Source organism: Chromobacterium sp. INPA-IVC, from assembly GCF_059047085.1.
This window is the reverse complement of the sequence record NZ_JBTNLS010000009.1, coordinates 224,309-308,755: the sequence shown is the minus strand read 5'-3', so window position 1 is coordinate 308,755 and position 84,447 is coordinate 224,309. Positions and strand designations below refer to the sequence as shown.

73 protein-coding genes (1 of these 73 running past the window's edge) are annotated in these 84,447 nt (G+C 65.2%); 39 read left to right on the top strand and 34 right to left on the bottom strand.

The annotated features are described in order from the left end of the window. Positions 1–162: 162 nt before the first annotated feature. On the top strand, positions 163–1,161 hold the full coding sequence (locus ACX17K_RS18745; RefSeq protein WP_493775955.1) for an ion channel: 999 nt from the start codon (positions 163–165) through the stop codon (positions 1,159–1,161). Here the strand turns inward: ACX17K_RS18745 and ACX17K_RS18740 are convergent. Both ACX17K_RS18740 and pssA read right to left on the bottom strand, forming a co-directional pair. Further along, the gene (locus ACX17K_RS18740; protein WP_493775954.1) at positions 1,158–2,948 is read right to left on the bottom strand and encodes an ATP-binding protein; all 1,791 of its coding nucleotides are present in this window, start codon (positions 2,946–2,948) and stop codon (positions 1,158–1,160) included. The genes ACX17K_RS18745 and ACX17K_RS18740 overlap by 4 nt on opposite strands. 88 nt (positions 2,949–3,036) lie before the next feature. Next, entirely contained in the window at positions 3,037–4,380 is a 1,344-nt protein-coding gene (pssA, locus tag ACX17K_RS18735) for a CDP-diacylglycerol--serine O-phosphatidyltransferase (RefSeq protein WP_493775953.1), read from the bottom strand. 186 nt (positions 4,381–4,566) lie between these two features. Between pssA and ACX17K_RS18730 the strand changes: the two genes are divergently transcribed. Together ACX17K_RS18730 and parE are read left to right on the top strand one after the other, a co-directional pair. Then, positions 4,567–5,091, top strand: coding sequence for an RNA pyrophosphohydrolase (locus ACX17K_RS18730; protein ID WP_493775952.1), 525 nt, complete (start codon positions 4,567–4,569; stop codon positions 5,089–5,091). Positions 5,092–5,205: 114 nt separating this feature from the next. Next, positions 5,206–7,170 carry a DNA topoisomerase IV subunit B gene (parE, locus tag ACX17K_RS18725; protein ID WP_493775951.1) on the top strand — a complete coding sequence of 655 codons (1,965 nt, stop codon included), beginning with the start codon at positions 5,206–5,208 and terminating at the stop codon, positions 7,168–7,170. 64 nt (positions 7,171–7,234) lie between these two features. On the opposite strand, the gene ACX17K_RS18720 is transcribed toward parE, so the two are convergent. From ACX17K_RS18720 to ACX17K_RS18710, 3 genes are all read right to left on the bottom strand, one after another. Then, positions 7,235–7,948, bottom strand: coding sequence for a hypothetical protein (locus tag ACX17K_RS18720; protein WP_493775950.1), 714 nt, complete (start codon positions 7,946–7,948; stop codon positions 7,235–7,237). A gap of 332 nt (positions 7,949–8,280) precedes the next feature. After that, on the bottom strand, positions 8,281–8,877 hold the full coding sequence (locus ACX17K_RS18715; protein WP_493775949.1) for a short chain dehydrogenase: 597 nt from the start codon (positions 8,875–8,877) through the stop codon (positions 8,281–8,283). 29 nt (positions 8,878–8,906) lie between these two features. Further along, positions 8,907–9,503 carry a short chain dehydrogenase gene (locus tag ACX17K_RS18710; RefSeq protein WP_493775948.1) on the bottom strand — a complete coding sequence of 199 codons (597 nt, stop codon included), beginning with the start codon at positions 9,501–9,503 and terminating at the stop codon, positions 8,907–8,909. Positions 9,504–9,624: 121 nt separating this feature from the next. Between ACX17K_RS18710 and ACX17K_RS18705 the strand changes: the two genes are divergently transcribed. The 4 genes from ACX17K_RS18705 (at position 9,625) to ACX17K_RS18690 (ending at position 12,517) form a co-directional block, all read left to right on the top strand. Then, the gene (locus tag ACX17K_RS18705) at positions 9,625–10,491 is read left to right on the top strand and encodes a LysR substrate-binding domain-containing protein (protein WP_493775947.1); all 867 of its coding nucleotides are present in this window, start codon (positions 9,625–9,627) and stop codon (positions 10,489–10,491) included. A 68-nt stretch (positions 10,492–10,559) separates the two neighbouring features. Further along, positions 10,560–11,117 carry a chromate transporter gene (locus ACX17K_RS18700; protein ID WP_493775946.1) on the top strand — a complete coding sequence of 186 codons (558 nt, stop codon included), beginning with the start codon at positions 10,560–10,562 and terminating at the stop codon, positions 11,115–11,117. Then, positions 11,114–11,629 (top strand): chromate transporter, encoded by a 516-nt coding sequence (locus ACX17K_RS18695; protein WP_021477458.1) that lies wholly within the window; start codon positions 11,114–11,116, stop codon positions 11,627–11,629. Before ACX17K_RS18700 ends, ACX17K_RS18695 begins: the two co-directional genes overlap by 4 nt. 42 nt (positions 11,630–11,671) lie before the next feature. Further along, positions 11,672–12,517: a hypothetical protein gene (locus tag ACX17K_RS18690; RefSeq protein WP_347369901.1), complete on the top strand. Its 846-nt coding sequence runs from the start codon at positions 11,672–11,674 to the stop codon at positions 12,515–12,517. 18 nt (positions 12,518–12,535) lie between these two features. Here ACX17K_RS18690 and fumC read toward each other — a convergent pair whose 3' ends face one another. Beyond that, positions 12,536–13,921, bottom strand: coding sequence for a class II fumarate hydratase (fumC, locus tag ACX17K_RS18685; protein ID WP_493775945.1), 1,386 nt, complete (start codon positions 13,919–13,921; stop codon positions 12,536–12,538). Between the two features lie 149 nt (positions 13,922–14,070). On the opposite strand from fumC, the gene acnA reads away from it, so the two are divergent. From acnA to ACX17K_RS18645, 8 genes are all read left to right on the top strand, one after another. Beyond that, positions 14,071–16,743 carry an aconitate hydratase AcnA gene (gene acnA, locus ACX17K_RS18680; RefSeq protein ID WP_493775944.1) on the top strand — a complete coding sequence of 891 codons (2,673 nt, stop codon included), beginning with the start codon at positions 14,071–14,073 and terminating at the stop codon, positions 16,741–16,743. Between the two features lie 116 nt (positions 16,744–16,859). Then, on the top strand, positions 16,860–17,927 hold the full coding sequence (gene hemE / locus ACX17K_RS18675; RefSeq protein WP_493775943.1) for a uroporphyrinogen decarboxylase: 1,068 nt from the start codon (positions 16,860–16,862) through the stop codon (positions 17,925–17,927). A gap of 506 nt (positions 17,928–18,433) precedes the next feature. Next, a complete protein-coding gene (locus tag ACX17K_RS18670; RefSeq protein ID WP_493775942.1) occupies positions 18,434–20,617 on the top strand; it encodes a primosomal protein N' in 2,184 nt (727 codons plus the stop codon). Between the two features lie 11 nt (positions 20,618–20,628). Continuing rightward, the gene (gene dacB / locus ACX17K_RS18665) at positions 20,629–22,020 is read left to right on the top strand and encodes a D-alanyl-D-alanine carboxypeptidase/D-alanyl-D-alanine endopeptidase (protein ID WP_493775941.1); all 1,392 of its coding nucleotides are present in this window, start codon (positions 20,629–20,631) and stop codon (positions 22,018–22,020) included. 50 nt (positions 22,021–22,070) lie between these two features. Further along, positions 22,071–22,328, top strand: a complete 258-nt coding sequence (gene grxC, locus ACX17K_RS18660; protein ID WP_031296824.1) for a glutaredoxin 3 — start codon at positions 22,071–22,073, stop codon at positions 22,326–22,328. A 108-nt stretch (positions 22,329–22,436) separates the two neighbouring features. Beyond that, the gene (gene secB, locus ACX17K_RS18655; RefSeq protein ID WP_021478518.1) at positions 22,437–22,889 is read left to right on the top strand and encodes a protein-export chaperone SecB; all 453 of its coding nucleotides are present in this window, start codon (positions 22,437–22,439) and stop codon (positions 22,887–22,889) included. A gap of 8 nt (positions 22,890–22,897) precedes the next feature. Further along, on the top strand, positions 22,898–23,341 hold the full coding sequence (locus ACX17K_RS18650; protein WP_021478519.1) for an SH3 domain-containing protein: 444 nt from the start codon (positions 22,898–22,900) through the stop codon (positions 23,339–23,341). Positions 23,342–23,350: 9 nt separating this feature from the next. After that, entirely contained in the window at positions 23,351–24,355 is a 1,005-nt protein-coding gene (locus ACX17K_RS18645) for an NAD(P)H-dependent glycerol-3-phosphate dehydrogenase (protein WP_493775940.1), read from the top strand. Between the two features lie 58 nt (positions 24,356–24,413). On the opposite strand, the gene folE is transcribed toward ACX17K_RS18645, so the two are convergent. The 4 genes from folE to ACX17K_RS18625 form a co-directional block, all read right to left on the bottom strand. Beyond that, positions 24,414–25,034 (bottom strand): GTP cyclohydrolase I FolE, encoded by a 621-nt coding sequence (gene folE / locus ACX17K_RS18640; protein WP_046157544.1) that lies wholly within the window; start codon positions 25,032–25,034, stop codon positions 24,414–24,416. A 150-nt stretch (positions 25,035–25,184) separates the two neighbouring features. Further along, positions 25,185–26,909, bottom strand: a complete 1,725-nt coding sequence (locus tag ACX17K_RS18635) for a DUF4153 domain-containing protein (protein WP_493775939.1) — start codon at positions 26,907–26,909, stop codon at positions 25,185–25,187. 55 nt (positions 26,910–26,964) lie between these two features. Then, the gene (locus ACX17K_RS18630) at positions 26,965–28,146 is read right to left on the bottom strand and encodes an FAD-dependent monooxygenase (RefSeq protein ID WP_493775938.1); all 1,182 of its coding nucleotides are present in this window, start codon (positions 28,144–28,146) and stop codon (positions 26,965–26,967) included. A gap of 189 nt (positions 28,147–28,335) precedes the next feature. Next, positions 28,336–29,301: a LysR family transcriptional regulator gene (locus tag ACX17K_RS18625; protein WP_493775937.1), complete on the bottom strand. Its 966-nt coding sequence runs from the start codon at positions 29,299–29,301 to the stop codon at positions 28,336–28,338. Between the two features lie 95 nt (positions 29,302–29,396). Between ACX17K_RS18625 and ACX17K_RS18620 the strand changes: the two genes are divergently transcribed. From ACX17K_RS18620 to ACX17K_RS18605, 4 genes are all read left to right on the top strand, one after another. Then, positions 29,397–29,531, top strand: coding sequence for a hypothetical protein (locus ACX17K_RS18620; RefSeq protein ID WP_493775936.1), 135 nt, complete (start codon positions 29,397–29,399; stop codon positions 29,529–29,531). After that, entirely contained in the window at positions 29,531–29,953 is a 423-nt protein-coding gene (locus tag ACX17K_RS18615; protein WP_493775935.1) for an ester cyclase, read from the top strand. Before ACX17K_RS18620 ends, ACX17K_RS18615 begins: the two co-directional genes overlap by 1 nt. A gap of 90 nt (positions 29,954–30,043) precedes the next feature. After that, positions 30,044–30,907 (top strand): DMT family transporter, encoded by an 864-nt coding sequence (locus tag ACX17K_RS18610; protein WP_347369888.1) that lies wholly within the window; start codon positions 30,044–30,046, stop codon positions 30,905–30,907. A 104-nt stretch (positions 30,908–31,011) separates the two neighbouring features. Then, the gene (locus ACX17K_RS18605; RefSeq protein WP_493775934.1) at positions 31,012–32,052 is read left to right on the top strand and encodes a carbonic anhydrase; all 1,041 of its coding nucleotides are present in this window, start codon (positions 31,012–31,014) and stop codon (positions 32,050–32,052) included. A 147-nt stretch (positions 32,053–32,199) separates the two neighbouring features. Here ACX17K_RS18605 and ACX17K_RS18600 read toward each other — a convergent pair whose 3' ends face one another. Then, positions 32,200–32,430, bottom strand: coding sequence for a hypothetical protein (locus ACX17K_RS18600; RefSeq protein ID WP_493775933.1), 231 nt, complete (start codon positions 32,428–32,430; stop codon positions 32,200–32,202). Here ACX17K_RS18600 and adhE point away from each other — a divergent pair. Both adhE and ACX17K_RS18590 read left to right on the top strand, forming a co-directional pair. Further along, positions 32,417–35,080: a bifunctional acetaldehyde-CoA/alcohol dehydrogenase gene (adhE, locus tag ACX17K_RS18595; protein WP_046157551.1), complete on the top strand. Its 2,664-nt coding sequence runs from the start codon at positions 32,417–32,419 to the stop codon at positions 35,078–35,080. The two genes, ACX17K_RS18600 and adhE, sit on opposite strands and share 14 nt — an antisense overlap. A gap of 324 nt (positions 35,081–35,404) precedes the next feature. Continuing rightward, positions 35,405–36,796, top strand: a complete 1,392-nt coding sequence (locus ACX17K_RS18590; protein ID WP_493775932.1) for an amino acid permease — start codon at positions 35,405–35,407, stop codon at positions 36,794–36,796. A 44-nt stretch (positions 36,797–36,840) separates the two neighbouring features. Here the strand turns inward: ACX17K_RS18590 and ACX17K_RS18585 are convergent, their stop codons facing one another. After that, entirely contained in the window at positions 36,841–37,746 is a 906-nt protein-coding gene (locus tag ACX17K_RS18585; RefSeq protein WP_493775931.1) for a LysR family transcriptional regulator, read from the bottom strand. 99 nt (positions 37,747–37,845) lie between these two features. On the opposite strand from ACX17K_RS18585, the gene ACX17K_RS18580 reads away from it, so the two are divergent. Further along, complete coding sequence (locus ACX17K_RS18580) at positions 37,846–38,835, top strand: aldo/keto reductase (protein WP_493775930.1); 990 nt, start codon at positions 37,846–37,848, stop codon at positions 38,833–38,835. Positions 38,836–38,845: 10 nt separating this feature from the next. Here the strand turns inward: ACX17K_RS18580 and ACX17K_RS18575 are convergent, their stop codons facing one another. Next, complete coding sequence (locus ACX17K_RS18575) at positions 38,846–39,295, bottom strand: hypothetical protein (RefSeq protein WP_493775929.1); 450 nt, start codon at positions 39,293–39,295, stop codon at positions 38,846–38,848. 338 nt (positions 39,296–39,633) lie between these two features. Between ACX17K_RS18575 and ACX17K_RS18570 the strand changes: the two genes are divergently transcribed. Further along, positions 39,634–40,833 (top strand): GGDEF domain-containing protein, encoded by a 1,200-nt coding sequence (locus tag ACX17K_RS18570; protein ID WP_493775928.1) that lies wholly within the window; start codon positions 39,634–39,636, stop codon positions 40,831–40,833. A 4-nt stretch (positions 40,834–40,837) separates the two neighbouring features. Here the strand turns inward: ACX17K_RS18570 and ACX17K_RS18565 are convergent, their stop codons facing one another. The 3 genes from ACX17K_RS18565 to ACX17K_RS18555 all read right to left on the bottom strand — a co-directional run bounded on the left by ACX17K_RS18565 (position 40,838) and on the right by ACX17K_RS18555 (position 43,024). Then, positions 40,838–41,353, bottom strand: coding sequence for a DinB family protein (locus ACX17K_RS18565; RefSeq protein ID WP_493775927.1), 516 nt, complete (start codon positions 41,351–41,353; stop codon positions 40,838–40,840). Positions 41,354–41,437: 84 nt separating this feature from the next. Further along, the gene (locus ACX17K_RS18560; RefSeq protein WP_493775926.1) at positions 41,438–42,223 is read right to left on the bottom strand and encodes a substrate-binding periplasmic protein; all 786 of its coding nucleotides are present in this window, start codon (positions 42,221–42,223) and stop codon (positions 41,438–41,440) included. A 168-nt stretch (positions 42,224–42,391) separates the two neighbouring features. Continuing rightward, entirely contained in the window at positions 42,392–43,024 is a 633-nt protein-coding gene (locus ACX17K_RS18555; protein WP_493775925.1) for a Clp protease ClpP, read from the bottom strand. A 771-nt stretch (positions 43,025–43,795) separates the two neighbouring features. On the opposite strand from ACX17K_RS18555, the gene ACX17K_RS18550 reads away from it, so the two are divergent. Beyond that, entirely contained in the window at positions 43,796–44,425 is a 630-nt protein-coding gene (locus tag ACX17K_RS18550) for a hypothetical protein (protein ID WP_493775924.1), read from the top strand. Positions 44,426–44,599: 174 nt separating this feature from the next. Here the strand turns inward: ACX17K_RS18550 and mfd are convergent, their stop codons facing one another. Further along, positions 44,600–47,992, bottom strand: coding sequence for a transcription-repair coupling factor (mfd, locus tag ACX17K_RS18545; protein WP_493775923.1), 3,393 nt, complete (start codon positions 47,990–47,992; stop codon positions 44,600–44,602). Positions 47,993–48,274: 282 nt separating this feature from the next. Between mfd and ACX17K_RS18540 the strand changes: the two genes are divergently transcribed. Next, positions 48,275–51,529, top strand: a complete 3,255-nt coding sequence (locus ACX17K_RS18540) for a sensor domain-containing protein (protein ID WP_493775922.1) — start codon at positions 48,275–48,277, stop codon at positions 51,527–51,529. Positions 51,530–51,607: 78 nt separating this feature from the next. Further along, complete coding sequence (gene rlmB / locus ACX17K_RS18535) at positions 51,608–52,357, top strand: 23S rRNA (guanosine(2251)-2'-O)-methyltransferase RlmB (RefSeq protein WP_046157559.1); 750 nt, start codon at positions 51,608–51,610, stop codon at positions 52,355–52,357. A 38-nt stretch (positions 52,358–52,395) separates the two neighbouring features. On the opposite strand, the gene ACX17K_RS18530 is transcribed toward rlmB, so the two are convergent. Continuing rightward, complete coding sequence (locus ACX17K_RS18530) at positions 52,396–53,286, bottom strand: LysR family transcriptional regulator (protein ID WP_021478544.1); 891 nt, start codon at positions 53,284–53,286, stop codon at positions 52,396–52,398. Between the two features lie 102 nt (positions 53,287–53,388). Here ACX17K_RS18530 and ACX17K_RS18525 point away from each other — a divergent pair, with 102 nt between their 5' ends. Together ACX17K_RS18525 and ACX17K_RS18520 are read left to right on the top strand one after the other, a co-directional pair. Beyond that, positions 53,389–53,829, top strand: a complete 441-nt coding sequence (locus ACX17K_RS18525; protein ID WP_021478545.1) for a CidA/LrgA family protein — start codon at positions 53,389–53,391, stop codon at positions 53,827–53,829. Continuing rightward, positions 53,819–54,502, top strand: coding sequence for an LrgB family protein (locus ACX17K_RS18520; RefSeq protein WP_493775921.1), 684 nt, complete (start codon positions 53,819–53,821; stop codon positions 54,500–54,502). Before ACX17K_RS18525 ends, ACX17K_RS18520 begins: the two co-directional genes overlap by 11 nt. Positions 54,503–54,575: 73 nt before the next feature. Here ACX17K_RS18520 and ACX17K_RS18515 read toward each other — a convergent pair whose 3' ends face one another. Then, complete coding sequence (locus ACX17K_RS18515) at positions 54,576–55,082, bottom strand: Cd(II)/Pb(II)-responsive transcriptional regulator (protein ID WP_231151635.1); 507 nt, start codon at positions 55,080–55,082, stop codon at positions 54,576–54,578. Between the two features lie 80 nt (positions 55,083–55,162). Here ACX17K_RS18515 and ACX17K_RS18510 point away from each other — a divergent pair, with 80 nt between their 5' ends. Further along, positions 55,163–57,580 (top strand): heavy metal translocating P-type ATPase, encoded by a 2,418-nt coding sequence (locus tag ACX17K_RS18510; protein ID WP_493775920.1) that lies wholly within the window; start codon positions 55,163–55,165, stop codon positions 57,578–57,580. Between the two features lie 125 nt (positions 57,581–57,705). Here the strand turns inward: ACX17K_RS18510 and ACX17K_RS18505 are convergent, their stop codons facing one another. Continuing rightward, complete coding sequence (locus ACX17K_RS18505) at positions 57,706–58,419, bottom strand: putative metalloprotease CJM1_0395 family protein (protein WP_493775919.1); 714 nt, start codon at positions 58,417–58,419, stop codon at positions 57,706–57,708. Between the two features lie 97 nt (positions 58,420–58,516). Between ACX17K_RS18505 and ACX17K_RS18500 the strand changes: the two genes are divergently transcribed. Both ACX17K_RS18500 and ACX17K_RS18495 read left to right on the top strand, forming a co-directional pair. Beyond that, positions 58,517–58,996, top strand: coding sequence for an acyl-CoA thioesterase (locus ACX17K_RS18500; RefSeq protein WP_493775918.1), 480 nt, complete (start codon positions 58,517–58,519; stop codon positions 58,994–58,996). Positions 58,997–59,072: 76 nt separating this feature from the next. Continuing rightward, the gene (locus ACX17K_RS18495) at positions 59,073–59,747 is read left to right on the top strand and encodes a TIGR01621 family pseudouridine synthase (RefSeq protein WP_493775917.1); all 675 of its coding nucleotides are present in this window, start codon (positions 59,073–59,075) and stop codon (positions 59,745–59,747) included. Positions 59,748–59,759: 12 nt separating this feature from the next. On the opposite strand, the gene ACX17K_RS18490 is transcribed toward ACX17K_RS18495, so the two are convergent. The 5 genes from ACX17K_RS18490 to ACX17K_RS18470 form a co-directional block, all read right to left on the bottom strand. Further along, positions 59,760–60,572: a ChbG/HpnK family deacetylase gene (locus tag ACX17K_RS18490; RefSeq protein ID WP_493775916.1), complete on the bottom strand. Its 813-nt coding sequence runs from the start codon at positions 60,570–60,572 to the stop codon at positions 59,760–59,762. A 54-nt stretch (positions 60,573–60,626) separates the two neighbouring features. After that, positions 60,627–61,016, bottom strand: coding sequence for a GtrA family protein (locus tag ACX17K_RS18485; protein WP_493775915.1), 390 nt, complete (start codon positions 61,014–61,016; stop codon positions 60,627–60,629). Beyond that, positions 61,013–62,020, bottom strand: a complete 1,008-nt coding sequence (locus ACX17K_RS18480; RefSeq protein ID WP_070981901.1) for a glycosyltransferase family 2 protein — start codon at positions 62,018–62,020, stop codon at positions 61,013–61,015. Before ACX17K_RS18480 ends, ACX17K_RS18485 begins: the two co-directional genes overlap by 4 nt. A gap of 14 nt (positions 62,021–62,034) precedes the next feature. Further along, positions 62,035–63,504, bottom strand: a complete 1,470-nt coding sequence (locus tag ACX17K_RS18475) for an ArnT family glycosyltransferase (protein ID WP_493775914.1) — start codon at positions 63,502–63,504, stop codon at positions 62,035–62,037. Positions 63,505–63,636: 132 nt separating this feature from the next. Then, positions 63,637–65,010, bottom strand: a complete 1,374-nt coding sequence (locus ACX17K_RS18470) for a peptide MFS transporter (protein ID WP_231151628.1) — start codon at positions 65,008–65,010, stop codon at positions 63,637–63,639. A 345-nt stretch (positions 65,011–65,355) separates the two neighbouring features. Here ACX17K_RS18470 and ACX17K_RS18465 point away from each other — a divergent pair, with 345 nt between their 5' ends. Further along, positions 65,356–65,487 (top strand): hypothetical protein, encoded by a 132-nt coding sequence (locus ACX17K_RS18465; RefSeq protein ID WP_269326224.1) that lies wholly within the window; start codon positions 65,356–65,358, stop codon positions 65,485–65,487. Between the two features lie 105 nt (positions 65,488–65,592). Beyond that, the gene (locus ACX17K_RS18460; RefSeq protein ID WP_493775913.1) at positions 65,593–66,978 is read left to right on the top strand and encodes a tryptophanase; all 1,386 of its coding nucleotides are present in this window, start codon (positions 65,593–65,595) and stop codon (positions 66,976–66,978) included. Positions 66,979–67,038: 60 nt separating this feature from the next. Here ACX17K_RS18460 and ACX17K_RS18455 read toward each other — a convergent pair whose 3' ends face one another. Then, on the bottom strand, positions 67,039–67,659 hold the full coding sequence (locus tag ACX17K_RS18455; protein ID WP_493775912.1) for a glutathione S-transferase family protein: 621 nt from the start codon (positions 67,657–67,659) through the stop codon (positions 67,039–67,041). 160 nt (positions 67,660–67,819) lie between these two features. Beyond that, positions 67,820–68,395, bottom strand: a complete 576-nt coding sequence (locus ACX17K_RS18450) for a class I SAM-dependent methyltransferase (RefSeq protein ID WP_493775911.1) — start codon at positions 68,393–68,395, stop codon at positions 67,820–67,822. A 241-nt stretch (positions 68,396–68,636) separates the two neighbouring features. Between ACX17K_RS18450 and ACX17K_RS18445 the strand changes: the two genes are divergently transcribed. The 3 genes from ACX17K_RS18445 (at position 68,637) to ACX17K_RS18435 (ending at position 72,311) form a co-directional block, all read left to right on the top strand. Continuing rightward, positions 68,637–71,339 carry a BACON domain-containing protein gene (locus tag ACX17K_RS18445; protein ID WP_493775910.1) on the top strand — a complete coding sequence of 901 codons (2,703 nt, stop codon included), beginning with the start codon at positions 68,637–68,639 and terminating at the stop codon, positions 71,337–71,339. Between the two features lie 151 nt (positions 71,340–71,490). After that, entirely contained in the window at positions 71,491–71,967 is a 477-nt protein-coding gene (locus ACX17K_RS18440; protein ID WP_493775909.1) for a YbaK/prolyl-tRNA synthetase associated domain-containing protein, read from the top strand. Beyond that, entirely contained in the window at positions 71,967–72,311 is a 345-nt protein-coding gene (locus ACX17K_RS18435; protein WP_493775908.1) for a hypothetical protein, read from the top strand. Before ACX17K_RS18440 ends, ACX17K_RS18435 begins: the two co-directional genes overlap by 1 nt. A gap of 12 nt (positions 72,312–72,323) precedes the next feature. Here ACX17K_RS18435 and ACX17K_RS18430 read toward each other — a convergent pair whose 3' ends face one another. Further along, positions 72,324–74,000: an SgrR family transcriptional regulator gene (locus tag ACX17K_RS18430; protein WP_493775907.1), complete on the bottom strand. Its 1,677-nt coding sequence runs from the start codon at positions 73,998–74,000 to the stop codon at positions 72,324–72,326. A gap of 90 nt (positions 74,001–74,090) precedes the next feature. Between ACX17K_RS18430 and ACX17K_RS18425 the strand changes: the two genes are divergently transcribed. Beyond that, a complete protein-coding gene (locus ACX17K_RS18425; RefSeq protein ID WP_493775906.1) occupies positions 74,091–75,296 on the top strand; it encodes an MFS transporter in 1,206 nt (401 codons plus the stop codon). 67 nt (positions 75,297–75,363) lie between these two features. On the opposite strand, the gene ACX17K_RS18420 is transcribed toward ACX17K_RS18425, so the two are convergent. From ACX17K_RS18420 to ccoN, 6 genes are all read right to left on the bottom strand, one after another. After that, positions 75,364–75,897, bottom strand: coding sequence for a FixH family protein (locus ACX17K_RS18420; RefSeq protein WP_343481351.1), 534 nt, complete (start codon positions 75,895–75,897; stop codon positions 75,364–75,366). A gap of 1 nt (position 75,898) precedes the next feature. Beyond that, complete coding sequence (ccoG, locus tag ACX17K_RS18415) at positions 75,899–77,332, bottom strand: cytochrome c oxidase accessory protein CcoG (RefSeq protein WP_493775905.1); 1,434 nt, start codon at positions 77,330–77,332, stop codon at positions 75,899–75,901. A gap of 122 nt (positions 77,333–77,454) precedes the next feature. After that, the gene (ccoP, locus tag ACX17K_RS18410; protein WP_021478127.1) at positions 77,455–78,384 is read right to left on the bottom strand and encodes a cytochrome-c oxidase, cbb3-type subunit III; all 930 of its coding nucleotides are present in this window, start codon (positions 78,382–78,384) and stop codon (positions 77,455–77,457) included. Next, positions 78,381–78,572: a cbb3-type cytochrome oxidase subunit 3 gene (locus tag ACX17K_RS18405; protein WP_046166878.1), complete on the bottom strand. Its 192-nt coding sequence runs from the start codon at positions 78,570–78,572 to the stop codon at positions 78,381–78,383. Before ACX17K_RS18405 ends, ccoP begins: the two co-directional genes overlap by 4 nt. 3 nt (positions 78,573–78,575) lie before the next feature. Beyond that, entirely contained in the window at positions 78,576–79,190 is a 615-nt protein-coding gene (gene ccoO / locus ACX17K_RS18400) for a cytochrome-c oxidase, cbb3-type subunit II (protein WP_021478125.1), read from the bottom strand. Between the two features lie 15 nt (positions 79,191–79,205). After that, complete coding sequence (gene ccoN / locus ACX17K_RS18395; RefSeq protein WP_166438998.1) at positions 79,206–80,630, bottom strand: cytochrome-c oxidase, cbb3-type subunit I; 1,425 nt, start codon at positions 80,628–80,630, stop codon at positions 79,206–79,208. Between the two features lie 459 nt (positions 80,631–81,089). Here ccoN and ACX17K_RS18390 point away from each other — a divergent pair, with 459 nt between their 5' ends. Both ACX17K_RS18390 and pepN read left to right on the top strand, forming a co-directional pair. Continuing rightward, positions 81,090–82,883 (top strand): M61 family metallopeptidase, encoded by a 1,794-nt coding sequence (locus tag ACX17K_RS18390; RefSeq protein WP_493775904.1) that lies wholly within the window; start codon positions 81,090–81,092, stop codon positions 82,881–82,883. A gap of 94 nt (positions 82,884–82,977) precedes the next feature. Further along, positions 82,978–84,447: the 5' portion of an aminopeptidase N gene (pepN, locus tag ACX17K_RS18385; protein WP_493775903.1), read on the top strand. It continues 1,149 nt past the right edge of the window; 1,470 of the gene's 2,619 nt are visible here — the first part of the coding sequence; its start codon is at positions 82,978–82,980; its stop codon lies off the right edge, out of view.

The window sequence follows — 84,447 nt, the reverse complement described above, 5'->3', positions numbered from 1 at the left end:
GTGAAAGTAGGACACCGCCAGACGCCCCATACGCAGAACCCCAGCTCAGACGAGCTGGGGTTTTTGCTTTGCGCGCGCCCCGCGCGCGACTTCCAGCCCCGACCGGACCCCGGCGGGGCTTTGGCGTTTATGGATGGTCATTTGTGCGGGTAACGCATCCGCTTGAGCGGCGCGTCGTTGACGCCCATTGGCATCCCTCACACAATCAGCCATCCGCATTCAAGGACGCAGCAGATGGCACCTCGAACCAGCAAACCCGCGCGGCGAATAGACGCGGGCGGCCGCAGCCTGTTCATTCACAGCCTGCCGCGGCATTCCCTGCACGATCTCTACCATTACTGCATGACCATCAGCTGGCCGCATTTCTATTTGTTTATCGCCGCCTCTTTCATCGCATTGAATCTGTTGTTCGCAGGGTTGTATCAAGTGCAGCCAGGCGGCATCGCCAACCAGTTTCCGCAGGGTTTTCTCGGTGTCTTCTTTTTCAGCGTCGAGACCCTCGCCACCGTCGGCTATGGCGACATGCATCCGCAGACGCTGTACACCCATTGGATTTCGATGCTGGAGATCTTCATCGGTATGATGAGCATCGCACTGATTACCGGCATGACTTTCGCCCGCTTTTCGCGGCCGAGGGTGCGCATCGTGTTTACCAACAGCCCGGTGGTGCGGCCCTTGAACGGCGAGCCGGTGCTGATGCTGCGGGCGGCCAATGCCCGCAACAATGTGATCATCGACGCCAGCGCCCGGCTGCGGCTGCTGCAGCATGAGACCACGGCGGAGGGTACGACCTTTCGCAAGCTGTATGACTTGGACCTTGTGCGCGACCAGCATCCGATGTTCGTGCTGGGGTGGACGCTGGTGCACAAGATAGACGAGCGCAGCCCTTTGCATCAGCGCGATGCCGCGTCGCTGGCTGCGAGCAAAGCGCAATTGATTCTGTCGGTCAATGGCATCGATGAGACCACCATCCAGCCCATGGTGGCCAGGCACACTTTCTCTCATCAGGATATCCGCTGGAATCACGCCTTCGCCGACCTGATCTATACCGACGAGGATGAAAACGATCATGTCGACTATCAGCGTCTGCAGGAGGTGACGCCGCTGCCGCCGCGCGAGGATCAAGCGGAAAGGCTGCGTCCTGAGCCGGGAGCGGATTAGCGAGGATTGGCCGGGAAAGTGATGATGAATGCCGCTCCTTGTCCGGCTTCGCTTTCCAGGCGGATGCGCCCTTTCAGAATGGCCTGGACGATGCTGTGGACCAGCGCCAGCCCCAGCCCCATGCCGCCTTGGCCCATCCGGGTGGTGAAGAAGGGGTCGAATACCTTGCTGTGCAGTTCCTGGCAGATGCCTTTGCCGTCGTCGGCGTAAATCAGCGTGAGTTCGTCCTGATCGCGGCTGATGTCGATGCGGATCGCGCCGCCGCCTTTTTCGTCGAAGCCATGGGCCAGGGTGTTGGCCACCAGGTGGGAAACCAGCTGCTCCAGCGCGCTGGGATAGTTTTCAATCACCAGGTCGGCCGGAATCCGCAGCTCTATCCGGATGTGGGGATGGTGTTCGGCCGGCAACAGCGTCTTCAGCAGATTGGAGATGACTTTGGCGGGATGGAAGCTGCGCTTGGGCTGGTCCAGCTGGTCGACCGCGATCTGCTTGAACCGGCCGATCAGGTCCCCGGCCTGTTCGCTATTGCGTTGCAGCAGTTCGCAGGTTTCGCCGGCTTTTTGCAGAAATTCCTGCAGCCCCTTGCGCGATAGGCGCTTTTCCGCGTCGGCGGCGAAGATGGCATCGATGTCGGCTCCCATCTGAGACGAGCACAGCAGCACATTGCCTATCGGCGTGTTCAGCTCGTGGGCCATGCCGGCCACCATCCGCGCCAGCGCCGCCTGCTTTTCGGCGATGCTGATCTGCTGCATCGCCGCTTGCAGTTCGGCGCCGCGCGCCGCGACTCTTTCTTCCAGATGATTGTTCAGCAGGAGCAGCTCCGCTTCGGCCTTTTTGCGCGCGGTGATGTCGGAATACGTTCCTATCATCCGCATGGGGCGGCCGTGGATGTCGAGGCTGACCACCATGCCGCGTCCCAGTAGCCAGATCCATTCATCGCCTCTGCGGAAGCGGTGTTCCGAGACGAAGGAGCCTTCCGGCCGCTGAAGATAGCCCGCCAGCTCGGCTTGGACGGCCGGAAGCTCGTCGGGATGCATGTGGGTCTGCCACAGCTGGAAGCCGACGATTTCGGCCGGAAGGAGGCCTAGCAGCTGCTGGCAGCGGCTGGAAAGGAAAACGCCTCCGTCGGACAGGCTCCAGTCCCATACGCCGTCGCCGGCGCCTTCCAGCGCGAAGTGCCAGCGCTCCTCGCTCTCGCGCAAGGCCTGCAGCGCCTTGTGTTCGCCGGCGCGCAGTCGTTCGAACTCCCGGCGGACCCGTTCCGCCTCGTCGGCGCGCAGCGCGGCGTCTTCCTGCGCGCGGGCCTTGTCGTTGTAAATCTGTCTGAGGTCGCGTTCAACCATCGCGCGGAACTGCGCCAGAAGCTGACGGTAGGTGGCGTTGTAGGGGTTTTCCTCGCTGTCGAGCACGCAGATGGTGCCGAACACGTCCTGGTTGGGCCAGACCAAGGGCAGGCCCATATAGGAGATCATGCCCAGCTTGATGTCGGGGTTGTGGTCCCAGTCGCGGTCGGACAGGGCGTTGGCGACGATGAGCTCGCCGCGGCGGGCCATCACGGTCTCGCAGTAGAGGCCGGTGCCCAGGTCGGCCAGTTCGTCTTCCTCGTAGGGATTGCCGTCGCTGCGGCTGGACAGGAAGACCTTGATCCGCGGCGGCTGCGCCCGCATGATCAGCGCCGCCGGGATGCGCAGCAGCCTGGCCAGCAGGTCCAGCACTTCTTGCCATTTCTCGGCGTAGTCGTGGCCGACGGCGAGATTAGCGGTTTTCACGTCGATGGCGGCGCGCATCGGCCTCTCCACAGTGACTCCGGTTCACCGCTTAATCATAAGCCAAGGGCGGCAAAAAGCCCCGCGGGAGCGGGGCTGTGGGAGGCGCTTACAGCATCAGGTTCAGCATTCGGTCTATCCGCACCCGGCTCAGGCGGGTGAGCAGCTTCTTGATCTGCTCGGGATAGGCCCGCACGTCTTCCAACTGGCGGTAATGCGAGAGCGGCGCGGCATGGCGCAGGATGTTTCGCTGCTCGGCATCGCCCTGTGCGCGCAGCGCGCCTTGCGGATCGCGCAGCAGCAGCGCGTTTTCCAGGTCCAGCCGGAAGGCGCGCGGGTTCAGGTTGTTGCCGGTCAGCAGAATGTAGCGGTCATCGCTCCAGATGCCCTTCAGATGGTAGGTGTTGTCGCCATCTTTCCACAGGTGGATGCGCAGCTGCTGCCGGCTCAGACATTGGCGTTGCCGCTTGGCGAAACGGCGCAGATTCATCTCGTACAGATAGGGCAGCGCGCTGATTACGCGGAACGGCTGTTCCGGCGGAATGTAGAAGTCGTTGGCGGTCTTGTCGCCGACCACGATGTCGATTTCAACGCCGCGGCGCAGCGCTCGGTTGATTTCCAGCACCACCGCGCGCGGAAAGTTGAAATAGGGCGTGCAGATGAACAGCCGGCGCTGGGCGCTGGCGATCACGTCCAGAATCACGCGGTTGAGTCGGTTGCCCTTGCCGATGCCGACCACGGGGCTGATGGCCAGCTCGTCCGGCGCGGGGATGCGGGCGGCGGCGGGGCGGTACTGGCTATGGGCCAGCTTGTCGCGGAACTGGCGGATTTCCTTGCGGATGCTGCGGGTGGACGGCGTGGGCTTGTCCAGGCGGAATACGGCGGGGTCGTTGAAGAACTGTTCGTTCATGAAACCGGCCATGGCATCCGCCAGCTCCGGACTGCGGACCAGGTGATAGCGGTCGAAGCGGTATTTGTCCAGCTTGTGCAGGTAGACGTTGTTCAGGCTGGCGCCGCTGTAGAACACGGTGTCGTCGATGACGAAGCCTTTGAGATGCAGCACGCCGAACAGCTCGCGCGTTTGCACCGGCACGCCGTAGATCGGAATGTCCAGATCGCGGCGCAGCGCCTCTTCCCGATACCAGCTGGCATTGCAATGGGATTGGTCCTCGCCGATGCGGCCGCGTTGCGCGCGGTGCCAGTCCACCATCACCCTCACGTCCAGTTGCGGGGAGCGTTGCTTGGCCTGGTACAGCGCGTCCAGGATTTCCTGGCCGGCCTCTTCGTTTTCCAGGTAGAGCGCGCACAGATAAACGCGCCGCGTCGCCGCCGCGATGGCCTCCAGCAGACGGAGGCGGAAATCGGCCGTCTGCAGCAGCGTGGTGAAGTCCTCGGGCCGCAGGGGAAGCCAGGGCAAGCGGGACAGCGTGGGTCGGTTCAGCAGGGTTGCCATGAATGCGCAGTGGAATGACGTTCAATCGGCGAATCGTAGCATCGTTTGGGCGGTTTGGGGGAGTGCCCGCCCGGCCATGGTGATATGGGTCAAGCGGCTTTAGGGAGAGGGGCGGAGCGGGCGCGCGTGGCAAGGCGGGCTGAAATGTGCAAAAATTCGGTAACTAACGAATTGCAGGTTTTTTCCATGCTGGACCGGGACGGATACCGCCCAAACGTCGGAATCATCCTCACCAATGCCAAAAACGAGGTGTTCTGGGGCAAGCGCGTGCGCGAGCATTCCTGGCAGTTCCCGCAGGGCGGCATCAAGCCGGGCGAAAGCCCGGAGGCCGCGATGTACCGCGAACTGTTGGAAGAGGTGGGCTTGTTGCCTCAGCACGTGAAGATACTGGGACGCACGCGCGACTGGCTGCGTTACGAGGTGCCGACGAATTGGGTACGCCGCGAATGGCGCGGCAGTTACAAGGGCCAGAAGCAGATCTGGTTCCTGCTCAGGCTGGTGGGGCGGGACAGCGACGTCTGCCTGCGCGCGACCAACCATCCGGAGTTCGATGGCTGGCGCTGGAACGACTACTGGGCGCCGGTGGATGCGGTGATCGAGTTCAAGCGCGACGTTTACGAGCGCGCGCTATCCGAACTGGCGCGCTTCCTGCGCGGCGTGGAAAGCCATCACGCCTACTTGGCGCGCACCTCCACCCAGAGCGAGCAGTGAGCGGCGGGAAGATTGTTTGCAGTACAGCGACGGCGGGCGATGCCCGCTGTCTTCATTTGAGCCGCCCATCGCGGGCGGCGTCGACGTGACGCGCCGACAGGGCAAGACCAGAACATGACTCAACAATACGACGAATCCTCGGTACGGGTGCTGAAGGGGCTGGAGCCGGTGAAAGAGCGGCCCGGCATGTATACCCGCACCACCGACCCCACCCATATCTGCCAGGAAGTGATAGACAACGCCGCCGACGAGGCGCTGGGCGGCTTCGCGCGCAAGATCGCCGTCACCGTGCACCAGGACGGCTCGCTGAGCGTCGAGGACGACGGCCGCGGCATTCCGGTGGGCCTGCATCCGCAGGAAGGCGTGCCGGTGGTGGAACTGGTGTATACCCGGCTGCACGCCGGCGGCAAGTTCGACAAGAAGGACGGCGGCGCCTACGCCTTCTCCGGCGGCCTGCACGGCGTAGGCGTGTCGGTGACCAACGCGCTGTCCACCCGGCTTGAGGTGGAGGTGAAGCGCGAAGGCGGCGTGCACCGCTTGGTGTTCTCGGGCGGCGACGTGATCGAGCCTCTGGCCCGCGTCGCCGATTGCGGCCCGCGCACCAGCGGCACTCGGGTGCGGGTGTGGCCGGACGGCAAGTATTTCGAAAGCCCGCGCTATTCGATGCAGGAGCTGGAGCGGCTGCTGCGCGCCAAGGCGGTGCTGCTGCCTGGCGTGGCGGTGACGCTGACGCTGGAAAAGCCCAGCGGCGATGAAGTGAAGGCATGGCAGTATCCGGAAGGCCTGAAGAGCTATCTGGCCGAACTGTGCAACGGCGACGAGCCGGTGGCGCCGCTGTTCGCCGGTGAAGCCTATATCGGCGACGACCACGAACAATTCGCCAAGGGCGAGGGCGCGCAGTGGGCGATGGCCTGGTTCGAGGACGGCGCCAGCGGCGAGAGCTACGTCAACCTGATCCCGACTCCGGTGGGCGGCACCCATGAGGCCGGCCTGCGCGCCGGCGTCTACGACGCGGTGAAGAGCTTCATCGACCATCACAACCTGCTGCCGCGCGGCGTCAAGCTGATGGCCGAGGACGTATGGAGCCGCGTGCGCTTCGTGCTGTCCGCCCGCGTGCTGGACCCGCAGTTCCAGGGCCAGACCAAGGACAAGCTGACCAGCCGCGACGCGCTGAAGCTGATTTCCGGCCTGGCGCGCGATCCGGTCGAGCTGTGGCTGAATCAACATGTGGAGGCCGGCAAGAAGATCGCCGAGCTGGCGATCCGCCAGGCGCAGAGCCGCCTCAAGTCGGTCAAGAAGGTGGAGAAGAAGAAGGGCTCCGGCGTGGCGGTGTTGCCGGGCAAGCTGACCGACTGCGAGAGCGAGGACATCGAGCGCAACGAGCTGTTCCTGGTGGAGGGCGACTCCGCCGGCGGCTCGGCCAAGCTGGCGCGCGACAAGGAATACCAGGCCATCCTGCCGCTGCGCGGCAAGGTGCTGAACAGCTGGGAGACCGACCGCGACCAATTGTTCTCCAATGCCGAAATCCACGACATCTCGGTGGCTATCGGCGTGGACCCGCACGGTCCGAACGATGCGCCGGATTTGTCCGGCCAGCGCTACGGCAAGATCGCCATCCTGTCCGACGCCGACGTCGACGGCTCCCATATCCAGGTATTGCTGCTGACGTTGTTCTTCCGCCATTTCCCGCGCCTGGTGGAAAACGGCAACATCTACATCGCCCAGCCGCCGCTGTTCCGCGTCGATGTGCCCGGCCAGGGCAAGACCCGGCCGCCGCGCAAGCTGTACGCGCTGGACGAGGGCGAGATGACCGCCATTCTCGACCGCCTGCGCAGCGAGGGCGTGCGCGAGAGCGCGTGGAGCATCTCCCGCTTCAAAGGCCTGGGCGAGATGAACCCGGAGCAGCTGAAGGACACCACGATGAACCCGGACACCCGCCGTCTGGTCAAGGTGCAGGTGCGCCCCGGCATGCTGCAGGAAACGCTGGACATGTTCGTGATGCTGATGGGCAAGGGCGAGGCGTCCAGCCGCCGCGGCTGGATGGAGGCCAAGGGCAACGAAGTCGAAGCCGACATCTGATCCCGTCCGGTCGCATGCCCCGCAACCCCGCCGGCCTGAAAAGGCCCGCGGGGTTTTTTCATCGTCAGTCGTAGCGCGCCAGCAGCGCCGCCATCCGGGCGCGACCCTCGGGAGACTGGCAGGCCGCTTTCAGCCGCGCCAGCGCGGCCGCGTCCTTCGACAGCGGATGGGCGCGCGATACGTACACCGCCATCGGCTCGCGGCTGATCGCCAGCTCCGCCCAGCGGTCGGCGGGCGTGGAAATCTCGCGCAGCACGCGGCCGCAGCCCGGCCGCACGCACATCATCGCGTCCAGCCGGCCGATGCGCAGCATGCCCAGGCCCTGGCGCATGTCGCTGACCAGCACCGGCTCGGCGCCGCTTTGGGCGATGAAGGCGTCCAGCGTATGGGTGCCGCGCAAGATGCCGACGGGACGGAGTTTCAGATCGGCGGCCCGCAGCTCGCGGGCGCCGAGGCGGTAGACCACGGACAGGCGGATGTCGGCGGGGCGGCATAGCTCGAGCCCGAAGGCGTCGCGCTCCGGCGAGGCGGTGATCAGCGCCAGCGCGTCGCGGCCGGCTTTCATGTCCTCCACCAGCCGCGGCAGCGGCCGGATGTCCTGCTTCAGCCGCAGGCCGCCTTGTTCGGCCAGCCAGCGCAGAAACCGCGGCGTCAGCCCGTCGCCGCTGGCGGCGTCGCCCCAGGGCTCTATTGCCTGGCTGTACGCCGGTATCGGCTCGGCATGGAGAAGGGGCAGGCACAGCAGCAGCGCCAGCCCGCTCCACAGTTTGGCTTTCATCGCGGCGTCCTGTGCTTGGCGGCTGATGCAGTATAGGCTTGGCGCAGGCGCGCGTTCGGCGCCTGGATGCAGTCGCGCCGCCAAGAGGCGGCTTGTTCCCTGCATGAGAAGCGTGCGATGCCCATCGCCGTTTTCACGCCGGCGCCGGCTGATTCTCCCGACATGCTGGGGCTTGGTGCGCGTCCCCCATCATTTTTCGGCCGGCATGGCATCGCCGCCATGCTCCCGGGGAGGGGGACGGAGTTCGATGTCGCCGGCGGGCCGTTTCCCTTGCTGTGTCTGGCGTAGAGGCTGCGCGTCGCCAGGTGATCGTGGGAGCGCGCTGCCAGGGCTTACCAAACCTTGAACACTTGCCCGGTTTCCACGCCCTCCACGCTGCGTTGATAGGCGCGGGCGACACGGGCCGCCGGCACGGCCTCGAAACCCGGGAAGTAGCTTTGCAGCGGCTCCCATGATTCCTGCAGCACGCTTGGGCAAACCGCGTTGATGCGCAGCCCGGCCGCCAGCTCCACCGCCGCGCCGCGGGCGAAGCCCTCTATCGCGGCGTTGACGGCGCAGGCATTGCTGCCGTGGCGCAGCGGAATCTCATTGCCCATGCCGCTGGTCAAGGTGATGGAGCCGCCCGCATTGAGAAAGCGCTGCCCTATCAGGGCCAGGTTCACCTGGCCCATCAGTTTGCTGTCCAGGCCGATGCGGAATTGCTCAGGGGTCATCTCTGTCAGCGGACCCAGGTGCAGCAGCCCGGCGGCGCTGACGATGGCGTCGACATTGCCTGTGCGTTCGAATAGCGCCCGTACGCTGTCAGGCTGGCTCATGTCGACGCGCAGCTCTCCGCTGTCGCGGCCGGCGGCCAGGACTTGATGGCGGGACAGCGCTTGTCGCACCGCGCGTCCTATGGTTCCGTTCGCGCCGACTAGCAGTATTTTCATATGCGGTTTCTCCACAGTCATGGCGCGGCTTACCACACCGTCAGCGTCTGGCCGTTGGCGATGCCTTCCACGCTGCGCACGTAGGCCAGCGCGGCGCGCGCGGCCGGCACCGGCTCGAAGCCCGGGAAGTAGGGCGCGTAGCCGTCCCACGATTCCTGCAGCGCGTTGGGGCTGACCACGTTGATGCGGCGGTCGCGGCCCAACTCCTGCGCGGCGGCGGCGGCGAAGCCTTCCAGCGCGCGGTTGACCGCGGTGGCGTTGGCGCCCTGGCGGATGGGCTGGGCGCTGATGATGCCGCTGGTCAGCGTGATCGAGCCGCCGTCGTTCAGATAGTGCTGGCCGGTCAGCGCCAGGTCGATCTGGCCCAGCAGCTTGTCGTTCAGGCCGATGCGGAAGTCGGCGGCGCTCATTTCGGCCAGCGGGGCGAAGTGCACGTTGCCGGCGGCGCTGACGATGGCGTCCAGCCGGCCGGCCTGTTCGAACATCCGCTGCACGCTGGCGCTGTCGGTGATGTCGACGCGCAGGTCGCCGCTGCCGCGGCCGGCGGTGATGAGCTGGTGGTGGGACAGGGCCTGGCGGACGGCGCGGCCCAGCGTGCCGCTGGCGCCTACGAGCAGGATCTTCATCGGGATTCTCCATTGCGGTTGCGATGTCTGCAGTGTGCGCGGATTCCCTGGATTGATTAATCCGCTATGATGAACAGGATTAATAACCTGGAGTTTTTAATCTGTGGATCGCCTGCTCAGCATGGAATTATTCGTCGCGGTGGTGGATAAGGGCAGCTTCACCGCCGCCGCCGATGCCCATCGGCTGTCCCAGCCCATGGTCGGCAAGCATATCGCCGCGCTGGAGGCGCGGTTGGGCGGCAAGCTGCTGGTGCGCACCACCCGTCGCCAGCAGCTGACCGAGCTGGGGCAGCACTATTATCAGCGCTGCCGCGCCATTCTTGCCGAACTGGCGGCCGCCGAAGACGCGGCGGCGCTGTTGCGGGCGCAGCCGCGCGGCGTGCTGAGGATCAACGCTTCCGTCACCTTCGGCACGCTGCGGCTGGCGCCGCTGCTGGCCGAATTCATGGCGCGCTATCCGGACATCGGCGTGGAGCTTGAGCTTGGCGATCAGTTGGTGGACTTGGTGGCCGACGGCTACGACGCGGTGTTCCGCATCGGCCGCCTGGCCGACTCAGGCATGGTGGCGCGGCGTCTGCGGCCGTACCGGATGATGATCGCCGCTTCTCCCGCCTATCTCGCCGCGCGCGGCGCGCCGGCGACGCCGGCCGATCTGGCGGATCATGATTGCCTGGGCTTCAGCCGCTGGCGGCGCGACGACGGCTGGGACGCGCTGGCGCAGCCGCACGGGGTGCGGATGCGCGCCAGCCGCTTCCAGTGCAACCAGGGCCAGGCGCTGCGTCAACTGGCGTTGTCCGGCGCAGGACTGGTGTTGCAGGCCGAGGCGCTGCTGGCCGACGACGTGGCGGAGGGACGGCTGGTGTCGCTGCTGGACGGCTATCTGCCTGATCCCAAGCCCATGCATCTGATCTACCCGGCCGACCGCCAGCCGCTGCCCAAGCTGCGGGTTTTCGTCGATTTCATTGTCGAGCGGCTGGGCGAACTGTGAGGACAGGTGACGGCCCCTGTCAGAATTTCTCGTTTGTATAGTCTTTCGGCGGCGAGTAGTGTCAAGGCATGAATAGCGATCTGATTCTTCCCAGCCGGCGCGAATTGTTCGCCGGCTTCTTTTCCATCGGCGTCAGCGGTTTCGGCGGCGTGCTGCCGCAAGCGCACAGCATGCTGGTGCTGAAGCGGCGCTGGCTGTCCGAAGCCGACTTCGCCGAACAGCTGGGTCTGTGCCAAGTGTTGCCCGGTCCCAATATCGTCAATATGGCGGTGTCGATAGGCGCGCGCTTCCACGGGCCGTCCGGCGCGTTGGCGGCGGTGTGCGGCCTGCTGCTGGCGCCGATGGTCATCGTGCTGTTGCTGGCCTCCGCCTATGGCCGCTACCGCCAGCTGCCGTTGGTGGAGCACGTGATGCACGGCCTGGCCGCGGCGGCGGCCGGCCTGCTGCTGGCGATGGCGCTGCGCTTGCTGTCCAGGCTGGAGAGGCGCTTGTGGAGCGCGCTGGTGGTGGCCGCCACCTTCGCCGCCATCGCGGTGTTCCGCCTGCCCCTGCTGTGGGTGCTGCTGGCGTCGGCGCCGCTGGCGCTGGCGCTGGCCTGCTTGACCAAGGGGAGAGCGGCGAAATGATCCTGCTGGTGTTGCTGTGGCATTTCAGCCTGATGTCGCTGCTGGCGGTGGGCGGCGCCAATGTGCTGCTGCCGGAGTTGCAGCGGCTGGTGGTGGCCGAGGGCTGGATGAGCGCCGGCCAGTTCGCCGAGCTGTTCGCCATCGCCCAGGCCGCGCCGGGCCCCAATGTGCTGGTGGTCAGCCTGGTGGGCTGGCATGTGGCCGGCGTCGCCGGCGCGCTGGTCAGCATGCTGGGCATGTGTTTGCCGTCGTCGCTGTTGAGCTTCTACGTTTCCCGCTGGTGGACGGCCAACCAGGGCGGCGAACTGGCCGGGTTGCTGTCGCGCGCGCTGCTGCCGCTGACGGTGGGGCTGGTGGGCGCCAGCGCCTGCCTGCTGCTGCAGGCGGCCAACCGTGACTTGGGCGGCTGGATCTTGAGCGCCGCGGTGGCGCTGCTGGCGTGGAAGCGGAACTGGAACCCGGTGTGGCTGCTGTTGCTGGGCGGCGCGGCGGGAGGCTTGGGCTGGCTGTAAACCGTTGCCATAATGGCCTTAGTGTTTCCGTAAAGGCGAGACATGGCGAAATTGCTGCGGATAGGGATGCTGTGCCTGTGTTGTTTGTGCGCGCGGGCGGAAGGCGTGTCCATCACTTACGCGCTGGTGTCCGGCGACAACGATCCGCATTGGCCGTATATCCAGGCTTTGCTGCAGCTGGCCTGCAGCGAGATGGGGCAGCGCTGCGCGCTGCTGGCCGCGCGCGACATGAACCAGGGCCGGGCGATGGAGCAGATGCAGCGTCCGGACAGCCGCGTGGATCTGTTCTGGGGCATGACCAGCCGTGAGCGCGAACGCAAGCTGCTGACGGTGCGCATTCCGCTGGACAAGGGCCTGATAGGCTGGCGGGTGCCGCTGATCAACGCCGACCGGCCGCAGCTGTTCAAGAGCGTCAAGACCTTGCCGCAGCTGGCGGCCTTCCGCGCCGGACAGGGGCAGGACTGGCCGGATACCCAGATCCTGCAGCATGCCGGCTTGCCGGTGCTGACCAGCCCGGACTATCCCAATTTGTTCTCCATGCTGCGCCAGCATCGCTACGATTACTTCCCGCGCAGCGTGATCGAGGTGCAGCAGGAGCTGGAGTCGCCCAACAGCAAGGGGCTGATGCTCGACCCGTATCTATTGCTGCACTACCCGACCGCCTTTTATTTCTTTGTTTCGCCGCAGCGGCCGGAATTGGCCCGCATGCTGCAGCAAGGACTGGAGAAGGGCGTGCGCGACGGCAGCTTCGAGCAGCTGTTCAAGGCGTTCAACAGCGACCATCTGCGCGAGCTCAAGCTATCCGGCCGCGCCATCATCGAATTGCCCAATCCGCTGTTGCCGGAAGCCACGCCGCTGGCGCGGCGCGAGCTGTGGTTCCACCCCTGAGCGTTCTCCAGGCCGGCGTCACACCATGTCTTCGGGCCTGACCCAGGCGTCGAACTGTTCGGCGCTCAGATGGCCCAGCGCCAGCGCGGCCTCGCGCAGCGTGGTGCCGTGATGGTGGGCGTGCTTGGCGATGGCGGCGGCCTTGTCGTAGCCGATGTGCGGATTCAGCGCGGTGACCAGCATCAGCGAGCGCTCCATCAGCTCGGCGATGCGCGCGCGGTTGGCCTCCATGCCGTCCACGCAGTGCTCGCGCAGGCTGTCCATGCCGTCGGCCAGCAGCCGCGCGCTCTGCAGGAAGTTGTGCGCGATCAGCGGCTTGAACACATTGAGCTCGAAGTTGCCCGACGCCGCGCCTATCGCCAGCGCCGCGTCGTTGCCCAGCACCTGGCAGCACAGCATGGTCATCGCCTCGCACTGGGTGGGGTTGACCTTGCCGGGCATGATGGAGCTGCCCGGCTCGTTTTCCGGCAGCGTCAGCTCGCCCAGGCCGCTGCGCGGGCCGGAACCCAGCCAGCGGATGTCGTTGGCGATCTTCATCAGCGCGGCGGCCAGCGTTTTCAGCGCGCCGTGGGCGAACACGAGCGGCTCGTGGCCGGCCAGCGCGGCGAACTTGTTGTCGGCGCTCTGGAACGGCAGGCCGGATTGCTCGGCCAACCGGGCCGCCACCGCGCCGCCGAAGCGCGGATCGGTGTTGAGGCCGGTGCCGACCGCGGTGCCGCCGACCGCCAGCTGGCACAGCATAGGCTGCGCCGCGTGGACTGCCTGCTCGGCCAGCGCCAGTTGCGCCGCCCAGCCGGACATCTCCTGGCCCAGCGTCAGCGGGGTGGCGTCCTGCAGGTGGGTGCGGCCGATCTTGACGATGCCGGCGAAGGCCTGAGCCTTGGCCTCCAGCGCGCGCCGCAGCAGGCCCAGTGATGGCAGCAGCCGTTCGGTCACTTGCGTCGCGGCGGCGACGTGCATCGCGGTGGGGAAGATGTCGTTGGACGACTGGCCGCGGTTGACGTCGTCGTTGGGGTGGACCAGCCGGTCCGGGCCGCGCCGGCCGCCCAGCAGCTCCGACGCGCGGTTGGCCAGCACCTCGTTCATATTCATATTGCTCTGGGTGCCGGAGCCGGTCTGCCACACCGACAGCGGGAATTCGCCGTCGTGGCGGCCGGCCAGCACCTCGTCGGCGGCGCCGACGATGGCGGCTGCCTTGGCGTCGTCGAGCTTGCCCAGCTCGCGGTTGGCCTCGGCGCAGGCGCGCTTGACCCGGGCCAGCGCCAGGATCAGCTCCGGCGGCATCTTTTCGCTGGAAATATGGAAATGCGCGAGCGAGCGCTGGGTCTGCGCGCCCCACAGCGCGTCGGCCGGAACGTCGATCGGACCGAAGCTGTCGGTTTCGCTGCGTACGGTTTTCGTCATGCCATCATCCTTTCCTGTTCGAACTTGCGCCGGCAAAGCCGGTCCTAATCTATCCTGATGCAGGATGTCAGACCCTGGCGGCGGATGCGTTCTTATCCGCCCTTCGCGGCCCAGCCGGCCTGAATGGCCGGCGCTTACCGGAGTTCACCATGTCCCTGCAAGCGCAAGACAGTCTGCGAGATTTCCAATTGGCGTCCGGCCACAGCGTCCGCTTCCATTCGCTGCCGGCGCTGGCCGAACTCGGCGTCGGCGATGTCGGCCGGCTGCCGGTGTCGCTGCGCATCGTGCTGGAGTCGCTGCTGCGCAATCTGGATGGCCAGCGTATAACCGAAGCGCATGTGCGGCAACTGGCCGGCTGGCGGCCCAGGGCCGAACGCAGCGAGGAGATTCCCTTCGTCGTCGCCCGCATCGTGCTGCAGGATTTCACCGGGGTGCCATTGTTGTGCGACCTGGCTGCGATGCGCGGCGTCGCCGCCCGCTTCGGCAAGCCGCCGTCGGCGGTGGAGCCGCTGGTGCCGGTGGACCTGGTGGTGGACCACTCGGTGCAGGTCGACCATTTCCGCGAGGCGGGCGCGCTGGATCTGAACATGAAGCTGGAGTTCCAGCGCAACGCCGAACGCTACCGCTTCATCAAATGGGGCATGCAGGCCTTCGACACCTTCAAGGTGGTGCCGCCGGGCATCGGCATCGTCCACCAGGTGAACCTGGAATACCTGGCGCGCGGCGTGCTGCATGACGGCGACGTCTACCACCCGGATTCGCTGGTCGGCACTGACTCCCACACCACGATGATCAACGCGCTGGGCGTGGTGGGCTGGGGCGTGGGCGGCATCGAGGCCGAGGCCGGCATGCTGGGCCAGCCGGTGTATTTCCTGACGCCGGACGTGGTCGGCGTGAACCTGAAGGGCCGGCTCGCCGCCGGCGTCACCGCCACCGACCTGGTGCTGGCGGTGACCGAGCTGCTGCGCAGGGCCAATGTGGTCGGCAAGTTCGTCGAGTTCTTCGGCGCGGGCGCGGCGTCGCTGACGCTGCCGGACCGCGCGACGCTGGCCAATATGGCGCCGGAGTACGGCGCGACCATGGGCTTCTTCCCGCCGGACGAGCGCGCCGCCGACTACCTGGCCGCCACCGGCCGCAGCGCCGAGGAGGTGGATGCCTTCCGCCGCTACTTCCTGGCGCAGCGGCTGTTCGGCATGCCGGAGGAGGGCGACATCGATTACAGCGAAACCCTGGCGCTGGATCTGGAATCCATCGTGCCCAGCGTCGCCGGCCCGCGCCGGCCGCAAGACCGTATTGCGCTGACGGAACTGAAGCCGCGCTTCGGCGAGTTGCTGCAGAAGCCGGCCTCCGCCGGCGGCTACGGCAAGACGCCGGGCGGCGCGGCCGCCTCAGGCCTGAAGCACGGTTCGGTGCTGATCGCGGCGATCACTTCCTGCACCAACACTTCCAACCCCGGCGTGATGCTGGCCGCGGGCTTGCTGGCGCAGAAGGCCGCCGCGCGCGGGCTGGCGGTGGCCCCGCACATCAAGACCTCGTTGGCGCCGGGTTCGCGCGTGGTCACCGACTACCTGGCCAAGGCCGGTCTGCTGCCGGCGCTGGAGCGGCTGGGCTTCGGCGTGGTCGCCTACGGCTGCACCACCTGTATCGGCAACGCCGGTCCGCTGGCGCCGGCGATCGAGTCGGAAATCGCCGCCGGCGATCTGGTGTGCGCGTCGGTTCTGTCCGGCAACCGCAATTTCGAGGCGCGCATCCACCCGGCGATCAAGGCCAATTTCCTGATGAGCCCGCCGCTGGTGGTGGCCTTCGCCATCGCAGGCCGCGTCGACATCGACCTGGAGCGCGAACCGCTGGGCGAGGGCTCGGACGGCCAGCCGGTGTTCCTGCGCGACGTCTGGCCCAGCCTGGACGAGGTGGGCGCGGCGCTGGCGCAGACCGCCGATCCGGAAACCTACCGCCGGCTGTACTGCGATCTGGCCGACGCCAATCCGCTGTGGGCCGGCATCCGGGCGGCCGGCGGCGAGGTCTACGGCTGGGAGCCGTCCAGCTATATCGCCGAGCCGCCGTTCTTCGCCGGCTTCGAGCTGAAGCCGGCCGCGACCCGGCCGGTCAAGGGCGCGCGGGCGCTGGCCATCTTCGGCGACTCGGTCACCACCGACCACATCAGCCCGGCGGGATCCATCAAGCCTTCGTCGCCTGCTGGGCTTTATCTGCAGGAACAGGGCATCAAACCGGTAGATTTCAACAGCTACGGCTCGCGCCGCGGCCATCACGAGGTGATGATGCGCGGCACTTTCGCCAATGTCCGCATCCGCAACCTGATGCTGCCGCCAGACGCCGACGGCCGGCCGGTGGAGGGCGGGCTGACGCTGCGCCAGCCGGGCGGCGAGCGCTTGTCGATCTACGACGCGGCGATGGCCTACCAGGCCGAGGATACGCCGACCGTGATCTTCGCCGGCGAGGAGTACGGCACCGGCTCCAGCCGCGACTGGGCGGCCAAGGGCACGCGGCTGCTGGGCGTGCGCGCGGTGATCGCCAGAAGCTTCGAGCGGATACACCGCTCCAACCTGGTGGGCATGGGCGTGCTGCCCTTGCAGTTCCAGGGCGGCGACAGCGCGGCCGGCCTCACCGGCGACGAGACTTTCGATCTGGAGGGGCTGGACGGCGAACTGCGGCCGCGGCAGAACGTCACGCTGGTGATCCGCGGCGCCGGCGGCATGGAGCGGCGCCTGGCGCTGACGCTGCGCATCGACACGCCGGTGGAGGTCGATTACTACCGCCACGGCGGCATCCTGCCCTATGTGCTGAGGCAGATATTGTCCTGACCGCGCCTGGAAGGATGGGAGGACGGCCGGGTTTTCCGGCCGTTTTCATTTGTCCGCGCCGGCGGCAGGGTCGGCTGGGATATAATGCCCGCTGATTTCCATAGCCGCGTGATGCCATGACCCAGCTGAAAAACGATACCTTCCTGCGGGCCCTGCTGAAGGAGCCGGTCGAATACACTCCGATCTGGATGATGCGCCAGGCCGGCCGCTACCTGCCGGAATACCGCGCCACCCGCGCCCGCGCCGGCAGCTTCATGGGCTTGTGCACCAGCCCGGACTACGCCACCGAGGTGACGCTGCAGCCGCTGGACCGTTTTCCGCTGGACGCGGCCATCCTGTTCTCCGACATCCTGACCGTGCCGGACGCGATGGGCCTGGGTCTCTACTTCGCCGAGGGCGAGGGGCCGAAGTTCCAGCGTCCGCTGCGCGACGAGGCGGCGATCCGCGCGCTGGAGCCGGCCGACATGGGCAAGCTGCGCTACGTGTTCGACGCAGTGGCCAGCATCCGCAAGGCGCTGGACGGCCGCGTGCCGCTGATCGGCTTTTCCGGCAGCCCGTTCACGCTGGCCTGCTATATGGTGGAGGGCGGCGGCTCCGACGATTTCCGCCACGTCAAAGCCATGCTGTACAGCCGTCCGGAACTGCTGCACCACATTCTGGAGGCGAATACCCAGTCGGTGATCGCCTACCTGAACGCCCAGATCGACGCCGGCGCGCAGGCGGTGCAGATTTTCGACACCTGGGGCGGCGCGCTCAGCCATGCCGCCTATCGCGAATTCTCCCTCGCCTACATGCAGCGCATCGTCGCCGGTCTCAAGCGCGAGGCCGAAGGCCGCAAGGTGCCGGTGATCGTGTTCACCAAGGGCGGCGGCCAGTGGCTGGAAGACATCGCCGCCATCGGCGCCGATTGCGTGGGCCTGGACTGGACCACCGACATCGGCCAGGCGCGCGCGCGCGTCGGCGCCAAGGTGGCGCTGCAGGGCAACTTCGACCCCAACGCGCTGTTCGCCGAACCGGCGGCCATCGAGCGCGAAGTGGCGCGCATCCTGGCCAGCTACGGCCAGGGCAGCGGCCACGTGTTCAATCTGGGCCACGGCATCTCGCAATTCGCCGACCCGGCCCACGCCGGCGCGCTGGTGGACGCGGTGCACAGGCTGTCGCGCGACTATCACGGCGCGGCCTGACGCGCCGAAACGGGGCGGGCGGAAAACGCGCCGCCCCATGTCGGTGCGTTGTGACTGCCGTTTTGAGCGAAGCTGATTAAAAGGCGCTGTTTTTTTAAAGGTTTATTAATTTTCCCCGGAGCGGCCGCATGGCCGAGCCCGGGGGTATTCAGCCGCTTGCCGTCGTTCCTGTTGCATAAATTCGCCTGCTGACAATCTTGATGCCTGGCTACGGGAAGATGCGGGTTGACAGCGGACGCGGCTGGTGTTCTTCGAGTTATGCACACTGCCTAGACCCTGGGTCAAACCTTGTCAAGCGCGGCGGTTAAAAAAAATTAATATTCGTAAGTTATTGAAATAAAAGACATTTTACGTTTGATTAATTTTTGTGCAATCCAGTGGAAACACTGATTTCACGGCTTTTTGCCCGATATCACCATGGTTGTTCACAAAGTTATCCACAAGATCTGTGCACAGCGGATGCAAAGCCTTGTCGCAGCAGGGTTTGCATCTAGCGAGGGGCAATCATGAACGGGCCGGTCCGGATTCAGGTCGCGGTGGATGTGCCGTTGGCGGGAACGTTCAGCTACCTGACTGAATCGCCTGTCATGCCAGGCTCCCGAGTCAGCGTTTCCTTCGGCAATCGCCGGGTGTGTGGCGTGGTGGTCACGCCGATACCGGGGGAGGGTGTGCCCGAGCTCGACGCCGCCAGATTGCGGAGCATCGACGGCGTCCTGGATGGACTGCCGCCGCTGCCGGAAGAATTTCTCGCGCTGGCGCGCTTCGCGTCCGATTACTACCACCACCCGCTGGGCCAGACGCTGTTCACCGCGCTGCCCACCGGCCTGCGCGAACCGCGCGATGTCATCAGGCCGGACCGCCGGCCGTTTGCGCTGACCGAGACCGGTTTGGCCGAGGCGCCGCCGGCGCGGCAGCGCGCGCGGCTGGCCTTGTGGCAGGCGCTGCAGGACGGTCCGCTGGACCTGGCCGCCGCCAAGGCGGTGACGCCTCAGGCCGGCAAGCTGCTGGCCGACTGGCTGGCGGAGGGCAAGGCCGAGCGCGCGACGCTGGAGCCGCCGCCGCTGCGGCTGGGCGACGCGCCGGCGCTGAACGGCGAGCAGCAGGCGGCGCTGGACGCGCTGTCGGCGAGCGAGGGCTTCCAGCCCTGGCTGCTGCACGGCGTCACCGGCAGCGGCAAGACCGAGGTCTATCTGCGCCTGATCGCCGAGCAACTGGCGGCGCGGCGGCAGACGCTGGTGCTGGTGCCGGAAATCAATCTGACGCCGCAACTGATCAACCGTTTCTCCGATCGCTTCCCCGGCAGCCGCATCGTGGTGCAGCACAGCCACCTGGCCGACGGCGAGCGCATGCACGGCTGGCTGGACGCTTGGCACGGCGACGCCGACGTGGTGATAGGCACCCGGCTGTCGGTGTTCACGCCGCTGCCGCGGCTGGGGCTGATCGTGGTCGACGAAGAGCACGACGGCTCGTTCAAGCAGCAGGACGGCCTGCGCTACCACGCCCGCGACCTGGCGGTGTGGCGCGCGCGCCGCGCCGGCATCGCCATCCTGCTGGGATCGGCCACGCCCAGCCTGGAGACGGTGGCCAATGTCGAGGCCGGCCGCTACAAGAAGCTGGCGTTGAACCGGCGCGCCCACGGCGCGGCCAGGCTGCCCGACGTGCGGCTGGTGGACACCCGCCGCAAGAAGCTGGTCGAGGGCCTGTCCGAAGCGGTGCTGGACGCGCTGAAGGCCAGGCTCGCGCGCAAGGAGATGAGCCTGGTGTTCATCAACCGCCGCGGCTTCGCGCCGGTGGTCGCCTGCACCGCCTGCGGCTGGACCAGCGGCTGCCCGCATTGCTCGGCCAAGCTGGTGGTGCACCTGATGGAGCGCAAGCTGCGCTGCCACCACTGCGGCTGGGAGGAGCCGGTGCCGCGCGCCTGTCCGGACTGCGGCGATCCGGACATCAAGCCGCTGGGCGAAGGCACGCAGCGGCTGGAGTCGGCGTTGCAGCGCATGCTGCCGGAGGCCAGGGTGCTGCGGATAGACCGCGACACCACCAGCCGCAAGGACGCCTGGGACGAGGTTTACCGCAAGGTGCACGGCGGCGAGGTGGACATCCTGGTCGGCACCCAGATGCTGGCCAAGGGGCACGACTTCGGCACCTTGTCGCTGGTGGCGGCGCTGGGCGCGGACGGCGGGCTGTACTCGGCGGATTTCCGCGCGTCCGAGCGCCTGTTCGCCCAGCTGATGCAGGTGGCGGGCCGCGCCGGCCGCGCCGACGCGCCGGGCGAGGTGCTGGTGCAGACGCAATGGCCGGACCATCCGCTGTACCAGGCGCTGGCGGCGCACGATTTCGACGGCTACGCGGCCGCATTGCTGAACGAGCGCCGGCAGGCCGGCTTTCCGCCATCCACCTTCCAGGCGCTGCTGCGCGCCGACAGCCCGGCGCTGGCCCAGGCCACCGCCTTTCTGCGCCAGGCGCGCGAGGCGCTGGAGCCGTTGGCCGCGGGCGTGCTGATTTCCGGGCCGGCGCCGGCGCTGATGGCCAGGCTGGCGCAGCGCGAGCGCGCGCAGCTGGTGCTGGAATCGCCGCAGCGCGGCGCGCTGCACCGGCTGCTTCATCAATTGCCGCCGCTGCTGGATGGCCTGGCCAAGGCGCACGGCCGCGCGCTGCGCTGGTCGCTGGACGTGGACCCGCAGGAATTATGAGAGGAAACGATATGGCAATCGCGAAGTGGCCGGCCTTGTTGGCGCTGGCCTGCGCGCCGGCGCTGGCGCTGGATCTGCATGGCCTGAAACCGGATGAGATCGCCGTATGGGCGGCGCCGGTGGAGGGCGGCGAACCGCTGGCCAGCCACCGGGCCGACGAGCCGGTCAACCCGGCCTCGACCATGAAGCTGCTGACCGGCTGGGCGGCGCTGAACCGGCTGGGGCCGGACTACCGCTGGAAGACGGCGCTGCTGTCGGCCGCGCCGGTGGAGGGCGACGCGCTGAAGGGCGACCTGTACTGGCTGGGCGGCGGCGACCCGCGTTTCGACAACGGCGATCTGCTGAGCCTGTTGTACAGCCTGAGGCTGCGCGGCATCCGCCAGTTGGATGGGCAACTGCTGCTGGACAAGCGCGCCTTCGGCAATATCGGCGGCGCCGACGATTTCGACGGCGATGCCGGCCGCGCCTTCGTCGTCGGCCCCGACACCCATCTGACCAACTTGAAAGTGGCCTGGCTGACCTTCTTCAACGACGGACAGGGCGCGCGCGTGGTACTGGACCCGCCGCTGGCCGGCGTAGAGCTCAGCGCATCGCTGAAGCCGGGGCCGGACGAGGCCTGCGCCGATGTGCGCCGCTTCGTCTCCATCGAGAACGATGGCCGCCGCGTGAGCGTGGCCGGCAGCCTGCCGCCGGCCTGCGACGGGCAGCGCGCCTACGTCAACGTGCTGGGCCACGACGCGTTCGCCGGCCAGGACTTCGCCGCTCTGTGGGCGGCGCTGGGCGGCAGCGGGCCGCTGCGGGTGGCGCGCGGCCGCGCGCCGGACGGCGCGCGCGAGCTGGCTTCCTGGCAGTCGCAACCCCTGGCGGTGGCGCTGTCCGACATCAACAAGTACAGCAACAACACCATGGCGCGCACGTTGTTCCTGACGCTGGGGCGCGAGGCCGGCGGCGAGGACACCGCGGCGGCAGCCGAACGCGCGCTGCGCGAGGAACTGAGCCATCGCGGCATCGCCGACATCGGCGCGCTGCGGCTGGAGAACGGCTCCGGCCTGTCGCGGCGCGAGCGGGTGACCGCCCGCTTGCTGGGCGAGGTGCTGCTGGACGCCGCGCGCGGCCCGTACGCCGGCGAATTCATCGCCAGCCTGCCGATCGCCGCCACCGACGGCACGCTGAAGAAGCGTTTCGCCGACTTGGGGCCGCGGCTGCGGATGAAGACCGGCACGCTGAACGACGTCAAGGCGCTGGCCGGCTACTGGCAGGCGGCCGACGGCAGGCGGCTGGCCATCGTCGCCATCGTCAACGGCCCGCGGGCCGGGGAGTCGGGCAAGGCGCTGGACGCGGTGGTGGCCGATCTGGCGCACGGCTTCAATACCGAGACGATGCGATCCAGCGCAAGGCGCTGAGCCGCGAACCCGGCTATAATCGTCGGCGATCGAATTTTCAGGCGAGAACCATGAAACCGGTAACCATGTACACCACCGCGGTCTGCCCCTACTGCGTGCGCGCCAAGCAACTCTTGGCCAGCAAGGGCGTCAGCGGCATCACCGAGATCCGCATCGACCTCGATCCGGACGCGCGCGACAAGATGATGGCGCTGACCGGCCGCCGCACCGTGCCGCAGATCTTCATCGGCGAGACCCATGTCGGCGGCTGCGACGAGCTGGTGGCGCTGAATCATTCCGGCAAGCTGGACCCGCTGCTGGCGGACTGAGCGGCGGGGCTTTGCAGCGATTGGCCGCCGCGCGGCTTTCGTGCGATGATGCCCGCCGATGTACCCATAAAATTCTGCCGTCATGAGACGGTTTTTGCGAGAAAGAACATGAGCGAACAACAAGAGCTGCAACCGGCGTTTTCCATCGAAAAAATCTACGTGAAGGACATCTCGCTGGAGGTGCCGAACGCGCCGCAGGTGTTCCTGGAACAGGCTCAGCCGGAAATCGACATGCAGCTGGCCAGCGCCGGCCAACAGCTGGACGACGGCTATTTCGAAGTGACCCTGACCGTCACCGTGACCGCCAAGCTGCCGGAAAAGAACATGTTCCTGTGCGAAGTCGCCCAGGCCGGCATCTTCCAGATCCGCAACATCCCGGGCGAAGACCTGGATCCGATCCTCGGCGTCGCCTGCCCGAACATCCTGTTCCCGTACGCCCGCGAGACCGTGTCCAGCGTGGTGAACCGCGCCGGCTTCCCGCCGGTGCTGCTGGCCCCGATCAACTTCGAAGCGCTGTACATGCAGCAGCGCGCGCAGCAAGCCGAAGCCGGCAACGCCTGAGGCCAGCCATGAAGCGTCTCGTTCTGCCGCTGTTGCTGGCGTCCGCGTTGGCGGCCCCGTCCGTCCATGCCCTGGAATTCCGTTCGGTCAAGGAAACCGGCGTCGCGCTGTACGAGGCGCCTTCGCTGAGCGCGAAAAAGCTGTTCGCGGTCAGCCGCTATTATCCGGTCGAGGTGTTGCAAAGCCAGAAGGAGTGGTCGCGCGTGCGCGACGCCACCGGCGGCATCGCCTGGATTCCGGCCGCGGCGCTGTCCAAGCAGCGCTGGCTGCTGGTGGTGTCGGCCCAGGCCGGCGTGCGCGACCGGGGCGCGGAGGACGGCAAGCTGCTGTTCACCGTGCCCAAGGACGGCGTGCTGGAGCTGCAGGAGGCCCCGCAGAACGGCTGGGCCAAAGTGCGCCACCGCGACGGCAGCGTCGGCTATGCTCGTATTACCGATCTCTGGGGCTTGTAAGGACCGCGGATGAAACTGGCGATACTCGGCGCCGGCGCATGGGGCAGCGCGCTGGCGATAGCTTTTGCCCGTCACCACCAGGTGACCTTGTGGGCGCGTGACGCTGAACAGATCCGGCGGATGGACGCCGAGCGGGTCAACCAGCGTTACCTGCCCGACTGCCCGTTTCCGGAGCCGTTGACGCTGTCGTCGGATCTCGTGGCCGCTACGCGCGACGCGGAGCTGGCGCTGATCGTCACGCCGATGGCGGGGCTGCGGCCCACGCTGAAGTCTCTGATGGCGCTGGACGCGCCGCCGCCGCCCATCCTGTGGGCGTGCAAGGGCTTCGAGGCCGGCTCCAGCCTGCTGCCGCACCAGGTGGCGGAGGAGGAGCTGCCAGCAGAGCACCTGTACGGCGCCTTGTCCGGCCCCAGCTTCGCCCGCGAAGTGGCGCAGGGTCTGCCGGCGGCGGCGGCCATCGCCTCCGACCACGCCGAATTCGCCGCCAGCGTGGCGCGCGAGCTGCACAGCCCGCTGCTGCGCCTGTACGCCAACGACGACCTGGTCGGCGTCGAGGTGGGGGGCGCGGTTAAGAACGTGATGGCGATCGCCACCGGCGTCGCCGACGGGCTGGATTTCGGCTTGAACGCGCGCGCGGCGCTGATCACCCGCGGGCTGGCCGAGATCACCCGGCTCGCGATGGCGCTCGGCGCCAGCCCTCAGACCATGATGGGCCTGTCCGGCATGGGCGATCTGATCCTCACCTGCACCGGCGCGCTGTCGCGCAACCGCCAGGTGGGCCTGAAGCTGGCCGAAGGCAAGCCGCTGCAGCAGGTGCTGGACGAACTGGGCCATGTGGCCGAGGGCGTGGCCACCGCGCGCGAGGTGCTGACCATGGCCGAGCGGCTGCAGGTGGACATGCCGATCACCGCCGCGGTGTGCGGCCTGCTGTACCAGGGGCACGATCCGCAAAAAGTGGTGGATGGCCTGCTCAGGCGCTCGCCGAAGTCCGAATCCGGCGGCTTGCTGGATTAGGCGCGAAAGACATCAAGGCCGCTCCCTTCCGGGCAGCGGCCTTTTTCATGCCCGCCGTTCAGCGCTCGATCGCGCGCAGGAATTCGTTGCGGGCGTTGGCGTCGGTTTCGAAATCGCCGGCGTAGCATTGCGTGATCACCCGTTCGTCGCCGCGCCGGTTTTCCCCCATCAACAGACATAGCTGCTCGGCCTCGATCAGGCAGGCGGCGCCGCGCGCCCCGCCATGCTCGACCAGGGTGCGGGAGATCTCGTGGGTGATCCATTCCTGGTAGGTGTAGCGGTGGCTGATGGCGTCCACCATCCGCGCGATGCGGCCGAAGCCGTGCAGCCGGCCGCCGGGCAGATAGGCGACGTGGGCGACGCCGCGGAAGGGCAGCAGGTGGTGCGGGCACATGCCGTGGACCGCCAGGCTGCGTATCACCACCATGTCGCGGCGGTCGTCGGCGAAGCCGCTGCCCAGCGCCTCGGCCGGGACGGTGTCGTAGCCGTCCAGCAGGCGCTTCTGCCACAGCTCGCGCACGCGCTGGGCGGTCTTGCCGGTGTGGATGGGGTCGATGGCGATGCCGCTGGCGGTCAGCATGTCGGCCACCGCTTTTTCGAAGGCGGCGGCGTCGAAGGGCCGGACGCGATCGAGCGGGCGCTGGCAGGCGGAGTGGTCGTGATCGTCGATGAAAGACATGGCGCGGCTCCATTGCGGTGGGACGGAGGGCGGCCGGGCCCGGAGATAGGCCGGCCGCCTGTGTTTGCATGGTATCGGGAGGCGGGCCGTCTTGACGATCGGATTCCGTCCGTTTATTTCGATTTCTGCGCGCGGGGCGGCGCGCTCCGCTTATTTTTTAGCGACTGGGCATTCCTGCGGCGCGTAGGGATAGCGCGGCCGCAGCCGCAGCCCGCCGGCGTCCAGGTCGGGCAGCCGCGGGGGAGCGGCTCGCGCCTGTCCCGCCGCCAGCGCTTCCAGCGGCGCCAGGCAGGCGGAGGGAAGGTCGTAGGTGGCGGCGAGCGTCCACAGGCCCTGGGCGTTGCGCTGGAACAGCGACAAGCGGGCGGCAAGCTTTTCCGCCAGCAGCACTTCCGGCTTGCCGCCGCCGCTGTAGTCGCCGACATAGGCGTCGCATTCATTGCGGCCGTCCAGCAGGCAGGACGGCAGTTCGCCGGTCCGCTTGGCGGCTTGCTTCCAGTCCTGGGCCAGGAAGTCGGCCGGCAACGGGGCCGGTCCGCGCGGGCGGACCGCCTGGGCGGGAGGCTTGGGCTGGGGCTTGTCCTCGCTGAGCGCGTCGCCGGCCTTAAGGCGGACAGCGCCGTCGACGCCGGGACCGTCCCTCAGCCGCAGCAGGGCTGCATGGCCATAGCGCAGCCCGCGGTAGCGCAGGAAATCGAAGTCGAAGCGCTCCGCGGCCACGCGGCCGGCTTGCAGCCGGGACAGTTGGCTGGACACCGAAATCCGCGCGGGATCGGCCAACGGCGTCAGCACGGCGGCCAGCAGGGCGAGCGACAGCCAGGCGGCGCCGATATTGGCGCAGGCCACGCCGGCGAGCCCGGCCTGCCGACGCAAGGCCGCCCAGCCGTAACCGGCGGCGTAGCAGGCGCCGAGGATGACGAGGCAGGCGGCGAACACCCGGTCCGGCGACCAGCCGTACTGGCCGACGCGCAGCGCCAGCGCGTAGGCGGCCAGCGCCTGCAGCGGCGCGAGCAGCAGGCAGGCGGCGCGCAGGCTGAGCCGGATCACGCGGCCGGGCGCTTCGCCGCCGTCCTGGTAGGCGGTGTTCAGCAGGAAGATCAGCAGCCCGCTCGCGCCCAGCAACAGCGCGGTGGCGTGGCCGGTCTTCCACAGGCTGTCCAGTCCGGTGAAGGGCAGCAGCGCGAGAAAGGCGGCGATCAACAGAGCCAGCAGGGGCAGTAGCCAGGACAGCAGGGTCAGCAGCAGCGAGCGCAGCCCCTGGATGATGCCTGGGCGGACATCGCTCAGATGCAGGCCGGCCGACAGCGCCAGCGTGCTGGCTGGTATCGCGAACTCGGCTTCTCCTATCAGCCGGCGCAGGCCGTCTATGCCCACCAGGGCGAACAGCTCGGCGCCCAGATTCAGGATCAGCCAGAACACGCCGACGAACAGGCCGGAGAACATCAGCTGCAGGCCAAGCTTCCAGGCGGTGTCGAAATAGGCGGGGTAGGACGCCCGCCAGCGCCGCTCGCTTTCGCCGGCCAGGATCAGCGGCCAGGCGATGAACAGCAGCATGGCGACGCCCAGAATCGCCAGGGCCCCCGGCATCAGGTCCGAGCGCGCGGCGTGCTCCAGTCCGACGCGCCAGCGGTCATGCGCGCCGACGACTGCGATGGCCAGGGCCAGTCCCGCCAGCCAGGCCGCCAGCCGGGAGGGGCGCAGCGCGCCGAGTCCGGTCTGGCACAGCAGGGGCAGCGACGCGGCGGCGAGCAGCAGCGGCGAGAACAGCAGCGGGTGGAGGGATAGCCAGCCGCCATGGTCCGACGCGCGGTACAGCGCGTAAAGCGCGATCCCTTGCAGCAGGCCGATGGCGGCGCGAATGTGGAATGGGTTCATGAACATGCCGGGAGGGGAAAAAGTTTCCCGATCCTAGCATGAATGGAAAAATCGATCAGGCGCGCAGCCCCAGCGCGTAGCGTATCGCCTCGCGCTTCAGCGGACCGGCCTTGTCCGCCAGCCTGAGCCCCAGGCCGCGCAGCAGGCGCAGCGGACCGATATCGTTGGAAAAGCCGTAGCAGAACGCGTCCATGCCGGCCTGCATCGCCAGATTGGCCGGCTTGCGCGCGCGCTGGTAGCGCGCCAGCGTCTTCCCGCTTGCCCAATCCTCTCCCTTGGCGCGAGCGTCCAGAATGGTCCGGGCCAGCATGGCGGCGTCCTGGAAGCCCAGGTTGACGCCCTGGCCGGCCAGCGGATGGATGGTGTGGGCGGCGTCGCCGGCCAGCGCCACGCCGTCCTTGACGTAGCATTGGGCATGGCGGCGGGTCAGGCCGAAGCTGCCGCGCGCGGTCAACTCCCGGATGCCGGGCAGCTTGCGTGGAAAGGCCTGGCTGACTGCGGCGATCAGCTCGTCGTCGCCCAGCGTAAGCAAGCGCTTCACCTCTTCCGGCCGGTGGTACCACACCAGGGAGGCGGCATCGCCGCATAGCGGCAGGAAGGCTTGCGGGCCGTCGGGTGTGAAGCGCTGCCAGGTGATGTCCTGTTGTCCGCAGTCCATGCGGCAGGTCAGCGCCAGCGCGTGCATCGGGTAATCCCAGCCGGTGACGCCGATGCCGGCGGCATCGCGCACCTGCGAGCGGGCGCCGTCGGCGGCGATCAGCAGCCTGGCTTGCAGCCTGCTTCCGTCGGACAGCGTCAGCTGGGAGGCTTGGGGCCGGTAGACGATGTCCGACACTATGGCCGGACAGCGGTAATCGATGTCGCCCTTGTCGAACAGCGCCGCGGTGGCGGCCAGCTGCACCACGCGGTTTTCCACGATGTGGCCCAGCTCCGCCACGCCGGCCTCGGCGGCGTCGAACAAGGTGCCGGCGGCCTCGTCGCCTTCCCATACCTGCATCCGGCGGTAGGGCGCGGCGCGCATCGCCAGCGCCTGCTCCCAGGCGCCTATGGACTGCAGAAAGGCGGCGGAGGCCGGGCTGATCGCCGACACTCGCAGATCGGGCGCCTGTTCCGGCGCGAATGTCGCGGGGGCCTCTCTTTCCAGCACGCAGACCGACAATCCCTGTCCGCTCAACGCGGCGCCTAGCGCGCTGCCCACCATGCCGCCGCCGACGATGACGATGTCGCGATGTTCCATTGCATTCTCCTGATTTAGAGCCTGTTCAAAGTCTGCCGCGCGTCGGCGATGCAGCGTAGAAAACGTCTTCAGAATGCTCATGTGCCGTATGTGCATTCCGCTTCTTCAACCATTTTCGCCTTGTCTCGCGCGAGTTCGCGTGACTTTGAACAGGCTCTTAGGCCGGCGCGGCGCCGGCGCGAATGGCGCTCATTCTGGCGATGGCGGCCGAATGCCGCTTTGGCCTGGATCAATGCCGGCTTCCAGCAACGCGCGCATCCGCGGCACCACGTGCTGGATGAAGGCTTCGTATTTGCGCGGCAGCGGGTGGCGATAGGGGTAGACCAGGTAGACCGGCCAGCAGTCGTGGCTCCAGCCAGGCAGCACCGGCGCCAGGCGTCCGCTTTTCAGATGCTCGCTGGCGACATAGGCCGGCAGCAGCGCGACGCCGCTGCCGGCGATGGCGGCGGACAGCAGCGGCGCGTACTGGTGGCTGCTGAGCACTGGCTGCACCCGCACCTGCTTCTGCTGGCCGTCTTTTTCCAGCAGCCATTCCGGCGTGTCGCGCAGTTTGGGGCGGCTGGTGTCCAGCAGGATGCGGTGCAGCGGCAGATCGTCGGGCGTCTCGAGCGGCGGCGCCTTGGCCAGGTAGTCAGGGGAGGCGAACGCCCACTCGCGCACCAGGCCCAGCGGCTTGGCCACCAGCGCGTCGTCATGGACGCTGCGGGTGCGGATGCAGAAGTCCAGCCCCTCCGAGATTGGATCCTGCAGCCGGTTTTCCACCTGCAGCTTCAGTTGCAGGCCTGGGTGCAGCACCGCCAGCTCGGCCAGGATGGGCGCCAGCAGATATTGGGCGAAGGAGGTGATGGAACTGATCACCAGCGGCCCGCTGACCTCGCCCTCGGCCTCGTTGATGTCTATCCGGGCCCGCTCCAGCAAACAGCGCAGCTCGCGAGCGTGCACGGCCAGCCGCTGGCCGGTTTCAGTCAGCGCCACGCGGCGGGTGTTGCGCAACACCAGCACGGTGCCGAACTGCCTCTCCAGCGCTTTCACCAGCTGGCTGACGCGGCTTTTGGTGCAGTCCAGCTCTTCGGCGGCGGCAGTGAAGCTGCCGCGGCGAACCAGCGCGTCGAAGGCGAGCAGGGCTTGGGAGTCGGGTAAGTGGTCTGTTCTCATTTAATGAACAGTGTGTCATGACGAATGGGCTTTTTCAATAAAATCAGCGTGTATACGATACGAGCAATGATGAATGATTGAACAGTGGAGGCGAAATGAGCAAGTTGCTGAGCATGCTCAGACATTGGCGGGACTGGTGGTGGCAGGGGATGACCATCCATGCCCGGCACGCCTGCCGAGATGAAATGGAGACGCTGGAGCGCATCCGCAACCGCATGGAGACATGGTAATGAGCAGCAGGACGACGAGAGACGTGGTGTTGGGGTTTTTGAAGGAGGTGCGCTCCGGGGCTAACCCGGACGCGGCCGACCGCTATCTGGCGGCCAGCGTCGCCGCGCACCAGCTGGAGTCGGAGAATCCGCGCACGCTGGCGCGCAGCCCGGCCAATTACGCCGAGCATGTGCGTGAATTCAAGCGCCTGTTCGGCGATTTTGAACTGCGGATAGACGAATTGCTGGTGGATGGCGACCGCGCCTACGCGCGCTGGACCCAGTTCGGCCATCATCTGGCGGAGATGGACGGCTATCCGCCCAGTGGCGCGCCGGTCGTGCTGATAGACAGCGCCTGTTACCGGGTGGAGGGAGGCAAGATCGTCGAATACTGGATACAAGCGGACAGGATGGGGCTGGCGCCGCAATTGAGGACACGATGATGCATCGTTAGACATCCGTCATTCTCTTCTGAAACAATACCCCCTCGACAGGGCCGCGCAGACGGCCCGTGAAACCGCCGAGGAGCCGTATTGCCTTATCTCGCCCTGACGCTGGCCATGTTCCTGTGGTCCAGCGCCTTCATCGTTCTGAAGTACGTATTCCAGTTCTACCACCCGCTGGCGGTGTTGTTCGCGCGCATGGCCATCGCCACGCTGTGCTTGCTGCCGTTGGCGATGGGGGGGCGCATCGCCTGGCATTACCGCAAGGGCGACTGGCCGTGGCTGCTGGCGATGGGCCTGTGCGAGCCTTGCCTGTACTTTCTGTTCGAGGCCAACGCGCTGATGCATACCAGCGCGTCGCAGGCCGGCGTGATCACCGCCACGCTGCCGATGATGATGGCAGTGGGCGCCGCCCTGTTTCTGCATGAGCGCCAGCCGCGGCATGTGTGGCTGGGCATCGCGCTGTCTTTCGCCGGGGTGATCTGGCTGAGCATGGACAGCCAGGCCGGGCCTGGCGCGCCGGATCCGCTGCTGGGCAATGCGCTGGAGTTCTGCGCGATGATTTGCGCCAGCGGCTATGTGCTGATCGCCAAGCGCTTGTCGGTCCGTTATTCGCCGCTGGCGCTGACCGGCGTCCAGACGCTGGCCGGCTGCGCCTGGTTCGGTCTGGCGATGCTGACGCCGTGGGGCGTCTGGCCGGACAAGCTGCTGCTGGTCCCCAGCCTGTGGGTGCTTTACCTGGGCGCGGCGATCACGCTGGGCGCTTATGGGCTCTACACCTGGGCGGTGTCGCGGATTCCGGTGGCGCGCGCCGGCGCCTTCAACAATCTGATACCGGTGTTCACCGTCGCCATGGCCTGGCTGTTGCTGGACGAGAAATTGCAGGCCTGGCAGGGCGCGGCCGGGGCGCTGGTATTCGCCGGGGTGTGGCTGAGCCAGCGGCGGCAGGCGTGAAAGGCGGCTGGCGGCTTTCCCCGCCATGGTCGATGATGCAGAATAGAAATGATTGTGAATGACGTAAGGAATCGAGCATGAGCCCACGGCTGATCGGATCTTGCATGATGTTGCCGTTGCTGCTGAGCCTGCAGGCGGCCTGGGCCGACGACGCGTCCGGCAACCAGGTGCAGCAGGTGATCAAGCTGCCGCTGAAGCTGAACACGCCGCCGCAGGCCGCGGAGCACGGCGCCGCGCCGGCCGCGAAGCCGGCCGCCGAGGCGAAACCGGCGGAAGGCAAGCCGGAAGGTAAGCCCGCGGAAGCCGCCAAGCCCGCGGCGGAAGCGGCGAAGAAGGCTGAGCCGGCCAAGGCCGCGCCGGAGAAAATGGAGCCCGGCGTGCAGATGGGCAAGCCGCCGGCGCGCGATCTGAGCCAGCCCAGTCCGGAAGTGCGGGCGCCGGGCGGCAAGCCGCGGGCCGCGCACCGGGTCAAGCCGCGCCATCCGGCCAAGCGTGTCGAGAAGGCGGCCGGCGAAGCCGGACAGGTGAAGGGCGTGGTCGGCAGCATCCTCAAGGCCAACAGCGCTTATATCGCCAAGCATTCGCCAGGCTATCTGGCCAAGCTGGGAGAGCGCGCCGCGCCCAGGGCGACGGTGGTCGCCTGTTCCAGTCCCGGCGGCAACGTCGGCATGCTGGGCGGGGAGGCCGACGCCGACCTGTTCGTGATCAGCAATCTGGGCAACCAGCTGGCCAGCTCCGAAGGATCGATAGAATACGGCGTCCGCGACCTGCACACCCCTCTGCTGATGTTCGTCAGCCATACCGGCTGCGGCGCGATCAAGGCGGCGGCCGGCGACTACAGCAATCTGGGGCCGGCGGTGCAGAAGGAGCTGGACAATATCGAGATTCCCAAGGGAATCGACGCCACCAACGGCGCGCTGATCAACATCAACAACCAGGTGGAGGGCGCCATCCTCAAGTTCTCCGGCGAGGTGGAGGCGGGCAAGCTGGCGGTGCTGGGCGGCTATTACGACTTCAACAACGATCTGAAGCAAGGCCGCGGCAAGCTGGTGATCACCAATATCAACGGCGAGACCGATCCGGCGCGCATTCGCGAGCTGACGCGCAGCGGCCGCTACTTCCACTACGGTTTCATGGGGCGTTGAGTCCGCTCCGGTAGCATGCTTGTTACAACGGTCTGTTCCGGGACCATCCAAAGAGCGCCCAAGCGGCGCTCTTTTTGCGGGAAAAGCGGAAATTGTTTGGCCATGCGCAAAAACGAATATCCGAAAACGGATTAGGATAGTCGTGAATCAAGCGAGCCAGCGGCGATACGCGATGAACCCACTGAATTTCATCAGGGTATCGCGTTTCTGATGTAATGGCTCCGCTACAAAGGGTTGGATGGCGTCGTCATCGCGCGGCGGTGGCGGATGGGGTTTTGGCTGATATTTTTTCGAATTCGAAAATTTAACAGCAAAAACGAAAATCAAGCGCTCGGCAATTTCATTTGGTTCTTGGAGAGACAAAATGGCAGTCAGCAATCAGATCGAACTCGACGCCCTGGTGGCCCGCGTCAAGAAGGCGCAGGCGGCGTTCGCGCAGTTCACGCAGGAGCAGGTGGACCACATCTTCCGCAGCGCGGCGCTGGCCGCCGCCGACGCCCGCATCCCGCTGGCGCGGATGGCCGTTTCCGAAACCGGCATGGGGGTGATGGAAGACAAGGTGATCAAGAACCACTTCGCCTCCGAGTACATCTACAACAAGTACAAGGACGAGAAGACCTGCGGCGTGCTGTCCGAGGACGACACCTTCGGCACCATCACCATCGCCGAGCCCATCGGCGTGCTGTGCGGCATCGTCCCCACCACCAACCCGACCTCCACCGCCATCTTCAAGGCGCTGATCTCGCTGAAAACCCGCAACGGCATCATCTTCTCGCCGCACCCGCGCGCGCGCCGCTCCACCTGTGAAGCCGCCCGCCTGGTGCTGGAAGCCGCCGTCGCCGCCGGGGCGCCGCAAGACATCATAGGCTGGATCGACGAGCCGTCGGTGGCGCTGTCCAACCAGCTGATGCACCACCCCGACGTCAACCTGATCCTGGCCACCGGCGGCCCGGGCATGGTCAAGGCCGCCTATTCCTCCGGCAAGCCCGCCATCGGCGTCGGCGCCGGCAACACCCCGGCGGTGATAGACGAAACCGCCGACATCAAGCGCGCCGTCGCCTCCATCCTGATGTCCAAAACCTTCGACAACGGCGTGGTGTGCGCGTCCGAACAGTCGGTGATCATCGTCGATGAAATCTACGACGCGGTGCGCGATCGCTTCTCCAAGCACGGCGGCTACATTCTGTCCAAGAGCGAAGCCGAGGCGGTGCGCAAGGTGATCCTGCAGGACGGCAGCCTGAACGCAGCCATCGTCGGCCAGAGCGCGGCCAAGATCGCAGCGATGGCCGGCATCGAAGTGCCGCCGACCACCAAGGTGCTGATCGGCGAGGTGACCGAAGTGTCGGAGAAGGAGGCCTTCGCCCACGAAAAACTGTCGCCCACGCTGGCCATGTATCGCGCCAAGAACTTCCTTGACGCCTGCGACAAGGCCGCCGCGCTGGTGGTCATGGGCGGCATCGGCCACACCTCGGCGCTGTACACCGACCAGGATCTGCAGGAAGAACGGGTGCGCTATTTCGGCGACAAGATGAAGACCGCCCGCATCCTGATCAACACCCCGTCGTCGCAAGGCGGCATCGGCGACCTGTACAACTTCAGCCTGGCGCCGTCGCTGACGCTGGGTTGCGGCTCCTGGGGCGGCAACTCCATTTCGGAGAACGTCGGCCCCAAACACCTGATCAACAAGAAAACCGTCGCCAAGAGGGCTGAGAACATGCTGTGGCACAAGCTGCCGAAGTCCATCTACTTCCGCCGCGGCTGCCTGCCGGTGGCGCTGGAAGATCTGGCCGGCAAGAAACGCTGCCTGATCGTCACCGGCCAGTATCTATTCGAGAACGGCTTTGTCGACGAGCCGATCCGCCTGCTGAAGAAGATGGGCCTGGAGGTGGAAACCTTTTTCGAGGTGCCGGCCGATCCTACGTTGGCGGTGGTGCGCAAGGGCACCGATCTCGCCCATGCCTTCAAGCCGGACGTGATCATGGCGATAGGCGGCGGCTCGCCGATGGACGCCGCCAAGATCATGTGGGTGATGTACGAGCATCCGGAAGTGCACTTCGCCGATCTGGCGCTGCGCTTCATGGACATCCGCAAGCGCATCTACCAGTTCCCGAAACTGGGCCGGAAAGCGATGATGGTGGCCGTGCCGACCACCTCCGGCACCGGCTCGGAAGTGACGCCGTTCGCGGTAGTCACCGATGAGACCACCGGCGTGAAATACCCGATCGCCGATTACGAGCTGACGCCGAACATGGCCATCGTCGACGCCAATCTGGTGATGAACATGCCCAAGTCGCTGACCGCCTTCGGCGGCATCGACGCGGTGACCCACGCGCTGGAAGCCTATGTGTCGGTGATGGCCAACGAGTATTCCGACCCGCAGGCGCTGCAAGCGCTGAAGCTGTTGAAGGAATACCTGCCGTCGTCCTACCTGAACGGCGCCAAGGACCCGAAAGCGCGCGAACAGGTGCACAACGCCGCCACCATTGCCGGCGTCGCCTTCGCCAACGCCTTCCTCGGCGTCTGCCACTCGATGGCGCACAAGATCGGCGCGGAGTTCGGCCTGGCGCACGGCCTGGCCAACGCGCTGTTGATCAGCAATGTGATCCGCTACAACGCCGCCGACGTGCCGACCAAGCAGACCGCCTTCAGCCAGTACGACCGGCCGAAGAGCGTGGCGCGCTACGCCGAGATCGCCCGCCACCTGGGCCTGGAGGCCAGCCGCGACCACCAGCGCGTCGAGAAGCTGATCGAGTGGGTGGATGAGCTGAAGCAGACGCTGGGCATCCCGGCGTCGATCCAGGCCGCCGGCGTCGCCGAATCGGACTTCCTGGCCAAGCTGGACGAAGTGGCCGAAGCCGCCTTCGACGACCAGTGCACCGGCGCCAACCCGCGCTACCCGCTGATCAGCGAGCTGAGGCAGCTGCTGCTGGACAGCTACTACGGCCGCCCGTACAAGGAAGCCTGGGAGCGGGAGGAGGCCGCGGTCGAGGACAAGCCGGCCAAAGGCAAGTCCAAAGCCAAGGCCTGAAGCGGCTTGTAGCCGGATATTGATCGAAGCCCGGAGGAGAGTCCGGGCTTTTTTGCGTCCGCGGCATCGGGCGCGTGTCATTCATCTTGACGCGATGGATGGATTGTTTGGCTTTTTGTGTGCTTGAAAATGTTGAATCAAGGTTTTAATGTGCTCGATTATTCATATCGATATGAATATATGTAAAATGATTTGTCATTGACCGGCAGAAAAATAAGCCGCAACAGAAAGCCTGAGCGCAGGCGCGCCAACGCAGGACCAGGCGCTCTGTCCGCGGCGACAAAACGACAGCCGGGACTTCAACGCTTACACAAGGAGCATTGCATGCCAGGAGAACAACAGACCCTGCACCGCGGGCTAGAGGAGAGGCATATCAACCTGATGGCGCTGGGCGCGACGATAGGCGTCGGCCTGTTCCTCGGGTCCGCCACCGCGATCAAGATGGCCGGCCCGGCCATCATGCTGGCCTACGGCATCGGCGGCCTCGCCATTTTCATGATCATGCGCGCGCTGGGCGAAATGGCCATCCACAATCCGGTGGCCGGCTCGTTCAGCCGCTACGCGCAAGACTACCTCGGCCCCTTGGCCGGCTACCTCACCGGCTGGAACTACTGGTTCCTGTGGCTGGTGACCTGCATGGCGGAAATCACCGCCGTCGGCGTCTACATGGGCATTTGGTTCCCGGACGTGCCGTCCTGGTATTGGGCGCTGGCGGCGATGCTGGCGATGGGCGGCGTCAATTTCATCGCGGTCAAGGCCTACGGCGAGTTCGAATTCTGGTTCGCGCTGATCAAGATCGTCACCATCGTGCTGATGATCATCGGCGGTTTCGCGATGATCCTGTTTGGCTTCGGCAACCACGGCGTGGCCACCGGCATCTCCAATTTGTGGGCGCACGGCGGCTTCCTGCCCAATGGCTTCTCTGGCGTGCTGATGTCGCTGCAGATGGTGATGTTCGCCTACCTGGGCGTGGAAATGCTGGGCCTGACCGCCGGCGAGGCGAAGAATCCGAAGAAGGCGCTGGCGCGCGCGGTGGATTCGGTGTTCTGGCGCATCCTGATCTTCTACGTCGGCGCGCTGTTCGTGATCCTGTCCATCTACCCGTGGAACGAGCTGGGAACCCGCGGCAGCCCCTTCGTGCTGACTTTCGAGAGCATGGGCATTCCGGCCGCCGCCGGCATCATCAACTTCGTGGTGCTGACCGCCGCGCTGTCCTCGTGCAACAGCGGCATCTTCAGCACCGGCCGCATGCTGTTCAACCTGGCCGAGCAGAAGCAGGCGTTGCCCGTGTTCGCGCGCGTTTCGCGAAGCGGCGTGCCGGTGCCGGCGTTGCTGATGTCGGTGGCCGCGCTGCTGCTCGGCGTGCTGCTGAACTACCTGGCGCCGAAGGAGGTGTTCACCTGGCTGACGGCGATCTCCACCTTCGGCGCGGTGTGGACTTGGCTGATCATCTTGTTGGCGCAGCTGCGCTTCCGCCGCTCGCTGTCGGCGGAGGAGTTGGCCAGCATCAGCCACCGGATGCCGCTGTGGCCGTATGGTTCTTATCTGACGCTGGGCTTCCTGGCGCTGGTGATCGCCCTGATGGCTTACTTCCCGGACACCCGCGTCGCGCTGATCGTCGGGCCGGGTTGGCTGGTGTTCCTGGTGGCGGCCTACTATCTACTGGGCTACCACAAGCAGGACGCGGCCTGGCGTCTGGCGCAGCAGTCGCGCTGAGCGCGCGCCGCTCATTTCGTCCAACCCGCCGTCTGGCGGGTTTTTTACGCCTGCGGCAGGCCGGCGCGCTCGCGCAGGAAGGCGATCAGCGCCCTGAGCTTGGCCGGCTGCCGCGGCCGGTGCGGGTAGTACAGGTACAGCGCCTCGGCCGGCGGCATGTGATTATCCAGCACCACGGCCAGCCCGCCTTCGGCGACCCAGGGCGCGATCAGCGGCTCGGCCAGATAGGCCAGGCCGGCGCCCTCCAGCGCCGCGTGCAACAGCGCTATATTGTCGTTGGCGATCAGCGGGCCATCGACCGCCAATTGCAGCGGCTGGCCGCCGGCGGCGAACTGCCAGCGGTATTGCCCGCCGCCGCCGAAGCGGTAGCCCAGGCAGTCGTGCTCGGCCAGATCCTGCGGTTGTTCCGGCGCGCCGCGGCGGCGCAGATAGTCAGGAGAAGCGGCGACGACGAAGCGCAGCGGCTGGCTGACCGGCAGCGCCTGCATGCCGGGCTGCAGCGCTTCGCCGAAGCGGACGCCGGCGTCGAAGCGCTGGGCGACGATGTCGACCAGGCCGTTATTGACGTCCAGCTCCAGCCGCAGCTTGGGATGGCGGGCGGCGAAATCGGCCAGCGCCGGGTAGAACAGCAGCTGGGCGGCGGTGTGGGGCAGGGTGACGCGCAACTGGCCAACCGGCTGGCCGCGGCTCTGCCGGGTTTCCTCCAGCGCCTCGGCGATTTCGTCCAGCGCTGGCGATAGCCGCGCCAGCAGCGCCTCGCCGGCCTCGGTCGGCGTCACCTGGCGCGTGGTGCGAGTCAGCAGCGGCACGCCCAGCGCCTCTTCCAATTGGCGCAGGGTCTGGCTCAGCGCGGAGGCGCTGACGCCCAGCTCCGCGCCGGCGCGGGTGAAGCTGCGGTGGCGGGCGATCGCGCGGAAGGCCTGCAGCGTGTCATGCGGAATTCGCGACATTGTGAAGCCTGGCTAAATAATGATTGTCATTTTGGGCCATTTATCGGCCCGTCGCCATCTCCTATGCTGACGTCACTTTCCACATCAGGAGCGATGGCGATGCAAAAACGCACACTGGGCCGGGGCGGCCCGCAGGTTTCCGCGCTGGGTCTGGGTTGCATGGGAATGAGCGCTTTCTATGGCCCGCACGACGACGCCGAATCGCTGGCGACGCTGGACGCGGCGCTGGATCTCGGCGTCAATTTCCTTGATACCGCCGACATGTACGGTCCGCACACCAATGAACAGTTGTTGTCCCGGTTGCTGGCGCGCCGCCGCGGCGAGGTGGTGCTGGCCACCAAGTTCGGCATCGTGATGGACTCGGCAGATCCGGCCAAGCGCGGCGTCAACGGCCGCCCGGAATACGTCCGCGCCAGCTGCGAGGGCAGCCTGAAGCGGCTGGGCGTCGATCATATCGACCTCTACTATCAGCACCGCATCGATCCCGACGTGCCCATCGAGGAAACCGTCGGCGCGATGGCCGATCTGGTGCGCGCTGGCAAGGTGCGCTGGCTGGGCCTGTCGGAAGCGTCCGCCGCCACGCTGCGCCGCGCCGCGGCCATCCATCCCATCCACGCGCTGCAGAGCGAGTATTCGCTGTGGACGCGCGATCCGGAAGACGGCGTATTGGCCGCCTGCCGCGAGCTGGGCGTCGGTTTCGTCGCCTATAGCCCGCTGGGGCGCGGCTTCCTGACCGGCGCGATCAAGAGCCCGGACGATTTCGCCGCCGATGACTTCCGCCGCGGCAACCCGCGCTTCCAGGGCGAGAATTTCCAGCGCAATCTGCAGCTGGTGGACAAAGTGAGGGAACTGGCGGCAGCCAAGGGCTGCAGCCCGGCCCAGCTGGCGCTGGCCTGGCTGCTGGCGCAGGGGGAAGACATCGTCGCGATCCCCGGGGCGCGCAAGCAGGCGAATCTGCGCGACAACCTGGGCGCGGCGGAGGTGGCGCTGAGCGCCGGCGATTTGGCCGCGCTGGACGCGGCGTTTGCCGGCGGCAAGGTCAGCGGCCTGCGCTACGCGGCCGAGGTGATGGGCATGCTCAACCGTTGAACCGGGCGATTCAGCGCAGCTGATGGGGCGGCAAGGCTGGCAGCATGTGCATCGGTATGGCTTGTTTCCGCCCGGTTTGCGGGTCTATCGTCAGGCCGGGCGTGAACGGCATGCCGTGCTGCCAGCCGCGAGACGGTTGGTAACCCTGTTGCGGCTGCAGGTGGAGAGGGCTTGTCTGATTGAGCGTATGGCCTATGGAGAAACTGTCCGGCTGCATCGGATTGCCGCGAGAGCCGGAGACGGTGGGGGGGCGCATCTCGATCAAGGGACTGTCGAGATCGCCCAGGCTCACCCGGGGCTGGACATCCAGCGGCTTGGGTTTCTTGTCGGCCTTGAGCGGCTTGATGCGCTGCGTCGGCGCGATTGCCGGCTTGGACGCGAAATCGTATGAGGGAAATGTGCTGGCCGCCAGGGACGCGTTGGAAAGCGCCAATGGCAGCAGGAAGGCGTGTAGGCGCATTTTGATTCCTGCCAGAGGGGGCCGCGCGAGGCTGGCCCGGTGTTGCGTGGATTGGGTGGCTGGCGCGTCGGCGGAACCGGACGCGTGGCTGACTGCGGCAGAGGCGGCGGAATTGGCCGCTCTGAAAGATAGAGTATTCTATCTAAGTTGGGCGGGAAGGGCAAGGAACTAGACTGTCTGGATGTTGCGGGTGCGTCGGGGCGAGTCTACGATGATGCGAAAGGCATGCGCGATGGCATGGCGTAAGTGAAATTCTGCTATGGTATCGCCAGCCTGCGGCAGGCGGTCCCACCCGGGGCCGCGCATGCCAGTTTTTGCCGACTAGATATTTGTTTTTCATGCCAAGCACAACCATACCAAGCATTCTGGATTTCAAGACCACCCTGCTCAGCACCACCGGCTACACCGCCATGCTGACCCTGGTCGTGCTGATGTTCTGGCTTTACAACCGGAACGAAAGAGCGCTGCTGACGCTTGGCATCGCCGGCTGCATCGCCGCCTGCGGCACCTTGGTGGCTTATTTGCCCCTGCCCATTCCCGCCTGGCCCAATCTGGTCCTGGACACTTTCCTGCTGCTGCTGTACCACCCGCTGGCCGTGGTCGCCACCCGCCAGTTGCTGGGCCTGCGCAACGATTGGCGCTTCCATCTCGCTGCTCTGACGATCATCATGCTGTGCTTCGTGTTCTGGGCCGGGGCCGGCAGCTATACGCGGCGGGTGGGCGTCACCGCCTGCGCGCATGTTTTTTATTGGTCGATGATCGTTGCGCTGCTGTATCGCGGACGACAGTGGCGCACCATGATGGGTTACCGGCTGGCGCTTGGCCTGGCGACGACGACGATAGGGGTTGCTTTGTTTCGGCTGGCCATGTCCTGGCTGGAACAGGGAAACAATTTCTCCAGCGTGAATCAACTGCTGGCGCTGTTTACTTCGCTCAGCCTGTTCTGGCTGACGTTCTGCTACAGCCTGAGCCTGCTGTTCATCAGTTATGAGCGCCTGTTGCTGCAGGTCCGCCAGCAGGCGCAACAGGATGGCTTGACGCAGCTGTACAACCATCGAACCTTTCACGAACAGGCCGCGGCCATGTTTTCGCGATCGCGGCAGCGCGGGCAGGCGCTGGCTCTGCTGTTGATCGACCTCGACCATTTCAAGGAGGTCAACGATCGCTACGGCCATCAGGTGGGGGACGAGGTATTGCGCCAACTGGCCGATTGCCTGCGGGCGGAATCACGTCAGGGCGATGTGCTGGGACGCCACGGCGGCGAGGAGTTCGTGGTGATGCTGCCGCTGGCCAGTCGGGTGGAAGCTTGCAATGTGGCGGATCGCCTGCGGCTGGCCATCGCCAATCTGCAGCCCCGCGTGGGAGAGCTGCAATTGTCGATCAGCGCCAGCATAGGCGTGGCCTGCCTCAGGCCGCCGGAGCACGAGAACCTGGCCAGCCTGTTCCTGGAGGCCGATCTGCTGCTGTACCAGGCCAAGCGCAAGGGCCGGAACCGGGTGGAGATAGAACGCGAGCCGGAGCCGGAGGCGCAGCACTAGCGCGCTATCGGCCGCCTTGCTCCCGGTGGGCGTCCCGCAGGTAGACCGGCAGGTCGGTCGTCGGCGGCGTGGCCGGCACCTGGTACAGCATGTCGGCGACGAAGCCGCGGTGATAGTTCTTGTGATTGACGATGTGCAGCAGCATGTCGCCGCGCCGCATGCTGCCGCGGCCGCCATCGACGAAGGCGAAGTCCACCACCTCCTCATGTGCGGCCGGATCCAGGCCATCGGCGTAATCGACATACCAGCGGTCCAGTTCCGCCTGCGCCCGAGCGAGTTCTTCCAGGCTGGGCGTATCCGCGGTGTTGCGGCCGCTGTAGCCGTGGGGCCGCGCCAGCAGATGGCCCTGCCAGATGCGGTCCACCACCAGGTTGTGGTTCAAGGTGGACAGAATGCTGCCGAACACCGTGGCGCGGGGTTTGAGCAGCTCCTCTTCCGGCAGCGCGGACAGCGCGTCGAACAGGCGGAGATTGGCCCAGGCGCTGTAGCGGGCCAGCATGCGGATATCGCGTAGCGGCATGGTTGAATGGCGGGTTGTGGCTGACGGGCCAAGCATACGGACAAAACTAATCGCTATCAATTACATTGGCATTGGACGGGCGGCTCAGCCGTCCAGCCGATAGCGGGCCAGGATGCGCTGATAGTCGCCGCTTTGGCGCAACTGCCGCAGCGCTTGGTTGAAGCGATCGCGCAGCGCTTTGTCGCGGAAGGCGGCGGGGAAGACGGTGGTTTGCGGAAAGATGTCGTAATAGGCCACGGCCGCGCCGGTGGGCAGGCTGCTGGCCAGCTTGTCGCGAAACCAGCTGAAGACCGTGCGGTCGATGATCAGCAGTTCCACGCGATTGGCCCAGAACATTCGGCACTGGCTTTCCTGGTTGGCTGTTTCATGATAATTGCGGCGGAAGCGGCCGGACGAGTCGGGCTGGTAGGCGGCTTGGAAAGCGGGCCCGAGGTCGCGCCAGCCGTGTTGCCAGATGGCGAAGCTGTGTCTCGCCAGATCCTGCTGCGAGCGGATGTCCAGCCGCTGTTCCCGCTTGCCGATGGCGATATTGTGGTATTCGATGAAACCGTCCGAGTAATACACGCCCTTGCCGTCTGCTCCGTGTTCGTGCACCGCGGAAGCGATGTCGGCCTGGCCGTCGGCGACTGCCAGCAGCAGCCTCGAGTTGGGGGCGATCGCCGTTTTCATCGAATAGCCCAGCCGTTGCAGCGCCGCGCGCATCAGGTCCACTTCGATGCCGGTGTCGCCCAGCTTGTCGTCATGGAAGGAAAAGGGCGGCCGGCCGGAGGAAAAAACCACCCGCAGCTCGCGGCCCGACGCCTGCGTTTCTGAGGCCAGCAGCCCGCAGAGCAAGAGCGCGGCGATAGGGAAAAGCGGTTTCAGAAGCAATCCTTTCCGCGGCGGGAAGACAATTTCTCGGGCCGGCAACGCCCAGTGGCGGGCAGGGCTGGGCGCCGCAGGGCGGCGCAGGCTGTTTTCGGGAACTCGCTCATCAACACGGGCCCGGACCGGCATGCCCTGATTATCGGTCAGAGATCGGGCAAGACAAGCCGTCTTCTAACTGGATTTCTGCGCCGGCTTGGCCTCGCTTTTGGCCGATTTGCGCGCCGCGACGGCGGGCGCGCCTTTCTGGATGTTGTTCAGCCGGCGGCGGATGCTGTCGCTGTCCAGCCAGATGTCCTCGCCCTTCAGAATGCGGTCCAGTTCCTCGTCGGTGAGGAAGGGCCGGCAAACGTGGCGCATCACCTTTTCGAACCACTTGCCGCTGGCCGCTACCTGAGCCTGCTGCTCATTGCCCTTGCCGATCAGCGCCGACGAATAGTTGTGGAACATCAGCTGGCAGGTGTCGTGCACCACCAGCTCGTCGCCGGCGAGGAAGATCAGCGCGCCCATCGAATACGCCCGCGCCTCCAGGATGGTGACCACGTGAGCCTGGCTGGCGGTGATGTTGTTGATGATCTGCAGGCCGGCGTCGAAATTGCCGCCGGGGGTGTTCAGATGCAGATAGACGATGTCGGTGCTGTTGGCGGTGCGCAGCGTGTACAAGAGGTCGGTGTAGTGGATGGCGGCGCCGATCTCGTCGGACAGATAAAACGATATCTGCCGCACCGTGCCCTGGGTTTCGTACTGGCGGTACAGGGGGACGGGCTTGTCGTCGTCGTCGCCCGTTTCGGCATTGCGGCGGGGCATGGCGGCTCCTTGTTGGACTTGTCTTTCCAATCTAGTCCCGGAGAGGGGGGCTTGCCTTGGGTTGGAGCAAATTGAGCGCTTGTGGAGTCCGCTGCGAGGATGATGTTTTTCATGGCGGGGCTGCCCGCCGGACAGGTCGGGGAGCTGTCTCGCCAGCTCCCCGACACCCCTAGGCGACCCCAACAGCGCGGCGAAATCCCGTCTTCCAAGCCATCTTCGGGGAGCTGCCGGAACTAGCGGGGCGCTACCGTCACCCCGCGTCGAATAGCCGGCAGCTTAAAGCCCCGGAGATGGCTTGCAAGCCGGCTTGCGCTGATGGGGAGGACGGCGCATCGAATACGTTCAGCTCTTGGTGCTCGGCTACTAAGCTGTCAGTTCTGAACATCCACAGCATGTAGAGTGGATCCGACTTGCCGCACCTCCCACCAGCGCAAGCCGGGTTCAGAGCCATTTTCAAGGTTTAAGACGCCGGTTGTCCGACACCGCGCGATGTTAGCGCGCGGCTAGTTCCGGCGGCGCCTTGAAAATGGATTTGAAACCGGGGTTTCGTAGCGCTGTTGGGGCGGCCTGGGGTGGTGAGGGGGCTGGCCGCGCAGCCCCTCACCCGTTTGCCGGGCGGAACCGGCATCTGAATCATTATCCGCGTAGCGGATACATCTGGTTATTATGGATTATGAAGTGGTAGATGATAGTTTGAGGGTTGAAAATAAGGCCGGCTTTGCTATTGTCATTTAAATGGTCGATTGTGTGAGCATGCTTGGAGCTAAATAAATGTATATTTTTTATGCTGCCAGGAGTTTTATTCTAGTTGTGATAGCTAAGCTGATCCGGCTGTTAGTATTGCTGAGGAGGTGGCTGTCAATAAGTGCAGATCCAATCTCAAAGTGGGTGACTACACTTGCTATTTTGGTCGGTGGGGGATGGGCAGTATATCAATTTGACTTGGCAGGATCTGATGATTGGGTTGTTAATATGTCACTTTCAACCGAGGTGCTGCCATATAAAAATGATCTCGTTTTACTTTTAATTCATGTGAAGATGAAGAATCCTACAGGGAAACGATTTGATTTTTATGCTGATAACTCAAAATACAATGTTGAGGTGCGCAGGGTTCCTGATGGTTTGAAGCTAGGGAGTTCACCAGGCCCAGATCGGGATGATAATATCATGGGTGATTTAATCGGATCGATAAATATGCTGCCAAGTGATGGTTATGAGTTGTTGCCTAATGCTGATTTTGATGACCTTGCCAGTGTGGTGGTTAGAAATAATAGCTTGGTTTCTGTTAAGGCTAGTTTGGAGAGGCGGAATGGTAAGTTGAAGAAGGGTGGGGTTTTGGATTCTGATTATGTTTCAGTGAGTGATATTGTAAAGGTGCATCTTGATCGGGTGGCTAAATAGAGCCGTGCATTAAGTTTAAGTGTGCTTGGTCTGTGGTGTTGTGATTGGGTAATTGTTTGACTTTGATATGAACTTGGTTAGCTATGGAGAAATTTTTAAAAAGCAACTATATGAAAACAGCCCACTCAATCGAGCAGGCTGCTGTTCCATGATGAGAATCGCGAATAGGCGCGCCTACGCGCTCAACTCCTTCAACACTTCCTTCACCTTCACGATCCGCTGCGCCACCTCCGGCAGCGCCTGCTCGATGCGCAGCTTGTCCTGCCCGGCCAGGCGGTAGTTCTTCTTGCTCTGGATCAGCATGATGATCTTCACCGGGTCGATAGGCGGGTTCTTGATGAAGGTGATCTGCACCGCCACCTCGCTGGCGTCCAGCTTCTGCACGCCCAACTCCTTGGCCACCAGGCGCAGGCGGTGGCTTTCGATCAGCGTCTTCACGCTTTGCGGCGGCAGGCCGAAGCGGTCGATCAGCTCTTCGTGGATGTCGTCGATCTCGGCTTCGGTCTCGCAGCTGGCCAGGCGCTTGTAGATCAGCAGCCGCTCGTGCACGTCAGGGCAGTAAGCGTCGGGCAGCAAGGCCGGGCTGTGCAGATTGATCTCGGTGGTGACGCCCAAGGGCGCGTCGAGGTCGGGCGCGCGCCCCTTTTTCAGATCGCGCACCGCCTGCTTCAGCATCTCGGTGAATAGCGAGAAGCCCACTTCCTGCATCTCGCCGGACTGGCCTTCGCCCAGCACCTCGCCGGCGCCGCGGATTTCCAGATCATGCATCGCCAGGTAGAAGCCCGCGCCCAGCTCGCCGGACAGCTGGATGGCCTCCAGCCGTTTCTGCGCGTCGCGGGTCATGCCGTCCGGCGTCAGCAGGTAGGCGTAGGCCTGGTGATGGCTGCGGCCGACGCGGCCGCGCAGCTGGTGCAGCTGCGCCAGGCCGAACTTGTCGGCGCGGTTGATCAGGATGGTGTTGGCGTTGGGAATGTCGATGCCGGTTTCGATGATGGTGGAGCAGAGCAGCAGGTTGAAGCGCTGCTGCAGGAAGTCGCGCATCACCTGTTCCAGCTCGCGCTCGCGCAGCTGGCCGTGGGCGACGCCGATGCGCGCCTCCGGAATCAGCTCGGCCAGCTTTTCCCGCATGTTCTCGATGGTGTCGACTTCGTTGTGCAGGAAGAACACTTGGCCGCCGCGTTTCAACTCGCGCAGCACCGCTTCGCGGATCACGCCGTTGGAGAGGGGGCTGACGAAGGTTTTCACCGCCAGCCGGCGGGAGGGCGCGGTGGCGATGGCGGAGAAGTCGCGCAGGCCTTCCAGCGCCATCGACAGCGTGCGCGGAATCGGCGTCGCGGTCAGCGTCAGCACGTCCACATTGGCGCGCAGCCGTTTCAGCTGTTCCTTTTGCCGCACGCCGAAGCGATGCTCCTCGTCGATGATGACCAGGCCCAGGTTCTTGAACTCGATGTCAGGCTGCACCAGTTTGTGGGTGCCGATGACGATGTCGACGCTGCCGTCGGCCAGCCCTTGCAAGGCTTGCTTGGTCTCCTTGCCGCTACGGAAGCGCGACAGCTCGGCGATGCGCACCGGCCAGTCGGCGAAGCGGTCGGAGAAGTTCTGGAAGTGCTGTTCGGCCAAGAGCGTGGTGGGCACCAGCACCGCCACTTGCTTGCCGCCCATCACCGCGACGAAGGCGGCGCGCAGCGCCACCTCGGTCTTGCCGAAACCGACGTCGCCGCACACCAGCCGGTCCATCGGCTTGCCGGAGCACATGTCTTTGATCACCGCTTCGATGGCGGTGGCCTGGTCCGGCGTTTCCTCGAAGCCGAAGCCGGCGGCGAAGGCGCTGTAGTCGGCGGGGGACAGCTCGAAGCTGTGGCCCTCGCGCGCGGCGCGCTGGGCGTACAGGTTCAGCAGCTCGGCCGCGGTGTCGCGCGCTTTTTCCGCCGCGCGCTTCTTGGCTTTTTCCCAGGCGGGATTGCCCAGCTTGTGCAACTGGATGTCGTCGGTGGCGCCGCCGGCGTAGCGCGAGATCAGCTGCAGCTGCGACACCGGCACGTACAGCGTGGCGCCGTCGGCGTACTCCAGCTGCATCAGCTCGGTTTCGCCTTCGCCCAGGTCCATCGTCACCAGGCCGACGTAGCGGCCGATGCCGTGCGCCTCGTGCACCACCGGGTCGCCGGCCTTGACCTCGGCCAGGTCTCGCAGCATCGCGTCGGAGCCGGCGCGGCTGGCTTTGCGGCGGGTGTGGCTGCGGGCGACGTGCTGGTACAGCTCGCTTTCGGTGACGACGGCGATGGCCGGATCGGCCAGCGCGAAGCCGGAGTAGAGCGGCGCGACGGCCAGCGCCAGCGCGGCCTTGCCGCCGGCGAAATCGGCCCAGCTGTCAATCGGCGTCGGCTTGATGCCGTTTTCGGCCAGGAAGGTCAGCATGGTTTCGCGCCGGCCCAGGCTTTCCGCCGCCAGCAGGACGCGCTTGCCGCCGGCGGCGATGAAGGCTTGCAGCTTGTGCAGCGGCGCGTCGGCGCGGCGATCCACCGCCAGCTCCGGCAGCGCGGCGCCGGTTTCGCCGTCGCCGGAGAACTCGATGCGGGCATAGGGCTTGAGCCTCGCCATCAGCTCGTCCGGGCGCAGGAAGATGTCGGCCGGCGCCAGCACCGGACGGTCGATGTCGCCGCGCGCCATCTCGTAGCGGCCCTGCGCGTCGCGCCAGAAGGTTTCCGCCGCCGCCTGCACGTCGTGGTGCTGCACCACCAGCGCGTCGTCGCCGACGTAGTCGAACAGCGTCGCGGTTTCGTCGAAGAACAGCGGCAGGAAGTACTCGATGCCGGCCGGCCACAGGCCCTGCGACACATCCTTGTAGACGCGGCTCCGGCTTGGATCGCCTTCCATCTTTTCGCGGTAGCGCTGGCGGAAGGCGGTGACGCCGCTTTCGTCGGCCGGGTATTCGCGCGCCGGCAGCAGCCGCACCTCGGGCACCGGGTACAGCGTGCGCTGGGTATCGGGGTCGAAAGTCTTCAGGCTGTCGATCTCGGCGTCGAACAGGTCTATCCGGTACGGCAGCGGCGAACCCATCGGGTAGAGGTCGATCAGGCTGCCGCGGACGGAGAATTCGCCCGGCGCCATCACCTGGGTGACGTGCTGGTAGCCGGCGGACACCATATCGGCGCGCAGCTTCTCCACATCGAGTTGCTGGCCGGTCTTCAGGAAAAACGTCCGGCCCAGCAGGTAGCTTACCGGCGCCAGCCGCCCCAGCGCGGTGCTGACCGGCGCGATCACCACCTGGCACTCGCGCTGGCGGATCTGCCACAGCGTGGCCAGACGCTCGCTGACCAGGTCGCCATGCGGCGAGAAATGGTCGTAGGGCAGCGTTTCCCAATCCGGGAACAGCGCGATGGAAAGGTCGGGCGCGAAGAACGGCAGCTCGGCTTTCAGCCGCTGGGCGGCCTGGGCGTCGGCGGCGAGAACCAGCAATGGGCGCCGCTGCTTGGCAAGCGCGGCGATGGCATGGCTGTCCAGGCCGTCTGGCAGGCGGCCGCAGCGGGTTTTCTGGCCGGCGGGCGGCAGGGTCGGGAGCGTATCCAACTTGATCTGGCTTCTGTGCGGGGTTGTGCTTGTCGCGATTATAACAGTGCGCCGGGCGGCCTTACGGCTTTGCCTGCGGCCGGCGCTAGCCGGCGTCTGGATTCCCGGCTATCGTATGCGTTTGTTTCAAGCCAGTTTTAATTTTGCATGAAGAAAATTGGCTGTTAATGCTAATCAGATATCAGAAAAAATAATAGTCATGTCTCTGAAACCGCCCAGGGTTGCAGAGCCGGGATGGAGCAAGATCCGGTCAACCGGACGACAGTGGAGAAGGATGGGAGCGTGAGAACCACACCTAGGGTGGAGGAGTTGCTGGTATTCCTGGGCTTTGTCGCCAGCGTGGCCTTGTGGCCGCGCGGTCCGCATGCGGCATTGTCCCTGGCGAGTTTCGCGCCGCACGGTTTGTTGTGCTGGCAGCTGCTGGCGCGGGAGCCTAGCCGCGCGTGGTGGTGGCCGCTGGCGGCCGGCATGGCCGCGGCGGCGTGGATGCCGCCGCCATGGGCCTTGCTGATGGCGGCGTCGCTGTGCCTGATCCGGCCAGGCTTGCGCCTGGGCGGCCTGCTCGGCGGATTGGAGCGCCCGCGCACGCCGCAGCAGCTGCGCCATCTGCTGCTGGCGTTGTTTTATCCGGCGCTGGCGGCGACCCTGTTGCTGGGCGGCTACGCCTGGGCGGCCGGCGGGCTGGCCGGCCATCCGTGGTCGTGGGCCTGGCAATGTTGGGCGGCGCTGGCGTCGGCGCTGTTCCTGTGCGCGCCGCTGGCCCGCCCGCCGCTGCGTCCGCTGCCGGTGCCGCTGCGGCTGGAGCTGGCGTTGATCCTGCTGCTGTCGGCCGGCGGCGTGGGCCTGTTGCTGGCCGCCGGCGAGCCGCCGGGCGTGCCCAGCCAATTGCTGTTCTTCCCGCTGATCCTGTGGGCGGCCTGCCGCACCGGCCCCGGCGGCGCGGCGCTGACGTCCGGCATGGCGTCGCTGCTGCTGTCGCTGGCGGCGCTGCCGCCGGCCGGCCTGGTGCGCGTGGGCATGGGCGACGCGGCCACCGATCTCTTGCTGGCGCTGGCCTTGAACGTGTCCGGCCTGCTGGTGGGCATCCTGATGGATGGCCACCGCGCCGACGGCGAGACGTTGCGCGCGTTCCGCGCCCGCATCGAATCGCTGGTCAACCACAGCCCGACAATGATGTCGCTGAAGGACATGGACGGGCGCTACCTGCTGGTGAACGCCGCTTACGCGCGCCGGGTCGGCATGTCGGCCGATTCGCTGCTGGGGAAGCGGCCTGAGGATGTGTTCGATCTTGAGGATGCGCAGCAGATACGCGAGCAGGACCAGCAGGTGTTGAACCTGCTGTCGCCGCGGCAGTTCGACGAGCATTTCGCGCTCAACGGCGTGGAAACCTATCTGTTGGCGTCCAAGTTTCCCCTGTTCGACGCCGACGGCCGGCCGGCCGGCGTCGGCAGCGTGGACACCGACATCACCCAGTCCCGGCGCGAGCAAAAGGCCAAGCGCGAGGCCGAGGACCGGTATCTGGCGCTGGTCGAGCAGTCGCTGGTCGGCATCTACATCATGCAGGACGAGAAGCTGGCCTATGTGAATCCCAAGCTGGCCGAAATCATGGGCTACCAGCCGGAGGAAATGGCCGGCATGACCATGGGCCAGATCCTGGTGCCCGGCGAGGCCGAGCGGCTGCGGCAACAGCTGCTGCGCCGCTTCCGCGACAATATCGCGGTGATGCATTACTCCACCCGCGGCTTGCGCAAGGACGGCGTGCTGGTGGACATGGAGGTGCACAGCCGCCTGTTCGAGCTGAACGGCCGCAAGGCGGTGATCGGCGTGGTGATGGACATCTCCGAGCGGTTGCTGGCCGACACCAATCTCAGGCTGGCCGCCAAGGTGTTCGAGAATTCCGCCGAGGGCATCCTGATCCTGGACGCCGGCGCGCGCATCATCGCCGTCAACGACGCGTTCTCCCGCATCACCGGCTATGCCGAGGAAGAGGCGCTGGGCAGGGCCTCGCGCATTTTCAACATCGAGCAGCAGGCGCGCGCGGCGATGCAGCAGGCGCTGGCCGATTGCGGCCACTGGCAGGGCGAGATGCTGGACCGGCGCAAGGGTGGCCAGTGGTATCCGGCCGAGCTGTCGATCTCCGCGCTGCGCGACGAAGACGGCGTGCTGTGCAACTACGTCGCGGTGTTCTCCGACATCACCCAGCGCAAGGAGGCCGAGGAGCGGCTGCAGTTCCTGGCCAACCACGATCCGCTGACCCGGCTGCCCAACCGCAGCAGCCTCACCGCCAGCCTGGACGAGGCGCTGACGCGGATGGACGGCGAGGACGGCCGGCTGGCGGTGATGTTCATCGATCTGGACCGTTTCAAGCTGATCAACGACTCCTTCGGCCACCAGGTGGGCGACCAGCTGCTGTGCGAGATCGCGATCCGCCTGTCGCGCGTGGTGGGCGAGCGCGGCCTGCTGGCCCGTCTGGGCGGCGACGAGTTCACGTTGCTGATGAGCGGTTTCGACAGCCACCACCAATTGGCGGACATGGCGTCGGCCATCCTGGCGGCGCTGGGCAAGCCGCTGTGTCTGGAGGCGCACGAGGTGTTCATCACCGGCAGCATAGGCATCAGCGTGTTCCCGCACGACGGCCGCGACGCGCGCACGCTGCTGAAGAACGCCGACGTGGCGATGTACCGCGCCAAGGAGGCGGGCAAGAACACCTACCAGTTCTTCGACGTCGGCATGAACACCCAGACCTTCGAACGCCTGCTGCTGGAGAACGGCCTGCGCATGGCGCTGGAGCGCCACGAGTTCGAGCTGCACTACCAGCCGCAGCTGAGCGCGGGCAGCCGGGCGCTGGCCGGGGCCGAGGCGCTGCTGCGCTGGCGCCATCCGCAGCTGGGCCTGGTGCCGCCGGCGCGCTTCATCGCGCTGGCCGAGGAGACCGGGCTGATCAAGCCGATAGGCGACTGGGTGCTGCGCGAGGCCTGCCGCCAGCTGGCGGCCTGGGACGCGCTGGGGCTGCGGGTGCCCCGGCTGGCGGTGAACCTGTCGCCGCGCCAGTTCGGCCAGCCGTCGCTGCCGGCCAAGGTGGCGGGCGCGCTGCAGGCCGCCGGCCTCGCCGCCGGGCGGCTGGAGCTGGAAATCACAGAGAGCATGATCATGCAGAGCCCGACCGAGGCGGTGAGCCTGCTGTCCGAGCTGAAGTCGCTGGGCGTGTGGCTGTCCATCGACGACTTCGGCACTGGCTACTCGTCGCTGTCGCACCTGAAGCGCTTCCCGCTGGACACGCTGAAGATAGACCAGTCTTTCGTCGAGGGGCTGCCGGACGACGACGACAACGCCGCCATCGCCGAAGCCATCCTGGCGATGGCCAAGAAGCTGAAGTTCCAGGTGGTGGCTGAAGGGGTGGAGAACGAAGCGCAGGCGGTGTTCCTGGAGGGCAAGGGCTGCCATGTGCTGCAGGGCTACCATTTCGGCCGCCCGTTGCCGGCCGACGAGTTCGCGAAGCTTGCCGCCGGCTGGCGGCGCGAGGCCGAGCCGGCTTAGCCGACGCGCGCCAAGGCTGGGCCGGTGGGCGGCTTGCGGCTACAATGGCGGGAATTGAGAATTCGAGACATCCCCGCCATGAGCAACAAACGCCTGATCCACGGCTTCCACGCCATCAACGCCCGCCTGTGGCAGAACCCGAAAAGCCTGCTGGAAATCTGGCTGGCCGGCGGCCGCCACGACGCCCGCGCCAAGGCGGTGCTGGACAAGGCCGGCGCGGAGAACGTCAAGCTGCACATCGTCGACAAGGAACGCCTGGACAGCATGAGCGGCAACGCGCGCCACCAGGGCGTGGTGGCGATGATAGACGCCAGCATGAATTACGTGGACCTGGACGACGTGCTGGAAAACCTGTCCGAGCCGCCGCTGCTGCTGATCCTGGACGGCGTCACTGACCCGCACAATCTGGGCGCTTGTTTGCGTGTCGCCGACGCGATGGGCGCGCACGCCGTCATCGCCCCCAAGGACCGCTCCGCCACGCTGAACGCCACCGTGTCCAAGGTGGCCTGCGGCGCGGCCGAGGTGGTTCCGTATATCACCGTGACCAATCTGGCGCGCACGCTGCGCGACCTGAAGGACGCCGGGGTGTGGATCGCCGGCACCACGATGGAGGCCGACACCGACCTCTACCACTTCGACGCTTCCGGCCCGCTGGCCTGGGTGATGGGCGCCGAGGGCGAGGGCATGCGCCGCCTGACGCGCGAGCACTGCGACGTGCTGGTGTCCATTCCGATGTTCGGCAGCGTGGAGAGCCTGAACGTGTCGGTGTCGTCCGGCATGGTGCTGTCGGAAAGCCGCCGCCAGCGGGTGCTGAAGACGCAGGGCTGATCGCCCTCCGCAAGAAAAGGCCGCGTCAGCGGCCTTTTTCAATCCTGCCCGCCCAGCGTCTCCCGCGTCAGCGCCAGCCAGGCTCGGGCGGCGTGGGACAGATAGCCGCCGCGCTGCCAGATCAGCGCCAGGTGCCAGTACAGCTTGTTGTCGTACAGCGGCACCACGTCGAACAGCTGGCGGTCCAGCCGCTCGACGATGCTGCGCGGCAGCAGGGTGACGCCCAGGTTGGCCGCCACCAGCTCGACGATGAAGTCCCAGTGCGCGCTGCGGCCGACGATGTTGGGCGTCTTGCCCAGCTCGCGGAAGGCGTCGCCGACGCGGCGGCTGAGGGTGAAATCGTCCGGATACAGCACCAGCGGCTGATCGGCGATGTCCACCAGACGCACCAGCGACTTGTCGCGCCAGCGCGAGCCGGCGGGCGCCACCAGGCACAGCGGGTCGCGCACCACCGAGTAGTGGTCGAACAGCTGGCTGTCCACCGGCAGCACCGCCACGCCTATCTCCAGCTCGCCGCTCTTGATGCGGTTTTCGATCGCCAGCGCGCCGTCTTCCACCATCTTCAGCTCGATCTGCGGATAACGGCGGCGGTAGCGGCTGACCACCGGCGCGAAGAAGGCGACCCCCACCATCGGCGGCAGGCCCACCACCAGCTCGCCGTGGCTGAGCGAGGCCAGATCGGCCAGCTCGTGCTTGAGCTTGTTCATCGCCGACAGCACGTCCAGGCCGCGCTCGTAAGTGACGCGGCCGGCATCGGTCAGGCGGAAGCTGCGCCCCTCGCGCAGGATAAGCGGCATGTCCAGCTCTTCCTCCAGCTGCTTCACCATTTTGCTGATCGTCGGCTGGGTGACGAACAGCGCGTCGGCGGCGCGGGTGAAGCTCTGGCATTTCACCAGCTCGACGAAATAGCGTAGCGCGCGTATGTCCATTTGCATTCCTGAGTGGAATCGTCTTGATAATTTTAATTCATTTTTAGAATGAATGCCGGCTGGCTATACTTTGCTCAACTCCTAAGTTGATGGAAGCCAAGCATGGCCCGCCTGTTTCACCGCCTGTCGCAACCGCTGCAAACCTTTTCCCAGGTTCTGCTGCTGAGCCTGGTGTGGATGGCGGCCAACCAGCTGAGCCACCGTTTTCTGCCGGCGATGCCGGCCGGCGTGCTGGGCATGCTGCTGGTGCTGGCCGGGTTGTGGTCTGGCCTGCTGCCGGTGGATTGGCTCCGCCAGGGCGCCCGCTGGCTGCTGGCCGAGATGCTGTTGTTCTTCATCCCGGCCGTGGTGGCGGTGGTGCAGTACCCGGACGTGATTCTGTCCGCCGGTGTCCGCCTGCTGCTGGTGATCGTCGCCTCCACCGCACTGGTGATGGCGGTGACCGCGCTGGTCGTGGACCGCTGCTACCGGCTGGAAATCCGGCTGCGCCGCCGCGACAGCAACCGCAAGGCGCAGATGAGGGCTGAAGTCCATGGAGCATGAGATTGCGTTGATCTCCTTCGTACTCACCGTGGTGTTGTACTGGGTGGTCAAGAAGTATTACCTGAAGACGCGCAGCTGGTGGAGCACGCCGATTTTGGCGGTGCCGCTGCTGATCATCGGCCTGGTGGTGTTGGCGCGGGTGCCGTACCAGACCTACTTCGCCGATACGCGTTGGCTGACCTGGCTGTTGGGGCCGGCGACGGTGGCGTTCGCGGTGCCGATCTACGAGTACCGGGCGCTGATCCGCAAGCATTGGCTGTCATTGGGTTGCGGCGTATTGGCCGCGATTCCGGTGGCGGTGGCCAGCTCGGTGATGTTGGCGCGCTGGCTGGATCTGCCGGATCTGATGCAGAAGAGCCTGGCGCCCAGATCGATCAGCACGCCGTTCGCGCTGGCCGCGGCGCAGACGCTGGGCGGTTCGACCGATTTGACCGCGCTGTTCGTGGTGGTGACCGGGGTGTGCGGCATGATGCTGGGCCAGTTGATGCTGGCGCTGCTGCCGATCCGCTCCAAGCTGGCGCGCGGCGCGCTGTTCGGCGCGGCGGCCCATGCGGCCGGCACCGCGAAGGCGAGCGAGATAGGCGCCGAAGAAGGCGTGGTGGCCAGCCTGACCATGATGCTGGCCGGGGTGGCGACGGTGTTCGCCGCGCCCTTGATCAGCCACTGGCTGTAACGATTTTGTTGTGACCTGACTGCCGTGGGGTGGTGGTCAGTGGGTTTCTCCTCTTCCCCAAACGAGCGTTGATTTAGGGCCGATCCTTGTTGGATCGGCCATTTTTTTTGGCCGCGTGGTCGTAATCCTGGCTGTGGCCGTGATTGTCCTGGCCGAACGGCGTGTGGCAGACGCAGGGCGCGCCCTCGGCCGCCTCCACCAGCGTTTGCAGGATGCCGCAATCCGCGGCCGCGTGGCTTTCGTGGCATTTGTCGCGCAAGGCCAGCAGCTGCTGCTCCAGCAGCCGCAGCGCCTCCACTTGTTGATGCACCTTGGCGATCTGCTGATCGATCAGCAGATTGATGTCCTCGCAGTCGTGATCGTGGTCGGCCTTGAACGCGGCCAGGTTGCGGATGTCGGCCAGCGACATGCCCAGCGAGCGGCAGTGCAGAATGAAGTTCAGTTCGCCCAGCTGCTCCGCGGTGTAGCGGCGGTAGCCGGAGCTTGAGCGCTGCGGCGCGGACAGCAGGCCCTCGCGCTCGTAGTAGCGGATGGTTTCCACTTCGCAGCCGGTCTGGCGGGCCAGTTCTCCGATCAACATGACACTCTCCCGAAAGAAACGCTTGACCCTGTAGTGACTACAGGGTGTGCAATGTGCCCAGACTACCAATGGAGGCGCATATGTCAAGCGTGACGCGTTACCGCAAGGCCGTACCGCCGCATCAAGGCCATCAACACGCCCGCGGCGGCGATTGCTGCTCGGCCAAGGCCGAAGCCGCGCTGGCGCTGAAGGGCGCGGACCCGCATCAGCATGCCCATGGCGGCTGCGGCCACGAACACAAGCCGGGCGACAAGCACGGCCACGACCATCATCAGCACGATCACCAGCACGATCACCAGCACGATCACCAGCATGAGCACCGGCACGGCGAGGGCTGCGGCCACGCGCATGGCCACGAGCATGCCGAGCCGTCCCGCGTGCAACTGGGCGAGGGCAAGGGCGCGAATCTGTCGCGGCTGCAGATCCAGGCGATGGACTGCCCGACTGAGGCCAGGTTGATCGAAAAGGCGTTGGGCGGGATGAGCGGCGTGGTGGCGCTGGAATTCAACTTCATCGAACGGGTGTTGCTGTTGCGCCACGACCTGCCGCATCTGAATGGCGTGAAAAGCGCCATCGCCAAGGTGGGCATGCAGGCGGTGGAGCTGGACGCGGACGCCAAGCTATCGGCGCCGCAAGGCCATGGGCGCCGCGCCAATCTGTTGTTGATCGCTTCCGGTCTGACGGCCGCCGCCGCGGAAGCGGCAGCCTGGAGCGTGGGCGACGGCCGGCTGGAAGTGGCCGCGCTGGCGCTGGCTTCCATCCTGCTGGGCGGCATTCCCACGTTGAAGAAGGGCTGGATCGCGCTGTCCACCCGCACGCTGAACATCCATTTCCTGATGTCGGTCGCCGTGATCGGCGCGATGCTGATCGGCCAGTGGCCGGAGGCGGCGATGGTGCTGTTCCTGTTCGCCATCGCCGAGCGGCTGGAGGCGATGTCGCTGGCCAGGGCAGGCGAGGCGGTGCGCGCGCTGATGGCGCTGGCGCCGGAAACCGCCTGGGTGGCCGACGGCGCCGGCTGGCGCGAGGCGCAGGCCGCTGAGGTGGCGGTGGGCAGCCGGGTGCGGGTGCGTCCCGGCGAGCGGGTGCCGCTGGACGGCCGCATCGCCGACGGCCACAGCAGCTTCAACGAGGCCAGCATCACCGGCGAGAGCCTGCCGGTGGACAAGGGGCCGCAGGACGCGGTGTTCGCCGGCAGCATCAACGGCAGCGGCGTGGTGGAGATCGAAACCACGGCGCCGGCGTCCGGGTCGGTGCTGGCGCGCATCATCGCCACCGTGCGCGACGCCCAGGCGTCCAAGGCGCCGACGCAGCGCTTCATCGACCGCTTCGCTGGGGTCTACACCCCGGTGGTGCTGGCGCTGGCGGCCTTGTTCGCCGTATCCGCGCCGCTGCTGGGTCTGATGCCGTGGCACCAGGCCATCTACAGCGCGCTGGTGATGCTGGTGATCGCCTGCCCGTGCGCGTTGGTGATCGCCACGCCGGTGACGGTGGTGAGCGCGCTGGCCTCGGCCGCGCGCCACGGCCTGCTGGTCAAGGGCGGCGCGCCGCTGGAGATGGCCGCCCGCATCGACACCGTCTGCCTGGACAAGACCGGCACGCTGACGCTGGGCGAGCCGCGAGTTACCCGCGTGGCGGTGCTGGACGGCGGCGACGAATCAACCGTGCTGGCGCTGGCGGCCGCGCTGGACAGCCACTCCACCCATCCGCTGGCCAAGGCGGTGCTGGACGAAGCCGCGCGGCGCGGCCTGGCGTTGCCGGCCGCCGAGCAGGTCAGCGAATTGGTGGGCCGCGGCGTGCGCGGCCGGGTGGATGGCCGAGCGCTGCAGCTGGGCAGCCGCCGGCTGGCGGAAGAGCAGGGCGCGCTGACGCCGGGGCTGGCCGCCGAGCTGACCCGGATGGCGGAGGCGGGCGAGGGCGCGCTGGTGCTGCTGGACGGCGAACGGGCGCTGGGCGTGCTGGCCGTCGCCGATCAGGTGCGGCCGGAAGCCGCCGCCACCATCGCCCGTCTGGGCGAGATGGGCGTGCGCGCGGTGATGCTCAGCGGCGACAGCCCGCAGGTGGCGGCCGCGGTGGCGGCGCAGACCGGCGTCTCCGCCGCCCACGGCGGCCTGTTGCCGCAGGACAAGCTGCGCTTCATCGAGCAACTGCAGGCCAGCGGTAAGGTGGCGATGGTGGGCGACGGCGTCAACGACGCGCCGGCGCTGGCGCGCGCCGACCTGGGCGTCGCGATGGGCGCGGCCGGATCGGACAGCGCCTTGGAAACCGCCGGCGTGGCGCTGATGGACGACAAGCTGTCGCGGCTGGCCGACCTGATCGCCCACGCCCGCCGCACCGCGTCGGTGCTCAAGGTGAACATCGCGATCGCGCTGGGCATCAAGCTGGTGTTTTTCGGCCTGGCGTTGGCCGGCGTGGCCAGCTTGTGGATGGCGGTGTTCGCCGACGTCGGCACCAGCCTGATCGTGATCGCCAACGGCCTGAGGCTGGCGCGGCGGGTTTAACGCCTGCTCAATCCTTTGATCAGCATCGGGCGCGGGCCTTGGAATGGCCAAGGCCTGCGCCTTTCGCTTTGCATTCAGTCTTCAGGATGGCGTTGCGAGGTTCGGCAAGAGACTTGGAGCAGGCCCTAGGCGTAAGTGTCGACATTGCCGCCCTTGGCCTGTTGGCTGGCGGCCGGATCGGAGGCTTGCTGCATCTTTTGCAGCGGGCTGAGGTGCTGGTTGCCGCTCTGCTGCTGCAACAGCTGCGTCCGCGCTTGTTGTTCCATCTGTGAGGCCTCGGCCGCCACCGCGCGGTCCTGGCCGGACGGGTCGGACGGCGCCAGCGCGGCGGCGCGCACCGTCTGGGCATTCTGAATGGTTTCCTGCGGGGTGTTGCCCTTGCTCAGCTGGATCGGTACTTCCCCCCCTATCGCGTACTGCTTGCCGTCTGGCCCCAGCTGGTAGGTGAAGCTGGCCGCGCCGGCCAGCGCGCCGCCGGCGGCCTGGTGCGCGGCTTCGTGGCGGCGCACGTCGGTGTCGCGCGACTTCAGCTCTTCCACTTCCTTCTGCTGCGCGTCGTTCAAAGGTTTGCCGTCCGGCGCCTTGGGGGCGGCGGCATTGGCTTGCTGAGAGGTTTGCGCATTGCTGGAGCTATTCTGGCTGGCGGCATCGTTGCCGGTTTGGTCCCCGGCCGACGCGGAAGGCGCGGCGTTGGCGGTTTGCGGCGAAGAGGAGGCTGACGCGCTCGGAACAGCGGCAGCCTGCGAGCGTAAGGCTTGGCAGGCGGGACACTGGCAATTGGCGCCATGCATGCTGAATCCGTAGCTGGAAGCGCTGCCGGCTACACTGGAAATGGACATGAAACGCGTTCCTCTGTCCATTCAGTATAGAAGCGCCTGCCCGCTATTCCAATCGACGTGGCAGAATGTCCGCTTGTACACATTGCAGGAGCAGACGATGAGCGAAGAGGCCCAGGGACAAAGAGAGCTGGTGATGTCGGTGCTGATGACGCCGGACATGGCCAATTTTTCCGGCAACGTGCACGGCGGAGTGCTGCTGAAGCTGCTGGACCAGGTGGCCTACGCCTGCGCCAGCCGCTACGCAGGCTGTTACGTGGTGACGCTGTCGGTGGACCAGGTGCTGTTCAAGCAGCCGATACATGTCGGCGAGCTGGTGACCTTTCTCGCCAGCGTCAACCACGTCGGCCGCACCTCGATGGAAGTGGGGATCAAGGTGGTGGCGGAAAACATCCAGCAGCGCAGCCAGCGCCACACCAACAGCTGCTATTTCACCATGGTGGCCTACCAGGACGGCAAGCCGATGGCGGTGCCGACCCTGGTGCTGGAGACTGAGGAGCAGCGGCAACGCTTCCGCGCCGCCGAGATGCGCAAGCAGTTGCGGATGGAGATGCAGCAGCGCAAGGACGCCGGACAGTGACGCCGGCTACGCCGCTACTGTTTCCCCGAAGGCAGCTGGCCTACAATGCCATGCTTTTCCTTTCTCTTCGGCTGTCATGTACACCCTGATTCATCAAGATTCCCGTTTCTATCTCGTCGACAAGCATCCCGGCGTCGGTTTCCACCGCGAAGAAGACCAGCCGGGGCTGATGGACGCCCTTCGAGAGGGGCTGGGCGATGCGGCCTTGTGGCCGGTGCACCGGCTGGACCGCATCACGTCCGGATTGATTCTGGTGGCGCGTTCGGCCGAGGCCGCGCGCGCGCTGGGCGACGCATTGGCCGGGCGGGAGATGGAGAAGTATTACCTGGCTTTATCGGACCGCAAGCCGCTGAAGAAGCAAGGCAAGATATCGGGCGATATGGCCAAGGGACGCGGCGGCGCCTGGCGCTTGACGGAGGGCAGGGAGAATCCGGCAGTCACGCAGTTTTTCAGTTTTTCGCTGGAGCCGGGGTTGAGACTGTTTCTGCTGCGGCCGCGCACCGGCAAGACGCATCAGCTGCGGGTGGCGATGAAGTCGCAGGGCGCGCCGATACTGGGCGACGCGTTATATGGCGGCAGCGCGGCGGATCGCGGCTACCTGCATGCCTACGCGCTGCGTTTCGAGCTGGACGGCGAGCGTTTCGCCTTCGTCTGTCCGCCGGCGGCTGGCGAGAAATTCGCCGGGGAGTCTTGCCGCGCCAGGCTTGAGGAGCTGGGCGAGCCCTGGCGGCACCCCTGGCCGGGCGCCTGAGCGCTCAGCCCTTTAAGCGGCGACGGCGGGCTCGGGCTGGAAGCGGGCGATGCTGACCCGGTGCTTCAGGCACAGTTCGGCGAAGGCGCCGCCGGCCAGGTAGTCGAATTCGCGGCCGCGGCTGGCGGCGATGGGGTCGGAGGCGTCGGCGGCGGGCAGGCCGGGATGGCACATGATCAGCGCCCGGTCCGGAATCTTGGCCAGCCAGGCCTGCATCAGTCCGGGGAAGTCGGCTTGCGGGCTCAGCGAATACATGCCGCCGAACCACGGCGAGGTGGCGAAGCCGCGCTCGCGCGCCTGTTCGTCGAAATTGGTGCACACGCTGCGCAGCACCAGCGCCTTCAGCCGATTGTCGCCCGGGTGGCCAAGGCGATCCGGCGAGCGCAGGTAGGGCAGCGGATCCTGCTGCCAGCGCCGCAGGATGGCGTCGAACAGCGCGTCGCGTATCACCGGCAGCGCGTGCACGTGCTGGTGGCCGTCGACGAAGTCCGGCAGCCGGCCGAAGTGGTCGGCGAAGCGGTCGATCTGCGTCAGCGCCTCGTCGCGCAGCGTCGCCAGCGACAACTGGCGCAGCTGACTCTTCATCAGCCAGTGCGACAGCGGCTTGACCGGCGCGTCGAACGGATGGGTGAGGTTGAAATGCAGGCCGACGTCGACCCGCTCCGCCCGCGCCTTCAGTTCGCCGGCCAGCTCCGGCCAGTGCGGAGACTGGCTGAGTACGCTGGTGGCGGACAGGCGGCCGGCATCGATCAACTGCAGGATGCCGGCGCTGATGCTGCCGGACTGGGCGAAGTCATCGGCGCAGAGTGTCAATCGTTTCGTCATGCGCGGTAGGACTGTCGTCGATTCCAAAAGTTTTCCGTCGTCATCGCGACAGCGTTAATTTGTTTGCGGCGCGGAGGCGAACGCCCACAGCTTGCCCAGCAGGAAGGTGAGCGCCGCCACCGCGAACAGCACGACGGCCAGCGAGACCCGATAGTCCAGCGGAGTGAGGCGCAGCAGCGCGAAATACATGGCCTCGTTGACGCAGAAGCTCAGGCAGGAGACGCCGAAGAAGCGCGGCAGCGCCTGGCGGTGCGGCACATGGCCGGCTTCGAAGGTGAAGCGGCGGTGGCCCCAGTAGCTGAGCTGAAAGGCGCCGAGGAAACCCAGCGCGTTGGCGACGAGCGGCGGCACGCCCAGCGGCACCAGAACCAGGGTTACCAGCGCGAAGTGCAGCAGCATCGCCGACACGCCGACGACGCCGAACCAGAACAGCTGCTTCTTCATGCGTCCTGCCCGTCTTTGCGTTTGGAGATGCGGCTGATCAAATAGGTGGGCCGGCCCTTGACCTCGTTGAAGATGCGGCCGACGTATTCGCCGAGTATGCCGATCGACAGCAGCTGCACGCCGCCGAGGAAGGTGACGGCGACGGCCAGCGTCGGCCAGCCGCTGACCGGGTTGCCGAACAGCAGCGTGTGCACCAGCTCCCAGATCGCGTAGCCGATCGACAGCATCGAGATCACGCAGCCGACCAGCGTCCAGATCCGCAGCGGCATATTGGAGAAGGCGGTGAGGCCGGTCAGGCCCAGATTGAACAGGCTGCGGAAATTGAAGCTGCTTTTGCCGGCGCGGCGTTCTTGCGTCTGCGTCTCCATCGCCAGCTGGGTGAAGCCCACCCAGTTATACAGGCCTTTCATGAAGCGGTTGCGCTCCGGCATCCGCCGCAGCGCCTCCAGAATGCTCTTGTCCAGCACGCGGAAATCCTGGGTGTTTTCCGGGATCTTCAACGGCGCGCCGCTGTTCAGCAGCGCGTAGAACACGCGGGTGAACGCGCGCTTGGCCAGGGTCTCGCCGTCGCGGTTGGCGCGCACGCTGTAGACCATGTCGTAGCCTTCGCGCCATTTTTCCAGGAATACCGGCACCATCTCCGGCGGATGCTGGAAGTCGCCGTCTATCAGCACGGCGACGTCGCCGCCGATGTTGTCGATGCCGGCGGTCAGCGCGATTTCCTTGCCGAAGTTGCGCGACAGCTGGATCACCGTCACCGGCAGGCGCTTGGCGGCTTCCAGCGCCTTGGGCACGGTGTCGTCGCGGCTGCCGTCGTCCACCACCACCAGTTCATGGCGGTAGCCGTGCTCGGACAGCAGCCGGTGCAGCGTTTCCAGCATCGGCGCGATGTTTTCCGACTCGTTGTAGGCTGGAATCAGGCAGCTGACCAGCGGGTCGGCCGGGCGCTCGGCGGCGTGCAGCTCCAGCAGATAGGGCGGAACGAAGTTGCGTGCGTCGGTCATGGCGGTTTGCGCTTTCACTGGGCCGCGGCCGGTTTCAGCAGCAGCATTCTGTCCTTCATCACCGGGAACTCCCCGGCCTTGACGTAGCCCGCGGCGATGGCCGGCGGCAGGCTGGCGAGGTCGCGCTGCTCAGTGACGATCCAGCTGCCCGGATGCGCGGCAAGCTGCGGAGCCAGCGCATGGGCGTCGGCGGTGGTGCGCACCTTGCCCTGGCTGTAGAACTCGGCGGAGAACTCGCGGCGGCTGTCCCAGTAGAACAGCCGGGCCTGTTGCGCCGGCTGCTGCTGGAGCCAGGCCGCGATCACCGGCTTCTGGGTGCGGAAGTAACGGGCGCCGTCATGCCATTGCAGGCCGATCGCGATCAGCACCAGCAAGCCGGAGGACAGCGCCAGCCACGGCAGCGCGCGGCCGGAGCGCTCATGCCGGCCGCGATGCCACAGCTCGGCCATCAGCAGCGCCGCGCCGGGCAGCATCGGCAGCGAATACGGGAAGATGATGTTGCCGGACATCGTGAAGAACAGCAGCGTCATCACTGTCCACAGCGCGAGGTAGAGCAGCCAGCCGTCGTTTTCGCCGGCGCGGACGATGGCCGGCAGCCGGCGCGCGCGGCAGGCCAGCCAGGCCAGCATGGCGATGGACCACGGGAACAGCGCGCCCAAGGCGTACGGCCAGATCATGCCGCGCGGCGTGGCGTGGGCGAAGCCGTACTTGTCGCCCTTCCAGCCGGAGTCGAGGAAGCGGCTGACGTGCTCGCCCATGATGAAGTAGTTGAGGAAGCCCGGTGTGCGGATTTCCGCCCAGGCGTACCAGGGCAGGGCGATGGCGGCGGCCAGCAGCGTGCCGGAGATCCACGGCAGCTCGCGCCACAGCGCCTTCCATTGATTGCGGATCAGCACCCAGAAGAAGATCGGCATGCCCACCAGCACCACGGCCAGCGGACCCTTGGCCAACAGGCCCAGGCCCAGGCCGGCGAAAAAGGCGTAGCGCCAGATCCGGCCGCCGCCGTTCATCGCGTGCCAGAAAGCCACCTGGCTCAGTGTCACGCAGAACATCAGCGAGGGGTCGGTCATCACGGTGCCGGCCGCGCCGTAGAACAGCAGACCGCCGGCCAGCATCAGCGCGGCGGCCATCGCCGCGTCGTTTCCGGCGCGGCGGCGCATCAGGTCGGCCGTCAGCCACAGCGCGCCCAGCGCCAGCAGCAGCGCAGGCAGGCGGGCGGCGAATTCATTGACGCCGAACAGGCCCATGCTGGCCGCGGACAGCCAGGTGGACAGCGGCGGCTTGGCCCAGAACGGCACGCCGTAGTCGTGCAGCGGCGTCACCCAGTTGCCGGTTTCCAGCATCTTGCGGGCGATCTCGGCGTAGCGCGCCTCGGTGGTGTCGGTGAGCGGGATCGCCCACATCGCCAGCAGGCGGATGGCCAGCAGCGCCAGCAAGGCGTAGCCGGCCGCCTTCCGCCAGGAAGAAGTTGCAGCGGTATTCATCCGTAAACTTGTTTTCAAAACGGGGTAGAGGATCGGCGCAAGGCTATCACAGACCGGGATCGGCGTCTGCCCGTTCAGGCAGCGAAAACGCCGCCCGGAGGCGGCGTTGGCTTGGATGCGGCAAGCGGCGGGTCAGCGGCCGTGCATCATCTTTTTCAGCACGGAGGACAGCGCGAACAGCACCAGCGAGCTGGCGCCGGCCATCATCACGAACAGCATGAAGAAGTCGTGCAGATTGGTGACCGCGTAGCCGAGGAAGTGCGGCACCGGCTTGGCCGGGTCCGGGTACAGTTCCGACAGCGTGCCGGCGAACTTGTTGGCGGCGGCGTTGGACAGGAACCAGATGCCCATCATCAGGCCGGTGAAGCGGGCCGGAGACAGTTTGACCACCAGCGACAGGCCGATCGGCGACAGGCTCAGTTCGCCGAAGGTGTGCAGCACGTACAGGCTGACCAGCCACAGCATGCTGACCTTGACGCCCGGCGCCAGGCCGTCGACGCCGAAGGCGATCACCAGATAGCCGAGCGCGAGGAAGAACAGGCCCAGCGCCATCTTGGCCGGAGACGAGGGCTCCATGCCCTTGCTGCCCAGCTTGGTCCAGATCCAGGCGAAGATCGGCGCGAAGATCACCACCGAAACCGGGTTCAGCGACTGGAAGTAGGACGCCGGCACGGTGAAGCCCAGAAGGTTGCGGTTGGTCTGCTCTTCGGCGAAGAAGGTCAGCGAAGCGCCGGCCTGCTCGAAGGCGGACCAGAAGAAGATCACGAAGGCGGACACGATCAGGATCACCGCCAGGCGCTGCTTCTCGATGCGGGTCAGCGGCTCGTGCACCACTTTCTCGCCGCTGTCGTGATGGCGCTTGGGCGCCAGGCCGATCGGTTTGCCTTCCGGCGTCACCAGGTATTTGTTCTTGAACAGGGTGAATACGATCAGCGACAGCAGCATGCCGAAGCCGGCGGCCATGAAGCCCCACTTGAAGTCGCCCGGATTGCCGGTGTCGCCCAACGTGCCGCATATCAGCGGCGCGATCAGCGAGCCGGTGTTGATGCCCATGTAGAAGATGGTGAAGGCGGAGTCCACGCGCTTGTCGCCCGGGGCGTACAACTGGCCCACCATCGACGAGATGTTGGGTTTGAACAGGCCGTTGCCGGCGATCAGGAAACCCAGGCCGCCGTACAGCAGCCAGGAGGCGGCGGCGACGTTGGTCTCGTGCATCGAGCCGGAGAAGAACAGCATGAACTGGCCGATGGCCATCAGCACGCCGCCGGCGAGGATGGAGCGGCGGTTGCCCCAGTAGCGGTCGGCGATATAGCCGCCGACCAGCGGGGTGAGATACACCAGGCCGGTGTAGGTGCCGTAGATATCCGAGGCATGGGCCTTGTCGAACAGCAGCGCCTTGATCATGTACAGCGTGAAGATGGCGCGCATGCCGTAGTAGCTGAAGCGCTCCCACATCTCCGTCACAAAGAGCAGATAGAGCCCTTTGGGATGCGATTGTGTAGACATAAGGGTTTCCTTCGAGTGACTTGAGATATCACCAGCAACGAGCGGTGTTTTTGTTTTTTATGCATGCCTTGGCTTTTGTAGGCAGCGCAAGATCATATCGATTTAATGTTGAGATGTGAAAATTTTTTTTAAGCCAGATCAATTACATTGTAATAAATGGAGCAAATACTTTTCTTTGGCGATGATTTTTTGCTAGTTAATACTCTAGGCGTAATGAGTTTATTGCATAGTGGTTATTGTTGACTGTATACAAATCAATGTTGAAATAGTTTTTATCAGCCATAAGTTGTTGTGCAGTCTGACAATCGTGCCCTATCTTGAAGGTACGCCCGCGTCCGGGCGATCATGCAACTGCCTCAAGGTGTGGCGATGAATATCGAGCCCCATGCTGGCCAGGCGCTGACTCACCTCAATGGCCTGCGCCCCAACTGGTACACCGTCGACATCATTCTGACGTTCGACTTCCCGCGCGCCTGATCTCCTCCGGCAATCGTTTCCCTATTTGTTTCGACCGCATCACGGCCCGCCGCCGTTCCGCCCGCGTTTGTCCAGGCGGCGCGCGGCCGCGCCGAGGAGAAGATCATGGCGCAACGCATTCCCGAACCGTTCCGCATCAAAATGGTGGAGCCCATCCGGCAGACCTCGCCGGCAGACCGCCGCCGGGCGCTGGCCGACGCCGGCTGGAATCCCTTCCTGTTGAAAGCCGAGGATGTCTACATCGACCTGCTGACCGACAGCGGCACCGGCGCGATGTCCGACCGCCAATGGGCCGGTTTGATGATGGGCGACGAGGCTTATGCCGGCAGCCGCAATTTCCTGCGCTTGGCCGACACGGTGCGGGAGTTGTTCGGCTACGCGCACACCATCCCCACCCACCAGGGGCGCGGCGCGGAGCAGATATTGTTTCCGGAACTGGTGAAGCGCTGCCGGGGCGCGCGCCCGGTGTTCCTGTCCAACTACCATTTCGACACCACCAAGGCCCATGTCGAGCTGGCGGGCGCCCGCGCCGTCAACGTGCTGACGCCGCAGGCGCTGGACACCGGCACGGCATACGACTGGAAGGGAGACTTCGACCTGGCGCGGCTGGGGGAGATCGTCGCGGCCGAGGGAGACAACGTCGCCGCCGTCATCGTCACCATCACCTGCAACAGCGCCGGCGGCCAGCCGGTATCGATGGCCAATATCCGCTCGGCCAGCGCGCTCGCGCGCTCGCGCGGCATCCCGGTGGTGATCGACGCCGCCCGCTTCGCCGAGAACGCCTGGTTCATCCGCGCGCGCGATCCGGCCTACGCCGGCGCCTCCATACCGGCCATCGCGCGCGAGATGTTCGGCCATGGCGACATGTTCACCATGTCGGCGAAAAAGGATGGGCTGGTCAATATCGGCGGCCTGTGCTGCTTCAAGGACGATGAGGCGCTGTTCCGCGCGGTGCAGGTGCGCTGCGTGCCGATGGAGGGCTTCGTCACCTACGGCGGCCTGGCCGGACGCGACATGGAGGCCTTGGCGATAGGGTTGAGGGAAGGGCTGGACGACGCCTTCCTGGACTACCGCATCGGCCAGGTCGCCTACCTGGGCGAGCGGCTGCGCGAGGGCGGGGTGCCTATCCAGCATCCAACCGGCGGCCATGCCGTTTTCGTCGACGCCGCGCGCCTGCTGCCGCACATTCCGGCCGAGCGGTTTCCCGCGCACGCGCTGGCCTGCGAGCTGTATCTGGAAGGCGGCGTCCGGGCGGTGGAGATCGGCTCGCTGCTGCTGGGCCGCAATCCGCAGACCGGCCTGCAAGAACCGTCGCCGTTCGAGCTGATGCGGCTGACGATACCGCGCCGGGTCTACACCAACGACCACATGGACTACATCGCCGACTGTCTGATCGAGGTGAAACGGCGGGCGGCAGCGGTGAAAGGCCTGGCCTTCGACTACGAGCCGCCGATACTGCGGCATTTCACCGCGCGGCTGCGGCCGGCGTAGCGCTGCTTGCTCGCCTTGCGCGGAGGATGGCGTCCGTCGCGCAAGGCTTTTGGAACGCCGTTATGCCTTGCTTGCTTGCCACTGGGCGGCCTGTTCGGCGGCGCGCAGCAGGGCCGGCCGATTTTTCAGGCCATCCCAGTAGGCGACCAGTTCCGGCCAGTCGCGCATGCTGCCGAACTCGATGCCGTAACCTACCGTGCGGCCGACATACACGTCGGCGGCGCTGAAGCGGTCTCCCGCGAGATAGCGGCGGCCGGCCACGGCCTTGGCCAGCGTGTTCAGCGTCGCTTCATATGAGCCGTAGCCGAACATCCGCTGCTGTTCCTGAGTGGGCGTGAAGCCGGCGGCCTGGTTGCTCCAGGCATGCTCCACACAACTGGCGGCGAAAAACAGCCAGCGGTAATAGTCGCCGCGCGCGGCCGGCTCGGGAGCGAGTCCGGCTTCGGGAAAGGCATCGGCGAGATAGGCGCAGATGGCCGCGCCTTCGGTGACGACCTGATCGCCATGGCGGATGGCCGGCACCTTGCCCATCGGATTGATGGCCAGATACTCCGGCGCTTTCATCGAGGCGCCGTACTCCAGCAGCACCGGGCGGTAGGGCGCGCCCACTTCTTCCAGCATCCAGTGCACGATATTGCCCCGCGATTGCGGGTTGGTATAGAAGACAAGCTCTTTCGACATGATCTCCGGCCTTTCTATGTGGTGGCTGCAGGGGTGGCGCTCATGGCTGGATGGCTGTTCCCGCCATGGCCCGGCTATGCATCATGCATTGCCGGCTGGCGAGGGGCAAGCGGCTTGCTCGCATGGGCGTCATCGCCAGGCAGGCATCCGCTCGGATGCTTCAGCCGGCGAAAGCCGGTTTGCGTATGCGCATCACGAACGTGCAGTCGCCGATCACGTTGTAGAAATTTTGCACCGCCAACGCGATGTCGCCTTCGGTGAGCTGGCCGCCGTTGAAACGGCTGGCCCAGGGCTCCAGGATTTTCACGTCCGACGATTCCAGCGCCCAGTCGACATTCAGATAAATGCCCAGCGGCGTGCTGGAGCCGCCCTCCGCGATGGTTTGGCGGTTCAATTCCTGATTGAACATCTGCAGGCCCATCGCGGTGATCGGCCGCACATGGGTGGGATCGGCCAGGTAGTTGTCGCTGCGCGGATGCGGCACGGTGATGGCGACGCGGGCGTCCGGCGCGCACACCCGGTACAGCTCCTTGATGATGCGCAGATAGGTGTCGGTATCGGCGCCCAGATGCTCCAGCACGTGGCTCATCACGATCTCGTCCACCGATCCGTCGGCCCAAGGCCAGGGAAATCGCTCCAGATCGACCACCTGGTCTGGCTGGCAGGCGGCCTGGGAGTCGATGTTGACGAAGCCGGGCCGCCGGTCATGGCCGCAGCCGAGGTTGAGTTTGAGCACGCGGATATCCTGAGAGGCTGGCTGATGCCAGTGTGCAATGAACGGAACGATAGCTTCAAGGGAGAAGACCGCTGTTCGTGCAGGAAGGGAGGGAGGTGTGACGATTGTGATGCGGGCAGAGTATTTTTCGATTAAATGACAATTGAATTTAAAATAAACGATTGTCCAACTATAATCTCGACTTTGTAAAAAAATATGAACGCTGATCAATGAGTCGGCGGAAAGTTAAGCGAGGTCCGTGATGAAGGTATGGCAAGGCTTGTCCATGCTATTGATGGTGTCGATGTTGTCCGCATGTGGCGGAGGCGGAGGCGGGGGAGGTGGCGGCGGCGGCGGTTCCGGCAATGCCGCAAGCCATGTGCAGGAGGCGCTTCCGCCATCAGCAGTCCAGCTGTCTCCCGCCTCATTGGGGGGCAACCAGAGCGCTGGTTCGTCGCAGACCTGGACGATACAGGCGAGCGTTTCCGATGCCAGTCGTTTTAACAGCTCTATCTATCTTTATGTTGTCGACAGTCAGAAGGTGCTGGCCGGTACGCCACAATTGAACTGGCTGGGAGGCAACCAGATGGCGTTGACCTTGCATACGTCCGGCACGCTGGCTACCGGTCATTACAAAGGCACGTTGCAGTTCCAGCTGTGCAGGGATCCGCAATGCGGCTCTTCTTTCCTCAGCGGGCCGTTGACGCTGCCTTATGACTTTTCGGTAGCGGCTCAACCGTTGCAGGCAGTATTGTCCGGCGTGCCTTCTTCTACAGCGGTGATCGGCCAGCGCTCCAACTTCAGCTCCTCGGTTTCGGTGAGTGGTTTTAGCGGCAAGTGGACGGCTAAAGCCAGCAGCAATTGGTTGTTGTTGAGCAATGCCTCCGGCCAAGGAGCGGGCAGCTTCAATGTATCGATGTCGACCGAGCGGCTGGCTGCCGGCGCCTATACCGACAATGTGACCGTTACAAGCGACGATGGCCAGACGGTGACGTTGCCATTCAGCGTGAATGTGCGCCCGGTGCAGTTTGTCGCTTCTCAGGACAGCTTCAGCTTCAGCGGCATCAACGGCAGCGAGCTTCCGGGACAGATCCTGCAACTGAGCCTTAACAACAACGGCGAGGGCACCTGGACTGCGTCCAGCAACGCCGCTTGGCTGCAAGCTGGGGCTGTCAGCGGGATCACGCCATCCAGTATTCCGTTATCTGCCGATCCAAGCCGAGGTTCTTTAGCCAGCGGCAACTATAACGGTACCTTGCATCTGAGCGCGGCAGGCGTGGAGAGCAAAGATATCGCCGCTTCGCTGTCATTGACCAAGGCCAGCTTCACGCTGCCGGCACAGGGTATCGTGCTGGGCGGCGACAAGGGGCGCGATCTGGACACGCCGCAGAGCCTGCAATTCGCGCTGAATACCGGCAACAAGTCCTGGTCGTGGAAAGTGTCGTCGCAGCCGGCATGGCTGAAGACTGGCGTTGTCAGCGGCAGCGTCAACCAGACTGCGCAAGCCTTGCAGTTGAGCGGCGACTCTTCCCAAGCAACGGTTGGTTCGACTACAGCGGCTTTGAAACTGTCCGCTCAGATCAATGGCGATGCGGTTGAGGGGATTGTGCCAGTGACGATCAACCGCGATCAGCGCCGCTTGCTGCCGTCCAAATGGGGCGTGGCCTTCTCCAGCACGCCGGCTGGCAAGGTGCTGAGCAAGACGTTGACCATCAAGGACAACTTTGGCGGTACGCTGAATTGGACTGCCACTTCCGACGCGCCATGGTTAAGTGTGACTGCCAGCGGTCAGACGGGTAATGGCTCTACTTTGCAGTTGCTGGCGGATGATTCTCGTTTACCAATAGGAAAAGTGAGCTATGCGAATGTGACTATCCGTTCAAGTGCTAGTTATGTTGAACCTGCGATTGTAAAGGTTGCAGTTTGGCGCGATGAGTCATTTTTGAAAACGACTACTGTGGTAAGTGGTCAATATTCGAAGTTGGTGGCAGACCCAATAAGGCCATATTTTTATACAAATATGGGTGAGAAAGATGTTCAGGTTTTTAACGCATATACCGCTTCTCAGGTTGCTACAATTAGAGATGTGGCCAGCGCTGCTGGTGAAATGGCGGTTTCGCCTGATGGCAGTTTTCTCTATGTTGTGGATTTGGAAAATAAAAAATTAGTTGTTATCGACTTGATCAGGCAGACGAAAGTTGATGTATGGGAAATGCCTAAGGATGATTGGGGAGATCCATTAAAGGTTCACATGGGGATAGCTGTCGTTTCCTTAAGGGTTAATGGAGTCGAGATAGTACTTTTAGGAAATGGTGCCTCATGGAAGAATGGTAAATCGTTGGGGTTGTGGTCATATGGAAATTATTCAAAATTACAAGCTACAGATGATGGCGGAAGAGTGTATAGCTATGCCAATAATTGGGTGCAAGCATTTGATGTTGATTTTTCAGAGGTAGGTGGTGGGACGTTTTTTTCAGATAAAAATGGCCATCTTCTTGACTTCGTGACGCGAAATGGTTTGCTTGTTACATATAATGATTTTTCGGCATTGGGTGACGGAAGTTCAGTCATGGTAACAGGGATAACTGCACAGCAATCATGCATGAGATATGATGCGAAGAGTCTCTCTTATTTGGATTCACTGGTTGATATGGCATCATTTGCAAATTCTGTTCTTGTTTTAGGTGATGCCAGAGTGATTTGCGCATGGTCTCATGCACCAAATGTGTCTATCTCAGGCTCGCAGCCTGACATGGTATCTCTTTATTCTCGGGATGGTGTGCCATTAGCCAATCTACCTATTCCAGGTTATGGAGATATGGTGGCTAGAAGCTGGGTTGCTCTGGGTGATAGCTCTATCGTAGGTTTTTTGAACTCTCATTTTCTTTATGATGGAGGTAAGGTTGCGAATTCCTTGGTTATCTTTCCAATCGGGCTTGATGGTCCCCAAGTGAAGGGTAACTAATCTAGTAGAATGTCGGACATCTGCAGCAGTGGGGGCTTTGGGGGGGCGTACGAGGCACGCAGATTTTAGTTTTCCCCCTTGTTAAACTTGTCTGTCAGTAGCCCGCCCCCATTTGCCAACTATGTCCAGCATGCGCTAAGCGGGAGGTCCGATGTTTGAGCATTTGAGGCAATGGCTGGAAGCGGGCCAAGCCCGCTTTCGGGTGATAGAACATCCCGCCGAGGGCAATTCGCACAAGGTGGCCGAGATCCGCGGCACCGAGGTGGGGCAGGGCGCCAAGGCGATGCTGTGCAAGGTGGCGGAGGCGCCCGGCCAGTTCGTGCTGGCGGTGCTGCCCGGCGACGAGCGGGTGGATTTCGCCAAGGTGGCCGCCGCCGTCGGCGCGCGCAAGGTGAAGTTGGCCGACGCGGCCGACGCCGAGGCCGCCACCGGCTGCGTGATCGGCTCCATCCCGCCGTTCAGCTTCGATCCGTCCATCCGCTTGGTGGTGGACCCGCAGCTGTTGGCGCGCTACCGGGAAATCGCGTTCAACGCAGGCCGGCTGGACGCGTCCATCGTGCTGGACGGCGACGACTACCGCCGTCTGGCGCAACCGCTGCTGGCCGACATCCACAAGGAGAGCGTTTGATGGCCGACGCGAGCGAGCCGCTGGCCGGTTATGCGCGGGCGATCATGGGCGGCGCCGGCGCGGAGCGCATCGTCGGCCGCGAGGATAGGCAGGACAGTTGGCGCGAGGCCGATTGCGAGGTGACGCTGCGGGAGCGCGTGTACCGCTTCGACAACGGCGTGGCGATCCGCCGCAGCATCGAGGTGGACGATTACCCCAGCGAATTGGCCTGCGCCGAGAGCTGGATCACCTATGAAGTGCTGGAGCTGGGCGACTCGCCGGGCATCGAGCCGATGCGCAAAAGCTTCGACAACGGCTGCCGCGAGGCTTTCTGGCTGCGCTATCACTCGGACGCCGCCATCTGAGCCAGGGCTGACTCAGTGCGGGGGAGCCAGCCACGCTTTGCCGAAGTCCATCCAGCCGCACTGCGCCAGCGTGACGCCCCGCAGCTGCGGCGCGAATTCCATCGTCTGGACATGATGCCGCAGCGGAATCAGGCTGGCTTCCTCCACCAGCTTGCGTGCCAGCGTTTCGTAGCCTTGCCAGCGCCGCTCCGCGTCGGGTTCCATGGCCAGTTTTCTTTCCGCTAGCCGGATTCTGTGCCGGGCCCCTTCCTCCAGCCAATGGCGGTAGCCGGCATCCTGGCACAGCCATTGGTAGACGCCGAAATCCACATCGTCGGCCATCACTTCGCCGGTCAGCAGTAGGTCCGCGTCATCCAGCCAGTCGTAGCGGGCGAAATCGGGATAGGACATGACGGTCAGCGCGGTCCGGCTGCCGGCGTCGCGCAAGCGGCGCGCCACGGCTTCCGCCAGCTCGATATGGGCCGGCAGTTGGTAGGTGACCAGCCGCAGTGTCGGCGGCAGGCGCGGGGGTTGCGGCTGGACGGGTGTCGGACGGTGCCGCCATTGCGGCAGCATGCCCAGCGCCGGCTCGCCTGGAAGCGCGGCTTGCCAGACGGTTGGGTGCAGCCAGTCGGCCAGCGCCCGCCGTTGATCAGAATCCAGCCGGGCCGGGTTCGCCGCCAGATAGCTGCAGCCGGCCTCCAGTTGGTACAGCGATGGCCGGACGGCGGGCTCATCCGGGTGGCAGAAGCGGGCATCCAGCCGCGCCCGCACGTCCGGGTCGTCGACGACCCATATGTCCACCGTGTCCAGCAATGGCCTTTCCTTCCAGTGGCGGTCGAAGGCGCGCAGCGTGGCGCGGTAGTCGTTATTGACTTCCAGCTTGAACGCGCCGGTGCCGATGGGGAAGCGGCCGAAGTCCGCTTGCTGCCAGCATTCGCGCGGCAGGATGGAGGCGGCGCTGTCGGCCAGCCGCCGCGGGAGCAGCGCGTCGGGGCATTTCAGACGGATGTCGACGGTCAGCGGCGCGGGCAGGCTGGCGTCTTCAAGATGGGATAGCAGGCCCTGGTGGGGACCCGCCTCGTCGCGCAGCCGCAGCAGGGTCTGGCGAACGTCTTCGCCATCCAGCGCGCGGCCATGGTGGAAGGCGACGCCGGGGCGCAGATGGAAGCGCCAGTTTCGCCATTCGCCGTCATGGCTCCAGTGATGAGACAGCGCCGGGACGATTTGCCCCTGCGCGCGGTCGTAGCGGGTCAGGCCGTCGAAGATCTGGCGGATCAGATGGCATTCGGTGCGGCGGTTGATCTGGAGCGGGTCCAGGCTGTGCAGCGGCCGGTAGAAGGGCAGGCGCAGCGTTTGCGGTTCGGCCGGCGGGACGCCGAGATAGGCAGGCAGCAGCTCGGCCACTTGGCGGCGCGCTGCCGTGGGCAGCAAGCGCAGCGCCTTTTCGATGTCGCCATCGGCCAGATGGCCGAGCACTGCTTCCATTTCCAGTTGGCCGGCCGGCGCGAGCAGCCGCAGCCGCGACGCATGGCCGCGCCCCTGGCCGGGCCGCCATCGCAGCCAGCCCTTATCCGCCATGCTCTGCATCAGTTCGCGGGCGTGGCGTGGGCTGCAATGCAAGGCGGCGGCGATGTCGGCCAGCCGCGCCGGGCCGTCGTGGGCGGGGAAGGCCAGACTCAGCCGCTGGTAGTGTTGGAGCAGGCGCATAAAAGGGGAGGAATGGTTTTGATCTGTTCCATTTTTGTCTCCGCTTTTGTGCCGGATACTGCCGCTTCTGTCAAATGTCATGGAGCGCGCATGTCCGCGGTTTCTTCCCCTTCTTTATGGCGGCAGCCGGTGTTCGCCGGCCTGTTCGCATCCACCGCGCTGCTGGCGCTGGGCGGCCAGATTTACCAGCTGGCGCTGCCGCTGATCCTGTACGAGCTGACCCATTCGTTGGCGGCGATGAGCAATCTGCGCGCGGTGGAGTTTCTGCCCAATCTGCTGCTGGCGGTGTTCATCGGCGTGTGGGTGGACCGGGTGTGCCGCCGCCGCTGGGCGCAGCGGGCCTTGCTGGCGATGGCTGGGTTGCTGGGCGTTTGCGCGCTGGCGCTGGCCGGCGGCCGGATGGCGTCGTGGCTGTTCTATCCGCTGACCTTCTGCGTGATGCTGTGCAACTACGTGACCGCCATCTGCCGGATGGCCCTGGTGAAGGAGAGCGTGCCGCCGGCGCAGCTGGTGCAGGCCAATGGCTATCTGGGCAGCTTGTTCGACGTGTTCGCCGTCAGCGGCCCGATGCTGTCCGGCCTGCTGATTGCCTGGGCCAGCCCGCACTGGAGCCTGGGCGCGCCGGCGTTGATGTTTCTGTTGTCGGCGGCGCTGATGGCCAGAGTGCCGGCGCAAGGGCCGGGACAGGCCGGCGAGCGGCGCTTTCTGGCGGAGTTGGCCGCCGGCTGGCGGGCGCTGCGGGGCAACGCGGCGCTGTGGCAGTTGAGCTGGGTGGTGGTGCTGGCCAACGGCGCGGCCGGCGTGGCCGAGGTGTTGTTCCTGTTTCGCGCCCGCGACCAGCTGGGCTTTTCTCCGGGGCAACTGGGGCTGCTGTTCGGCTGCGCCGGCGCGGGCGGCATCGCGGCTGGCTTGTGCGTGGCGCGGGTGCGGAAGGCGCTGGGCCTGGGGCGGATGATCTGCCTGGCACTGCTGCTGGAGGCTGCCGGCATGGCGGCGCAGGCTTTGTTGAGCGAGATGCCGTGGCTGGCGGGCGCGATGGCGCTGCAGAGCTTCGTCGTGGTGTGCGGCAATGTCGGCGTGTGGAGCTACCGGCAGGAGGCGACGCCGGCGGCGCTGATCGGCCGCGTGTCCGGGCTGACCGGCTCCTTGTTCAAGCTGCTGATGCCCTTGGCGCTGGTCTTGGGCGGCGTGTTGTCTGCCGGCATGCCGCTGCGGGATTTGATGCTGGCGACGGCGGCGTGGCAGGCGGGCGCGGGCGCGCTTGCCTGGCTCAGCCGGGTGAGGGCGGTGGCCTAGTCCGGAAGTCGGCCAGGCAAGGAAAACGGCCCGCATGCGGGCCGTTTCGATAGGGGAAGTTTGGCGCTCAGTGCTCGACCGGCTCCAGATGCGGCTGGCCCAGCATCGCCATCTGCCCGGAGCCCGGCTTCCATTCGCCCTGGATCCGCCATTTCTTGTCATGGTCTTCCAGCTGCACGTACCAGTGGTTGGCGTTGACGGGGATCTTGGGCAGGATGCCCTGGTACAGATTGGGGCCGGCCATGGTCATCACGGCGGACAGGTCGTAATCGTCCTGGGCCGGGTGGATCATGCTCAGCGACAGGGTGTCGGGCAGCTTGACCTTGCTGGTGGTGACCAGGCGCAGGCTGCGGCCGTCGCTGCCGAACATCAGCTGGGCCGACAGGCCCATCTGCGCGGCGGCCTTGTCGCGCCGCAGCTCCATATTGATCGCCTTGCCCTTTTTGTAATAGTCGTCGGTGACCAGGCCGTCGTCGGACTTGATCGCCGCCATCAGAAAGAAGATGCCGACGACGACGGACACCGCCGGCAGGCCGAACAGTATCCAGGGCCAGGGTTCCTTGTACCAGGGGCGGGACGGGTGGTGGGCGGTGTGCTGCATGTCATTCTCCGATGAAGCTGGATTTTTCTTCTACCCGCAGCGAGGGATCGCCGGCGGATTCTACGATGAAGCGGATCGGGTGGCTGCCCTTGGTCGCGTACTGCGGGTCGGCCTCCACGTGCACGGTGGCGCTGTCGGTGGCGGCGGCGGGAATGGCCACTAGCGGCGTTTCGGTCTTGACCTTGATGTCGGGCAGGCCTTCGGCTGTGATGCGGAATTGCTGCGGACGTTCCGTGGTGTTGATGATCTTGATGATGTAGGTGTTTTCCAGCCAGCCTTCATCGGTCTCGCGCACCAGCGAGGCGCGGTCGCGAAGGATGTCCACCTTGAATGGCTTTCTCATCGCCAGCGAGGTGACGGAGGCGATGATCACCGCGCTCAGCACCAGGATGTACAGCACCACGCGGGGCCGTTTCAGCCGCGACGCGATTTCCTTTTCCGGATATTTCCCTTCCAGCGCGTTCTCGGTGGTGTAGCGGATCAGGCCGCGCGGATAGCCCATCTTGTCCATCACTTCGTCGCAGGCGTCGATGCAGGCGGCGCAGCCTATGCATTCGTATTGCAGGCCGTTGCGGATGTCGATGCCCACCGGGCACACCTGCACGCAGATGCTGCAGTTGATGCAGGAGCCTAGGCCCTGTTCTTTCGGGTCAGACCCCTTCTTGCGCGCGCCGCGCGGCTCGCCGCGGGCTTCGTCGTAGGAGATGATCAGCGTGTCGGCGTCGAACATCACGCTCTGGAAGCGGGCGTAGGGGCACATGTACTTGCATACCTGCTCGCGCATGAAGCCGGCGAACAGATAGGTGAAGCCGCCGTAGAAGAACATCCAGAACGTCTCCCACGGGCCGTAGCCGAAGGTGGGCAGCGCCGCGATCAGGCTGCGCATCGGCGTGAAGTAGCCTACCAGGGTGAAGCCGGTCCACAGCGAGAAGACGATCATGATCAAGTGCTTGGCGGTTTTCAGCCTGAGCTTGCGCAGGCTCATCGGCGCGGCGTCCAGCTTGATGCGCTTGTTGCGGTCGCCCTCCACCCATTGCTCTATCCACAGCATGATCTCGGTGTACACCGTCTGCGGACAGGAATAGCCGCACCACAGCCGGCCGGCGATGGTGGTCCAGGTGAACAGGCCGAAGGCGCAGCACATCAACAGCGCGGCGAGATAGACGAAGTCCTGCGGCCAGACGGTGAGGCCGAACAGGTAGAACTTGCGGTCGGCCAGATCGAACAGGACCGCCTGGCGGCCGTTCCATTGCAGCCAGGGCAGGCCAAGGTAGACCAGCTGGGTGCCGAGCACGAACAGGATGCGGAGATTGTTGAACATGCCTTTGGCGGCACGGACATAGATTTTCTGGTGGGATTCGTACAGCGAGACGGTTTCGTTGTCCTGGCCGGCGCCTTCAACCTTGATCGGGATTTTCTTCAGCGATTCGGACATGTCGTTTTCCTGAAGAGGGTTTGGTGAAACTCACCGGTCGATGCGCTCTACCAAAGCCTCTGGGTGGGGGAGAGGCGAAGCGCGCCGCCCGCGCGGAGCGGACGGCGCGCCGTACAAGGCGCCTACTGCTGCGCCTTGGGGTTGTTGGACAGGCTCCAGACGTAGGCGGCCAGCAGGTGGACCTTGCCTTCGCCGAGGAAATCCTTCCAGGCCGGCATCTGGCCGCTGCGGCCGTTGGTGATGGTCTCGATGATGGCCTTCTCGGTGCCGCCGTACAGCCAGCTGCCCGACGGGTGGGTCAGGTTGGGCGCGCCCAGTTGCTGGTTGCCCTTGCCGTCAGGACCATGGCAGGTGGCGCATACCGCGGCGAAGGTTTCCTTGCCGCGGGCCGCGCGCTCCGCGTCGAACTTCTTCTTGTGCTCGGACAGCGACATCACGTAGTTGGCCACATCCTTGACCTTCTCCTCGCCGAAGGCGGCGCCCCAGGCCGGCATCTGGCCGTGGCGGCCATTCAGGATGGTGGTCTTGATGGTGTCCGGCTCGCCGCCGTAGATCCAGTCATGGCTCACCAGGTTGGGGAAGCCCTTGGCGCCGCGGGCATCCGCGCCGTGGCACTGCACACAGTAGGTCTGGAACAGGCGCCGGCCCATTTCCTGGGCTTTGGGGTCGGCGGCGACCGACTTCATATCCTGCTTCAGGTATTTGTCGTACAGCGGCTGGTATTTCTGCTCGGCGGCTTTGCTCTCGGCCTTGTACTGGTCGATCTGGGTCCAGCCGAAGGCGCCCTTGTAGTCGCCCAGGCCCGGGTACAGCACCAGATAGACCACGCCGAAGATCAGCGTGATGTAGAACATCAGCATCCACCAGCGCGGCAGCGGGTTGTTGTACTCGGCCAGGTCGCCATCCCAGATGTGGCCGGTGATGTCGACTTCCTCTCCCTTTTTGACCGTGGTCTTGGATTGGGTGAATACCAGCAGCGTCAGGCCGATGATGCCGCCCAGCACGATCACGATAATCCAGATATTCCAGAAACCGCTTGTGAATTGACTCATTTTCTTGCTCCGTGGGAAGCCTCGTCATGCGGGGCTTCCTCTACCTTGTCGTCGTCGAGGAAGGGCAGGTTGGCTGCCTCCTCGTACCGGTTCTTGGAGCGTTTGCTGTAGGCCATGATCAACACCATGATGAAGAACGCGAAGCAAACCACGGTGAACAGCGAACGCCCGAAAGTGACCCAGTCCATGGCTTAGCGCCTGTTCTTCACGGCAAGGCCCAGGCCTTGCAGGTAGGCGACGACGGCGTCCTGTTCGGATTTGCCTTCCACCTGGGATTTCGCTTCGGCGATGTCCTTGTCGGTGTAGGGCACGCCGACCAGGCGCAGGGCTTCCATCTTCTTCGGCACCACGTCGGCGTCGGCCAGGTTCTTGGCCAGCCACGGGAAGGCCGGCATGTTCGACTCCGGCACCACGTCGCGCGGGTTGTTCAGGTGCACGCGATGCCATTCGTCGGAATAGCGGCCGCCGACGCGGGCGAGGTCGGGGCCGGTGCGCTTGGAGCCCCACAGGAAGGGATGGTCGTACACGGATTCGCCGGCCACGGAGTAGTGGCCGTAACGTTCGGTTTCGGCGCGGAACGGGCGGATCATCTGGGTATGGCAGGTGGTGCAGCCTTCGCGGATGTAGATGTCGCGGCCAGCCAGCTGCAGGGCGGTGAACGGCTTGACGCCGGCCACCGGTTCGGTCACGGATTTCTGGAATGCGAGCGGCAGGATTTCCACCAGGCCGGCCACGCTGACCACCAACAGGGTCAGCACGATCAGCCAGCCTACATGCTCTTCAATCAGTTTCTGGATTCTGTCCATGATTATTCTCGCCTGTTAATGTGCTTCTGCGGTGATGGCCGGGATCTTGGCATCGACGGCGCGGCCTGCGACGACGGTGCGGTAGGTGTTGTAGGCCATCAGCAGCATGCCGGAGAGGTACAGGAAGCCGCCCAGCAGGCGCACCGTGTGGTACGGGTAGGTGGCTTTCACCGCCTCGACGAAGGCGTAGGTCAGGGTGCCGTCCGGGTTCAGCGCGCGCCACATCAGGCCTTGCATCACGCCGGAGATCCACAGCGCGGCGATGTAGAGCACCACGCCGACGGTGGCCAGCCAGAAGTGGGCCTCGATCAGCTTGACGCTGTGCATGGTTTCGCGGCCGAACAGGCGCGGGATCAGGTAGTACATCGAGCCGATGGTGATGAAGCCCACCCAGCCCAGCGCGCCGGAGTGCACGTGGCCGATGGTCCAGTCGGTGTAGTGGGACAAGGCGTTGACGGTCTTGATCGACATCATCGGGCCTTCGAAGGTGGACATGCCGTAGAACGACAGCGACACCACCAGGAACTTCAGCACCGGGTCGGTGCGCAGCTTATGCCAGGCGCCGGACAGGGTCATGATGCCGTTGATCATGCCGCCCCAGGACGGCGCAAGCAGGATCAGGGAAAACACCATGCCGACGGACTGGGTCCAGTCGGGCAGAGCGGTGTAGTGCAGGTGGTGCGGACCGGCCCACATATAGGTGAAGATCAGCGCCCAGAAGTGCACGACAGACAGACGGTAGGAGTACACCGGACGGCCGGCCTGCTTGGGAACGAAGTAGTACATCATGCCAAGGAAGGCCGCGGTCAGGAAGAAGCCCACCGCGTTGTGGCCGTACCACCATTGCACCATCGCGTCGACGGCGCCGGAGTATACCGAATAGGATTTCCACATGGTCACCGGCACGAAGGCGGAGTTGACGATGTGCAGCAGCGCCACGGCCAGGATGAAGGCGCCGTAGAACCAGTTGGCCACGTAAATGTGCTTGACCTTGCGGATGGCGATGGTGCCGAAGAACACGATCGCGTAAATCACCCAGATCACGGCGATCAGCAGTTTGATCGGCCATTCCAGCTCAGCGTATTCCTTGGAGGTGGTGAAGCCAAGCGGCAGCGTGATGGCCGCCAGCACGATCACCAGCTGCCAGCCCCAGAAGGTGATGGCGGCCAGCTTGTCGGAAATCAGCCTGACGTTACAGGTACGTTGCACCACGTAGTAGGAGGTGGCGAACAGACCGCAGCCGCCGAAGGCGAAGATGACGGCGTTGGTGTGCAAGGGACGCAGGCGGCCAAAGTGGAACCAGGGCCCGAAATTGAGCTCCGGCCACACCAACTGGGCCGCAATGATGACGCCCACCAACATGCCGACTATGCCCCAAACTACGGTCATGATGGCAAATTGGCGCACCACCTTATAGTTATAAGTGGATTGCGTTTCCATTTAAGGTTTTCTCCAAGGTTGCTAACTCAGAACATGACAAACCAAGGCAGCTTGAACTTTTCAACCTCATCCCAATCTGGAAATTGGAAAGGCAAGCCGCGGGGAACCGTGTTGTGAAAGTCGAATCAGGTGCTTGACCTGTACCGATAGGCTTTGATGTCTGTATTAGCAGTTTGCCGGCCTTTTCGATAGCACCAAATTTCCACGTATCCAATGCCGTTATTCTAAATCAAATGCCTTATGCGAGCCAGTTGCATAGTCGGCTTGGATCGATTCTCGTCTGTCCTAATTCTCGCGGTATTACGAGGGTAGCGATACGAATAGTGCATGTTGCTACGCATGCAATTGTATTGTCGTATTGGTATGACTTCTTGACATGGATCAATACGCCATGAGGGCAACCGCCAAAATCGCGGAAATGCTAGAATCATCAAGTTTTGCAACGCTTGCAGGCTGATCATGACCCAACCCGTCCCAGTACATTACACGCTGCGCCCGGTGTCTCCGGAAGCGCACCTGTTCGAAGCAACCGTCACAGTCACGCACCCGGCCAAGGATGGCCAGGTGTTTTTTTTGCCGGCGTGGATTCCCGGCAGTTATATGATCCGTGAATTTTCCAAGCACATCGTCGAGATGGAGGCCCGCGCCGGCGGCAAACCGGTGGCGCTGCGGCAGCTGGAAAAGAACCGCTGGCAGGCGGCGCCGGCCAAGGGCGCGCTGACGCTGCGCTATCTGGTCTACGCGTTCGATCTGTCGGTGCGCGGCGCCTATCTGGACGGCGAGCGCGGTTTCTTCAACGGCACCAGCGTGTTCCTGGCGGCGGAAGGCTACGAGGGCGAGCCCTGCGCCGTGGAGATCCACGCGCCGGAAGGCAAGGCTTACGCCGGCTGGAAAGTGGCGACCAGCCTGCCGGCCGTCGACGTCAAGAAAAAGAGCGGCTTCGGCGGCTACCTGGCATCCAACTACGATGAGCTGATCGACCACCCGGTGGAAATGGGCGAGTTCCAAAAGGTCAGCTTCAAGGCCTGCGGCGTGCCGCACGAGTTCGTCGTGTCCGGCCGCTTCCAGGGCGATCTGAAACGGCTGGCCGAGGATACCCGCAAGATCTGCGAATACCAGATCAAGCTGTTCGGCGAGCCGGCCCCGTTCGAGCGCTACGTGTTCATGCTGTTCGTCGGCAAGGACATCTACGGCGGCCTGGAGCACCGCGCGTCCACCGCGCTGGTGGCCAACCGCGACGACCTGCCTGCGCCTGGCGCGACCGACATCGGCGACGGCTACCTGAAACTGCTAGGCCTGATCAGCCACGAATACTTCCACAGCTGGAACGTCAAGCGGATGAAGCCGGCGGCGTTCACGCCCTATGACTTGAACCGCGAAGGCATGACCCGCTTGCTGTGGGCGTTTGAGGGCATCACTTCTTATTACGACGATCTGACCCTGGTCCGCTGCGGCCTGATCGACGAGAAGCGCTACCTGGGCCTGCTGGCCGAAACCATCACCGGCGTGCAACGCGGCGCGGGCAGAATGAAGCAGACGCTGGAGCAATCCAGCTTCGAGGCCTGGACCAAGTACTACCGCCAGGACGAGAACAGTCCCAACAGCATCGTCAGCTACTACACCAAGGGTTCGCTGGCCGCGCTGGCGCTGGACCTCACGATCCGCCGCGACAGCAAGGGCAAGCAGTCGCTGGACGACGTGATGCGCGCGCTGTGGCGCAAATGGCTGGCCGACGGCAAGGGGCTGGAAGAGGATGAGTGGGAAAAAATCGCGATCGAAACCACCGGCCTCAAGCTCAAGCCTTTCTTCGACCTGGCGCTGCGCAGCACCCAGGACCTGCCGCTGCTTGAACTATTGAAGAGCCAGGGCGTGGAGCTGAAATTCGAGGCCGCGCAGGGCGCGTCCGACCGCGGCGGCGTGGTGGATGCCTTCGCCGGCAAGCCGGCGCCGCTGACGCTGGGCGTCAAGACCGCGGCCGACGCCGCCGGGGTCAAGCTGACCCAGGTGCTTGATGGCGGCGCGGCGCAACAGGCCGGCCTGTCCGGCGGCGACGTGGTGGTGGCGGTGGACAAGCTCCGCGCCTACGATTTGGACAAACAGCTTGCCCGTCTGTCCGCGGGCGACAAGATCAAGCTGCACGCCTTCCGCCGCGACGAACTGATGACGTTCGACGTGGCGCCGCAGGCCGCGCCGGAGGATACCTGCCGCCTCAAGCTGGAAGCCGACGGCGGCAAATGGATTGCAGGCCGCTGACAGAACGGCCGATTTCGACCAAGAGCGGCGCTTACCGGGCGCCGCGCCGTCTATGAAAGAGACCGGCCACGAGCCGGACCGCAAGGAGACACGAATGGCTCAACAGCCGGAAGTGAAGTACCGCAAGGATTATCAGGCCCCCGCTTTTCTGATCGACCGCGTCGATCTGGTGTTCGACATCGAAGACGAATCCACCCGCGTGCAATCGCGTCTGGTGGTGACCCGCAACGGCGAATCCGCCGAGCATGACTTGAAGCTGGACGGCAGCGCCAAGCTGGTGGCCGTGCTGCTGGACGGCGAGAAACTGGACGAAACCCGCTACGGCCTGGCCGATGACGTGCTGACCGTGCGCCAGGTGCCGGACAGCTTCATCCTGGAAGTGGAAACCGAACTCGATCCGGCGGCCAATACCAGCCTGATGGGCCTGTACGCGTCCAGCGGCAACCTGTTCACCCAGTGCGAGCCGGAAGGCTTCCGCAAGATCACTTATTATCTGGACCGTCCGGACGTGATGGCCAAGTTCACCACCACCATCAAGGCCGACAAGCAGAAGTACCCGGTGCTGCTGTCCAACGGCAACAAGGTGGGCGAGGGCATGGTGGACAAGAAGCGGCACTGGGTCAAATGGGTCGACCCCTACCGCAAGCCATCCTATCTGTTCGCGCTGGTGGCCGGCAAGCTGGTGGCCCTGCGCGACAAGTTCGTCACCATGCGCGGCCGCGAAGTGGCGCTGGAAATCTGGACCGAGCCCGCCGACCAGGACAAGACCGCGCACGCGATGGAGTCGGTCAAGCACTCGATGAAGTGGGACGAGGAGCGCTTCGGCCTGGAGTACGACCTGGACATCTACATGATCGTCGCGGTCGGCGACTTCAATATGGGCGCGATGGAGAACAAGGGCCTCAACATCTTCAACACCAAATACGTGCTGGCGCGCCAGGACACCGCCACCGACGCCGACTTCGAAGGCATCGAGGCGGTGATCGGCCACGAATACTTCCACAACTGGACCGGCAACCGCGTCACCTGCCGCGACTGGTTCCAGCTGAGTCTGAAGGAAGGCCTGACCGTCTACCGCGATCAGGAGTTCAGCGCCGACATCTACAGCCGCGCGGTGAAGCGCATCGAGGACGTCAAGGGCCTGCGCATGGCGCAGTTCCCGGAAGACGCCGGTCCGACCGCGCATCCGATCCGTCCGGACAGCTATATCGAGATGAACAACTTCTACACCATGACCGTGTACGAGAAGGGCGCGGAAGTGGTGCGGATGTATGAGACGCTGCTGGGCCGCGACGGTTTCCGCAAGGGCATGGACCTGTATTTCAAGCGCCATGACGGCCAGGCAGTCACCTGCGACGACTTCTGCGCCGCGATGGCCGACGCCAACGACGTCGACCTGTCGCAGTTCGCGCTGTGGTACAGCCAGGCCGGCACGCCGCGCCTGGCCGTCTCGTCCAGCTACAACCCGGCCGAGCGAAGCTACACGCTGACCGTCAAGCAAAGCTGCCCGGCCACGCCGGGCCAGCAGGCCAAGCTGCCGCTCCACATCCCGCTGGCGTTGGGC

Bases quoted from the DNA above. Each gene is read 5' to 3' on its own strand.
- ACX17K_RS18605 (WP_493775934.1), top strand. From the start codon at position 31,012: ATGATGTTGCCGTTGCTGCTGAGCCTGCAGGCGGCCTGGGCCGACGAC.
- hemE (WP_493775943.1), top strand. From the start codon at position 16,860: ATGACCCAGCTGAAAAACGATACCTTCCTGCGGGCCCTGCTGAAGGAG.
- ACX17K_RS18480 (WP_070981901.1), bottom strand. From the start codon at position 62,020: ATGACCGACGCACGCAACTTCGTTCCGCCCTATCTGCTGGAGCTGCAC.
- ACX17K_RS18465 (WP_269326224.1), top strand. From the start codon at position 65,356: ATGCAACTGCCTCAAGGTGTGGCGATGAATATCGAGCCCCATGCTGGC.
- ACX17K_RS18575 (WP_493775929.1), bottom strand. From the start codon at position 39,295: ATGCGCCTACACGCCTTCCTGCTGCCATTGGCGCTTTCCAACGCGTCC.
- folE (WP_046157544.1), bottom strand. From the start codon at position 25,034: ATGTCTTTCATCGACGATCACGACCACTCCGCCTGCCAGCGCCCGCTC.
- ACX17K_RS18620 (WP_493775936.1), top strand. From the start codon at position 29,397: ATGAGCAAGTTGCTGAGCATGCTCAGACATTGGCGGGACTGGTGGTGG.
- ACX17K_RS18700 (WP_493775946.1), top strand. From the start codon at position 10,560: ATGAATAGCGATCTGATTCTTCCCAGCCGGCGCGAATTGTTCGCCGGC.
- ACX17K_RS18550 (WP_493775924.1), top strand. From the start codon at position 43,796: ATGTATATTTTTTATGCTGCCAGGAGTTTTATTCTAGTTGTGATAGCT.
- ACX17K_RS18570 (WP_493775928.1), top strand. From the start codon at position 39,634: ATGCCAAGCACAACCATACCAAGCATTCTGGATTTCAAGACCACCCTG.
- ACX17K_RS18500 (WP_493775918.1), top strand. From the start codon at position 58,517: ATGAGCGAAGAGGCCCAGGGACAAAGAGAGCTGGTGATGTCGGTGCTG.
- ccoO (WP_021478125.1), bottom strand. From the start codon at position 79,190: ATGGACAGAATCCAGAAACTGATTGAAGAGCATGTAGGCTGGCTGATC.
- ACX17K_RS18695 (WP_021477458.1), top strand. From the start codon at position 11,114: ATGATCCTGCTGGTGTTGCTGTGGCATTTCAGCCTGATGTCGCTGCTG.
- acnA (WP_493775944.1), top strand. From the start codon at position 14,071: ATGTCCCTGCAAGCGCAAGACAGTCTGCGAGATTTCCAATTGGCGTCC.
- ACX17K_RS18495 (WP_493775917.1), top strand. From the start codon at position 59,073: ATGTACACCCTGATTCATCAAGATTCCCGTTTCTATCTCGTCGACAAG.
- ACX17K_RS18505 (WP_493775919.1), bottom strand. From the start codon at position 58,419: ATGTCCATTTCCAGTGTAGCCGGCAGCGCTTCCAGCTACGGATTCAGC.
- ACX17K_RS18590 (WP_493775932.1), top strand. From the start codon at position 35,405: ATGCCAGGAGAACAACAGACCCTGCACCGCGGGCTAGAGGAGAGGCAT.
- ACX17K_RS18645 (WP_493775940.1), top strand. From the start codon at position 23,351: ATGAAACTGGCGATACTCGGCGCCGGCGCATGGGGCAGCGCGCTGGCG.
- ACX17K_RS18705 (WP_493775947.1), top strand. From the start codon at position 9,625: ATGGAATTATTCGTCGCGGTGGTGGATAAGGGCAGCTTCACCGCCGCC.
- ACX17K_RS18625 (WP_493775937.1), bottom strand. From the start codon at position 29,301: ATGAGAACAGACCACTTACCCGACTCCCAAGCCCTGCTCGCCTTCGAC.
- ACX17K_RS18470 (WP_231151628.1), bottom strand. From the start codon at position 65,010: ATGTCTACACAATCGCATCCCAAAGGGCTCTATCTGCTCTTTGTGACG.
- ACX17K_RS18730 (WP_493775952.1), top strand. From the start codon at position 4,567: ATGCTGGACCGGGACGGATACCGCCCAAACGTCGGAATCATCCTCACC.
- ACX17K_RS18580 (WP_493775930.1), top strand. From the start codon at position 37,846: ATGCAAAAACGCACACTGGGCCGGGGCGGCCCGCAGGTTTCCGCGCTG.
- parE (WP_493775951.1), top strand. From the start codon at position 5,206: ATGACTCAACAATACGACGAATCCTCGGTACGGGTGCTGAAGGGGCTG.
- ACX17K_RS18555 (WP_493775925.1), bottom strand. From the start codon at position 43,024: ATGCCCCGCCGCAATGCCGAAACGGGCGACGACGACGACAAGCCCGTC.
- ACX17K_RS18615 (WP_493775935.1), top strand. From the start codon at position 29,531: ATGAGCAGCAGGACGACGAGAGACGTGGTGTTGGGGTTTTTGAAGGAG.
- ACX17K_RS18715 (WP_493775949.1), bottom strand. From the start codon at position 8,877: ATGAAAATACTGCTAGTCGGCGCGAACGGAACCATAGGACGCGCGGTG.
- ACX17K_RS18425 (WP_493775906.1), top strand. From the start codon at position 74,091: ATGTCCGCGGTTTCTTCCCCTTCTTTATGGCGGCAGCCGGTGTTCGCC.
- ACX17K_RS18530 (WP_021478544.1), bottom strand. From the start codon at position 53,286: ATGGACATACGCGCGCTACGCTATTTCGTCGAGCTGGTGAAATGCCAG.
- ACX17K_RS18740 (WP_493775954.1), bottom strand. From the start codon at position 2,948: ATGCGCGCCGCCATCGACGTGAAAACCGCTAATCTCGCCGTCGGCCAC.
- ACX17K_RS18585 (WP_493775931.1), bottom strand. From the start codon at position 37,746: ATGTCGCGAATTCCGCATGACACGCTGCAGGCCTTCCGCGCGATCGCC.
- ACX17K_RS18435 (WP_493775908.1), top strand. From the start codon at position 71,967: ATGGCCGACGCGAGCGAGCCGCTGGCCGGTTATGCGCGGGCGATCATG.
- ACX17K_RS18460 (WP_493775913.1), top strand. From the start codon at position 65,593: ATGGCGCAACGCATTCCCGAACCGTTCCGCATCAAAATGGTGGAGCCC.
- ACX17K_RS18490 (WP_493775916.1), bottom strand. From the start codon at position 60,572: ATGACGAAACGATTGACACTCTGCGCCGATGACTTCGCCCAGTCCGGC.
- ACX17K_RS18635 (WP_493775939.1), bottom strand. From the start codon at position 26,909: ATGAACCCATTCCACATTCGCGCCGCCATCGGCCTGCTGCAAGGGATC.
- grxC (WP_031296824.1), top strand. From the start codon at position 22,071: ATGAAACCGGTAACCATGTACACCACCGCGGTCTGCCCCTACTGCGTG.
- ACX17K_RS18510 (WP_493775920.1), top strand. From the start codon at position 55,163: ATGTCAAGCGTGACGCGTTACCGCAAGGCCGTACCGCCGCATCAAGGC.
- ACX17K_RS18670 (WP_493775942.1), top strand. From the start codon at position 18,434: ATGAACGGGCCGGTCCGGATTCAGGTCGCGGTGGATGTGCCGTTGGCG.
- ACX17K_RS18520 (WP_493775921.1), top strand. From the start codon at position 53,819: ATGGAGCATGAGATTGCGTTGATCTCCTTCGTACTCACCGTGGTGTTG.
- ccoG (WP_493775905.1), bottom strand. From the start codon at position 77,332: ATGTCCGAATCGCTGAAGAAAATCCCGATCAAGGTTGAAGGCGCCGGC.
- ACX17K_RS18690 (WP_347369901.1), top strand. From the start codon at position 11,672: ATGGCGAAATTGCTGCGGATAGGGATGCTGTGCCTGTGTTGTTTGTGC.
- ACX17K_RS18565 (WP_493775927.1), bottom strand. From the start codon at position 41,353: ATGCCGCTACGCGATATCCGCATGCTGGCCCGCTACAGCGCCTGGGCC.
- dacB (WP_493775941.1), top strand. From the start codon at position 20,629: ATGGCAATCGCGAAGTGGCCGGCCTTGTTGGCGCTGGCCTGCGCGCCG.
- ACX17K_RS18420 (WP_343481351.1), bottom strand. From the start codon at position 75,897: ATGCAGCACACCGCCCACCACCCGTCCCGCCCCTGGTACAAGGAACCC.
- ACX17K_RS18525 (WP_021478545.1), top strand. From the start codon at position 53,389: ATGGCCCGCCTGTTTCACCGCCTGTCGCAACCGCTGCAAACCTTTTCC.
- ACX17K_RS18445 (WP_493775910.1), top strand. From the start codon at position 68,637: ATGAAGGTATGGCAAGGCTTGTCCATGCTATTGATGGTGTCGATGTTG.
- ACX17K_RS18485 (WP_493775915.1), bottom strand. From the start codon at position 61,016: ATGAAGAAGCAGCTGTTCTGGTTCGGCGTCGTCGGCGTGTCGGCGATG.
- ACX17K_RS18440 (WP_493775909.1), top strand. From the start codon at position 71,491: ATGTTTGAGCATTTGAGGCAATGGCTGGAAGCGGGCCAAGCCCGCTTT.
- adhE (WP_046157551.1), top strand. From the start codon at position 32,417: ATGGCAGTCAGCAATCAGATCGAACTCGACGCCCTGGTGGCCCGCGTC.
- ACX17K_RS18475 (WP_493775914.1), bottom strand. From the start codon at position 63,504: ATGAATACCGCTGCAACTTCTTCCTGGCGGAAGGCGGCCGGCTACGCC.
- fumC (WP_493775945.1), bottom strand. From the start codon at position 13,921: ATGACGAAAACCGTACGCAGCGAAACCGACAGCTTCGGTCCGATCGAC.
- ccoP (WP_021478127.1), bottom strand. From the start codon at position 78,384: ATGAGTCAATTCACAAGCGGTTTCTGGAATATCTGGATTATCGTGATC.
- ccoN (WP_166438998.1), bottom strand. From the start codon at position 80,630: ATGGAAACGCAATCCACTTATAACTATAAGGTGGTGCGCCAATTTGCC.
- ACX17K_RS18720 (WP_493775950.1), bottom strand. From the start codon at position 7,948: ATGAAAGCCAAACTGTGGAGCGGGCTGGCGCTGCTGCTGTGCCTGCCC.
- ACX17K_RS18710 (WP_493775948.1), bottom strand. From the start codon at position 9,503: ATGAAGATCCTGCTCGTAGGCGCCAGCGGCACGCTGGGCCGCGCCGTC.
- ACX17K_RS18650 (WP_021478519.1), top strand. From the start codon at position 22,898: ATGAAGCGTCTCGTTCTGCCGCTGTTGCTGGCGTCCGCGTTGGCGGCC.
- ACX17K_RS18515 (WP_231151635.1), bottom strand. From the start codon at position 55,082: ATGTTGATCGGAGAACTGGCCCGCCAGACCGGCTGCGAAGTGGAAACC.
- ACX17K_RS18430 (WP_493775907.1), bottom strand. From the start codon at position 74,000: ATGCGCCTGCTCCAACACTACCAGCGGCTGAGTCTGGCCTTCCCCGCC.
- ACX17K_RS18390 (WP_493775904.1), top strand. From the start codon at position 81,090: ATGACCCAACCCGTCCCAGTACATTACACGCTGCGCCCGGTGTCTCCG.
- rlmB (WP_046157559.1), top strand. From the start codon at position 51,608: ATGAGCAACAAACGCCTGATCCACGGCTTCCACGCCATCAACGCCCGC.
- pssA (WP_493775953.1), bottom strand. From the start codon at position 4,380: ATGGCAACCCTGCTGAACCGACCCACGCTGTCCCGCTTGCCCTGGCTT.
- ACX17K_RS18405 (WP_046166878.1), bottom strand. From the start codon at position 78,572: ATGGACTGGGTCACTTTCGGGCGTTCGCTGTTCACCGTGGTTTGCTTC.
- secB (WP_021478518.1), top strand. From the start codon at position 22,437: ATGAGCGAACAACAAGAGCTGCAACCGGCGTTTTCCATCGAAAAAATC.
- ACX17K_RS18630 (WP_493775938.1), bottom strand. From the start codon at position 28,146: ATGGAACATCGCGACATCGTCATCGTCGGCGGCGGCATGGTGGGCAGC.
- ACX17K_RS18455 (WP_493775912.1), bottom strand. From the start codon at position 67,659: ATGTCGAAAGAGCTTGTCTTCTATACCAACCCGCAATCGCGGGGCAAT.